The 115343-nt window shown below is 63.9% G+C and carries 101 protein-coding genes, 1 other RNA gene, 2 pseudogenes and 1 riboswitch (2 of these 105 cut by a window edge); of the genes and pseudogenes, 50 read left to right on the top strand and 54 right to left on the bottom strand.

Going from position 1 to position 115343, the window contains the following annotated elements; genetic code table 11:
- Both tkt and J7655_RS02400 read right to left on the bottom strand, forming a co-directional pair.
- Window positions 1-1513, bottom strand: partial view of a transketolase gene (gene tkt, locus J7655_RS02405; RefSeq protein ID WP_230926399.1) — the 5' portion only. The gene continues 488 nt to the left of window position 1, outside the view; the window shows 1513 of its 2001 coding nt (coding positions 1-1513); its start codon is at window positions 1511-1513; the stop codon falls past the left edge of the window.
- Window positions 1514-1621: 108 nt separating this feature from the next.
- On the bottom strand, window positions 1622-2776 hold the full coding sequence (locus tag J7655_RS02400) for a TDT family transporter (RefSeq protein ID WP_230926398.1): 1155 nt from the start codon (window positions 2774-2776) through the stop codon (window positions 1622-1624).
- Between the two features lie 109 nt (window positions 2777-2885).
- Between J7655_RS02400 and J7655_RS02395 the strand changes: the two genes are divergently transcribed.
- The 4 genes and pseudogenes from J7655_RS02395 (at window position 2886) to ligB (ending at window position 8070) form a co-directional block, all read left to right on the top strand.
- Entirely contained in the window at window positions 2886-3767 is an 882-nt protein-coding gene (locus J7655_RS02395) for a LysR family transcriptional regulator (RefSeq protein WP_230926397.1), read from the top strand.
- 74 nt (window positions 3768-3841) lie between these two features.
- The gene (locus J7655_RS02390) at window positions 3842-4846 is read left to right on the top strand and encodes an ArsR/SmtB family transcription factor (RefSeq protein ID WP_230927654.1); all 1005 of its coding nucleotides are present in this window, start codon (window positions 3842-3844) and stop codon (window positions 4844-4846) included.
- Window positions 4843-6033: a methionine adenosyltransferase gene (gene metK, locus J7655_RS02385; protein WP_230926396.1), complete on the top strand. Its 1191-nt coding sequence runs from the start codon at window positions 4843-4845 to the stop codon at window positions 6031-6033. Before J7655_RS02390 ends, metK begins: the two co-directional genes overlap by 4 nt.
- 298 nt (window positions 6034-6331) lie before the next feature.
- Window positions 6332-8070: pseudogene (gene ligB, locus J7655_RS02380) on the top strand (NAD-dependent DNA ligase LigB).
- On the opposite strand, the gene J7655_RS02375 reads toward ligB, so the two are convergent.
- Entirely contained in the window at window positions 8064-8513 is a 450-nt protein-coding gene (locus J7655_RS02375) for a c-type cytochrome (protein WP_104729952.1), read from the bottom strand. The pseudogene ligB and the gene J7655_RS02375 sit on opposite strands and share 7 nt — an antisense overlap.
- 266 nt (window positions 8514-8779) lie before the next feature.
- Window positions 8780-8862, top strand: a riboswitch (S-adenosyl-L-homocysteine riboswitch).
- A 21-nt stretch (window positions 8863-8883) separates the two neighbouring features.
- On the opposite strand from J7655_RS02375, the gene ahcY reads away from it, so the two are divergent.
- From ahcY to J7655_RS02350, 5 genes are all read left to right on the top strand, one after another.
- The gene (gene ahcY / locus J7655_RS02370) at window positions 8884-10275 is read left to right on the top strand and encodes an adenosylhomocysteinase (RefSeq protein WP_230926395.1); all 1392 of its coding nucleotides are present in this window, start codon (window positions 8884-8886) and stop codon (window positions 10273-10275) included.
- Between the two features lie 99 nt (window positions 10276-10374).
- Window positions 10375-11220: a methylenetetrahydrofolate reductase [NAD(P)H] gene (gene metF, locus J7655_RS02365; RefSeq protein WP_230926394.1), complete on the top strand. Its 846-nt coding sequence runs from the start codon at window positions 10375-10377 to the stop codon at window positions 11218-11220.
- A gap of 75 nt (window positions 11221-11295) precedes the next feature.
- Window positions 11296-12669 (top strand): nucleotide 5'-monophosphate nucleosidase PpnN, encoded by a 1374-nt coding sequence (gene ppnN, locus J7655_RS02360; RefSeq protein ID WP_230926393.1) that lies wholly within the window; start codon window positions 11296-11298, stop codon window positions 12667-12669.
- Between the two features lie 51 nt (window positions 12670-12720).
- Window positions 12721-13479, top strand: coding sequence for a substrate-binding periplasmic protein (locus tag J7655_RS02355; RefSeq protein WP_230926392.1), 759 nt, complete (start codon window positions 12721-12723; stop codon window positions 13477-13479).
- A 188-nt stretch (window positions 13480-13667) separates the two neighbouring features.
- Window positions 13668-15551 carry an RNA helicase RhlE2 gene (locus tag J7655_RS02350; protein ID WP_230926391.1) on the top strand — a complete coding sequence of 628 codons (1884 nt, stop codon included), beginning with the start codon at window positions 13668-13670 and terminating at the stop codon, window positions 15549-15551.
- Between the two features lie 102 nt (window positions 15552-15653).
- On the opposite strand, the gene J7655_RS02345 is transcribed toward J7655_RS02350, so the two are convergent.
- Both J7655_RS02345 and J7655_RS02340 read right to left on the bottom strand, forming a co-directional pair.
- A complete protein-coding gene (locus J7655_RS02345) occupies window positions 15654-16229 on the bottom strand; it encodes a YceI family protein (protein WP_230926390.1) in 576 nt (191 codons plus the stop codon).
- A gap of 58 nt (window positions 16230-16287) precedes the next feature.
- Entirely contained in the window at window positions 16288-16833 is a 546-nt protein-coding gene (locus tag J7655_RS02340; RefSeq protein WP_230926389.1) for a cytochrome b, read from the bottom strand.
- 255 nt (window positions 16834-17088) lie between these two features.
- Between J7655_RS02340 and J7655_RS02335 the strand changes: the two genes are divergently transcribed.
- The 3 genes from J7655_RS02335 to J7655_RS02325 all read left to right on the top strand — a co-directional run bounded on the left by J7655_RS02335 (window position 17089) and on the right by J7655_RS02325 (window position 20983).
- Window positions 17089-18495, top strand: coding sequence for an adenosylmethionine--8-amino-7-oxononanoate transaminase (locus tag J7655_RS02335; RefSeq protein ID WP_230926388.1), 1407 nt, complete (start codon window positions 17089-17091; stop codon window positions 18493-18495).
- Between the two features lie 67 nt (window positions 18496-18562).
- Entirely contained in the window at window positions 18563-19288 is a 726-nt protein-coding gene (locus J7655_RS02330; RefSeq protein ID WP_230926387.1) for a 16S rRNA (uracil(1498)-N(3))-methyltransferase, read from the top strand.
- 207 nt (window positions 19289-19495) lie between these two features.
- Window positions 19496-20983, top strand: coding sequence for an alanine/glycine:cation symporter family protein (locus J7655_RS02325; protein WP_230926386.1), 1488 nt, complete (start codon window positions 19496-19498; stop codon window positions 20981-20983).
- A 76-nt stretch (window positions 20984-21059) separates the two neighbouring features.
- Here J7655_RS02325 and J7655_RS02320 read toward each other — a convergent pair whose 3' ends face one another.
- From J7655_RS02320 to pilG, 8 genes are all read right to left on the bottom strand, one after another.
- The gene (locus tag J7655_RS02320; protein ID WP_230926385.1) at window positions 21060-21530 is read right to left on the bottom strand and encodes a chemotaxis protein CheW; all 471 of its coding nucleotides are present in this window, start codon (window positions 21528-21530) and stop codon (window positions 21060-21062) included.
- A 10-nt stretch (window positions 21531-21540) separates the two neighbouring features.
- The gene (locus J7655_RS02315) at window positions 21541-22560 is read right to left on the bottom strand and encodes a chemotaxis protein CheB (protein WP_013713617.1); all 1020 of its coding nucleotides are present in this window, start codon (window positions 22558-22560) and stop codon (window positions 21541-21543) included.
- Window positions 22557-29795 carry an Hpt domain-containing protein gene (locus J7655_RS02310; RefSeq protein ID WP_230926384.1) on the bottom strand — a complete coding sequence of 2413 codons (7239 nt, stop codon included), beginning with the start codon at window positions 29793-29795 and terminating at the stop codon, window positions 22557-22559. Before J7655_RS02310 ends, J7655_RS02315 begins: the two co-directional genes overlap by 4 nt.
- Before the next feature lie 25 nt (window positions 29796-29820).
- Window positions 29821-30681: a protein-glutamate O-methyltransferase gene (locus J7655_RS02305; RefSeq protein ID WP_084340983.1), complete on the bottom strand. Its 861-nt coding sequence runs from the start codon at window positions 30679-30681 to the stop codon at window positions 29821-29823.
- 60 nt (window positions 30682-30741) lie between these two features.
- On the bottom strand, window positions 30742-32778 hold the full coding sequence (locus J7655_RS02300; RefSeq protein WP_230926383.1) for a methyl-accepting chemotaxis protein: 2037 nt from the start codon (window positions 32776-32778) through the stop codon (window positions 30742-30744).
- An 84-nt stretch (window positions 32779-32862) separates the two neighbouring features.
- Window positions 32863-33396, bottom strand: coding sequence for a chemotaxis protein CheW (locus J7655_RS02295; RefSeq protein WP_230926382.1), 534 nt, complete (start codon window positions 33394-33396; stop codon window positions 32863-32865).
- Between the two features lie 45 nt (window positions 33397-33441).
- The gene (gene pilH / locus J7655_RS02290) at window positions 33442-33807 is read right to left on the bottom strand and encodes a twitching motility response regulator PilH (protein WP_230926381.1); all 366 of its coding nucleotides are present in this window, start codon (window positions 33805-33807) and stop codon (window positions 33442-33444) included.
- Between the two features lie 47 nt (window positions 33808-33854).
- Entirely contained in the window at window positions 33855-34262 is a 408-nt protein-coding gene (gene pilG, locus J7655_RS02285; RefSeq protein WP_003458788.1) for a twitching motility response regulator PilG, read from the bottom strand.
- Window positions 34263-34503: 241 nt separating this feature from the next.
- On the opposite strand from pilG, the gene gshB reads away from it, so the two are divergent.
- From gshB to J7655_RS02245, 8 genes are all read left to right on the top strand, one after another.
- A complete protein-coding gene (gshB, locus tag J7655_RS02280; protein ID WP_230926380.1) occupies window positions 34504-35460 on the top strand; it encodes a glutathione synthase in 957 nt (318 codons plus the stop codon).
- An 88-nt stretch (window positions 35461-35548) separates the two neighbouring features.
- The gene (locus J7655_RS02275; protein WP_230926379.1) at window positions 35549-36445 is read left to right on the top strand and encodes an energy transducer TonB; all 897 of its coding nucleotides are present in this window, start codon (window positions 35549-35551) and stop codon (window positions 36443-36445) included.
- A 225-nt stretch (window positions 36446-36670) separates the two neighbouring features.
- On the top strand, window positions 36671-37240 hold the full coding sequence (locus J7655_RS02270) for a YqgE/AlgH family protein (RefSeq protein ID WP_230926378.1): 570 nt from the start codon (window positions 36671-36673) through the stop codon (window positions 37238-37240).
- A complete protein-coding gene (gene ruvX / locus J7655_RS02265) occupies window positions 37237-37674 on the top strand; it encodes a Holliday junction resolvase RuvX (protein ID WP_099522898.1) in 438 nt (145 codons plus the stop codon). The genes J7655_RS02270 and ruvX overlap by 4 nt, the downstream gene beginning before the upstream one ends.
- 30 nt (window positions 37675-37704) lie before the next feature.
- Window positions 37705-38208, top strand: a complete 504-nt coding sequence (pyrR, locus tag J7655_RS02260; protein WP_143502319.1) for a bifunctional pyr operon transcriptional regulator/uracil phosphoribosyltransferase PyrR — start codon at window positions 37705-37707, stop codon at window positions 38206-38208.
- Between the two features lie 11 nt (window positions 38209-38219).
- Entirely contained in the window at window positions 38220-39227 is a 1008-nt protein-coding gene (locus J7655_RS02255) for an aspartate carbamoyltransferase catalytic subunit (protein ID WP_003458776.1), read from the top strand.
- Entirely contained in the window at window positions 39227-40498 is a 1272-nt protein-coding gene (locus tag J7655_RS02250; RefSeq protein WP_230926377.1) for a dihydroorotase, read from the top strand. The genes J7655_RS02255 and J7655_RS02250 overlap by 1 nt, the downstream gene beginning before the upstream one ends.
- Before the next feature lie 298 nt (window positions 40499-40796).
- A complete protein-coding gene (locus J7655_RS02245; RefSeq protein WP_230926376.1) occupies window positions 40797-42704 on the top strand; it encodes a beta-ketoacyl synthase in 1908 nt (635 codons plus the stop codon).
- A gap of 76 nt (window positions 42705-42780) precedes the next feature.
- Here J7655_RS02245 and cysQ read toward each other — a convergent pair whose 3' ends face one another.
- On the bottom strand, window positions 42781-43599 hold the full coding sequence (gene cysQ, locus J7655_RS02240) for a 3'(2'),5'-bisphosphate nucleotidase CysQ (RefSeq protein ID WP_230926375.1): 819 nt from the start codon (window positions 43597-43599) through the stop codon (window positions 42781-42783).
- Entirely contained in the window at window positions 43596-44162 is a 567-nt protein-coding gene (gene nudE, locus J7655_RS02235) for an ADP compounds hydrolase NudE (RefSeq protein WP_230926374.1), read from the bottom strand. The genes cysQ and nudE overlap by 4 nt, the downstream gene beginning before the upstream one ends.
- Window positions 44163-44271: 109 nt before the next feature.
- On the opposite strand from nudE, the gene yrfG reads away from it, so the two are divergent.
- From yrfG to J7655_RS02210, 5 genes are all read left to right on the top strand, one after another.
- Window positions 44272-44934 (top strand): GMP/IMP nucleotidase, encoded by a 663-nt coding sequence (gene yrfG / locus J7655_RS02230; RefSeq protein WP_230926373.1) that lies wholly within the window; start codon window positions 44272-44274, stop codon window positions 44932-44934.
- An 8-nt stretch (window positions 44935-44942) separates the two neighbouring features.
- The gene (locus J7655_RS02225; protein ID WP_230926372.1) at window positions 44943-45833 is read left to right on the top strand and encodes a LysR family transcriptional regulator; all 891 of its coding nucleotides are present in this window, start codon (window positions 44943-44945) and stop codon (window positions 45831-45833) included.
- Between the two features lie 94 nt (window positions 45834-45927).
- Entirely contained in the window at window positions 45928-46743 is an 816-nt protein-coding gene (fdhD, locus tag J7655_RS02220; RefSeq protein ID WP_230926371.1) for a formate dehydrogenase accessory sulfurtransferase FdhD, read from the top strand.
- Window positions 46740-49079, top strand: a complete 2340-nt coding sequence (locus J7655_RS02215; RefSeq protein ID WP_230926370.1) for an FdhF/YdeP family oxidoreductase — start codon at window positions 46740-46742, stop codon at window positions 49077-49079. The genes fdhD and J7655_RS02215 overlap by 4 nt, the downstream gene beginning before the upstream one ends.
- A gap of 78 nt (window positions 49080-49157) precedes the next feature.
- Entirely contained in the window at window positions 49158-49604 is a 447-nt protein-coding gene (locus tag J7655_RS02210; protein ID WP_230926369.1) for a glycine zipper domain-containing protein, read from the top strand.
- On the opposite strand, the gene J7655_RS02205 is transcribed toward J7655_RS02210, so the two are convergent.
- The 8 genes from J7655_RS02205 to J7655_RS02170 all read right to left on the bottom strand — a co-directional run bounded on the left by J7655_RS02205 (window position 49598) and on the right by J7655_RS02170 (window position 57580).
- Entirely contained in the window at window positions 49598-50353 is a 756-nt protein-coding gene (locus tag J7655_RS02205; RefSeq protein ID WP_230926368.1) for a DUF4824 family protein, read from the bottom strand. The genes J7655_RS02210 and J7655_RS02205 overlap by 7 nt on opposite strands.
- Window positions 50350-51405: a DUF2157 domain-containing protein gene (locus tag J7655_RS02200; protein WP_230926367.1), complete on the bottom strand. Its 1056-nt coding sequence runs from the start codon at window positions 51403-51405 to the stop codon at window positions 50350-50352. Before J7655_RS02200 ends, J7655_RS02205 begins: the two co-directional genes overlap by 4 nt.
- Before the next feature lie 42 nt (window positions 51406-51447).
- On the bottom strand, window positions 51448-51882 hold the full coding sequence (locus J7655_RS02195) for an acyl-CoA thioesterase (protein ID WP_230926366.1): 435 nt from the start codon (window positions 51880-51882) through the stop codon (window positions 51448-51450).
- Between the two features lie 99 nt (window positions 51883-51981).
- Window positions 51982-53145 (bottom strand): iron-containing alcohol dehydrogenase, encoded by a 1164-nt coding sequence (locus J7655_RS02190; protein ID WP_230926365.1) that lies wholly within the window; start codon window positions 53143-53145, stop codon window positions 51982-51984.
- 148 nt (window positions 53146-53293) lie between these two features.
- Window positions 53294-54625, bottom strand: coding sequence for an NTP/NDP exchange transporter (locus tag J7655_RS02185; RefSeq protein WP_230926364.1), 1332 nt, complete (start codon window positions 54623-54625; stop codon window positions 53294-53296).
- A 1-nt stretch (window position 54626) separates the two neighbouring features.
- Window positions 54627-55547 carry an aldo/keto reductase gene (locus J7655_RS02180; RefSeq protein ID WP_230926363.1) on the bottom strand — a complete coding sequence of 307 codons (921 nt, stop codon included), beginning with the start codon at window positions 55545-55547 and terminating at the stop codon, window positions 54627-54629.
- 234 nt (window positions 55548-55781) lie between these two features.
- Complete coding sequence (locus tag J7655_RS02175) at window positions 55782-55949, bottom strand: hypothetical protein (RefSeq protein WP_230926362.1); 168 nt, start codon at window positions 55947-55949, stop codon at window positions 55782-55784.
- A 143-nt stretch (window positions 55950-56092) separates the two neighbouring features.
- Window positions 56093-57580 carry a flavin-containing monooxygenase gene (locus J7655_RS02170; protein ID WP_230926361.1) on the bottom strand — a complete coding sequence of 496 codons (1488 nt, stop codon included), beginning with the start codon at window positions 57578-57580 and terminating at the stop codon, window positions 56093-56095.
- Between the two features lie 147 nt (window positions 57581-57727).
- Between J7655_RS02170 and J7655_RS02165 the strand changes: the two genes are divergently transcribed.
- The 4 genes from J7655_RS02165 to J7655_RS02150 are packed head-to-tail and all read left to right on the top strand — an operon-like array spanning window position 57728 to window position 61163.
- A complete protein-coding gene (locus tag J7655_RS02165; RefSeq protein WP_230926360.1) occupies window positions 57728-58867 on the top strand; it encodes an ABC transporter permease in 1140 nt (379 codons plus the stop codon).
- Window positions 58864-59649, top strand: coding sequence for an ABC transporter ATP-binding protein (locus tag J7655_RS02160; protein WP_230926359.1), 786 nt, complete (start codon window positions 58864-58866; stop codon window positions 59647-59649). Before J7655_RS02165 ends, J7655_RS02160 begins: the two co-directional genes overlap by 4 nt.
- The gene (locus J7655_RS02155) at window positions 59650-60567 is read left to right on the top strand and encodes an MlaD family protein (protein WP_230926358.1); all 918 of its coding nucleotides are present in this window, start codon (window positions 59650-59652) and stop codon (window positions 60565-60567) included. It begins immediately after the preceding gene.
- On the top strand, window positions 60564-61163 hold the full coding sequence (locus J7655_RS02150) for an ABC-type transport auxiliary lipoprotein family protein (protein ID WP_230926357.1): 600 nt from the start codon (window positions 60564-60566) through the stop codon (window positions 61161-61163). Before J7655_RS02155 ends, J7655_RS02150 begins: the two co-directional genes overlap by 4 nt.
- Window positions 61164-61292: 129 nt before the next feature.
- Here the strand turns inward: J7655_RS02150 and J7655_RS02145 are convergent, their stop codons facing one another.
- From J7655_RS02145 to hslO, 3 genes are all read right to left on the bottom strand, one after another.
- Complete coding sequence (locus tag J7655_RS02145; RefSeq protein ID WP_230926356.1) at window positions 61293-63221, bottom strand: RecQ family ATP-dependent DNA helicase; 1929 nt, start codon at window positions 63219-63221, stop codon at window positions 61293-61295.
- A gap of 192 nt (window positions 63222-63413) precedes the next feature.
- Window positions 63414-64955 (bottom strand): phosphoenolpyruvate carboxykinase, encoded by a 1542-nt coding sequence (locus tag J7655_RS02140; RefSeq protein WP_230926355.1) that lies wholly within the window; start codon window positions 64953-64955, stop codon window positions 63414-63416.
- 157 nt (window positions 64956-65112) lie between these two features.
- Entirely contained in the window at window positions 65113-66006 is an 894-nt protein-coding gene (hslO, locus tag J7655_RS02135) for an Hsp33 family molecular chaperone HslO (RefSeq protein ID WP_230926354.1), read from the bottom strand.
- Between the two features lie 218 nt (window positions 66007-66224).
- Here hslO and J7655_RS02130 point away from each other — a divergent pair, with 218 nt between their 5' ends.
- Window positions 66225-67019, top strand: a complete 795-nt coding sequence (locus J7655_RS02130) for a phosphatase PAP2 family protein (protein ID WP_230926353.1) — start codon at window positions 66225-66227, stop codon at window positions 67017-67019.
- Between the two features lie 82 nt (window positions 67020-67101).
- Here the strand turns inward: J7655_RS02130 and J7655_RS02125 are convergent, their stop codons facing one another.
- Entirely contained in the window at window positions 67102-67530 is a 429-nt protein-coding gene (locus tag J7655_RS02125; RefSeq protein ID WP_230926352.1) for an RNA-binding S4 domain-containing protein, read from the bottom strand.
- A gap of 113 nt (window positions 67531-67643) precedes the next feature.
- On the opposite strand from J7655_RS02125, the gene rimB reads away from it, so the two are divergent.
- The 3 genes and pseudogenes from rimB to J7655_RS02110 form a co-directional block, all read left to right on the top strand.
- Complete coding sequence (gene rimB, locus J7655_RS02120) at window positions 67644-68114, top strand: retropepsin-like aspartic endopeptidase RimB (protein ID WP_476748520.1); 471 nt, start codon at window positions 67644-67646, stop codon at window positions 68112-68114.
- Window positions 68111-69016, top strand: coding sequence for a 30S ribosomal protein S6--L-glutamate ligase (gene rimK / locus J7655_RS02115; RefSeq protein ID WP_230926351.1), 906 nt, complete (start codon window positions 68111-68113; stop codon window positions 69014-69016). Before rimB ends, rimK begins: the two co-directional genes overlap by 4 nt.
- A pseudogene (locus tag J7655_RS02110) lies at window positions 69013-69150 on the top strand (LD-carboxypeptidase); the annotation flags it as partial. The gene rimK and the pseudogene J7655_RS02110, both read left to right, overlap by 4 nt.
- A gap of 42 nt (window positions 69151-69192) precedes the next feature.
- Here the strand turns inward: J7655_RS02110 and J7655_RS02105 are convergent.
- Together J7655_RS02105 and ompR are read right to left on the bottom strand one after the other, a co-directional pair.
- Window positions 69193-70509 carry an ATP-binding protein gene (locus J7655_RS02105; protein ID WP_003458711.1) on the bottom strand — a complete coding sequence of 439 codons (1317 nt, stop codon included), beginning with the start codon at window positions 70507-70509 and terminating at the stop codon, window positions 69193-69195.
- A 103-nt stretch (window positions 70510-70612) separates the two neighbouring features.
- Window positions 70613-71350, bottom strand: coding sequence for an osmolarity response regulator transcription factor OmpR (gene ompR / locus J7655_RS02100; RefSeq protein WP_108233977.1), 738 nt, complete (start codon window positions 71348-71350; stop codon window positions 70613-70615).
- Between the two features lie 201 nt (window positions 71351-71551).
- Between ompR and J7655_RS02095 the strand changes: the two genes are divergently transcribed.
- From J7655_RS02095 to rmf, 4 genes are all read left to right on the top strand, one after another.
- A complete protein-coding gene (locus tag J7655_RS02095) occupies window positions 71552-73879 on the top strand; it encodes a Tex family protein (RefSeq protein ID WP_230926350.1) in 2328 nt (775 codons plus the stop codon).
- Window positions 73876-74262 carry a PaaI family thioesterase gene (locus J7655_RS02090; RefSeq protein ID WP_230926349.1) on the top strand — a complete coding sequence of 129 codons (387 nt, stop codon included), beginning with the start codon at window positions 73876-73878 and terminating at the stop codon, window positions 74260-74262. The genes J7655_RS02095 and J7655_RS02090 overlap by 4 nt, the downstream gene beginning before the upstream one ends.
- A gap of 103 nt (window positions 74263-74365) precedes the next feature.
- Complete coding sequence (gene gshA / locus J7655_RS02085) at window positions 74366-75946, top strand: glutamate--cysteine ligase (protein ID WP_230926348.1); 1581 nt, start codon at window positions 74366-74368, stop codon at window positions 75944-75946.
- A 125-nt stretch (window positions 75947-76071) separates the two neighbouring features.
- Window positions 76072-76263, top strand: a complete 192-nt coding sequence (rmf, locus tag J7655_RS02080) for a ribosome modulation factor (RefSeq protein ID WP_024306482.1) — start codon at window positions 76072-76074, stop codon at window positions 76261-76263.
- A 188-nt stretch (window positions 76264-76451) separates the two neighbouring features.
- On the opposite strand, the gene argA is transcribed toward rmf, so the two are convergent.
- The 4 genes from argA to J7655_RS02060 all read right to left on the bottom strand — a co-directional run bounded on the left by argA (window position 76452) and on the right by J7655_RS02060 (window position 81039).
- The gene (gene argA / locus J7655_RS02075) at window positions 76452-77750 is read right to left on the bottom strand and encodes an amino-acid N-acetyltransferase (protein WP_230926347.1); all 1299 of its coding nucleotides are present in this window, start codon (window positions 77748-77750) and stop codon (window positions 76452-76454) included.
- A 65-nt stretch (window positions 77751-77815) separates the two neighbouring features.
- Entirely contained in the window at window positions 77816-78982 is a 1167-nt protein-coding gene (gene argE / locus J7655_RS02070; RefSeq protein WP_230926346.1) for an acetylornithine deacetylase, read from the bottom strand.
- Between the two features lie 68 nt (window positions 78983-79050).
- On the bottom strand, window positions 79051-80322 hold the full coding sequence (locus J7655_RS02065) for an inorganic phosphate transporter (protein WP_230926345.1): 1272 nt from the start codon (window positions 80320-80322) through the stop codon (window positions 79051-79053).
- A gap of 39 nt (window positions 80323-80361) precedes the next feature.
- On the bottom strand, window positions 80362-81039 hold the full coding sequence (locus J7655_RS02060) for a TIGR00153 family protein (protein ID WP_230926344.1): 678 nt from the start codon (window positions 81037-81039) through the stop codon (window positions 80362-80364).
- A 111-nt stretch (window positions 81040-81150) separates the two neighbouring features.
- Here J7655_RS02060 and J7655_RS02055 point away from each other — a divergent pair, with 111 nt between their 5' ends.
- Window positions 81151-82515, top strand: a complete 1365-nt coding sequence (locus J7655_RS02055; RefSeq protein WP_230926343.1) for a CYTH domain-containing protein — start codon at window positions 81151-81153, stop codon at window positions 82513-82515.
- A 65-nt stretch (window positions 82516-82580) separates the two neighbouring features.
- On the opposite strand, the gene J7655_RS02050 is transcribed toward J7655_RS02055, so the two are convergent.
- The 7 genes from J7655_RS02050 to J7655_RS02020 form a co-directional block, all read right to left on the bottom strand.
- Window positions 82581-83432 (bottom strand): ABC transporter permease subunit, encoded by an 852-nt coding sequence (locus J7655_RS02050; RefSeq protein WP_230926342.1) that lies wholly within the window; start codon window positions 83430-83432, stop codon window positions 82581-82583.
- Between the two features lie 82 nt (window positions 83433-83514).
- Window positions 83515-84396 carry an ABC transporter permease subunit gene (locus J7655_RS02045; RefSeq protein WP_230927652.1) on the bottom strand — a complete coding sequence of 294 codons (882 nt, stop codon included), beginning with the start codon at window positions 84394-84396 and terminating at the stop codon, window positions 83515-83517.
- A gap of 23 nt (window positions 84397-84419) precedes the next feature.
- Window positions 84420-85574: a polyamine ABC transporter ATP-binding protein gene (potA, locus tag J7655_RS02040; RefSeq protein ID WP_169970888.1), complete on the bottom strand. Its 1155-nt coding sequence runs from the start codon at window positions 85572-85574 to the stop codon at window positions 84420-84422.
- 53 nt (window positions 85575-85627) lie between these two features.
- A complete protein-coding gene (locus tag J7655_RS02035; RefSeq protein WP_230926341.1) occupies window positions 85628-86719 on the bottom strand; it encodes a polyamine ABC transporter substrate-binding protein in 1092 nt (363 codons plus the stop codon).
- 208 nt (window positions 86720-86927) lie between these two features.
- Complete coding sequence (locus tag J7655_RS02030; RefSeq protein WP_230926340.1) at window positions 86928-88025, bottom strand: extracellular solute-binding protein; 1098 nt, start codon at window positions 88023-88025, stop codon at window positions 86928-86930.
- A 131-nt stretch (window positions 88026-88156) separates the two neighbouring features.
- Entirely contained in the window at window positions 88157-89530 is a 1374-nt protein-coding gene (locus tag J7655_RS02025) for an aspartate aminotransferase family protein (protein ID WP_230926339.1), read from the bottom strand.
- Window positions 89531-89681: 151 nt separating this feature from the next.
- Window positions 89682-91040, bottom strand: coding sequence for a glutamine synthetase family protein (locus J7655_RS02020; RefSeq protein WP_230926338.1), 1359 nt, complete (start codon window positions 91038-91040; stop codon window positions 89682-89684).
- 798 nt (window positions 91041-91838) lie between these two features.
- Between J7655_RS02020 and J7655_RS02015 the strand changes: the two genes are divergently transcribed.
- The 4 genes from J7655_RS02015 (at window position 91839) to aguA (ending at window position 96312) form a co-directional block, all read left to right on the top strand.
- Entirely contained in the window at window positions 91839-93218 is a 1380-nt protein-coding gene (locus J7655_RS02015) for a glutamine synthetase family protein (RefSeq protein ID WP_230926337.1), read from the top strand.
- Between the two features lie 107 nt (window positions 93219-93325).
- Window positions 93326-93967, top strand: a complete 642-nt coding sequence (locus tag J7655_RS02010) for a TetR/AcrR family transcriptional regulator (RefSeq protein ID WP_230926336.1) — start codon at window positions 93326-93328, stop codon at window positions 93965-93967.
- Between the two features lie 295 nt (window positions 93968-94262).
- Window positions 94263-95144 carry an N-carbamoylputrescine amidase gene (aguB, locus tag J7655_RS02005; RefSeq protein ID WP_230926335.1) on the top strand — a complete coding sequence of 294 codons (882 nt, stop codon included), beginning with the start codon at window positions 94263-94265 and terminating at the stop codon, window positions 95142-95144.
- 70 nt (window positions 95145-95214) lie between these two features.
- Window positions 95215-96312 (top strand): agmatine deiminase, encoded by a 1098-nt coding sequence (gene aguA / locus J7655_RS02000; protein WP_230926334.1) that lies wholly within the window; start codon window positions 95215-95217, stop codon window positions 96310-96312.
- A gap of 82 nt (window positions 96313-96394) precedes the next feature.
- Here the strand turns inward: aguA and J7655_RS01995 are convergent, their stop codons facing one another.
- The 13 genes from J7655_RS01995 to J7655_RS01935 form a co-directional block, all read right to left on the bottom strand.
- Complete coding sequence (locus J7655_RS01995; protein WP_125874199.1) at window positions 96395-97384, bottom strand: cytochrome-c peroxidase; 990 nt, start codon at window positions 97382-97384, stop codon at window positions 96395-96397.
- Window positions 97385-97501: 117 nt separating this feature from the next.
- A complete protein-coding gene (locus J7655_RS01990) occupies window positions 97502-97690 on the bottom strand; it encodes a YgaP family membrane protein (protein ID WP_074857615.1) in 189 nt (62 codons plus the stop codon).
- 14 nt (window positions 97691-97704) lie between these two features.
- Complete coding sequence (locus J7655_RS01985) at window positions 97705-98124, bottom strand: DUF6691 family protein (protein ID WP_230926333.1); 420 nt, start codon at window positions 98122-98124, stop codon at window positions 97705-97707.
- A 2-nt stretch (window positions 98125-98126) separates the two neighbouring features.
- Entirely contained in the window at window positions 98127-98561 is a 435-nt protein-coding gene (locus J7655_RS01980) for a YeeE/YedE family protein (RefSeq protein WP_230926332.1), read from the bottom strand.
- Window positions 98558-98872 carry an ArsR/SmtB family transcription factor gene (locus tag J7655_RS01975; protein ID WP_230926331.1) on the bottom strand — a complete coding sequence of 105 codons (315 nt, stop codon included), beginning with the start codon at window positions 98870-98872 and terminating at the stop codon, window positions 98558-98560. Before J7655_RS01975 ends, J7655_RS01980 begins: the two co-directional genes overlap by 4 nt.
- A 167-nt stretch (window positions 98873-99039) precedes the next feature.
- Window positions 99040-99429, bottom strand: coding sequence for a glycine cleavage system protein GcvH (gene gcvH, locus J7655_RS01970; protein ID WP_147810131.1), 390 nt, complete (start codon window positions 99427-99429; stop codon window positions 99040-99042).
- Window positions 99430-99515: 86 nt separating this feature from the next.
- Window positions 99516-100613 (bottom strand): glycine cleavage system aminomethyltransferase GcvT, encoded by a 1098-nt coding sequence (gcvT, locus tag J7655_RS01965; protein ID WP_230926330.1) that lies wholly within the window; start codon window positions 100611-100613, stop codon window positions 99516-99518.
- 268 nt (window positions 100614-100881) lie between these two features.
- The gene (locus J7655_RS01960; protein WP_230926329.1) at window positions 100882-102498 is read right to left on the bottom strand and encodes an ABC transporter permease; all 1617 of its coding nucleotides are present in this window, start codon (window positions 102496-102498) and stop codon (window positions 100882-100884) included.
- A 94-nt stretch (window positions 102499-102592) separates the two neighbouring features.
- Window positions 102593-103594 carry an extracellular solute-binding protein gene (locus J7655_RS01955; RefSeq protein WP_230926328.1) on the bottom strand — a complete coding sequence of 334 codons (1002 nt, stop codon included), beginning with the start codon at window positions 103592-103594 and terminating at the stop codon, window positions 102593-102595.
- A 111-nt stretch (window positions 103595-103705) separates the two neighbouring features.
- On the bottom strand, window positions 103706-104923 hold the full coding sequence (locus J7655_RS01950; protein ID WP_230926327.1) for a 2-octaprenyl-3-methyl-6-methoxy-1,4-benzoquinol hydroxylase: 1218 nt from the start codon (window positions 104921-104923) through the stop codon (window positions 103706-103708).
- Between the two features lie 16 nt (window positions 104924-104939).
- Window positions 104940-106124 (bottom strand): 2-octaprenyl-6-methoxyphenyl hydroxylase, encoded by a 1185-nt coding sequence (ubiH, locus tag J7655_RS01945; protein ID WP_230926326.1) that lies wholly within the window; start codon window positions 106122-106124, stop codon window positions 104940-104942.
- A 4-nt stretch (window positions 106125-106128) separates the two neighbouring features.
- Window positions 106129-107463, bottom strand: coding sequence for a Xaa-Pro aminopeptidase (pepP, locus tag J7655_RS01940; protein ID WP_230926325.1), 1335 nt, complete (start codon window positions 107461-107463; stop codon window positions 106129-106131).
- A 19-nt stretch (window positions 107464-107482) separates the two neighbouring features.
- On the bottom strand, window positions 107483-108037 hold the full coding sequence (locus tag J7655_RS01935) for a YecA/YgfB family protein (protein WP_230926324.1): 555 nt from the start codon (window positions 108035-108037) through the stop codon (window positions 107483-107485).
- A gap of 348 nt (window positions 108038-108385) precedes the next feature.
- Here J7655_RS01935 and J7655_RS01930 point away from each other — a divergent pair, with 348 nt between their 5' ends.
- The 4 genes from J7655_RS01930 to J7655_RS01915 all read left to right on the top strand — a co-directional run bounded on the left by J7655_RS01930 (window position 108386) and on the right by J7655_RS01915 (window position 109795).
- Window positions 108386-108595 (top strand): TIGR02449 family protein, encoded by a 210-nt coding sequence (locus tag J7655_RS01930; protein ID WP_074857487.1) that lies wholly within the window; start codon window positions 108386-108388, stop codon window positions 108593-108595.
- Window positions 108592-108897 carry a cell division protein ZapA gene (locus tag J7655_RS01925; RefSeq protein ID WP_230926323.1) on the top strand — a complete coding sequence of 102 codons (306 nt, stop codon included), beginning with the start codon at window positions 108592-108594 and terminating at the stop codon, window positions 108895-108897. Before J7655_RS01930 ends, J7655_RS01925 begins: the two co-directional genes overlap by 4 nt.
- 67 nt (window positions 108898-108964) lie before the next feature.
- Window positions 108965-109143, top strand: a non-coding RNA gene (ssrS, locus tag J7655_RS01920) — 6S RNA.
- A gap of 55 nt (window positions 109144-109198) precedes the next feature.
- Window positions 109199-109795: a 5-formyltetrahydrofolate cyclo-ligase gene (locus J7655_RS01915; protein ID WP_125874205.1), complete on the top strand. Its 597-nt coding sequence runs from the start codon at window positions 109199-109201 to the stop codon at window positions 109793-109795.
- Window positions 109796-109849: 54 nt separating this feature from the next.
- Here the strand turns inward: J7655_RS01915 and J7655_RS20770 are convergent, their stop codons facing one another.
- Window positions 109850-109981 (bottom strand): hypothetical protein, encoded by a 132-nt coding sequence (locus J7655_RS20770; RefSeq protein WP_104728536.1) that lies wholly within the window; start codon window positions 109979-109981, stop codon window positions 109850-109852.
- A gap of 195 nt (window positions 109982-110176) precedes the next feature.
- On the opposite strand from J7655_RS20770, the gene J7655_RS01910 reads away from it, so the two are divergent.
- The 4 genes from J7655_RS01910 to rbbA form a co-directional block, all read left to right on the top strand.
- Complete coding sequence (locus J7655_RS01910) at window positions 110177-110626, top strand: EVE domain-containing protein (RefSeq protein WP_230926322.1); 450 nt, start codon at window positions 110177-110179, stop codon at window positions 110624-110626.
- Window positions 110627-110675: 49 nt separating this feature from the next.
- Window positions 110676-112532: a sensor domain-containing diguanylate cyclase gene (locus tag J7655_RS01905; RefSeq protein ID WP_230926321.1), complete on the top strand. Its 1857-nt coding sequence runs from the start codon at window positions 110676-110678 to the stop codon at window positions 112530-112532.
- Window positions 112533-112599: 67 nt separating this feature from the next.
- On the top strand, window positions 112600-113667 hold the full coding sequence (locus J7655_RS01900) for an HlyD family secretion protein (protein ID WP_179575211.1): 1068 nt from the start codon (window positions 112600-112602) through the stop codon (window positions 113665-113667).
- A protein-coding gene (rbbA, locus tag J7655_RS01895; RefSeq protein ID WP_230926320.1) for a ribosome-associated ATPase/putative transporter RbbA crosses the window boundary here: on the top strand, window positions 113664-115343 show its 5' portion. 1026 nt of this gene lie beyond the right edge of the window; only the first 1680 of its 2706 coding nucleotides appear in the window; it begins with the start codon at window positions 113664-113666; its stop codon lies beyond the right edge, outside the window. The genes J7655_RS01900 and rbbA overlap by 4 nt, the downstream gene beginning before the upstream one ends.

Here is a 115343-nt window from a genome sequence, read left to right as displayed (position 1 = left end):
TCCAGGCCACGGCGGATTCCACGGCATCGGCCGGCCTCCAGGTGTCGAGGTTCGGCGTGCCACGCAGGCTGGCCAGCTGCTCGATTGGCTGATGAGTCGGGCCGTCTTCGCCGAGGCCGATGGAGTCGTGGGTGAACACGTACAGCACGCGCTTCTTCATCAGCGCGGACATGCGCACGGCATTGCGCGCGTATTCCATGAAGATCAGGAAGGTCGCGCCGTACGGCACGAAACCGCCGTGCAGGGCGACACCGTTCATGATCGCGCTCATGCCGAACTCGCGCACGCCGTAGAACATGTAGTTGCCGGACGCGTCTTCAGCGGATACGCCCTTGCAGCCCTTCCACAGGGTCAGGTTGGAGCCGGCCAGGTCGGCCGAACCGCCGAGGAATTCCGGCAGCAGCGGGCCGAAGGCATTCAGCGCGTTCTGGCTGGCCTTACGGCTGGCGATGGTCTCGCCCTTGGCGGCGACTTCTTGGATATAGGCGCTGGCCTTCTCGGCAAAGTCGGCGGGCAGCTCACCGGCCATGCGGCGCTTGAACTCGCTGGCCAGCTCGGGATGGGCAGCGGCGTAAGCGGCGAACTTTTCGTTCCAGGCGGCTTCGGCGGCAGCGCCGGCTTCCTTGGCGTCCCACTCGGCGTAGATCTCGGCGGGGATTTCGAACGGGCCATGGTTCCAGCCCAGGGCGGCGCGGGTCAGGGCGATTTCGTCATTGCCCAGCGGTGCGCCGTGGCACTCTTCCTTGCCCTGCTTGTTCGGCGAACCGAAGCCGATGGTGGTCTTGCAGCAGATCAGGGTCGGCTGATCCGTAGTCTTGCGCGCGGTGTCGATGGCCATCTTGATTTCTTCGGCATCATGGCCGTCGACATTGCGGATCACCTGCCAGCCGTAGGCTTCGAAGCGCTTCGGCGTGTCGTCGGTGAACCAGCCCTCGACCTCGCCGTCGATGGAGATGCCGTTGTCGTCGTAGAAGGCGATCAGCTTGCCCAGGCCCAGGGTGCCGGCCAGCGAACAGACTTCGTGGGAAATGCCTTCCATCATGCAGCCGTCGCCGAGGAACACATAGGTGTTGTGGTCGACGATGGTGTGGCCTTCACGGTTGAACTGCGCGCCCAGCACCTTCTCGGCGATGGCGAAGCCGACAGCGTTGGCGATGCCCTGACCGAGCGGGCCGGTGGTGGTTTCCACGCCCGGGGTATAGCCGTACTCGGGGTGGCCCGGGGTCTTGCTGTGCAGCTGACGGAAGTTCTTCAGGTCGTCGATGGACAGGTCGTAGCCGGTCAGGTGCAGCAGCGAATAGATCAGCATCGAACCATGGCCGTTGGACAGCACGAAGCGGTCACGGTCGGCGAAGTTCGGATTCTGCGGGTTGTGCTTGAGGTAGTCGCGCCACAGCACTTCGGCGATGTCCGCCATACCCATGGGGGCACCGGGGTGGCCGCTGTTGGCTTTCTGCACGGCATCCATGCTCAGGGCACGAATGGCATTGGCTCGCTCACGACGGCTGGGCATCGCTGAATCTCCTACGGGGGCTGCTTCTGAATGAAGGGGGCGAAAAAGACGTCTATTTTCGCCCAGCCAGCCCCCATGGGGCAATGACAGATGGTCGTAGAGAGCAAATCAGCTCGCCTGTTCGCTCAGAACGCTCACCGCCGGGCTGCCCGGCCCGCCCAGGCACGGTGCCTGAAACAACTCACCATGCCAGACGCCGGCGAGCGTACGGCTGAACACCAACGTCCAGACCGCCGCCAGCTGCACCGCCAGCAGCAGACCGATGAAGGCGAACAAGCTCAGGCCGGTCACGGCCTGCAGTTCAAAGGTGGCCAGGGCGAAGACGCCCAGCGGGAAGGTGAACCCCCACCAGCCGAGGTTGAACGGCATGTTGTCGCGGATGTAGTGGCGGGTGAACAGGGTGGCGATCACCAGCCACCACAAGCCCGCGCCCCACAGCGCCAGGCCACCGATCAGGCCGAGATCCCGCGCCAGCTCGGCGGCGCCCACCAGCGGCGTACCGGCAAAGGCCAGCGGCGCCGCATGCCCCATGCTCAGCAACCCCAGGCAACCGGTAGCCAGCGGCCCCAGTGGCAGCCAGCTGGTGGCGGCAAAATCGGTATCCGGCAGCTTGTGCAGGGCCAGGCGCAGCAGCACCAGCGTGATCAGCGAAAACGCCAGCGACAGCGACAATCCCCAGAGCACGAAGCCGGCCACCAATAACTGTTGCGCCGCCTCGGCCGCCAGATGCGGCGCCAGCGCGCCTGCCGTGCTGGCGGCGACCTCCGGTGCGACAATCGGTAGCAGCCAGACCGCGGTGAGCTTTTCCAGCGCATGGTGCTGGCGGGTGAACATCAGATAGGGCACCAACAACGCGCCAAGCAGCGCCAGCGCCGCATCCAGACACCACAGCGCATGGGCCAGCGCGTAGATCCCTTCCCCCCAACGCGGCACCCCGAACAGCAACAAGCCCTTGATCAGTACCGCCAGGCCCATGGGAATGGCACCGAGGAACATTGACTGCACCGGGTGCAGCAGCATCGGCCAGATGGTTTCGCGAAACAGCGTCAGGCGCAGCAGAAACAGCAGGCTGAACAGCGCGAACAGACTGACCGCGACAAACCACAGCCCCTCGGCGAGCATCAGCAATCCAGGCAGCTGCCAGGGCAGATGAGCGACCACCAGCGCCAGCACACCAGTGCCCATGGTCATGGCAAACCAGCTGGGCGTGAAGTGACGGATAAAGGCGAGCGGCTCGGGTAAACGACTGAAGGGGCGTGGCATGAGTCGGGTAGTCCCGTGACATGAGTGATGGCGCAAGGGTAAGAATTGGCTTGCCATATGAAAAATACATATTCAGCATCAAACCCATACTTTTCGCTTATACAAAGTCATGAACCTCCATCACCTGAAGGTCTTCCTTGCCGTGGCAGAAGCCGGCAGCATCAGCGCCGGCGCCGAACGCCTGCACATCAGCCAGCCTGCCGTGACGCGGGAAATTCGCGATCTCGAAGCCAGCCTCGACCTGCGCCTGTTCGATCGTCAGCCACGCGGCGTGCGACTGACCGAAGGCGGCCTGCGCCTGCATGACTATGCGCGACGCATCTTCGCCCTGGAGCGCGCCGCCGAACGCGACCTGCGAGACTTTGCCCAGCTCGAACAGGGCGAGCTGCACCTGGGTGCCAGCGCCACGCTCGGGTCTTACCTGCTGCCACCCCTGCTTACCCGCTTTCGCACCCTGCATCCGCAGATATTCGTCAGCCTGGAGGTGAGCAACACCGATGTTGTAACCCGCCAACTGGACGAGGGCCAGATCAGCCTCGGTTTTGTCGAAGGGCTGTTCGCACACGGCGACTATGCCTACCACCTGCTGGCCCGCGATGCCCTGCTGGCAGTGGCTTCGCCAGAGCATCCACTGGCCCGCAGCAGCGCGCTGCAGGCCAGGCATCTGCAGGATTATCCGCTGTACATGCGCGAGCCAGGCTCCGGCGCACGCGCCAGCATCGAACAGGCCTATCGCGACCACGGCCTGGAACCACAGGCCGGCATGGCCATCGGCAGCACCGAGGCACTCAAGCGCCTGCTCGCAGACGGCCAGGGCATCGCCTGGCTGTCACAGCGGGTGGTGGAGCGCGAACTGGCCAGCGGTGAACTGTGCCACCTGCAGGTACAGGATCTGCAGATCGAACGCGACTTGCATGTGCTCTGGCGCCTGGGCGCCAGCCTGAGCCCGGCACCCGCAGCCTTTCTGGCACTGAGCGAGAACGCCGGCTAGCCAGCAAAATCAATATCAAAACTTTTTGATATTGGTGTTGCTGTATGAAAAATGACCGACTAGACTGCGCCACCATGACCCTGCGCGCCCCTGAGTTGGAATTCGACCCCTGCGACACGCTCGCCGCCCTGTGCAAGGCCGGCGGTGACTCGCTGCGCCTGAACGTTTTGCGCGTGCTGAGCAACGATTCCTTCGGCGTGCTGGAGCTGGCGCAGATCTTCGCCATCGGTCAGTCGGGCATGAGTCATCACCTCAAGGTGCTGGCCCAGGCCGGGCTGGTGGCCACGCGTCGTGAGGGCAACGCGATCTTCTACCGTCGCGCCCTGCCCAATGGCCGCCTGCACGCCGCCCTGCTGGACGACATCGATGACCTGCCTCTGCCCGCCGCTGTGCAAACGCGCATCGGCGCCGTGCACCAGCAGCGCGCCACCGTCAGCCGCGATTTCTTCGCGCGCATGGCCAGCAACTTCCAGGCCCAGCAGGATCTGATCGCCGGTTTGCCGCAGTACCGCGACAGCCTGCTGGCGCTGCTCGATGCGCTGCGTTTCGCGCCAGACGCCACGGCGCTGGAAATCGGCCCCGGCGACGGCGCCTTCCTGCCCGAACTGGCGCGGCGCTTCGCCCAGGTCACGGCACTGGACAACAGCCCGGCTATGCTCGAACTGGCCAGCCAGCGCTGCGCCGCCGAAGGGCTGGGTAACGTCAAGCTGAAACTGACCGATGCGCTGCAGGACACGCCCGTCACGGCCGATTGCGTGGTACTGAACATGGTGCTGCACCACTTCGCCACGCCGGCCGAGGCCTTTCGCAAGCTGGCCGGCCTGGTCGCGCCGGGCGGCAGCCTGCTGCTCAGCGAACTGTGCAGCCACGACCAGAGCTGGGCGCGCGAGGCCTGCGGCGATCTTTGGCTAGGCTTCGAGCAGGACGATCTGTCGCGCTGGGCCAGCGCCGCCGGGCTGGTTCCCGGCGAAAGTCTCTATATCGGTCTGAAGAACGGTTTTCAGATTCAGTTACGGCACTTCGCCCAACCTGGCGAGCGAAGCGCTCCACGTTACGGCACACAAGGAACCCACCCATGAGCGAATACTCCCTGTTCACCTCCGAGTCCGTGTCCGAAGGACACCCGGACAAGATCGCCGACCAGATTTCCGATGCGGTGCTCGACGCCATCATCACCCAGGACAAGCACGCCCGCGTGGCTGTGGAAACCCTGGTCAAGACCGGCGTGGCCATCGTTGCCGGTGAAGTCACCACCAGCGCCTGGGTCGACCTGGAGCAGATCGTCCGCGACGTCATCTGCGACATCGGCTACACCAGCAGCGACGTCGGCTTCGACGGCGCCACCTGCGGCGTGCTCAACATCATTGGCAAGCAGTCCCCGGACATCAACCAGGGCGTCGACCGCGCCAAGCCGGAAGATCAGGGCGCCGGCGACCAGGGCCTGATGTTCGGCTACGCCAGCAACGAAACCGACGTGCTGATGCCCGCGCCGATCTGCTTCTCGCACCGCCTGGTCGAGCGCCAGGCCGAAGCGCGCAAGTCCGGCCTGCTGCCGTGGCTGCGCCCGGATGCCAAATCCCAGGTCACCTGCCGCTACGAGAACGGCAAGGTCGAGGCCATCGATGCAGTGGTGCTGTCCACCCAGCACAACCCGGAAGTGAAATACGACGACCTGCGCGAAGGCGTCATGGAGCTGATCGTCAAGCATGTGCTGCCGGCCGAACTGCTGCACAAGGACACCCAGTTCCACATCAACCCGACCGGCCAGTTCATCATCGGCGGCCCGGTGGGCGACTGCGGCCTGACCGGGCGCAAGATTATCGTCGACAGCTACGGCGGCATGGCCCGTCACGGCGGCGGCGCCTTCTCCGGCAAGGACCCGTCCAAGGTCGACCGCAGCGCCGCCTACGCCGGTCGCTACGTGGCCAAGAACATCGTTGCCGCCGGCCTGGCCGAGCGCTGCGAGATCCAGGTGTCCTACGCCATCGGCGTGGCCCAGCCGACCTCCATCTCGATCAACACCTTCGGCACCCACAAGATCGCCGAAGAGAAGATCATCCAGCTGGTGCGTGACGTGTTCGATCTGCGTCCGTACGCCATCACCAAGATGCTCGACCTGCTCCACCCGATGTACCAGGACACCGCCGCCTACGGCCACTTCGGCCGCACGCCGCAGTCCAAGACCGTCGGCGACGACAGCTTCACCACCTTCACCTGGGAACGCACCGACAAGGCCGCCGACCTGCGCGCCGCTGCCGGCCTGTAAGCCCCTGAAAACGAAAGCCCCGCCAGAGCGATCTGGCGGGGTTTTTTCGTGCCTGAGCACCTATTTACCGGGCCTCGTACTCAGGCCCTTGAGTGCATCCTGACAGACGACGCAAACAAGGCGCGCGAATCTGCAAGCCACACGCAAGTACCCCAATAAAACCCAATCAATCAGATCGTCAAGCACCATAAAAAGCGGTCATGCGCATGCGTTTTCGTCTTCCTGAAGAGAGAACTTTTCGCAACCGCCGATCTGGCCTGCTAGGCTCAAGGCACCACCCGAGCAAGGAAGCTCCGCGATGAAATCTATCCTGCTGCTCTTACTCCTGCCCCTGGCTGCCCAGGCCATCCCCTGCCCCGACTGGCCTGACAGTCGCGCCAAAACCGAGTTCGCCGCCCTCAGCCAGCAAGTCGCCCACTGGGACGACGCCTATCACAATCACGGCCAGGCGCTGGTGGCCGATACGCTCTACGACCAGGCCCGCGAACGCCTGGAACATTGGCAGCAATGCTTTGCCGGTGCACTCGGGCATTTGCCGGAGCCGCTGGCCGGTAGCAGCGGCAAACTCGCCCACCCCATCGCACAGACCGGCCTGCGCAAACTGCACGAAGCGGCGGTGGGCGAATGGATCGCCAATCGCGACGACCTGTGGATCCAGCCCAAGGTCGATGGCGTGGCCGTGACCCTGGTCTACCGCGCTGGCGTTCTGCAGCAGGCCATCAGTCGGGGCGACGGGCGTCAGGGCCAGGACTGGACAGCCCGCGCGCAGCAATTACCTGCCATTCCCATGCGCCTGAAAGAGCCACGCGACGCCGTACTGCAGGGCGACTCTACTGGCGCCTGGACGGCCATGTGCAGCGCCGCGACGGCGGCGTTGGCGCCCGCGGCAAGGTGGCCGGGCTGATGGCGCGGCAATCGCTGCAGGCCGACGAAGCCACGGCCATTGGCCTGTTCGTCTGGGACTGGCCGGATGGCCCGGCGCAGATGCCCAAGCGCCTGCAGGCTCTGCAGCGCCTGGGCTTCGACGATGCGCTGGCGTATACCCAGCCACTCGAAAGCCTTGAAGAGGCGCGCCGTTGGCGCCAGCGCTGGTTCACCACGCCGCAACCCTTCGCCAGTGATGGCGTGGTCGTGCGCCAGGGCACGCGCCCCGCCGGCGCACGCTGGCAAGCCGAGGCGCCGCACTGGGCAATTGCCTGGAAATACCCGCCGGAGCAAGCGCTGGCCGTGGTTCAGGCTGTGCAATTCAATATCGGCCGCAGCGGTCGCATCACGCCGATCCTGCGCTTGCAGACGGTCGAACTCGACGAGCGCCGGATCAGCCGGGTCGCCCTGGGTTCGCTGCCGGCCTGGGAAGCCCTCGATATACGTCCTGGTGATCAGGTGGCCATCCGTCTGGCGGGCCTGACCATTCCCCGCCTCGATCAGGTGATCTGGCGCAGCCCCGAACGCGCGGCCGTGCAGGCACCCGATCCCGCGCAATACCACGCCCTGAGTTGCTGGCGCCTGAGCGCCGGCTGCGAGCAACAATTCCAGGCCCGGCTCAACTGGCTGTCGGGCAAGCGGGGGCTGAACCTGCCGGGCGTAGGGCCGGGCACCTGGAATACGCTGCTGGCCAACCAGCGTATCGATGGCCTGCTCGACTGGCTGGAACTCGACGCGCAACAGCTGCAACATGTATCAGGCATCGGCCCGCGACGCGCCGTACAGTTGCAGCAAGCCTTCACCCTGGCCCGGCAGCGACCGCTGCAACAGTGGCTGCAAGCACTCGGCGCACCGTCGGGCCTTACCCTGCAGGCACAAGATGACTGGGCGACATTACAGGCACGCAGCCGCGCCGAATGGCTACAACGCCCCGGCATCAGCCGCCAGCGTGCCGAACAGTTGCTGGCGTTCTTCAACCACCCGGAAGTCGCACACCTGGGCCGGCAGTTGATGGCGGCCGGCGTCACAAGCTTTCAATCCAGCACCGCCACGGCACTGATCCAGCCGGCACAGCTCGGCCCACATAGCGCAACGGGGCATGACCGTCAGTAGACGCGGAACTCCTTGTGGCAGGCTTCGCAGCTGTCTTCGACCGCGCGCATCGCCGGCTCCAGCGCAGAGCGACGCAGCGGTGGCGCCGTGGTCGCCTGCACCAGCGCCGCCGTGGTCTGCTCCAGATCGCGAGCCATCGCCTGGAATTGCACCTGGCGCTGCCAGAGTTCCGGGTTGGCCTTGCTGCGCTCGTCGTCGCGCACATCCGGAAAATGCTGCCAGGGCTCGTGCGCCAGGCGATCGAGCTCAGCCGCGCCGGCGATAAACCCCGCCTCGTCGTATGGAATGCGACCGCGCAACATGCCGCCCAGGTCCTCGCTGACCTTGAGCATGTCCTTGAATGCAGCCTGCCGCTTGCCCAGCGGCGAGTCGGGGTCGACGCCGCCACAGGCCGCCAGTGCCAGACAGACGCAGATCAGCAACAGGGATTTCTTCGAGGTCATCGACGCAACTTCCGAACACCAGGGGGCGCCAGTATCGCGGCTCGCCCCGGTACGGCCAAGCGACCTCTTGTCACAACAGCTGTCAGCACGCGCAGCGCTCAGCCCAGGTTCAGCTACACGTGATCAGGCCCGGATCAAGGTGCGGCACGAAACAGGGGGAAGCGTAAGCGACAGCAACCGGACGGAAAGCCTTGGGTGTAGACGCTCGGCTCGCTATAATCAGCGGGCTTTATCGCGACCGGCACCGCTCCGGTCGCTCCCGCCACCTGTCCGAGGGGCGCTGCAGCAGGTATGACCTGTCAGGCTCGGATGGGGCGTTATCCAAACGCATCAACGGCGCCCATTCGCAGACAACGAATGGAGAGCTTTAATGAGCGCTTTCAACGACTACAAGGTCGCCGATATTTCCCTGGCCGATTGGGGCCGTAAAGAACTGATCATTGCCGAATCCGAGATGCCGGCACTGATGGGCCTGCGCCGTAAGTACGCCGCCAGCCAACCGCTGAAAGGCGCGAAAATCCTTGGCTGCATCCACATGACCATTCAGACCGGCGTGCTCATCGAGACGCTCACCGCCCTGGGCGCCGAAGTCCGCTGGTCCAGCTGCAACATCTTCTCCACCCAGGATCAGGCCGCTGCCGCCATCGCCGCCGCCGGCATCCCGGTGTTCGCCTGGAAGGGCGAGACCGAGGAAGAGTACGAGTGGTGCATCGAGCAGACCATCCTCAAGGATGGCAAGCCGTGGGACGCCAACATGGTGCTGGACGACGGCGGTGACCTGACCGAGATCCTGCACAAGAAATACCCGCAGATGCTCGAGCGCATCCACGGCGTCACCGAAGAAACCACCACCGGCGTACACCGCCTGCTCGACATGCTGGCTAAGGGCGAGCTGAAGATCCCGGCGATCAACGTCAACGACGCGGTGACCAAGAGCAAGAACGACAACAAGTACGGCTGCCGTCACAGCCTCAACGACGCCATCAAGCGCGGCACCGACCACCTGCTGTCGGGCAAGCAGGCGCTGGTGATCGGCTACGGCGACGTGGGCAAGGGCTCGGCGCAGTCGCTGCGCCAGGAAGGCATGATCGTCAAGGTCAGCGAGATCGACCCGATCTGCGCCATGCAGGCCTGCATGGATGGCTTCGAGCTGGTATCGCCGTACATCGACGGCATCAATGACGGCACCGAGGCCAGCATCGACAAGGCACTGCTGGGCAAGATCGACCTGATCGTCACCACCACCGGTAACGTCAACGTCTGCGATGCCAACATGCTCAAGGCCCTGAAGAAGCGCGCCGTGGTGTGCAACATCGGCCACTTCGACAACGAGATCGACACCGCCTTCATGCGCAAGAACTGGGCATGGGAAGAGGTCAAACCGCAGGTGCACAAGATCCACCGCACCGGCGCCGGCAGCTTCGATCCGACCAACGACGACTACCTGATCCTGCTGGCCGAAGGCCGTCTGGTGAACCTGGGCAACGCCACCGGCCACCCGAGCCGCATCATGGACGGCTCCTTCGCCAACCAGGTGCTGGCGCAGATCTTCCTGTTCGAGCAGAAGTTCGCCGACCTCTCCCCGGAGAAGAAGGCCGAGCGTCTGACCGTGGAAGTGCTGCCGAAGAAGCTCGACGAAGAAGTCGCACTGGAAATGGTCAAGGGCTTCGGCGGCGTGGTCACCCAGCTGACCAAGCAGCAGGCCGACTACATCGGCGTGACCGTGGAAGGCCCGTTCAAGCCGGACGCTTATCGCTACTAATGCGTAGGGTGGATAAGCCCCTGGCTTATCCACCGCCGACTTCCCGCAAGGTGGATGGAAAAACGCCATCCACCCTACGTCTCCAAGGCTAGAAACCCTATGAGCCAAGAACGCCGCTACAGCTTCGAGTTCTTCCCCACCAAGACCGAAGCCGGGCATGAAAAACTGATGGACGTAGCGCGCCAACTGGCAACCTACAAACCCGATTTCTTCTCCTGCACCTATGGTGCCGGGGGCTCGACCCGCGACCGCACCCTGAACACCGTGCTGCAACTCGATGGCGAGATCAAGGTGCCCACCGCCCCGCACCTGTCCTGCGTCGGCGACAGCAAGGCCGAACTGCGCGAGCTGCTCAACCTGTACAAGAACGCCGGTATCAAGCGCATCGTTGCCCTGCGTGGTGACCTGCCATCCGGTATGGGCATGGCCAGCGGCGAGCTGCGCTACGCCAACGAGCTGGTCGAGTTCATTCGCACTGAAACCGGTGATCACTTCCATATCGAAGTGACTGCCTACCCGGAGATGCACCCGCAGGCGCGCAACTTCGAGAGCGACATCGCCAACTTCGTACGCAAGGCCAAGGCCGGTGCCGACAGCGCCATCACCCAGTACTTCTTCAACGCCGACAGCTACTTCTACTTCGTCGAGCGCGTGCAGAAACTGGGCGTGGATATCCCGGTGGTGCCGGGCATCATGCCGATCACCAACTACAGCAAGCTGGCGCGCTTCTCCGACGCCTGCGGCGCGGAGATCCCGCGCTGGGTGCGCAAGCAGCTGGAAGCCTATGGCGACGACAGCGACAGCATTCGCGCCTTCGGCGAACAGGTCATCAGCGAGATGTGCGAGCGCCTGCTGCAAGGCGGCGCGCCGGGCCTGCACTTCTACAGCATGAACCTGGCTGGCCCCAGCCTGGCCATCTGGAACAACCTCAAACTGTCACGTTGACAGCTCCCTCCGGGCCGTCCACACGGACGGCCTGTCTGCGTCACACTCCGCCTTGCCGCCGAAGGATCGCCCCTCATGCTCAAACGCTCCACGATCAACGCCTCCGTCAGCCCCAAGGGCAGCCTGGAAACCCTCTCCCAGCGCGAAGTGCAGCAACTGCGCGAAACCGGCTCGGGCAGCGTGTATCGCCTGTTCCGCCAGTGTGCCCTGGCGATCCTCAATACCGGCTCGCACAGTGATAACGCCAAGACCATCCTCGAGGCGTACCCGGACTTCGAAGTGAAGATCCACCAGCAGGATCGCGGCATCCGCCTGGAGCTGCTGAACGCACCAGCCGATGCCTTCGTCGACGGCGAGATGATCGCCAGCACCCGCGAGATGCTGTTCAGCGCCCTGCGCGACATCGTCTTCACCCAGAGCGAGCTGGAGCACAAGCGCATCGATCTGGACAGTTCCGAAGGCATCACCGATTACGTCTTTCACCTGCTGCGCAATGCCAAGACCCTGCGCAGCGGCGTCGAACCGAAGATGGTGGTGTGCTGGGGCGGCCACTCGATCAGCACCGAGGAATACAAGTACACCAAGAAGGTCGGCCACGAGCTGGGCCTGCGCGGCCTGGATATCTGCACCGGCTGCGGCCCGGGCGTGATGAAGGGGCCGATGAAGGGCGCCACCATCAGCCACGCCAAGCAGCGCAACCTCACCGGCCGCTACCTGGGCCTAACCGAGCCGGGCATCATCGCCGCCGAGGCACCGAATCCGATCGTCAACGAGCTGGTGATCCTGCCGGATATCGAGAAACGTCTGGAAGCCTTCGTCCGCGTCGGCCACGGCATCATCATCTTCCCGGGCGGCGCCGGCACGGCCGAAGAGTTCCTCTACCTACTGGGCATCCTCACCCACCCGGATAACCAGAACCTGCCCTTCCCGGTCATTCTCACCGGCCCGAAGAGCGCCAGCACGTACCTGCAGCAGCTGCATGATTTCATCGGCGCGACCCTCGGCGCAGCGGCGCAGCAACGCTACCGCATGATCGTCAACGACCCGGCTGAAGTCGCCCGCGAAATGGCCATCGGCATCAAGGCCGTGCGTCAGTTCCGCCGCGAGCGCAACGACGCCTTCCACTTCAACTGGCTGCTGAAGATCGACGAGAGCTTCCAGCACCCGTTCGAGCCAACCCACGAAGCCATGGCCAGCCTCAACCTGACCCGCGAGCAGCCATTGCATCAGTTGGCCGCCAACCTGCGTCGCGCCTTTTCCGGCATCGTCGCCGGCAACGTCAAGGAGAACGGCATCCGCCTGATCGAGGAGCACGGCCCCTACGAGATTCGCGGCGAAGCCACCATCATGCGCCCGCTGGATCGCCTGCTGCAGGCCTTCGTCGAGCAGCACCGCATGAAGCTGCCGGGCGGCAGCGCCTACGAGCCCTGCTATCGCGTCATTGATTGAGGTGACGTAGGCGCACTTCAAAGGCCATTACAAAATCGCTAATCTGGCGCGATGCCACTATTGCCGCGTCAGGTTATCGCCATACTTCTACTGTGCTCCTGTGCTTTCGCCGCTCGCGGTGAAACGCTGCGCCTGGTCACGGAAGCCTGGGCGCCTTACGTCTTCGAGGAACACGGCCAGGCCACCGGCCTCGACTATGAGATCACGCAGACGGTGCTGCAGCGTCTGGGCATCGAGCTGGAGCTGCAGTTCCTGCCCTGGAAGCGTTGCCTGCTGGCACTGGCGCACGGGCAGGCCGATGGCATTCTGGATATCTTCCACCTGCCCGAGCGCGAGGCCGACATGCTCTTCGTCGCAGAGCCACTGAGCGACGTCGAGCTGGTGCTGTTCCATGCGCGCAATCGTCCCTTCCGCTTCACCAGCCTGGAAGACCTGAGCGACCTGGTAATCGGTGTCTCGCCAGGCTACTGGTACAACGACGAGGCCTTCCGCACCTCGACCCTGTTCAGCCGCGAAGAAGCGCAGAGCCATGAAGCCAATATGGGCAAGCTAATACGCCACCGCGTCGACCTGGTGGTCAATGACCGGCGCGCCGGCCTCTACCTGATCGCGCAGATGGGCATCGAGGGGCAAATCGACTACCACCGCAAAAGACTCGGGCGCGACCATCTGTACCTGGCGCTGCGCAAGGATCCGGCGCTGCAACCACTGGCGCAGGCGTTCGCCCGCGAGCTACGCCGCTTCAAGCGCGAACCCGCCTATGCCCGCCTGCAGGCACGCTACGCCAGGCCGCACGAACGCCAGCCGTGAACCAGCCGACAGGCTGATAGGTGCGCAAGCCTTGCGCTCTGTTATACTCGGGCCTTCCCGCCAGGCTTGCGCCCGGATGCTGGTGCCCTAAAGCCAGCAGTACCGGACGGGATCACGCCCCCCAATGCGTGATTCAAGCCAGGCTCTACACCCCCCAGGGCCACGCCCTCACTAGTACAGGATTGCTCATGTCCTTTGCCTCCCTCGGTCTCTCCGAGGCTTTAGTCCGTGCGGTCGAAGCCGCCGGCTACACCCAACCCACTCCGGTGCAACAGCGGGCCATTCCCGCCGTGTTGCAAGGTCGCGATCTCATGGTGGCGGCCCAGACGGGTACTGGTAAGACGGGCGGTTTCGCCCTGCCCATTCTCGAGCGCCTGTTCCCGGACGGTCACCCGGATCGCGAACAGCGCCACGGCCCGAAACAACCGCGCGTACTGGTGCTGACACCGACCCGCGAACTGGCCGCCCAGGTGCATGACAGCTTCAAGCTGTATGCCCGTGACCTGAAATTCGTCAGCGCCTGCATCTTCGGCGGCGTTGGCATGAACCCGCAGGTTCAGGCGCTGGCCAAAGGCGTCGATGTGCTCGTCGCCTGCCCCGGCCGCCTGCTCGATCTGGCCAACCAGAAAGCCATCGACCTGTCGCATGTGGAAATTCTCGTGCTCGATGAAGCCGACCGCATGCTCGACATGGGCTTCATCCACGACGTCAAGAAGGTGCTGGCCAAGCTGCCAGCCAAACGCCAGAACCTGCTGTTCTCGGCCACCTTCTCCAAGGACATCACCGACCTCGCCGGCAAGTTGCTGCACAACCCCGAGCGCATCGAGGTGACGCCGCCGAACACCACGGTCGAGCGTATCGAACAACGCGTCTTCCGCCTGGCCGCCAGCCACAAGCGCGCCCTGCTCGCTCACCTGATCACCCAGGGCGCCTGGGAACAGGTGCTGGTATTCACCCGCACCAAGCACGGCGCCAACCGCCTGGCCGAATACCTCGAGAAACACGGCCTGCCGGCTGCCGCGATTCATGGCAACAAGAGCCAGAACGCGCGCACCAAGGCCCTGGCAGACTTCAAGGCGAACAAGGTGCGCATCCTGGTGGCCACCGATATCGCCGCCCGTGGCCTGGATATCGATCAGCTGCCGCATGTGGTCAACTTCGAGTTGCCCAACGTCGAGGAAGATTACGTCCACCGCATCGGCCGTACCGGTCGCGCAGGGCGTAGCGGTGAGGCCATCTCGCTGGTCGCCCCGGATGAAGAGAAGCTGCTGAAAAGCATCGAGCGCATGACCAAGCAGAAGATCCCCGACGGTGATCTGCTGGGCTTCGATGCCAGCGCCGTGGAAGCGGAACGTCCGGAAGTGCGTGAACCTCGCCAGCCGCGCAATGCCGGGCCGAAAAAGGCCAAAGCCGAAGGCGCCGACAAGCCCAAGGGCGAGCGCAACAGCGGTGGTCGTCGAGACAAGGGCAAGGACAGCGGCAAGGAGCAGAAAGCCAAGCCGCAGCAGCAGGGTCAGGGCCAGAATCGCCGTGGTCAGCAACCGCGCAACCAGAGCCGTGGCGCCGCCCCGGCCATTCCGCCCTTGCCTCCGGATCGTGATCCGGAAGAGTTCCTCGACGACGAGATCGACAATTTCGGCAACCGTGCCGACTATGTGCCGGTACAGAACAAGCCGCAAGGCCGTGGCCGCCGCCCAGGCGCTGCCGCTGCGGGCACTGGCGCCGCTCAGGGTCAGGGCCAGAAAGCCAAGAGCAGCAACAGGCCGCCGCGCAGCAATGCTGCCGGCACCCCGGCCACGCCAGGCAAGAATCGTCGCCAGGGTGGCCAGGGCCGCACTGGCGGTGGCCGTGGCCGACCGGCACATGACGGTCGCATCACCTCGCTGGACCGCGACGAGCTGCCGCGTACCGAAGCAGCCGTGCGCAACCCGCGCGAAAAGCAGCCGATCATCATGCACAAGGGCTCGCGCCTGGACCGCTTCCCCAGCGCCGAGCAACTTGACGAGCTGAGCAACAGCACCCGCCCGCGTGGCGAGAAGCCGGCACTGCTGACGCGTAACCGCGAAGAGTAAGCGGCCGCGCCAACAAAAACGCCACCCCATGGGGTGGCGTTTTCGTTATTGCCGCAGGCTGAACATGCGGGCACATCCGGTGACCGCTAGCGGCCGCTTTCGTTACTTGCGGATGCCTTCGATCGAGATGATCAGCTCGACACTTTCCGAAGCCGGGCCGAGATCCTTGGTGATGTCGAAGTCCTTCAGCTTCAGGGTGGTGGTGCCTTCGAAGCCGGCACGGTAGCCGCCCCACGGATCCTGGCCTTCACCGATGAACTTGGCAGCGATGACCACCGGCTTGGTCACGCCATTCAGGGTCAGGTTGCCGGTAACGTCAGCGCTGCCTTCACCGGTGGACTTGACCGAGGTGGATTCGAAGGTGGCGGTGTCGTGCTTGCTAACATTGAGGAAGTCGGCACTGCGCAGGTGCTTGTCACGCTCGGCATGGTTGGTGTCGACGCTGGCGGTCTTCAGGGTCACGTTGACCTTGCTCGCCTCGGGGTTGGCAGCGTCATAGCTGAACGTACCGTCGAAATCCTTGAAGGTGCCGTACAGCCAGCTGTAGCCCAGGTGGCTGATCTTGAAGTTGACGAAGGCATGCTGGCCTTGCTTGTCGATGGCGTAGTCGGCGGCCATGGCCTGGCCGCCCATCAGGGCCGAACCCAGAACCAGTGCAGCGAGGGCGTTCTTCAACATGGGGTGTTCTCCTTGCGAGGTTGTCGATCTAGATGGGCCTTGGCCCGATTTGAATGCTTCAGCGCCCGAACATCCGCAGCAGGGTGCTGTCGCGGTCGATGAAATGATGCTTGAGTGCCGCCAGGCCATGCAGGCCAGCGAAAATCACCAGGCCCCAGGCCAGGTATTCGTGAATGGCTCCGGCAATGTCTTCCTGTTGCGCGATGCCGGTCAGGGTGGCCGGCACACTGAACAGGCCGAACACCTCGATGCCACGGCCATCAGCGGTGGAAATCAGGTAACCGGAGAGCATCACGCCAAACAGGCCGAGATAAAGCAAGGCGTGGCCCAGTCTGGAGGCCTGGCGAGTGAGCTTGCCATGGCTGGCAAGCGGCGCGGGCGCCGGGCTGAGCAAACGCCACAGCACGCGCAGGAGCATGACAGCGAACAACAGGATGCCAATGCTCTTGTGCAGGTCAGGCGCACTCTGGCGCCACGGATCGTAGTAGCTAAGCCCCACCATCCAGAAGCCGAGGCCGAACAGGCCAAAGACGACCAGCGCGACCGACCAGTGCAGCAGCACGCTGACCAGACCATAACGAGCAGAAGTGTTGCGCCATTGCATGGTGGCTTTCCTAATCCAGATCCGAGCAAGACTAACGGCAAATATATCGATTTAAAGCGGAAAATTTCGCTATGAAATATCAGGAAATGCGATATTTCGCGCTTCCTCCCTCAAGCCGACCCCGTTGGTATGACGCGCCGCCCATGGAGTTCCCCGGCAACGGCACCAGCGGTACATTCTGCCAGACCAGCGGCAACGCCGTGACTCGGTGACGGCTTCTGGTAGGCTGTGCCGCCGAACCCTGGGAGATAGCTCATGAGCCTGAACGATCACTGGATGCAACGCGATCTCGACGTGTTGTGGCACCCCTGCACCCAGATGAAGGATCACGAGCGCCTGCCGCTGGTAGCGATTCGCAAGGCGTCCGGCGTGTGGCTGGAAGACTTCGACGGCAAGCGTTATCTGGATGCCGTCAGCTCCTGGTGGGTCAACGTCTTCGGTCACGCCAACCCACGCATCAATGCGCGCATCCGCGAGCAACTTGACAGCCTTGAGCACGTGATGCTCGCCGGCTTCACCCATCAGCCGGTGATCGAACTGTCCGAGCGTCTGGTGCAGATCACCCCGGCCGGCCTGAACAAGGTGTTCTACGCCGACAACGGCTCCTCGGGCATCGAGGTGGCGCTGAAGATGAGCTTTCACTACTGGCTCAACAACGGCCAGGCGAACAAGAAGCGCTTCGTCACCCTGAGCAACAGTTATCACGGTGAAACCGTGGCAGCGATGTCGGTGGGCGACGTGTCGCTGTTCACCGACACTTACAAGCCGCTGCTGCTCGACACCCTCAAGGTGCCCAGCCCGGACTGTTACCTGCGCCCGGAAGGCGTGAGCTGGGAAGAGCATTCGCGCGTCATGTTCGCCCACATGGAACAGACCCTGGCCGAGCATCACCACGAAGTCGCCGCGGTGATCGTCGAGCCGCTGATCCAGGGTGCCGGCGGCATGCGCATGTATCATCCGGTCTACCTCAAGCTGCTGCGCGAAGCCTGCGACCGCTATGGCGTTCACCTGATCCATGACGAGATTGCCGTCGGCTTCGGCCGCACCGGCACGATGTTCGCCTGCGAACAGGCCGGCATCACCCCGGACTTCCTGGTGCTGTCCAAGGCACTGACCGGTGGTTACCTGCCGATGGCTGCGGTACTGACCACCGATCAGGTGTACGGCGCCTTCTACGACGACTACGCCACCCTGCGCGCCTTCCTCCACTCGCACACCTACACCGGCAACCCGCTGGCCTGCGCCGCCGCGCTGGCGACGCTGGATATCTTCCGTGACGACGATGTGATCGAACGCAACAAGGCCCTGTCGGCACGCATGGCCAGCGCCACCGAACATCTGAAGGATCATCCGCATGTCGCCGAGGTGCGCCAGACCGGCATGGCCCTGGCCATCGAGATGGTTGCCGACAAGAAGAGCAAGACGGCCTACCCCTGGCAGGAGCGACGCGGTCTGCGAGTCTATCAGCACGCCCTTGGCCGTGGCGCCCTGCTGCGCCCACTGGGCAGCGTGGTGTATTTCCTGCCGCCTTACGTGATCACCCCCGAGCAGATCGATTTTCTGGCCGAGGTGGCCAGTGAAGGCATCGATATCGCCACGTCTGAGTCGGTCAGCGTCGCGGTGGATAATCGCCACTACCCGGATCATCGCGATCCGGGCTGAGCCTGAGGCGGTGCGCGCAGCGCACCCTACGGCTAGAATTCGCGACTCTTTTCAAGGTGGGTAAACCATGCGCCTCTCCCGCTTCTTTATCGATGCCCCGCTCTCCCTTGGCCAGCACGAACTGCCCGAGGCCCAGGCCCACTACATCGGCCGCGTGCTGCGCCATGCCGTGGGCGATGCCGTGCAGCTCTTCGATGGCAGCGGCCAGGAATACCTCGGCGAGCTGATCGAAGTGGGTAAGAAAAGCGTGCGCGTCGAGCTGCGTGAAGTCTTTGCCGGCCTGAGCGAGTCGCCGCTGCATATTCACCTCGGCCAGGGCCTGTCACGCGGCGAACGTATGGACTGGGCCATCCAGAAAGCCACCGAACTGGGGGCCAGCGAAATCACCCCCATCGTCTCGGCACGCTGCGAGGTACGCCTGAAGGACGAGCGCGCCGACAAGCGCATGGCGCATTGGCGTCAGGTGGCGATCAGCGCCTGCGAACAGTGCGGCCGCTCGGTACTGCCGGTGATCAACCCACCGCTGGAACTGGCCGCCTGGCTGCAGCAGATCGAAGCCGAGCTGAAGCTGGTGCTGCACCCCGTTGCCGCTGCGCTGCAAAGCCATGAAAAACCCCATTCCCTGGCCTTTCTGATCGGTCCGGAAGGCGGCCTGAGCGATGCCGAAGTCGACCAGGCCACGAGCGCCGGCTTCCATCCTGCCCGCCTGGGCCCACGCGTTCTGCGCACGGAAACGGCACCCGTGGTGGCGCTGAGTGTCGCCCAACAGCTCTGGGGCGACCTCCAGGCATAAGAATGTCGCTTGGACGTAACAAAATGTGACCTCAAGAGATTGCAAGACCAGCAGTGTTTGTCATGCTCTGCGCGCCGCCCGCGCGACCTGCTCACCTGCAACCCGCGCGCGGCCGAGGCCGGCGCCCGTTAGCGTCGGTTCTCTTCCAATAACAAACAACGGGCCTCGGCACCGCCCCAAAGGCGACCGCATGCCCAGGAGCATTGCATGAACGAACTGGTCTCGACCCTAAACGGTCTGGTCTGGAGCCCGGCGCTGATCTTTCTATGTCTCGGCGTTGGTCTCTACTTCTCCCTGCGCGGCCGCTTCCTCCAGGTTCGCCACTTCAAAGAAATGATTCGCCTGATGTTCACCGGCAAGACCGATGAACATGGCATCACCTCCTTCCAGGCACTGACCATGACCCTCGCCGGTCGCGTCGGTACCGGCAACATCGCCGGTGTGGCCACTGCGATCACCTTCGGTGGTCCGGGTGCCGTATTCTGGATGTGGATGGTCGCCTTCCTCGGCGCCAGCTCGGCGTTCGTCGAGTCCACCCTCGGCCAGGTGTACAAGGAAAAGCTCAACGGTGAATACCGTGGTGGCCCGGCCTTCTACATCGAGCGCGGCCTGGGTCTGAAGTGGTATTCCTGGCTGTTCGCCATCGTCACCATCTTCGCCTGCGGCCTGCTGCTGCCGGGCGTACAGGCCAACTCCATCGCCTCCAGCGCGGAAACCGCACTGGGTATCCACCCGAACACCACCGCTGCCGTGCTGGCCATCATGCTGGGCCTGATCATTTTCGGTGGCGTAAAGCGTATTGCCCGCTTCGCCGAGTTCGTGGTGCCGTTCATGGCCCTGGGCTACATCCTGGTGGCCTGCGTCATCGTTCTGCTGAACATCGAAAAACTGCCGGAAGTCGTGTCGCTGATCCTGCGCAGCGCCTTCGGTCTGGATGCCGGTTTCGGCGCGATCATCGGTATGGCGATCATGTGGGGGGTCAAACGCGGCGTTTACTCCAACGAAGCCGGTCAGGGTACTGGCCCGCACGCTTCGTCTGCTGCTGCGGTCAGCCACCCGGTCAAGCAAGGCCTGGTGCAGGGTTTCTCGGTCTATATCGACACCCTGTTCGTCTGCTCCGCCACCGCGTTCATGCTGCTGATCACCGGTCAGTACAACGTCCAGGCGCCTGATGGCAGCGCGATGTTCACCGGTATCGCCGGGGTGGCCGCAGGTCCGGGCTACGTACAGACCGCGATGGAAAACATCATGCCCGGCTTCGGTAACATCTTCGTTGCCGTCGCCCTGTTCTTCTTCGCCTTCACCACCATCGTGGCGTACTACTACATCGCCGAAACCAACATCGCCTACATCAACCGCAAGGTGAATCGCCCCTGGCTGACCCTGCTGCTGAAGGCCGGCATCATCGCGGCGACCGTCTACGGCACCGTGAAAACTGCCGATCTGGCGTGGGGCCTGGGCGACCTCGGTGTCGGCCTGATGGCCTGGCTGAACATCATCGCCATCCTGCTCATGCACAAGGTTGCCTACAAGTGCCTGAAGGACTACGAGCAGCAAAAGGCCGAAGGCAAGGATCCGGTCTTCCACCCCGAGAAGCTGGGCATCAAGAATGCCGACTACTGGGGCGCGCATACCTCGGAAGAAAACCTCGCGGCCGAGAAGGCCGAAGCGCAGCCACAAGCACAGCGCCCATAGTTCCACGGCAGTAACGAAAAAGCCCCGGTCAGTGCCGGGGCTTTTTCATGGGCGCTCGCCTGAGCGCATGGCTACTTCAGATCAAACCGGCATCGGCGAGCAATTGCTCCAGTGCGGCCAGATCGGGAATACGCACGACCTCGTCACCGACACGGGCGGCGCCCAGTTCCAGCGGCGCCAGCTCGACATCGGCCGCAGGCAGGTCGCTGCCGACCTTCAGCGAGCGCGGGATACCCTGCACCAGCAGGGCAATGAACTTGACCTTGGGCCGCCCCCCCAGAGCGTTGATCACCGCGACACGGGCGCCACCGGCAACCTGCGCCTGACCACCGCTGGCCGCCTCGAAGGACAACAGCGGCAAGCGCAGATCACGCCAGGCGATCTGGCCGAGAAACCACTCGGGCGTACCTTCGCTGACCTGCGGTGCGCGATAGGGAATCAGCTCGGCCACGGCCACGTTGGGCAGCAGCAGGGTGCGGTCGGCCAGCGGCACCAGCAGGCCGGTCAGACCTTCGGTGCTGTTCTGGGTAGCGACGGCTTGGCTCATTGAAACGTCCTCAACTGCAATGTTCGGCGAGGTGATTGACCAGCGCCACGGCCAGCTCTCGCGGGTCAGCGCTGAAACTGCTGTAGCCGCCCTCACGCAGGCTGTCAGGCATGCTCGGGCTGGCACAGCTGTCGGCGCGCTGGGTCCAGATCACCCCGCCCTGGCGTTTGACGTATGCGGCAGCGGCGCTGCCATCGCTGCCCATGCCGCTGAACGCGATCACCCCGCACTGGGCACCGAACTGCTGCGCCAGGTTGAGCATCATCTGGTCGATGGAGGGGCTGTACGGCTCAGGCCAGCCACGCTCGGCAAGCTGCATTGCGCCATCTTCGGCAAAACCCAGCTCGCGGGTGATCGGCGCCACCACCACCTCACCACAACGCACCGGGTCGCCATGGCGCGCGGTATTGACGTGCCACTGGCTGTGGCGGCCGACGGCCTGCGGCAATGCCGCCTCGAAACTGGCGTCGATGTGCTGGGCATAGATGAAGCCAATCGGCAGACCACCCGGCAGCGCATCGAGGAACGCCTTGACCGCCGCCGGGCCGCCCAGCGAGGCGGCCAGCAACCATACCTGGCGCGCCGGCTCGCCAGCTTTCAACGGAGTATTGGCCAACGCCTGCGGCAGTTCCAGGCGCGCCGGACGCTGCGCCTCATCGAGCAGTGCCTGCAGGCTGGGACCGACTGCCTGGGTCGGGTCGCCAACCAGGCGCTTGAGCTTGCCGAACAGGCTGCGCTCCCAACGCGGATAGTTTTCCGAATGACGCTCTGGGGCGTGGCCCTCGCCGAACAGCACTGGGGCACTGGCGCGTTCCAGCAGGCTGTCGACCAGCGGCGAATCTTCCGACTGCGCCAGATCCACCAGCCACAGGTCGGTCTCGCAGGCTGCCAACGCTTCCTCATCGAGGCGCGCCGGGTCGCTGTTGAGCACCACCTGATAGCCGCCACCGGCCAAAGCCTGCTGCAGCACATGGCGCTGCAGCGAGGTGTCGGCGATTACTGCGATACGCGCGGAGGATTTGTCTGTCATGTCCGTTTGACCCGGTGGCTATCGACCAACTGTGCAATGGTGTCGAGCAGCAAGGACTCCTGATAGGGCTTGCCGAGGTACTGGTTGACGCCAATGGCCATGGCCCGCTCGCGGTGCTTCTCGCCGGTACGCGAGGTGATCATGATGATCGGCAGGTCCTTCAGGCGCTCGTCGTGACGCACCAGGGTCGCCACTTCGAAACCGTCCATGCGCGGCATCTCGATGTCCAGCAGCATGATGTCGGGCTTGTGTTCCTGCAGCTGGGCGATGGCGTCCACACCGTCCTTGGCGGTGACTACGTTCATGCCGTTACGTTCGAGCAGGCGGCTGGTGACCTTGCGCACGGTGACCGAGTCGTCCACCACCATGACCAGCGTCGGACGATCGACTTCCACTTCCTCGTTGGCAGCCGCCTGACGCGAAGCCAGGCGCGGCGTCAACTGGTTCTGCAGATGTGCATGCCGCACACGAATGGTTGCCAGCAGGTCGAGAATCACCACCACGCGACCGTCACCGAGGATGGTCGCACCGGAGATGCCGTGCACCCCGGCAAACTGCGGGCCCAGGCTCTTCACCACGATCTCGCGCGAACCGGCCAGGCTGTCCACCTGCACCGCCACGGCATGCTCGCTGGAGCGCACCAGGATCACCGGCAGCGGCAGGCTCTGGCCTACCAGCTTGGGCTGCTGACCGTTGTTCAGCAGGTCGCCCAGGTACTTCAGCTCGTAAGTCTGGCCGGCGTACTCGAAGCGCGGTGCATCGGGCGCGTAATAAGCCTCCAGCTCGAACGGCGAAACCCGCACGATACCTTCGATGGTGTTCAACGGAATGGCATACAGGTCTTCGCCGGAGTACACCATCAGCGCACGGTTGACCGACACGGTGAACGGCAGGCGGATGGTGAAGCGCGTGCCCTGGCCGAGGCTCGACTCGATGCTCATCGAGCCGCCCAGTTGCTTGACCTCCGAGTGCACCACGTCCATGCCGACGCCACGCCCGGAAATCTGCGTGACCTTCTCGGCCGTGGAGAAACCGGCTTCGAGGATGAACTGCAGCACCTCATGATCACTGAGGTCGCTGTCGGCATCCATCAGGCCACGTTCGATGGCTTTACGGCGTACGGCATCCAGGCGAATACCTGCACCGTCATCGTCCAGGGTCAGGACGATATCGGCCCCCTCACGCCCCAGGTTGAGGCGAATGGTGCCGGTATCCGGCTTGCCGGCTGCGCGGCGTACCTCGGCCTGCTCGATGCCATGGTCGACGGCGTTGCGCAGCATGTGTTCCAGCGGCGCGACGATGCGCTCGAGCACGGTGCGGTCCATTTCCCCTTCGGCGTTGCCGACGACGAACTCGACCTGCTTGCCCAGCTCGCCGGCGACCTGACGCACGATGCGACGCAGGCGCGGCACCAGACGGTCGAACGGCACCATGCGCGTACGCATCAGGCCTTCCTGCAACTCGGTATTGACCCGCGCCTGCTGTAACAGCAGGGTCTCGGCGTCACGGTTCTTCGCCGCCAGGGTTTCCTTGAGGTCGAGCAGGTCGGAGGCGGATTCGAACAGCGCACGGGACAGCTGCTGCAGTTGCGAGTGGCGGTCCATCTCCAGCGGGTCGAAGTCCTCGTAGCCGGCACGCTCGGCCTCGGCCTGGTAGCGGCTGAGAATCTGCGCCTGGGTCTCGGTATCGAGCCGGCGCAGCTGGTCGCGTACGCGGTCGATGGTCGCTTCCATCTCGCTGAGGGTGAAGCTGACATCACTGACCTGCTGTTCGACACGACCGCGGAAGATCGAGGTCTCACCCGCCAGGTTGACCAGCCCTTCGAGCAACTCGGCCGGCACCTTGACCAGTTCCTGTGGTGCACGGCGCGCGGCGGCTTCCTGCGCAGCCTCCTGCGCGCGCTGCACGAACGGCAGCACCTTGCGCGCCTGAACCTGGCTCGGCACATCACTGGCGGCCACGATCGGGTTGAGCAACGGGGTGAGCGTATTGGCGCCAGGGTCGGCCTCGGAGACAGGCGCCGCTTCCTCCTGACCGGCGAGGCTGGCGCTCAAGCGCTGGCGCAGGAGGTCAAGCTCCTGCTGCAACCCTTCGAAGCCGGACTGCACGTCGAGGAACAGACTTTCCGGCCAGGGTGCTCCCTGCTGCAGCGCCTCGGTGAGGTGTTGCTCAAGGTCATGGCTCAGATCGCCGAGACGCTTCTGCCCGGCCAGACGCGCGCCGCCCTTGAGGGTATGCAGAATACGCTGCATTTCCTCGATGGCACTGACGTCATCACGCTGCGTCTCGAAGCGGCCAATGACCGCTTCCATGGCTTCAAGCAGGTCGTCGCCCTCTTCGAGGAAGATATCGAGAATGTCGCTGTCGGCCTCTTCGGCTGCATCACTCTCGACCACGGCCTTGAGCTGTACCGCCTGCGGTATGCTCAGTTGTTCGTTGGGGTTGGCCCGGAAGCGCTTGATGGTTTCGATCAGGGCAGTGCCTTGCGGCACGACACGCTGGCCGCGCACGGCATCGAGCATCTCGACCAGACGGTCATGACAGGCCTGCAACAGACCGAACAACTCGGGACTGGCGCGCAGACGGCCAGCGCCGAGGTCTTCGTAAAGAAACTCCAGCTCATGCGCCAAGTCGCCGATTTCACGGATTTCCGCCATGCGCGCACCACCCTTGAGGGTGTGCAGGTCGCGCTGCAGGGCTTCCAGCTCGATGCTGTTGTCGACATTGGCCATCCAGCGCTGCAGGGCGGCGCCGGCACTGTCGATGATGTCGAAACCTTCTTCGAGGAAGATTTCCACCAGTTCAGGGTCGCGCTCATCGTGCCAGTTGGCCAGCGTCATGCTCTGCGGCTCGGGCAGCGTTTCGTCCACAGCCGGCAGGGCTTGCGGCAGTGGCGGCTCGACGCTCTCAACAGTGGGCGACTGAGCCTCAGGCTCCGGGACTTCATCGAACACGATCTCGTCTTCGACCAAGGCCAGCGGCGGCAGCTCGATACGCTCGACTTCAGGTTCGGGCAGCTCGCTGAGCGGGCTCTCAGGCGCGGGCTCGACGTGAGCGACGGCCGCCGAAAGACTGTGCGGCGCCCCACCATGGCGGAACTGACGGATTGCCAGAATCAGCTCATCGGCAGAGGCCAGCGTCTGCCGCGCCTGCAGTTGATCAAGCATCTGCGCCAGACGGTCATGGCTCTGCTGCAATAGAGCACCCAGGGCCGGGGAATGGCTGTAACGACGATCAACCAGCCCCTCATAGAGCGATTCAAGCTCGTGCCCCAGGTCGCCAATCGGACGAATCGCCGCCATGCGCGCGCCGCCCTTGAGGGTATGCAGGTCGCGTTGCAGCGCAGACAGCGGCATGGTGTTGTCCGGCTCACCGAGCCAGCGCTCCAGCGCCTGCGCGGCGCTTTCCAGAATATCCACGGCCTCTTCGAGGAAGATTTCCACCATTTCCTCATCGAGATCGGCGTCGGCCGCAGCCGATTCGTCTTCCGCTTGCGGCGCTTCGCCCGCGTCCTCGACGCTCTCCGCCTCGGCAAACGGCTCGACACTGTGCGGTTCGACCAGGGCCTGCTCCGCCTCGGCAGTGGCCTGATCGAGTTCGATGATCTCCATGCCCTCGGCGCCGGGCGTCAGCAAGGCCAGGGTATTGGGATCGATGGCTTCGCTGAGCAGATCGCGCAGTGCCTGCACACGCTCGGGCTGCGGGCTGACCTGCAGGGCGGCGGCAACCTGATCCATCATGCCGATCAGGGCTTCATGGGCCTTTTCCGCTTCGTCGAAGAAGCGTTCGCTCACCGCCAGGCTGCCTTCCTCGACCGCGCCGTACAGATCCAACAGGGCTTCGCACAGTTCGTCGACCTGCGGCAACTCGGCCATTTCGGCGCCACGGCCGAGGGTGGTGAGTTCCTCCAGCAGTGCAGACAGCTCCTGGCGCTCGGAGGGGTGTTCACGCCATTTGCGCAGCAGATCCTCGGCATCGAGCAGGATGTCCATGCCTTCGGCGAGGAAGATGCCAATCAGTTGCGGGTCGCGAGTCTCGCCGCTCTGTGCCTGACGCTCGTCTTCGGCGCTGGCCAGACGTTCCTGATGCAGCGCCTGGACGCGGGCCAGAAACGCTTCGGCACCGGGGATCGGCGCCAGCGGTTGGCTCTCAAGATTGTCGAGGCCTGCGCGGAACAATCCCTCAGCGGTGCTGAGCAGCTCGGCGGCAGCCAGATCCACCTGGATCAGGTTGGTCTTGAACTCCTTGACCAGCTTCTCCAGCGGCGCGGCAATTTCTGCCACTGGCAGGATGCCAGCCATGTAGGCACTGCCCTTGAGGGTGTGCAGCGCGCGCTGCAGGCTATCGGTGACCGGCTGCGGCAGCTCCTGCGCGCAATCGGCGAGAAAGCCCACCAGGGTGTCCAGGTGCGTTTCTGCTTCGTTGCGGAAAATCTCCAGCAACTGTGGGTCGAGGGGCTCGCCATCGAGGGGCTCATCAATCGGGGAAGCGCCGGCGATTGGCTCGTCATCTGGCACTTGGTCGTGCGCGACGACCTCGGTAGCGTCGTCAACGCCCACGGGCTCGGCTACCTGCTGGGCGGCCGGGGCGTCAGATTTTGGGGGCGTCAGGCCTTTGGCCAGGGCATGAGCCGTGGCGGCCAGCAGGTCTACATCATCGCGCTGGCGCTGCGCCTTGGCGGCAAACTCTTCGACCAGCGCCGGCATCAGCGCGACCACATCCAGCACCACCTGTTGCACCGGGGCGCTCGGCTCGATGCTGCGATCCATCACACGGTTGAGCAGGTTCTCGATGGACCAGGCCAATTCGCCGAGCACCAGCGCCCGCACCATACGTCCACTGCCCTTGAGGGTATGGAAGGCGCGGCGCACTTCGACCAGCGCCTCCTTGTTGGCGGTATCGGCCTGCCACTGCGGCAGATACTCGGCGATGGTTTCCAGCACTTCGCCGGCTTCTTCGATGAAGACCTCCAGCAGATCGTCGTCCACCGGCTCCTCATCCGCGGGCGGCGGCAGCAGGCTCGGCGGCACGTCGGCGGCAGGCGGGTTGATCGCCTGCACTGGGGCAGCCATGACGTCAGCCATCGACAGCGGCTTTTCGGCCGCCACTGCGTCAAGTTCAGGGACGCTCTCGGGAGCGCTGGGCAGCTCGACTTCCGGCAGATCCAGATCCGCCAGCTCCAGTTCGCCCCACTGGCTCGTCTCGGCCAACTGCTCAAGGCTCAGCTCTTCGAGCGCGAACTCAGGCTCGGCATCGAGCAGAGGCGCAGCGAGGTTTTCTTCCTGGTGCAGGGCCGGCAGCTCTTCGAGCGTATCCAGTTCGAAGGTGAAACTGTCGGCTGGCAACTCGGGCTCGGCGTCCGGCAACTGCAGATCCGTAGCGAGATCGCTGTCAGGCTCGGCTGGCTCGAATGTCAGCGGCTCAATCGCGACCAGCGCCTCTTCGGGTTGTTCGTCCTCGGCTCCGAGCAGTTCGATTTCCTGCAGCGGGTCGGCCAGCGGCGCCAGGCTCTCTGCCGGCGGCTCGATGCGGTCGAGAATCGAAGGTTTTTCCTTGAGCGGATAACCCAGGGTTTCCAGGCTTTCTTCGGCGACATCGAGAATCAGGTCACCCTGGGTGCCGTGATCCTCGGCCAGACGCTCGAGGTAGTACTCGACGCTGGTGATGGCGTCGGCCAGGGTATCCAGGCTCTGCCAGTTGGGCACGGCCTTGCGTGCCAGCAACTGTTCCTGGATGTAGCGGTTACAGGCATTGAGCAGGTCGGCGGCACGCTGCAGCGGGATCATCGCCAGGCCACCACGAACCTGAGTCAGCAGGCCGGGCACACGCGCCAGGTGCTCGTGATTCCACTGCGAAGCGATGAACTCGATAATCGCGTCCTTGGCCTGCTCCAGGCCATTGCGCGCTTCCTTGATCACCAACTGATGGATCTGCGCCACGTCGGTGGTGGGCAGGTGGCTCTGTTCGTTCTGGCTGTTGTCACTCGGGCCGACCATACCGGCCAGGGTCGCCTCGACATACAGCAGTGCGCCGGCGACGTCCATCAACACCGCATCGTTGGGTTCACGCTGCCCCAGGGACAGGCTGTGAATCACGTCGATCTGGTCGAGAATCACCTTGCGCGGCTGGCCGAAACCAAGCACCGCCAGGGTATCGGCGATCTGCTTGAGCGGTGCCAGCAGGGCATCCAGTTCGCTGACCTGACTGCGATCACTGCGCACGAACAGATCGAGGCTGTCCTTGACCCGTACCAGCTCTTCACACAGCGCGGCGACCACCGAACGCATGGCATCGCGGTCAGGGCCCGCCAGGCGGGCACGCTCTTCGTCCACCACCTCGTTGTCAGGCAGCGCCTCGTCGAGGCGGTACTGCTCTTTCAGCGCACGGATGCGCGGCGACTGCGCCGGTGCCTTGGCCACGTAGAACAGCAGGTTCTTGGTCAGTTCATCCGGGGCGGGCTGGTTGATGCCATCGGCGCCTTGTTCGACCAGGCGCTTGAGTTCCTTGTCGACCTGGCGCAGCAGGGTGCGCACTGACGTGCCATTGACCACGCTGCCATTGGCCAGGCCTTCGACCATACCGGATGCGATCTGCCACAGACCGCCCAGCGGAGCGTCCTGGCACAGGGTTTCCAGGCGCGCGAAGACCCGCGCCATGTAGCCCAGGTTGGTGGGCAGGTCCTGATTGCGGATCACGCCGACCAGGGCCATCTGCAGCATCTGCCGCAGCTTGCGCAGCAGCACCGGCAATTCGGCGGTACGCAGGCGCGCCATGCTGCCTTCCGGCAGCGCGGGCAGGCGCGCGGACATGTCCGGCGAGAACAGGCTGGTTTCCGACAGCAGCTTTTCGCCACGGGCGGCACGCAGGTCATTGAGCAGCGGCAGCACGACCATGGGCAGGTCGCGGCGGGCGGTCTGGATACGGTCGAGGTACACCGGCAACTGCAGGATGGCCTGCATCAGCACTTCCAGGGCTTCGCCCTGATTGGCCACGCGACCTTCCATCAGCGCCTTCGACAGCTGTTCCATTTCCTCGGCGAGCAACGCCGCGCCGTAGAACTCGACCATCTGCAAGGTGCCGTGAACCTGGTGCACATAGGTCAGGCAGAAGCGCATGCGCGTGGGGTCCTGCGGGTTCTCGACGAACGCCTCTAGAGCCTGACGCGCCTGCTTCAGGGTTTCCCCGATCTCGCCTTTGACCCACTCCAGGGCGACATAATCATGCCGATCACCCATAGCCACTCCACTCATAAACTTGGCCTTATCCCTTGCGGGTAAACGCCAGAACTCGCTCGTCGGCCACCGGCACCAGTTGCGGGTGCTGCCAACCGGCTACTTCGCCCACACCCACGACCAGCAGGCCACCCGGCGCCAGGCTCTCGGCCAGGCGATTGAGGATGTCGCGGCGACGCCAGCGGCGGAAATAGATCAGCAAGTTCTGACAGAAAATCACATCCATGCCGGACATCGGCGCATTGGCCAGTTCCAGCACATTGAGCCGGGCACAGCACACACGTGCAGCCAGGCTCGGTACTACCTTGAAACGCCCATCGGCTTGCGCGAGAAAATAGCGTTCGCGCAGCTCGTCACTCACCTGCTCCAGGCGCCGCGCCGAATAACAGGCCTCACGCGCCTTGCTCAGCACGCCCTGGCTGATATCGGTGCCGGTTACCGCAAAATGCTCGGGCAACTCGCTGCCCTGTAGAGCCTCAGCCGCCATGATCGCCAGCGAATACGGCTCCTCACCACTGGAACAACCGACACTCCAGAACTCCCAGGGCTTGCCCAGGCCTGCCGCCAGGCGCTCCTGCAGGTACTGCGCGAGCACCTCGAAGGAAGGGCCATGCCGGAAGAAACGGGTTTCCTGTACGGTCAAACGATCCAGCAGGGTCGACCACTCCACCGCGCCGCGTGGGCCATCGGTGACCTGTTGGTAGTAGCTGGCGTAATCCGTGACGCCCAGTTCGCGCATGCGCGCACTCAGGTTGGTCTGCAGAAAGGCGCGCCGCTGCTCGCTGATCACCACGCCGGTACGCGCCTCGAGCAACGTCTGCCAGTCGTGGAAATCGGCTTGCGACATATCGGCCACCGGGCGCAATGCCCACACGCCCGCTGACTGCATACCTTCGCCCTGGGTCATGGCTGTGTAGCGGAGGCTGCAGCCAGCCTCCGCACTCCTTTATCAGGCGTCTGGCAGGGTGAAACCGGATACCGACTTGCGCATCTCACTGGCCATCTTGGCCAGGTTACCAATGCTCTTGGCGGTGGCGGTGGTACCCGAGGACGTCTGCGAGGTGATCTCCTGGATCACGTTCATGGTGTTGGAAATGTGCCCCGCAGACGAAGCCTGCTGACGGGCGGCGTTGGAAATGTTCTGGATGAGGGCCGCGAGGGTTTTCGATACCTTCTCGATCTCTTCCAGGGCCACCCCGGCGTCCTGCGCCAGGCGGGCACCGCGCACCACTTCGGAAGTCGTCTGCTCCATGGAGATAACGGCTTCGTTGGTGTCGGTCTGAATGGTTTTTACCAGCGCCTCGATCTGCTTGGTCGCCGCCGAGGAACGTTCTGCGAGGCGTTGTACCTCGTCCGCTACCACGGCGAAGCCGCGACCGGCATCACCGGCCATGGAGGCCTGGATCGCGGCGTTCAGTGCAAGGATGTTGGTCTGGTCGGCAATGTCGTTAATCAGGCTAACGATGTCACCGATCTCCTGGGACGATTCACCGAGGCGCTTGATCCGCTTCGAGGTGTCCTGGATCTGCTCACGGATGTTATCCATGCCGGTGATGGTGTTGTGTACGACTTCGTTGCCCTTGTTGGCGATGGCTACGGAACGTTCCGCTACCGCGGAGGATTCCGAGGCGTTCGCCGATACCTGGTCAATCGACACGGCCATTTCGTTGATCGCGGCGGAGGCACCGGCGATTTCCTGCGCCTGGTGCTCGGACGCTTCGGCCAGGTGCATCGCCGTGGCCTGGGTTTCCTGGGCCGCACCGGCTACCTGAACGGCGGTCAGGTTGATGGTGGCTACCAGATCACGCAGCTGGTCGATGGAGTAGTTGATGGAGTCGGCGATGGCACCGGTGAAGTCTTCGGTTACCGTCGCGGCCACGGTCAGGTCACCGTCGGCGAGGTCGGCGATTTCATCGAGCAGACGCAGAATCGCTGCCTGGTTACGCTCGTTCTTCTCGGCGGTCTCGGCCAGTCGGCGGTTGGTCTCGCGCACCATCACCAGGCCGATGAGGATGATCGAAGCCAGCGCCAGGGCGCCCAGCAGGTAACCGACCAGGGTATTGATGGCACGACCGTCTGCCAGGTCTTCGAAGCCACCGGCCAGGTCGGAAGCGGTGCTCAGCAGGGTTTGCGAGACAGTGAAGATGGAGTTCGCCGACTCACGAACCTGAAACAGCTCCGGCGAGGTTTCCAGGATCTCGTCCACCGAGCCGGAGACGAACTCGAACAGCTCGGAGATTTCCGACAGGCGCTCAAGCGCCTCTTCGTCGGTCACCTGGGTGATCTCCATGGCGGCATTGCCTTCGAGCATGGCATTGAGCACGCGGCCGAAGAGGCTGGCATCACGGCCGAACATGTCGGCGGCCTGTACCGAGTCTTCGTCACCGGCCAGTACCTTGTTCACCGAACCCAGGATGCGTTCGGCCAGCAGCGACTGACGCTGAGCCACGGAAACCTGAGCCGCCGGCGCACCACTTTCCAGCAAGATGTCGACCACTTCTTCGTACTCGACCTGCAGTTGCGGAATGGTTTCCGCCAGGGTGGCGGCTACCTGGTGCAGCGAGAGTACGGTCTGTTCGCTGGCGAGAATGGCGTCGGTGTTCTGCCGCAGCGCATCCCAGTCCTTCTGTACGGCAGCCATTTGCGCCTGCACCGAAGCCGGCGCTGGCGGCAGACCGGTACTGGCATCGCCATCGGTCAGATAACCCCAGCGCTGCTGGAAGTCGTTACGCGCCTCGCGCAACAGACCGAAAGCTGGCGCCGTACCTGCGGCCGCTTCAGTGGCGTCCTTGGCGATACGCTGGGACAGTACGCGCAGCTCACCGGAGTGACTGATGTACTCGGTATCGTAGCCGGACTGGGTGTTGATGTAGGCGAAGTTCGCGAACAACAGCACGATGGACACGATGAGCACCACGAACAGCGCTGCGATCAGCGTACTGCTGCGTGCCCCCGCCAACAAATTGCCTGCATTGATTTTTTTCATTTTCTGGCCCCCGCCTGGACCGACCGCACTACGGTTCCCATGTAACGCCAAAAGGCCGGCAGAGCCGACCCAACCGATAAATCTTTAATAAGCCACATCGAGAAAACCCGGATCGGCAGCCAGCGCGTAGGGGCTGAATACCAACCAGGGCTGTTCTCGCTGGAAGACACCGTGGATGAACGGCGCAATGCTCGCCTCGAGAGGCGGCAGTTGTTCTGAAAAGGCATCCACGGGGAAATGCTGCATACCGAAAACCTCATCGACCGTCAGGCCGGCGAAGATTTCCTGGTGATCGACCACCAGCACTCGCCGAAACTTGCGCAGTGGGGACAACTCATTGCCGAAGAATCCGCACAGATCCATGATCGGCAGCAGGCGGCCACGCACGTTGGCCACCCCTTTGACCCAACTCTTCACGCCTGGCAACAAGGTATAGCGCGGCTCGTGCAAAACTTCACCCACCTCTCCCATGGGTGCAACGAACAGGCGCTCCCCCATACGAAAGCCGATGCCGCTCCAGGTCTGCACCGCCGCCTGCTGCGACGGCAGGCCAGCCGCCAGGGCGCGGCAACGCTGGTCGATCTCGAGGAGTAGCTGAAAAGGAGTCTGCACGGACATGCCAGCCTTGGTCTTGTTGTTATTCAGTTCGCGATCAGCACGGCATCAGCCGGCCAGCACCGAACTCAGGGTTTTCAGCAGGGTATCTTCGTCAACCGGCTTGGTCAGGTAATCCTTGGCGCCCTGGCGCTTGCCCCAGACCTTGTCGGTTTCCTGATCCTTGGTGGTGACGATGATCACCGGAATGTGGCTGGTTTCGGCATCCTTGGTCAGTTGACGAGTCGCCTGGAAGCCATTGAGGCCGGGCATGACAATGTCCATCAGGACAGCGTCCGGCTTCTCCTGGCGGGCCAGGGCAACGCCATCGGCGCCGTTTTCCGCCTTGAGTACCTGGTGACCATGCTTTTCCAGCATGGCGGTCAGCTTGTACATCTCGGTCGGGGAGTCATCAACAATCAGAATTCGAGCCATGGTGTTTCCCAATACAGAAGAGACGCAGAGACCGTTGAGCCAGTGCGTCAGGAGGCTTGTTCCACCGGGGTGAAGTCCGGCACATGGGCCTTGATCGCACCGAGCAGCTCTTCCTTGCTGAAGGGCTTGGTCAGGTATTGATCGGAGCCGACGATGCGTCCCTTGGCCTTGTCGAACAGGCCGTCCTTGGAGGACAGCATGATCACCGGGGTGGATTTGAAGGCACTGTTGTTCTTGATCAGGGCACAGGTCTGATACCCATCGAGACGCGGCATCATGATGTCGACAAAGATGATGCTGGGGTGAGTGTCGGCAATCTTGGCCAGGGCATCGAAGCCATCGACCGCAGTGATGACATCACAGCCCACTTTTTTCAGCAGAGTTTCAGCGGTGCGACGAATCGTTTTCGAATCGTCGATCACCATCACTTTCAAACCCTCGGAATGCTGTTCCATTTTCGCCCTACCATCGCCTCGGTGAGTCGTTATATTCGCGTTATCAGTATGCCTGAGGCCCAGTTGCCGATGGGCTTTGACCCAATCGTCGGGCCTTTGTAGCACACTCTCCAGATGCAATCTATAAGCCTGCCGGGGCTGCGCCAGCCCTTGACCAAGGCCATCGCCAACGCCACCCTGACAGCCTCACAAGGCATAGCCAACCAGGCCTTAACCCTCTTATCTCGCGGAGATTTCCCCCATGAGCCTTCGTCTCGGGATCGTCATGGATCCGATTGCCAGCATTTCCTTCAAGAAGGACAGCTCGCTGGCCATGTTGCTGGCCGCTCAAGCACGCGGCTGGTCGCTGTTCTATATGGAGCAGCAGGATCTCTACCAGGTTCGTGGTCAGGCCCGTGCCCGCATGCGCCCGCTGGAAGTATTCAACGACCCGCAACGCTGGTTTGCCCTGGATGCCGAACAGGACACGCCGCTGGCCGAACTGGACGTGATCCTGATGCGCAAGGATCCACCCTTCGACAACGAATTCGTCTACTCCACCTACCTGCTCGAGCAGGCGGAGCGCGATGGTGTCCTGGTCGTGAACCGGCCGCAGAGCCTGCGCGACTGCAACGAAAAATTCTTCGCCACCCAGTTCCCTCGGTACACACCACCTACTCTGGTCACTCGGCGCCCCGACATTGTGCGCCAGTTTGCCGATGAGCACCGTGACATCATTCTCAAACCCCTTGATGGCATGGGTGGTTCGCAAATCTTTCGTCACCGTGAAGGCGACCCGAATCTTTCCGTGATTCTGGAAGCACTGACCCTGCATGGTCGCCAGCAGATCATGGTTCAGGCCTACCTGCCGGCGATCAAGGACGGTGACAAGCGCATCCTGATGATAGACGGCGAACCGGTACCCTACTGCCTGGCGCGCATCCCGGCCGCCGGCGAGACTCGCGGCAACCTGGCTGCCGGCGGACGCGGCGAGGCCCGCCCACTGACCGAACGCGACCGCGAGATCGCTGCGGCAGTTGGCCCCACCCTGCGCGAAAAAGGCCTGATCTTCGTCGGGCTCGACGTGATCGGCGACCATCTGACGGAAATCAACGTCACCAGTCCGACCTGCATCCGCGAGATCGATGCCGCCTTCGACACCCGCATCGGCGAACGCCTGATGGACTGCATTGCCCGCAAGCGCGGACTAAAAGCTTGACGCAAGTGGCAGCCTGGCGCCTGCAACTTGCAGGCGCCCACCGCTACCCGGCAGACTGCGCGACATTCGAAAGCAGACCCGATACGCGATGAACGCAGCAGCCTCCCCAACCAGCGCGCCCTCCGCCACCGTCCGACCGGCGGATCGCCTCGGGTTCACCCTCTTTCTTGCCGCCGCACTGCACGTAGCGGTGATCCTTGGCGTCGGCTTCACCCTGGAGTCGCCACCGGGAATCAGCAAGACACTGGAAATCACCCTGTCCACCTTCAAGAGCGAAAAAGCACCGGACAAGGCCGACTTCCTCGCCCAGGACAACCAGCAAGGCAGCGGCACCCTGGAGCATACCGCCGCACCGAAGACCACCGAGCAGGCGCCCTTTCAGGACAGCGAGGTGCGCAAGGTCACGCCGCCCGCCACGCCGCAGCAGCCCGCCACCCGGCAGGAGGCGCCCAAGGCCGCCATCGCCACCCGCACCCCGCAGCAGCAGAAGACGCCAGTCAAACGCGAGGAAGCCAAGCCGGTTGCGACAACGCGCCCGGCGCCGGTATTCGACGCTGCCCAACTGTCCGCCGAGATAGCCAGCCTGGAAGCGGAACTGGCGCAGGAGGTGCAGGCCTATGCCAAGCGCCCGAAGATTCATCGCCTCAACGCGGCCTCGACCATGCGCGACAAGGGTGCCTGGTACAAGGACGAGTGGCGCAAGAAGGTCGAACGCATCGGCAACCTCAACTACCCCGACGACGCCCGCCGCCAGCGCATCTATGGCAGCCTGCGCCTGCTGGTGTCGATCAACCGCGACGGTTCGCTGTATGAAGTCCAGGTGCTGGAATCATCCGGCCAGGCGGTGCTCGACCAGGCCGCGCAACGCATCGTGCGCCTGGCCGCGCCCTATGCGCCCTTCACCGGCGACCTGGCAGATATCGACCGCCTGGAAATCATCCGCACCTGGCGCTTCGAGCGCGGCGATCGACTGTCCAGCAACTAGCCCGGCACGTCGCTTGTTTACCGTAGCCCGGATGAAATCCGGGAATTTCAGTACCGCTCCCGGATTTCATCCAGGCCACGGACTGACGGACGAGCGCACGCGCAGCAGGACGTACCGGTGCGACGGCAGCTCGCAAGCACTGCGCCAGGGGGATTTGTGAGGCGCCGGCTCCTGAGTCCGCCCTACAGCTTGAAGCCCGGCGCCTTAAAGCCGAAACTAGCCGCCATGAAGAACTCAGCTCCCACCTCGCTCAAGCATCACTTTCTGATCGCCATGCCGCACATGGCCGATCCGAACTTCGCACAGACCGTCACTTATCTGGTCGAGCACAACGATCAGGGCGCCATGGGTCTGGTGATCAACAAGCCCAATGGTCTCAGCCTGGCCGACGTGCTCGAACAATTGCGCCCCGAGGCAGAGCCTGCAGCGCTGTGCCACAGCCTGCCGATCTTCGCTGGCGGCCCAGTGCAGACCGACCGTGGCTTCGTCCTACACCCGTCTGGCCAGCAGTTCCAGGCCACTTTGGATCTTGGTGAACTGGGCCTGTCCACCTCGCAGGACGTGCTGTTCGCCATCGCCGATGGCAGCGGCCCGGAGAAATACCTGATCACCCTCGGCTACGCCGGCTGGGACGCCGGGCAACTGGAAGCGGAACTGGCCGACAACGCCTGGCTGACCTGCCCCGCCGACAGCAGCATTCTCTTCGACCTGCCGTTCGACCAGCGTCTTAACGCCGCAGCCGCGCGCCTGGGCGTCAACCTCAGCCTGCTGACTTCACAGGTCGGGCACGCCTGATGAGCGACAAGCCACTGCGCCTCCTGCTGGGCTTCGACTATGGCACCAAGCAGATCGGCGTCGCCGTCGGCCAGGTGATCACCGGCCAGGCCCGCGAACTGTGCGTGCTCAAGGCGCAGAACGGGGTGCCGGACTGGAGCCGCGTCGAAGCACTGATCAAGGAGTGGCAGCCGGATGCCGTGGTGGTCGGTTTGCCGCTGAACATGGACGGTACGCCCAGCGAGATGAGCGCCCGCGCCGAGAAATTCGCCCGCCGCCTCAACGGTCGCTTCAACCTGCCGGCCTACACCCACGACGAGCGCCTGACCACCTTCGAGGCCAAGGGCCAGCGCCTGCGCGAAGGCCAGAGTGGCGGCTATCGCGAGCGCCCGGTCGACGCCATTGCCGCAGCTCTGCTCCTTCAGGGCTGGCTAGAGGAAAACTGCACGGGCTGAGCGAATCGGCCCGCACCAAGGAGTTTCGCCATGCTACCGAACCCCAACGACCTGCTGCCGGCCATGGCCAGTGCCCTGACTCAGCATCTCAACCAACGCCAGATCGGCGAGCCGCGTTTTATCGGCATCCGCACGGGCGGCGTCTGGGTCGCCCAGGCTTTGCTGGCCGCCCTTGGCCGTGACGACGCACTGGGCGTGCTCGACGTGTCCTTCTACCGTGACGATTTCACCCAGAACGGCCTGCACCCACAGGTGCAGCCGTCCGAGCTGCCGTTCGAGATCGAAGGCCAGCACCTGGTACTGATCGACGACGTACTGATGAGCGGGCGCACAATCCGCGCCGCGCTGAATGAACTGTTCGACTACGGCCGCCCGGCCAGCGTGACCCTGGTCAGCCTGCTCGACCTCAACGCTCGCGAACTGCCGATCCGCCCCGATGTGGTCGGCGCCACCCTGTCGCTGGCCGCCAACGAGCGGGTAAAATTGTCCGGCCCCACGCCGCTGACCCTCGAACTCCAGACGCTCGCCAACTGAGACTCCCTGCGATGACGCCACTCGCCGCCAAGCGCCCGCTGCAACTGAACGATCAAGGTCAGTTGCGCCACTTCCTCTCACTCGACGGCCTGCCCCGCGAGCTGTTGACCGAAATCCTCGACACCGCCGACTCCTTCCTCGAAGTCGGCGCGCGCGCGGTGAAGAAGGTCCCACTGCTGCGCGGTAAGACCGTGTGCAACGTGTTCTTCGAGAATTCCACGCGCACCCGCACCACCTTCGAGCTGGCCGCCCAGCGCCTGTCGGCCGACGTCATCAGCCTCAACGTCTCCACCAGTTCCACCAGCAAGGGCGAGACGCTGTTCGACACCCTGCGCAACCTCGAAGCCATGGCCGCCGACATCTTCGTCGTGCGCCATGCCGACTCCGGCGCCGCGCACTTCATCGCCGAGCACGTGTGCCCGAACCTGGCGATCATCAACGGTGGCGACGGCCGCCACGCGCACCCGACCCAGGGCATGCTCGACATGCTCACCATCCGCCGCCACAAGGGCGACTTCGAGAACCTGTCGGTGGCCATCGTCGGCGACATCCTGCACTCGCGGGTGGCACGCTCGAACATGTTGGCGCTGAAGACCCTGGGCTGCCCGGATATCCGCGTCATTGCGCCGAAGACCCTGCTGCCCGTCGGCCTGGAGGAAAGCTACGGTGTGCGCGTATTCAGTGATGCCAATGAAGGCCTCAAGGACGTCGACGTGGTGATCATGCTGCGCCTGCAGCGCGAGCGCATGCAGGGCGGCCTGCTGCCCAGCGAGGGCGAGTTCTATCGCCTGTTCGGCCTCACCGAGCAGCGCCTGAAACTGGCCAAGCCGGATGCCCTGGTGATGCACCCAGGCCCGATCAACCGCGGCGTGGAGATCGAGTCGGCAGTGGCTGACGGCCCGCAGTCGGTGATCCTCAACCAGGTCACCTACGGCATCGCCATCCGCATGGCCGTGCTGTCGATGGCCATGAGCGGGCAGAATGCCCAACGTCAACTCAACGCCGAGGAGGCCAACTGATGCGTACCGCAATCCTCGGCGCCCGCGTGATTGACCCGGCCAGCGGCCTGGATCAGGTCACTGACCTCTATATCGACGGCACCAAGCTGGTCGCCATCGGCCAGGCGCCTGCTGGCTTCGTCGCCGACAAGGCCCTCGACGCCCAAGGACTGATCGCTGCACCTGGCCTGGTCGACTTGTCGGTGGCCCTGCGCGAGCCGGGCTACAGCCGCAAGGGCAGCATCGCCACGGAAACCCTGGCTGCAGCCGCAGGCGGCGTCACCAGCCTGTGCTGCCCGCCGCTCACCAAGCCGGTGCTGGACACCTCGGCGGTGGCCGAGCTGATCCTCGACCGCGCCCGCGAAGCCGGGCACACCAAGGTGTTCCCCATCGGCGCGCTGAGCAAGGGCCTGGCTGGCGAGCAGCTTGCAGAGCTCGTTGCGCTGCGCGATGCCGGTTGCGTGGCCTTCGGCAACGGCCTGGACAACTTCCGCAGTAGCCGCACCCTGCGTCGCGCGCTGGAATATGCGGCCACCTTCGACCTGCAGGTGATTTTCCATTCGCAGGATGCCGATCTGGCCGAAGGCGGCCTGGCGCACGAAGGCCCGACCGCCAGCTTCCTCGGCCTAGCCGGTATCCCGGAAACCGCCGAAACCGTGGCCCTGGCCCGCGACCTGCTGCTGGTGGAACAGAGCGGCGTGCGCGCGCACTTCAGCCAGATCACCAGCGCCCGTGGCGCCGAACTGATCGCCGCGGCCCAGGCCCGCGGCCTGCCGGTGACCGCCGATGTAGCGCTGTACCAGTTGATCCTCACCGATGAAGCACTGATCGATTTTTCCAGCCTCTACCATGTGCAGCCACCGCTGCGCTCGCGTGCCGACCGTGACGGCCTGCGCGAGGCTGTTAAGGCCGGAGTGATCTCGTCCATCGCCAGCCACCACCAGCCGCACGAGCGCGATGCCAAGCTGGCGCCCTTTGCCGCTACCGAGCCTGGCATCAGCAGCGTGCAGCTCCTGCTGCCGCTGGCCCTGACTCTGGTGCAGGACGGCCTGCTGGATCTGCCGACGCTGCTGGCACGCCTCTCCAGTGGCCCGGCTGCCGCCTTGCGCCTGCCGGCCGGCACGCTGAGCGTCGGCGGCGCTGCCGATATCGTGCTGTTCGATGCGCAGGCCTCCACCGTCGCTGGCGAGCAGTGGTACTCCAAGGGCAGCAATTGCCCGTTCATCGGCCACTGCCTGCCTGGCGCGGTGCGCTACACGCTGGTCGACGGGCATATCAGCTACCAGAGCTGAGCCCTTCGAGCCCGCCACCCGGCGGGCTCGCCAGCTCCGTAGGGTGTCGCGGGGTAACCCAGGCTATGCGCACCAGCCTCTAGAAGGTTCTTGGTGCGCACGGCGCACCTACTGCACCTTCCCACCTGCGACACGCCGCTCACCTGCCACGACATTGGACGAATGAGTGACTCGACGGTCATGATCCACGTCAGGTTAGGCAGCCGAAATTTTCCAAATGCCACCGCCCTATGACCCCGCTCGCGCCCAGAGGCGCCGGCCTGGCGTCGCGCTGGCCTTGTTCAGGAGCTTTTGAGTTATGTCGCGCTTACCTGTGATCGTGGGTTTTGGGGGTTACAACGCAGCCGGGCGCAGCTCCTTCCACCATGGTTTTCGTCGCACCGTGCAGGAGTCGCTGGAGCCCCAGGCGCGCCAGGAAACCCTGGCCGGGCTGGCGCAGATGATGAAACTGGTGCGCGTGGTCGACGGCCAGTACCAGGATCAGGACGGCCAACCGCTGAGCCTGGCCGAGATCGAAAGCCGCTACGCCAAGCAGATCCTGGCCGGCACCCTGGTGCGCCGCATCGAGCAGCAGCACCTGGACCCGGACGCAGCCCACTGGCAGAAGAGCATCAGCGTTGCACCCAGCAACGGCGCCAGCCTGAGTTTCATGACTCAGCGCAAGCAACTGCCCGAGCCGCTGCCGGCCAACTGGTCGGTCGAAGAGCTCGAAGGCAATGAGGTATGCGTCACCTTGCATGACAGCTGCGAATTCAAGGTCGACAGCTACCGCCCACTGGCGGTGAAGTCCGCCGGTCAGTTGCCCACCGGCTTCGAGCCGAGCGAACTGTACAACGCGCGCTTTCATCCACGCGGCCTGGCCATGACCGTGGTCGGCGTCACCGACGCGCTGCGTTCGGTGGGCATCGACTGGCAGCGTATCGTCCAGCATGTCGCCCCCGACGAAATCGCCGTGTTCGCCAGCTGCATCATGAGCCAGCTCGACGAGAACGGTTTCGGCGGCATGATGCAGTCGCGCCTCAAGGGTGGCCGCGTGACCGCCAAGCAACTGGCCCTGGGCCTGAATACCATGCCGGCCGACTTCATCAACGCCTACGTGCTCGGCAGCGTCGGCACCACCGGCAGCATCACCGGCGCCTGCGCCACCTTCCTCTATAACCTGCAGAAAGGCATCGAGCAGATCGCCGCAGGCAAGGCGCGCGTGGTCATCGTCGGCAGCAGCGAGGCGCCGATCAACCAGGAGTGCATCGAGGGCTACGGCGCCATGGGCGCGCTGGCCACCGAAGAAGGTCTGCGCCAGATCGAGGGCAAGAGCGAGGTGGACTTCCGCCGCGCCAGCCGCCCGTTCGGCGACAACTGCGGCTTCACCCTGGCCGAGGCCTGCCAGTTCGTGGTGCTGATGGACGACGAACTGGCCCTGGAACTGGGCGCCGACATTCACGGCGCGGTGCCGGACGTGTTCATCAACGCCGATGGCTTCAAGAAATCCATTTCCGCCCCCGGCCCAGGCAACTACCTGACCGTGGCCAAGGCCGTGGCCAGCGCCGTGCAGCTGCTCGGCCTGGACGCCGTGCGCAACCGCAGCTTCGTCCACGCCCATGGTTCCAGCACCCCGGCCAACCGCGTTACCGAGTCGGAGATTCTCGACCGCGTCGCCGCCGCCTTCGGTATCGAACAGTGGCCGGTCACCGCAGTGAAGGCCTTCGTCGGCCACTCCCTGGCCACCGCCAGCGGCGACCAGGTGATCGCTGCGCTCGGCGCCTTCAAGTACGGCATCGTGCCGGGCCTGAAGACCATCGATGCGGTCGCCGCTGACGTGCATCAGGCTCATCTGAGCCTGTCCACCATCGATCGCAAAGTGGGTGAGCACGCGCTGGACGTGGCCTTCATCAACTCCAAGGGCTTTGGCGGCAACAACGCCAGCGCCCTGGTACTGGCCCCGCACGTGGTCGAGTGCATGCTGCGCAAGCGCCACGGCCAGGCCGCCTTCGACGCCTACCTGGCGCGCCGCGAGGCTACCCGCGCCGCTGCTGCCGCCTACGACAGTCAGGCGCTGCTGGGCAAACTGGACATCATCTACAACTTCGGCAACGACATGATCGACGACCAGGCGATCTCCATCACCACCGAAGAAGTGAAGGTGCCGGGCTTCGACCAGCCGCTGGTGTTCAGGAAGGACGCGCGTTACAGCGACATGCTCGATTGAGGTTTACGCAGAACCTGTAGGGTGCGCTGTGCGCACCAGCAATATTCCGCGCAGCTCTCGGTGCGCACAGCGCACCCTACAGGCCGCTGGCCAGTTCGATCAGCTCGCCACGCCACTCGGCGGCAGCCGGCAAGGCCAGGAACGAGGGGTTGAGGAAGGATTCGCGCGCCTCGTAGGTCAGCACTTCGCCAGCCAGATTCAGCACTTCGCCACCCGCCCCTTCCAGCACGCCCTGCGCCGCAGCGGTGTCCCACTGCGAGGTGGGCGCCAGACGCGGGTAGCAGTCGGCATTGCCTTCGGCCAGCAGGCAGAACTTCAACGAGCTGCCGATATTGGCCAGCGCCGGCTCACCAAAACGGGCGGCCAAACCAGCCAGTAAGGTTTCCTGCGCCGGACTCGAATGGCGCTTGCTGGCCACCAGGGTAAAACCCTGCGCAGGCGCCAGGCGCACGCTGATCGACTGCTCGGTGCCAGGCGCTTCGCTGCACCAGGCGCCCAGGCCGGCGCCACCGTAATAGCAGCGGCCATTGGCGGGAATACCCACCACACCAAAGACCACGCGGCCTTGCTCGATCAAGGCGACATTGACCGTGAACTCTTCAGAACCGGCGATAAATTCCTTGGTGCCATCGAGCGGATCGACCAGCCACCAGCGCGTCCAGGCCGAGCGCTCGCTCAAGGGAATATCCGCTGCTTCTTCCGACAGCACCGGAATCTCCGGCGCCAGCGCCTGCAGGCCAGCGAACAGAATATGGTGCGCAGCCAGGTCGGCGGCGGTCACCGGTGAGGCATCGGCCTTTTCCGTCACGGCCACATCGCTACGCCAATACGGCAGCGTTGCGGCACCGGCAGCGCGAACCAGCTCGATCACCTTCGGGATGGAGGGATGGCTCATGGACGGTACTCCCCGCGCTGAGCCAGCAGGTCGCGCACCAGATACAGCGCCGCCAGCGCACGACCTTCGCTGAATTGCTCGTGGCGGGCCAGGCTGGAGAGCTCGCGCAGGCTGATACGCTCGACCCGCATCGGCTCGGGCTCGTCCCCCGGCAGGCGCTCCTCGTACAGATTGCGCGCCAGCACCACCTGGATCTTCTGGCTCATGTAACCGGGCGACAGGCTCAGTTCGGTGACGTACTCCAGCTCATGCGCACCAAAACCGGCCTCTTCCTTGAGTTCGCGATTGGCCGCGACCAGCACGTCCTCACCCGGCTCGATCAACCCTTTGGGCAGCGATAACTGATAGTCATCGGTGCCGCCGCAGTACTCCTCGATCAGCACCGCGTGCTCGGCGTCGAGCATCGCCACCACCATCACCGCACCATGGCCGGAACCCTTGCCGACCAGTCGCTCATAGGTGCGCTCAGCGCCATTGGAGAAGCGCAACTGCACTTGCTCGACACGAAACAGGCGGCTGCTGGCGACGATTTCGCGGGCGAGGACCGTGGGTTTTTGGCGCATGAGGCAACTCCTTGGCGGGACCGAGCGGGTTATCATACAGCGGCTTTTCGCATTATCCCTGAGCGAGATTGCATCAAGGCGAAACCATCGCCACAACCGAGACCCACGCATGCCCGCACTGCCCTGGCACCAGATCGACACCGTCCTGCTGGACATGGACGGCACCCTGCTCGATCTGCACTTCGACAATCACTTCTGGCTCAAGCACCTGCCGCAGCGTTATGCCGAACACCATGGCATCAGCCTGGCGCTGGCCGAGGCCGAGCTGCTGCCGCTGTTTCGCCAACACGCCGGCACGCTGAACTGGTACTGCACCGACTTCTGGAGCCGCGAGCTGAACCTTTCGATCCGCGAGCTCAAGCGCGAGGTGGCGCACCTGATCGCCCTGCGTGCGGATGCCGAAGTCTTTCTGCGTGCCCTGCGCGAGGCTGGCAAACGCGTGGTGCTGATCACCAACGCGCACCGCGATTCGTTGTCGTTGAAGATGGAACGGGTCGAACTGGCGCCCTGGTTCGAGCGCCTGATCAGCTCTCACGACTACGGTTTCCCCAAGGAAGACCAGCAGTTCTGGTTCGCCCTGCACCAGGACGTCGATTTCGACCCGGCGCGCAGCCTGTTCATCGACGACAGCCTGCCGATTTTGCGCAGCGCCGGCCGCTTCGGTGTCGCCCATCTGCTCGCCGTGCGCCAACCCGATAGCCAGACAGGCCCAAAAGACACCGAAGAATTTGCTGCAGTCGAAGATTACCGTACCCTGATCGCCGACCTCTGAGGACGCCCATGGACATCAAGCAACTGAAGTTCCTCGTCGCCCTCGACGAAACCCGCCACTTCGGTCAGGCCGCTGCACGCTGCCACGTCACCCAGCCGACGCTGTCCATGCGTCTGCGCCAGCTGGAAGACGAACTGGGCCTGGAGCTGGTGCGCCGTGGCCAGCGCTTCGAGGGTTTCAGTGCCGAGGGCGAGCGCATTCTGGCCTGGGCACGCAGCCTGCTGGCGGCGCAGGATGGCTTGCTCGCCGAAGCAGCCGCCTGCCGTGGTCATCTGGTGGGTACGCTGCGCCTGGGCGTGGTGCCGCTGGCCAGTTTCGACCCCATGCGCCTGATCAGCCTGTTCGCCGAGCGTCATCCGGGGCTGCGTTTTCAGTTGCATGCACTGAGCAGCGACCAGATCCTCGAAGGGCTGGTGCGCAATCAACTGGATCTGGGCCTGTCCTATCTCGACCGCCTCGACCGCGAACACTTCGCCAGCCTGGAACTGGCCGAAGCACGCATGGGCCTGCTCTATGATCAGCGCCACTTCCACTTCATCAGCAGCAGCCTGCGCTGGGAACAACTGGTCGACCTGCCCCTGGGCCTGCTCTCCACCGGCATGCATTTTCGCCAATCCATCGATCACAGCTTCCGCGCGCGCGGGCTGACTCCGCAGGTACGCCTGGAGGCCGACGCCGTGCATCATTTGACTCAGGCCGTCAGTGCCGGGCTGTGCTGCAGCGTCATGCCGATCCCCATCGATGGCGCGCCAAGCGATGGTCATCTGCGCTTACTGCCGATCGAGGGCGCCCATACGCTGGCAGCACAGGGACTGATCATGCGCCGCAGCGCGCCAGCCTCACCCTTGGCACAGGCCTGTTTCGAAGAAGCGCGGGAGTGGCTCGCCAGCCAACGATAGAGCGCATCGATCAGAGCATCAAAGCCAACGATTAGACGCTCCCCCGCCATGGGCCTAGGCTTAGCTGTGTCAATCTGTCACAGAGCACGCCTCGATGGCCAAGCCCGCCGCACAGCCTTACATCGCCAGTGCCTATGCCTACGCCGAACTCGGTGATGGCCGCGCACAGCGGGCTGCGTTGGCCGAAGAATGCGCCCTGGCAATCAGTTACAACGACCTGAACCAGGCGGTGATGATGGTTTCGCCGCATCACCTGGAAGATTTTGCCGTCGGTTTCAGTCTCGCTAACGACCTGATTCAGTCCATCGACGACATCTATGACATCCAGCTACGCGGTATCGGCGACAGTCGCGAAGCACGCCTGCAAGTCAGCAGTCGTGCCTTCTGGGCGCTCAAGCAGCAACGTCGGCAAATGGCCGGCACCAGTGGCTGTGGCCTGTGTGGTGTGGATGCCCTGGAACAGGCACTACCGGCCCTGCCCGCCCTGCCTGGCGCCACCTTGCCGCCACTGGCACACCTCAGCGGCATGCGTGAGCGCATTGGCGAGCAACAGCAACTGGCACGTCACAGCGGCGCGCTGCATGCCGCACTGTTCATCGACGCCAGCGGCGAGATTCGCCTGTGCCGCGAAGACATTGGCCGGCACAACGCGCTGGACAAGCTGATCGGCGCCCTCGCCCGCGAACGTATCGACACCCTGGGCGGCTTCGCCCTGGTCACCAGTCGCTGCAGCCTGGAGTTGCTGCACAAGGCGGTACGTGCCGGCATCGGTACCCTGGTAAGCCTGTCCGCGCCTACCGCCCTGACCGTGGAGTGGGCGCGGCGCCACCGCCTCAACCTCATTCACCTGCCTCATCACAGCACGCCGCGGGTCTACAGCCCCGCGCCTGACGAAGAAGAACGACCATGAGCCTGCAACCCGTCAACCCTCGTTACAAGCCTTACAAAGGCCCGGCCGCCGGCTGGGGCGCGCTGAATGCCGTCACCCGCTTCTGGCTGGACAGCAAGCAGCCGTTCAAGAACCTGCGCGCGCTGCTCAAGACCAACCAGAATGGCGGCTTCGACTGCCCCGGCTGCGCCTGGGGCGACTCGCCCGAGGATGGCCGCATCAAGTTCTGCGAGAACGGCGCCAAGGCGGTCAACTGGGAGGCCACCAAGCGCCGCGTGGACGCAGCCTTTTTCGCCCGCTATACGGTCAGCCAGTTGCGTGAACAGAGTGATTACTGGCTCGAATACCAGGGTCGCCTGACCCACCCGATGCGCTATGACGCCAGCACCGACCGTTACGTGCAGACCAGCTGGGACGAAGCCTTCGCCCTGATCGCCGAGCACCTCAAAGCGCTGCCCAGCCCGGATCAGGCCGAGTTCTACACCTCCGGCCGGGCGAGCAACGAGGCGGCGTTTCTCTACCAGTTGTTCGTCCGTGCCTACGGCACCAACAACTTCCCCGACTGCTCGAACATGTGTCACGAAGCCAGCGGCGTCGCCCTCGGTCAAAGCGTGGGGATCGGCAAGGGCAGCGTGACCTTCAACGACTTCGAGCACGCCGATGCGATCTTCGTGCTGGGGCAGAACCCCGGCACCAATCACCCGCGCATGCTCGAGCCGCTGCGTGAAGCGGTCAAACGCGGCGCGCAGGTGGTCTGTTTCAACCCGCTGAAAGAGCGTGGCCTGGAGCGTTTCCAGCATCCGCAGCACGCGCTGGAGATGCTCACCAACGGTTCCGAACCGCTGAATACCGCGTTCTTCCGTCCGGCGCTGGGCGGCGACATGGCCGCCCTGCGCGGCATCGCCAAGTTCCTCCTGCAGTGGGAGCGCGAGGCGCAGGCCAAGGGTAAGGCGGCGGTGTTCGACCACGCCTTCATCGCCGAGCATACCGACGGTGTCGAGGCCTATCTGCAACTGCTCGACGACTGCAGCTGGGAGGCGCTGCAGGCTCAGTCCGGCCTCAGCCTGCAGGAGATCGAACAGGCGGCGCGCATGTACCGCCGCGCCGAGCGCGTGATCATCTGCTGGGCCATGGGCATCACCCAGCACCACCATTCGGTGGCCACCATCCAGGAAATCGTCAACCTGCAACTGCTGCGCGGCAACCTCGGCCGCCCCGGCGCCGGCCTGTGCCCGGTGCGCGGCCACAGCAACGTACAGGGCGACCGCACCATGGGCATCAACGACCGCCCGCCGGTGACGCTGCTCGACGCCCTGGAAAAACGCTTCCAGTTCAAGGTGCCGCGCGCGAACGGCCACAACACGGTCGAGGCGATCAACGCCATGATCGACGGCCAGGCCAAGGTGTTCATCGGCCTCGGCGGCAACTTTGCCCAGGCCACGCCGGACAGCCCGCGCACGCACAAGGCGCTGCAAAGCTGCGACCTCACCGTGCAGATCAGCACCAAGCTCAACCGCAGTCACCTCACCGTCGGCCGTGACGCGCTGATCCTGCCGTGCCTCGGCCGTACCGATATCGACCTGCAGGCCAGCGGCCCGCAGGCGGTGACAGTGGAAGACTCGTTCAGCATGATCCACGCCTCCTACGGCCAGCTCGAGCCGCTGGCCGGCAGCGAAATGCGTTCGGAGCCGGCCATCATCGCCGGTATCGCCAAGGCCACCCTGGGTAACCTTCCGGTGGACTGGGACGCACTGATCGCCGACTACGACCGTATTCGCGAGCTGATCGCCGACACCATTCCCGGCTTCCACGACTTCAACCAGCGCGTCGCTCATCCTGGCGGCTTCTACCTCGGCAACTCGGCCGGCGCGCGCCAGTGGAAAACGGCATCCGGCAAGGCCAACTTCAAGGCCAATGCGCTGCTCGACGACCTGCTACCGCCACAGGTGCGCGAAAGCGGTGAAACGCCGGATCTGATCCTGCAGACCCTACGCTCGCACGATCAGTACAACACCACGGTGTATGGCCTCGACGACCGCTACCGAGGCGTGCGCGGCCAGCGCGACGTGCTCTTCGCCAACGAAGCAGACATCCTGCGCCTGGGCTTCAAGCCCGGTCAGAAGGTGGATATTCGCTCGTTGTGGAACGACGGCATCGAACGCCGGGTGAACGGTTTCACCCTGCTCGCCTTCGACATCCCGGCCGGCCAGGCTGCCGCCTACTTCCCAGAGGCCAACCCACTGGTACCGCTGGAAAGTGCTGGCGTCGGCAGCAGCACTCCGACCTCCAAGTTCGTTGCCATTCGCCTGCAGGCCGCCAGCAACGGCAATCTGCTGGGCAGCAGCGCACTGAGCTGACCAGCGGCCCGGAACCTCGTGCCACAGTCGCGGGTCAATGGCATAACGTCGATCCAGCGACTCCTGTACGAGGTTCTCATGAAGTCACTGCAACTGTTGTTTCTTTCCCTTGGCCTGAGCAGCGGCGGCTTCGCCTTTGCCGGCAATACCGAAGCCGGCCTGGGCGGTGCCCTGGGTGGCGCGGTGGGCGCCATGGTCGGCCAGCAGGTCGGTGGCAACACCGGCGCGGCAGTTGGCGCCGGCCTTGGTGGCGCAGCCGGCAGCATGGTCGGTGCCGATCGCCGCAGCCGCACCGAAGCCGCCATTGGTGGTGCGCTGGGCGCAGCCGGCGGCAACGTCGTCGGCCAGCAGGTCGGCGGCAATACGGGTGGCATCTTGGGCGCAGCAGTCGGTGGCGGCGCCGGTGGTGCGCTAGGCAATCACATGGGCAACGCCAGCTACGACGACGACCGTCGCGGCAAGCATCACCGCCACTACCATGGCAAGAAACACAAGAAGCACCACAAGCACTGGCGCCGTCACTGATCGACGCGAACCAGCCAAGGCTCATGGCGCTGGCCGAAGGCGACTTCGACCTGCACCTTGGGCCTTTTTTCGTCGTAGGCGCGCAGCCGCCATTGCGCGAAGGCCTCGCGGTAGCGCCTGGGCACACTGATGCGATCACCCTGCAGCACCACGCTGGCGCTGTAGTGGGGCATGTCAGCATGGCGATAGGGTCTCAGCCGGCCGGCCAGAATGACCTGTCGCTGACGATCCGGCCAGGCCTGACGCAAAGCCTCGGCATCCAGGCCGGCATCCACCAGCAACAGCCGTGTGGCCTGTTGCTGCTCATACTGCAACTCGAGCCGCCGCTGATCGCGCTGCTGACGCAGAGTCTGGTCTTGCGGCCTGTCAGCGAGTGCTGCCTGCGCGGCGGCTAAAGCGCTCGTGGCGCGCTCGACCTGCTTGCGATAGCTTGCCCCGTCCAGTTCCAGCACCAGCCACAGTGGCCGTTCCGCGCGACGCCCCAGATCATTGGGTGCGAAGCCCAGTTGCCGCAGCTTGGCTTCGTCCAGCCAGGACCAGTCGGCATCCGCCTGGCGCCAGGCCAGCTGCAGACGCAGAGCGCTGTTTTCCTCGCCACGCAGCCAGCTGTCGTAAGGCAACTGGATTTCCCGCTCGCTCAATTGCAGTTGCGCCTGCGGCGCACCACTGCGGTTGTACCAGACACCCGCCAGCGCCACGGCATTGCTCGCCAGGATCAACCCAAGACCGAGCCAAAGTGGACGATTCATGCTGCACCTCCACGGCGCCAGGGCTGCAGCATGGCCAGCAACAACAACGCGATCAGCCCGAGCAGGAGGAAGAACAGGTAGCGTGGCAGCAGCGCCCACCACCAGTCGAACAGCTTGCTGAACAGCAGCACCAGGGCGAAGCCCAACCCGGTATTGACCACCTCGGCCCAGCCACGGCGAATGCCCAGCCAGATCGTTGCGCCTGCCAGGACGAAGCCCAGCGTCTGGTAGAAGGCCTCCACCCAGCGCACCGGCCAATCGAGGTAGCTGCCCTGGCCCCAGTAGCTGAGGATCAGGACCGGCCCGAACAGGTAGAGCAAGCCGACCACCCGATAGCAGGCGGCGAAACCGACGCGGCGCGTCTGATCGATGAACTGCGGCAACAGAAACAGCAACGCGGCAGGCAGGAAGTGCTCCGGGTGGTCATCCAGCGACCACCAGTACCAGCCCGTCCAGTCGTTCAACCGCGCAGCGAGCAACAGGCCGAAGCACAGCAACGCCGTGACCAGCAGCAGGCGCTGGCGGCAATGATAGGCCAGCAGCAGTGCCAGCGCGCCCCAGGGCAACAGCGCCTTGTCCGAGGGCGTGATATTGAAGATCTGCCCGAGCATCGACAGGTTGAGCACGAAGCAGACAAATGCCAGCACCGCGGCCAGCTTGGCGTAGTAACCGGAGGCGTCGCGCGCCTGCAGCCAGAAGCACAGCAGCAGGCTGCCCAGCGAGCTGCCGAGCAGCACAGCGACCTGCACACCGGCATCGAACAGGCCCCAGAACTGGTAGAAGAGGAAGAACAACCCGGCTGCCAGGGCCAGTGCACCGACCAGCGAGGCCAGACGCATGCCCAGCGACAACTGGCGTGCGCGGGCATCGGCGTCGATATCCAGCGTTTGCCGAAAGTGTGCCAGCAACTGGCGATGATGCTCGTCGACGGCATGCTCCTGCGCCTCGCTCAGCTGCAGCACCTGCTCACGGCGCAGCTCGGCCAGCTCGGCACGAAACGCAGTGATCCGCTCGGCACGGCGTTGCGCCTGCTCGCGATCCAGATCGGACATGGGCACTCCCTGGCAACATCAAACGCCACAGCCTAGCACGCTTCAGTCGACCAGCAGGCGCTCCAGTGCCGAGCGCAGCGGCTGGGGCATGCTCACCGGACGATTGCTCGCCCGGTCGACGAAGACATGGACAAAACGTCCGGCGGCGCAGGCCTGATCCTCACCGGCCTTGAAGATCGCCAGCTCGTACTGCACCGAACTGTTGCCCAGCTTGCCGACGCGCAGACCGACTTCGATGGCGTCGGGGAAGGCGATGGAGGCGAAGTAGTCGCAGTTGGAGCTGACCACGAAGCCGACCACTTCACCGTCATGGATATCCAGACCACCCTCGGCGATCAGATAGGCGTTCACCGCACTGTCGAAGTAGCTGTAGTAGGTCACGTTGTTGACGTGGCCGTAGATATCGTTGTCATGCCAGCGCGTGGTGATCGGCTGGAAGTGGCGGTAATCGCCACGCAGGTGTTGGGGTTGGCTCATTGCTAGTCCTTGGGTGGTCTCGGTGCGCACAGCGCACCCTACGGCAGGGTTTGCGCCGGCCCGGTAGGGTGCGCCGTGCGCACCAACGACAATCTCGCCTCAATAGGCAGCCTGATAAATGGCCAGCGCCTGCTGCTCGTTCATCTCGCGTGGATTGTGCACCAGCAGGCGCTGTTGCAGCATGGCGTCTGCCGCCAGTGTGGGCAACATGGCCTCACTGACCCCGGCATCGCGCAGCCGCGTCGGCAACCCGCTGCGCTGGCTGAAGCCGGCCAGGGCCTCGATCAGTTGCTCGGTCTGCGCCTCCGCACTGCCCGCTCGCAGACGCTCGCCCACTACCAGCGGCGCCAGCTCGGCGTACAGCGGCGCGGCCACCGATGCATTGAAGGCCAGCACCTGCGGCAGCACCAGGGCGTTGGACAACCCGTGAGGAATATGGAAATGCCCGCCCAGCGGGTAAGCCAGCGCATGCACCGCCGCCACCGGTGCATTGGCAAAAGCCTGCCCGGCCAGGCAGGCGCCAAGCAGCATGGCCTGACGCGCCTCGCGGTTGCTGCCGTTTTGCACGACCTCATCGAGGTTGGCCGCCAGCAGGCGCAGCGCCTCACGCGCGAGCAGGTCGGACAGCGGGTTCTTCTTCAGCGCGCTGGTGTAGGCTTCGATGGCATGCACCATGGCGTCGATGCCGGTGGCGGCGGTGACGGCCGCCGGCAGGCCAAGGGTCAGGTCGGCATCGAGCAACGCCAGATCGGGCAAGAGCAAAGGCGAGACCACGCCCATCTTGGTGGTCTCGCCGGTGGTGACGATGGCAATTGGCGTGACCTCCGAGCCGGTACCGGCCGTGGTCGGCACCTGGATCAGCGGCAGGCGCCGGCCACGCGCATTGCCTACGCCGTAGATATCGCGCAACGTCTGGTCACACTCGGCACAGGCCAGCAGGGCCACCAGCTTGGCCACGTCCATGGAGCTGCCGCCACCGCAGCCGACCACCAGCTCCGCCTGCAACTCACGGGCCTGGGCCACGGCCGCCAGCACCACGGCCTCGGGCGGGTCGGCCAGTACCTGATCGAACACCTGCACGCTCATGCCGGCGCGGGCGAAGCCCGGCAGCAGCGGCTCGAGCAGCCCCAGGCGGGTGATGCCGGGGTCAGTGACGATCAGTACGCGCCGGGCACCGCGCTCGCGGCACAGCTCGGCCAGACGCAGACTGGCGCCGGACTCGCAGAGAATCTGCGCGGTGGTGGCGAAGGTGAACGCGTTCATGCGCCTCCCGGATGCATCTCGGGCTCGGAACGAAAGATCGTCGAGCGAAGGTCAGGCAGGTGAAATGGCTAGATGATCCAGGCCATCACGCTGAAGTCCCGGTTCACCTTAGGCGAGCCTTCAGCGTTTTTGAAATGATCTCTCGTGATCACTGCCATTCAGCGCTTGAATGGGGCTGTCTCGTCGTTTCAATCCCCGGCGTGTTCACCTGTCGATCAGCGCGGCCCCCCAGGTACCAGCCGAGCGTGCCCCATAGCGCCGCGCACACCGCACCGACCATCGCCACTAGCCAGGCACCGTGGCCAAGCATGTCCAGCCCTGCCTTGGCCCAGCCGCTGAGGGCATCGCCGCCGCGATAAACCACGGTATCGATGAAGTTCTTCACCTTGTACTTGCTCTCGGCATCCAGCGGGGCGAAGAGCATTTCCCGACCCGGCCGGACGAAGGCGTATTCGCCGATGCGCCGCACGATCATCAGGCCCGCCAGCATGGCAAAGGTCGGCGCCAGCGCCAGGCCGATAAAGCCCAGACAGACCAGCGCCGGCACGGCGGACAACAGCACGCGCACGCCGAGCTTCTGCGCCACCCGGCCGGTGATGAACAATTGGGTGGTCAGGGCACCGGCCTGCACGATGAAATCGATGACGCCGAACACCCGTATCTGTGCGGCGCGCTCGGGGAACAGTTCGGCCACCAGGCGCGCCTGCTCGAAATAGAGGAAGGTGCTCACCGAAGTCAGCAGCAGGATGAAGGCGCCGATACCCAACAGATAGCGCGAAGCGAGCATGCGCGTCAGGCCGCTGAACGGGTTGCCCGGCACCGGCCGGCGCGGATTGTCACCGCTCGCGGCCGCAGATCTGCCGGCGCCTTGCCGCTCGCGCCAGGCCATCAGGTAACGCTTGAGTGCCATGGCCACAGCGAGCAACACAGCAGCCATCAACATCAATCCGGACTCACCCACCCGGCCAATCAGGGTAGCGCTCAGCAGCGGCCCGCACAGCCCGCCAACGCTGGCACCTGCCGCAATGAAGGCGAACAGCCGGCGCGCCTGCGCACCATCGAACACATCGGCCATCAGGCTCCAGGCGACCGAGACGACGAACAGGTTGTAGACCGAGATCCACACGTAGAACACCCGCGCCAGCCACACGCTGTCGTGATCGACACGAAACAGCAGGACGAAGGCCAGCAGATTGAGGCAGAAGAAGCCGTATACCCAGTCGATGAAGTGGATGCGTGGCACTTTCGAGTTGAGCCAGGCGAATAACGGTACGGCCAGCAGCATGACGACGAAGGTGGCGCTGAACAGCCACTGCAGGTTGTGCACGCCGCCGCTGATGCCCATTGCTTCGCGAATCGGCCGCAGCATGAAATAGCCGGCGAACAGGCAGAGGAACAGGGCAAAGCCAGCCAGTACCGCCGTCAGCTCCTGCGCATCGGCATTGATCGCCCGCGCCAGGCGCCGGGTGAGCGCCTGCATCTCAGGCGAACAGCTCGATGATGCGCTGGCGCTGCGCCGCATCGGGCAAACGGCCCTGGCCGGCGAGCAGGTTATCGGCCATATAGCGCGGGTTGGAAGTGGCCGGAATCACCGCCGTCACCGCCGGGTTGGCGAGGATGTACTTGAGCATCAGCTGTGCCCAGGAGGTGGCCCCCAGCTCCACCGCCGCCCAGTCGGGAAGGCGCTTCCCCCTGACCCGGTCGAACAGCGCCGCGCGCTGGAACGGCCGGTTGATCAGTACCGCAATGCCCTTGTCGGCGCAGTACGGCAACAACTCACGCTCGGCGTTGCGCTCACCGATGGAGTAGTTGAACTGGACGAAATCCACCGGCTCCCGGCGCAGCACCTCGAGCAGGCGCTCGTGGGCGGAATCGAGGTAGTGCGTCACACCGATGTAACGCACTCGCCCCTGCTCTTTCAGTTCACGCAGCAGCCCCAGCTGGGTGCTGGTGTCCTGCAGGTTATGCACCTGCATCAGGTCGATGGTGTCGGTGCGCAGGGCGGCGAAACTGGCTGCGATCTGCCGCTCGCCCGCTGCACGCCCGCTGGAAGATACCTTGCTGGCAAGAAAGGTCTTCTTGCGCATGTCGTCTTCGGCAACCAGGGCGCCACACACCGCCTCGGCGCGCCCGTAACTGGGTGCGGTATCCACCAGGCTGGCGCCGCCGTTGACCAGGGTTTGCAGCACCTCACGCAACGGCTCTAGCGCCTCATCGCTCATTACCACGTCATGGGTGCGCGAGGTGCCCAGGCCGATCACCGGCAACAGCTCGCCACTACCGGGAATCGCTCGTTTCAGGATGCTGCCCGAGGCAAAGGCGGATGGCGGCAGCCAGGGCATCAGGGCTGCCAATGCGGCCAGGCTGGCACCACCTTGCAGGACTCGACGACGACTGGGCATGACGTTGCTCCTCTGACAGTGACCCAATGGTTATAGGCACTGACCGCGTTCAGACCAAGACGTTAGCGTTGCTTTCGCTGCCTATCGGGCACGATAGACCGAGATGAACAGAGGTCGTCAGCCCAGTCAGGACGGGGCATGAGGAGGAATGGGGATGGCTGGCGGGCAATATCCGGTAACCAAAAAACGCCGCTGCGCCAGACGGGGATCAGGGCGCAGCGGTCGGGAAAGCGGTCAGGCAGCGCGCGAAGAAGAGTCGCTGATCAGCATGCCGTGGGAAACCAGATAGCAACGATGACCGTTCTGCAGGGTCAATGGGCTGCGATTGGAGATGATCCAGCCCTTGCTCAGCAATTGCTCGATATGCGCCCGTAATGCGGGCAGATGGCGCTGTTCCTTCATGGCCGACCTCTTGATTGGCTAGGTGCTTGGCACCTGATTGTTCATCCGTGATGCAATTGACAAAAGTGTAGTGGCGCTATGCCAGAAAAGTAAGCGGCACGATTACGCAACATCTTGTAGGAAATTCGCTATACCCCATCACCTCAGGGCTGTACCAACGCCGCTTGAGGTTTCTGCCGAGGCGCAGAGAACACCAGATAGTCATCCTCCAGCTTGCCGTAGCGCAACAGCACCAGATCGAGCAGATAGTTCTGATGCAGCTTCCACGGCACGCGGTCGCCCTGCGCCGGCAACAGGTGCGCGGCACGCTCGATATAACCTGACTGCAAGTCGAGAAAGGGCTCAGGGCGGACGCTGCGGTCATTGTCACGCGGGGTCACCTGGCGCATGCCGATGGCGTCCAGGTGCCTGATCAGGCGGCAGAAGTATTCGCTGGAAAGATCGGCCTTGAGCGTCCAGCTGGCGTTGGTATACCCCATCACCACCGCCAGGTTGGGCAGATCGCGCAGCATGATGCCCCGGTAGCCCATGCTCAGCGGCGCCTGGAAAGGCACACCATCGACCTGCACCTCGATACCGCCGAACAACTGCAACTGCAGGCCGGTGGCGCTGACGATCACGTCGGCAGTCAGTTCCTCACCGCTTTTCAGGCGGATGCCGTGCGCAGTGAAACACTCGATCTCGGCCGTCACCACCTGTGCCTTGCCCTGGCGCAATACCCGGAACAGATCGCCATCCGGCACCGCACAGACGCGCTGGTCCCAGGGTTTGTAGCGGGGGCTGAAGTGGCGCAGATCGACTCTATCGCCCAGTTGACGCCGCACCAGCCCCAGCAGTATCCGCCGTACCAGATTGGGAAAGCGCTTGGCCAGCGTATAGAAGACCAGCTGCAGGGTGACGTTACGCCCGCGCGCCAGGCGGTACACCCATTTCTCCGGCAACACTCGCCGCAGCGCGTTGGACAGCGCATCACGCTGCGGCAGATTGATCACGTAACTCGGCGAACGCTGCAACATGGTCACCTGCGCCGCGCGCTCGGCCAGCGCCGGCACCAGGGTCACGGCGGTCGCACCGCTGCCGATCACCAGCACACGCTTGCCGCTGTGGTCGAACCCTTCAGGCCACTGCTGCGGATGGATGAAGGTGCCCTGATAAGCCTCACGCCCGGCGAATTCGGGGGTATAGCCGGCCTCATAGCAGTAGTAGCCGGTGCACATCATCAGGAACTGACAACGCATGCGCAGCGGCTCGGCCTCGTCACCACGCTGCACCAGCAACTGCCAGGTGGCGTCGGCACTGCACCAATTGGCCTGGAGCACCCTGTGCCGATAGCGAATCAAGCCGTCGACAGCGTGCTCGGCGGCGGTTTCCTCGATGTAGCGGCGAATCGAAGCGCCGTCAGCGATGGCTTGCGCATCGCGCCAGGGCTTGAAGTTGTAGCCGAGGGTGTACATGTCCGAATCGGAACGGATACCCGGATAACGAAACAGACCCCAGGTGCCGCCCATGGCCTCGCGCGCTTCGAGAATGGCGAAGCGCTTGTCCGGGCACAGTCTTTTGAGATGACAGGCCGCGCCGATACCGGACAGACCGGCACCGATGATCAGGACATCCAGATGTTCGACGGACATGGCGCATCCCTCACGGTCTTGCAACGATGCGCATCACCTTAGCGCATGCGCCTGTCATCCGCTGCGTGCCGAAGCTGCCACACGCCATTCACATCTGCTGACCGGCATGGCTGGCCTGAAAGACCCGTGCGGCGCTAAGCTGTGCCGATGACCACACCCTACCTGACTTCGCCGCAGACCCGCGACACGGACGCCGCCAGCGACCTGCGGCTGGGTGGCGACTGGACGCTGGCCCATTACAGCCTGCTCGAACCCCAGGTATTGGCGTTGCGCGAACGCCTGCAGGGCAGCGAACGCGTCGACCTCGGCGACCTGGCCGCGCTGGATACTGCCGGTGCAGCGCTGCTGGTCGAACTGCTCGGCAGCGAACGCCTGCGCCAGCTCGTACAGCAGAGCGCCTTGAGCGCGCAGCGCCGCGCCCTGCTGCTGGCGGTGGCAAACGCCATGGCAGACAGCCCGCAGACGCAGCCAACAGCGCAACCCTCGGTGGCGCGTGAAGTGCTCGGGCATATCGGCGAAGTGGTCGAAGGCATGTGGCACCAGGGCCGTGCCCTGCTCGGCTTCATGGGCCTGACCCTGGCCAGCATGCTGGCGATTCTGCTGCGCCCGCGACGCTGGCGCCTGACCGCCCTGGCCGCGCACCTGGAGCAATGCGGGCTCAACGCCGTGCCCATCGTCGCCCTGCTGACCTTTCTGGTCGGCGCCGTGGTGGCCTTTCTCGGCGCGACCATCCTCGCCGACTTCGGCGCCAGCATCTACACGGTGAACCTGGTGGCCTTTTCCTTCCTGCGCGAGTTCGGCGTGCTGCTTACCGCCATTCTCATGGCCGGCCGCACCGCCAGTGCCTTCACCGCGCAAATCGGCTCGATGAAGGCCAACGAGGAAATCGACGCCATTCGCACCCTGGGCCTGAGCCCCATCGAACTGCTGGTGCTGCCCCGGGTGTTCGCCATGCTCATCGCCCTGCCGATCCTGACCTTCATCGCCATGCTCAGCGGTATGCTCGGCGGCGCCCTGGTCTGCATCGTGGCGCTGGACATCCCGCTGGTCATGTACCTGTCGATCCTGCAGGACAGCGATCTGCTGCGGCACTTCCTGGTCGGCCTGCTCAAGGCGCCGATTTTCGCCTTCCTGATCGCCCTGATCGGCTGCCTGGAAGGCTTCAAGGTCAGTGGCAGCGCACAATCGGTGGGCGAGCACACCACCTCGGCGGTGGTGCAGTCGATCTTCGTGGTGATCCTGCTTGATGCCCTGGCTGCGCTGTTCCTGATGGAGATGGGCTGGTGAGCCGCGACAGCGTCATCGAGGTGCGCAACCTGAGCAACCGCTTTGGCCGCCAGGTGGTGCACGAGCATCTGGATTTCGACCTGTACCGCGGTGAGATTCTCGGCGTGGTCGGCGGCTCGGGTACCGGCAAGTCGGTGCTGCTGCGCAGCATCGTCGGCCTGCGCCGCCCCAATGCCGGCACCGTGCGGGTATTCGGTGAAGAGCTGCTGAGCCTGCCGACAGAACGCCGCTCGCAACTGGAGCGGCGCTTCGGCGTACTCTACCAGCGCGGCGCGCTGTTCTCCTCGCTGACGGTGAGCGAGAACATCGCCCTGCCACTGATCGAGCACGCCGGCCTGTCGCGCGCCGCCGCCGAGCGCCTGGCGCGGGTCAAGATCGCCCTGGCCGGCCTACCCAGCAATGCTGCCGACAAATACCCCAGCTCACTGTCCGGCGGCATGGTCAAACGCGCCGCCCTGGCCCGCGCCCTGGCGCTGGATCCGGAGATTCTGTTTCTCGACGAGCCGACCGCCGGCCTCGACCCCATCGGCGCAGCCGCCTTCGACCAGCTGATTCGTACCCTCAGCGACAGCCTGGGGCTCAGCGTGTTTCTGGTCACCCACGACCTGGACACGCTCTACAGCATCTGCGACCGCGTCGCGGTGCTGGCGCAGAAAAAGGTATTGGTGGCCGACCGCCTGGACGTGGTAGCCGCCACCGACGATGCCTGGATCCAGCAATATTTTCACGGCCCGCGTGGACGCGCGGCTGCACAGACCGCTACGGCGGCAGGGAGTCAATGAATGGAACCCAGAGCCCATCATGTGCTGATCGGCCTGTTTACCGTGCTTACGGTAGGGGCCGCGCTGCTGTTCGGCCTGTGGCTGAACAAGGCCGGTGCCGATCGCGCCTTCACCGATTACGAAGTGATCTTCAACGAGGAGGTCAGCGGCCTGTCGCAGGGCAGTGCGGTACAGTACAGCGGCATCAAGGTCGGTGACGTGATCCGCCTCGGCCTCGACCCCGACGACCCACGCACGGTGCGCGCGCGCATCCGTATCGTCGGTGGCACACCGATCAAGCAGGACACCCGTGCGCGCCTGTCGATCACCAGCATCACCGGCCTGGCGGTGATCCAGCTATACAGCGGCAGCCCGGAAAGCCCGCCCCTGAAGGGGGAGGATGGTCAGCCCGGCATCATTATCGCCGACCGCTCGCCGCTGTCGCGACTGATGGCCAATGGCGAGGATCTGGTGCTCAACATCACCCGCCTGCTGACACGCGCCAATCGCATGCTCTCGCGCGAAAATGCCGAACGCGTCTCGCGAACCCTGGAAAATCTCGAGCAGGCCACCGCCGGCATCGCTGACCAGCGTGACGAACTCGGTGAAGCCCTGCGCCAGACCAGCGCGGCCACCCGCGAAGCAGCCGAGTTGATGCGCACCGCCAAGCGCCTGCTCGACGGCCAGGGCAGCCAGGCGCTGGACAATGCCGAACGCCTGATGGCCTCGCTGGAGCGCAGCAGCCACAGCATCGAGCAACTGCTGGAAAGCAATCGCAGCGCGCTGGACAACGGCATGCAGGGGCTTGGCGAGCTGGGTCCGGCGATTGGCGAACTGCGCGACACCCTCGGTGCCCTGCGCAGTTTCTCCCGCCGCCTGGAACAGGACCCCACCGGTTACCTGCTGCGCAACGACAGCATCAAGGAGTTCCAACCATGAAGCGTCTCACCCTGCTGCTGGCTGCCGCTCTGCTCGGTGCCTGCTCGATCCTGCCGCAGAGCGAACCGCTGGATATCTACCTGCTGCCTGGCGCGGCACTGCCTGCGCAGACGCAGCGCGTCGACTGGTCACTGCGGGTCAACAGTCCGCTCAGCAATCAGCTGCTCGACGATGCGCGCATCGTCGTGCTGCCCGAGCCTGGCCGGGTCAACACCTACCAGGGCGTACGCTGGAGCGAGCGCACGCCACGACTGCTGCGTAATCGCCTGCTCGATGCCTTCCATGACGACGGGCGCATCCAGGCACTGAGTAATGAGGAACAACGCCTGCAGGCCGACCTGGAGCTGGTCAGCGACCTGCGCAGCTTCCATAGCGAATACCGTGATGGCCTCCCGCATGCCCTGATCCGCCTGGATGCCAGCCTGGTCGATGCACGCAGCCAGCAGATCATTGCCAGCCGCCGCTTCAGCATCAGCCAGCCGGCAAGCGATACCTCGATTGCCTCGGTGGTGGCGGCTTTCGCTCAGGCAGGGGATCAATTGTCCCGCGAGCTGGTGGACTGGACGCTGGCTGAAGGGCAACGCGCTACCCAATAAAGGGCCGCCTTGCGTACACCAGGTATTTCCTACGCAGTCCTCGCTGCGCGCGGCGCGCCCTAGACAATTGGCGAAACCGGTAGGGTGCGCCGTGCGCACCCATCACTTCCGAGCAATACCCACAAGACCCTAGGCGAGCAACGCCGCCAACCACTCGCGTACCTCGGCGTAGGGGTAATCCTCCAGCGCGGCGAATCCTGTCAACTGACGCGCCTTGAGCTTGGTGAACAAGGGCGTGGTCACGCCACAGAGAAAACGCGTCAGGCACTCGTGACTCGGTCTGTAGCCGGCGTGCTGTTGGTGCTTCTCGATGAAGGCGGCGCACAACGCTGCGCCATCGCGACCGCTCAGGGGCGGTAATTCCGGCGGCTGCGGCAAGGTCGCGACCTGGCCCTGGCACACCGAACAATGCCCGCAACACCCGGGCTCCTGTTCATCGCCGAAGTACAGCGCCAGACGCCGACTCAGGCATTCGCGGCTCTCAAACAGCGCGAGCATGGCCTGAATGCGGGCGATCTCGCTGGCCTCGTGAGCACGAAAGTGCGCGTGCAGATCATGGGCCAGGGCATCGACATCGAAGTCGCCATCGAGCACGGCATAGACTTCGGTCATCTGCTTGCTTTCCAGCTCCAGCCAGCCCCTTTCCTGAAAGTAATCCAGCGCCTTGACCACCCGCGCACGTTCGGCGCCGTACTGTTGATACAGGGCGTCGAAATCCAGCGTCGACCAGGTGCGCGCACGTTTCGAGCAGGCCAGGATGGCTTCGACGAACTGGCGCCGCTCACCCTCGAATTGCGCCAACAGCGCATCGTCCTCCATAAGCAGCTTGAAGCGGTATTCGGCGAAGTAGGCATAACGCGGCGCGATGATGCCACGCAATTCGAGCTGCACCAGCAGGGTCTTCAGTGGCAGCGCACGGATATTGCTCAGATCCGACAGTTGATTGAGCATCAGCTCCCACTGCCCGCCCGTGCCGACCGCGCGCAGGTCGTCGAGCACGGTGCGAATCCCGCCGAGTTCCGGCGTATCGCCATAGACGAAGTTCTCCAGCACGCTCAGGCCGTCGCGGCTGGCCAGCACCAGGCAATCCGAGGCCTGGCCGTCACGCCCGGCGCGACCGATCTCCTGGCTGTAGTTCTCTACCGACTTGGGCAGGTCGAAATGCACCACGTTGCGGATGTCGCGCTTGTCGATGCCCATGCCGAAGGCGATGGTGGCGACGATGCACGCCAACTCGCCAGCCATGAAACGCCGTTGAATCGACTCGCGAACCTCGTGCGCCATACCGGCGTGGTAGGCGCTGACCGCCAGGCCGTCGCGCGCCAGGCGCTCGGCCACCTGCTCGGCAGTCTTCTGCTGGGTCACGTAGACAATGCTCGCCTGACCACGACGCGGCGCCAGCCATTGCTGCAAACGCTGCAACTTGGCGGAGCCTGCCACCGGCTCCACCAGCAGATTGAGGTTGGGCCGGTAGAAACCGGTGGTGACCACGTCCGCATCAAGAATGGCGAATTTCTCGCGCATATCGGCGATGACCTTGGGCGTGGCAGTCGCCGTGAGCAGCAGCACCTGTGCGATGCCGAACTGGCGCTGATAATCGGGCAACTTGAGGTAGTCGGGGCGGAAGTTGTGGCCCCACTCGGAAATGCAGTGCGCCTCGTCGACCACCAGCAGGGAGATCGGCACCTGGGCGATGAAATTTCGGAAACGCTCGTTCTTCAGGCGCTCTACCGAGATCATCAGAATCTTCAGCTCGCCGCTGCGCGCACGATTCATCACCTCGGCGGCCTGCTCGCGGCTCTGCGCCGAATCGATGCTGGCCGCCGCGATGCCATGGGCATGCAGAAACACCAGTTGATCCTGCATCAGCGCCAGCAGCGGCGAGATCACCAGAGTCAGGTGCGGCAGATGCAACGCCGGCAACTGGTAGCACAGCGACTTGCCCGAGCCGGTGGGGAAGATCGCCGCCGCCGAACGCCCGGCGAGCACGGCGCTGATCACCGCCTCCTGACCGGGACGCAGCTGATCGAAACCGAAAACACGTTTGAGGGTGGACATGCGCTGTCACTCCGTTGACCGCTGAATGGCCCCTGACCATAACGCGGTTCGCCAGGGTACGCCATGGAACGTAGCCCGGATAAAGTCCGGGAAGGGTCACCAGCCATCCCGGATTTCATCCGGGCTCCGCGACCACCACGCCATAAATGACAAAGCCGCCCGAAGGCGGCTTTGTCAGAAGCGCGGCTCAGCTTACAGCTGCGGGCCGGCGTTCTTGATCGCTTCGCTGACATCGAACTTCTGGAAATTGTCGATGAACAGCTTGGCCAGGCCTTTGGCAGCTTCGTCGTAGGCGTTCTTGTCTGCCCAGGTGTTGCGCGGGTTGAGCAGGTTGGTGTCGACGCCCGGAACGGCCTTCGGCACGTCCAGGTTGATGATCGGCAGGTGCTCGGTCTCGGCACCGATCAGCGCACCGCTCTGGATGGCGGCGATCACACCACGGGTGGTGGGGATGTTGAAACGCTTGCCGACGCCGTAGCCACCGCCGGTCCAGCCGGTGTTGACCAGGTAGACCTTGGAGCCGAAGGCGTTGATGCGCTTGATCAGCAGCTCGGCGTAAACGCCAGCCGGGCGCGGGAAGAACGGCGCGCCGAAGCAGGTGGAGAAGGTCGACTTGATGCCGCCGCCCGAACCCATTTCGGTGGAACCGACCAGCGCGGTGTAGCCGGACAGGAAGTGGTAGGCCGCCTGCTCGTTGTTGAGGATCGACACCGGCGGCAGTACGCCAGTGAGGTCGCAGGTCAGGAAGATCACCGCATTCGGCTCACCGCCCAGATTCTTCTCGCTGCGCTTCTCGACGTACTCCAGCGGGTAGGCGGCGCGGCTGTTCTGGGTCAGGCTGTCGTCGGCGTAATCCGGAACGCGCTCTTCGTCGAGCACGACGTTTTCCAGCACGGTGCCGAACTGGATGGCTTTCCAGATCACCGGCTCGTTCTTCTCGGACAGGTCGATGCACTTGGCGTAGCAGCCGCCTTCGATGTTGAACACCACGCCTTCGCCCCAGCCGTGCTCGTCGTCACCGATCAGGTAACGCGACTCGTCAGCGGACAGGGTGGTCTTGCCGGTGCCGGACAGACCGAAGAACAGGGTGACGTCGCCTTCTTCGCCGATGTTAGCGGCGCAGTGCATCGGCAGCACGTCTTTTTCCGGCAGCAGGAAGTTCTGCACGGAGAACATGGCCTTCTTCATTTCACCGGCGTAACGCATGCCGGCGATCAGCACTTTCTTGGCAGCGAAGTTGATGATCACGCAACCATCGGAGTTGGTGCCATCACGCTCGGGCACGCACTCGAAATTGGCGACGTTGAGGATCTGCCACTCGGCCTTGGCAGCCGGGTTGTAGGTCTCGGGGTTGATGAACAGCTGACGGCCGAACAGATTCTGCCAGGCGGTCGCGGTGGTCATCTTCACCGGCAGGTAGTGCTCGGCGGCGGAACCGACGTGAACGTGGGAGACGAAGTGTTCCTGAGCGTTGTTGAAGGCGACCACGCGATCCCACAGGGCATCGAACTTGTCGGCCGGGAACGGACGGTTGATGTTGCCCCAGGCAATTTGCGCCTCGGTGCTCGGCTCCTGAACGATGAAACGATCAGCCGGCGAGCGGCCAGTGCGATGACCAGTACGTACGACCAGCGCGCCGTTGGCGGCCAGTTCCCCTTCACCACGGCGAATGGCTTCTTCGACCAGTTGCGCGGCGCTGATGTCGGTGTACACGGCGTTGTTGGCTTGCGTCATGAGGGTCCCCGTCGGCCGCTGGCCGAGTCTTCCGAACGTTGTGTAGTACAGGGGCAACTGCGCTACACGGTAAAAAAGTCGCGGGAGTATGCCAGAAAAGCGAACTGCTTGGCAGCCTCCGATCCGATAGAGAACGGTTATCGCCCAGATAAGTTCATCAATGCCGTGTCTGTGACGGCGCCTCGCTGCCGGCGCCAGCGAACAGTTGCGCGATGTCGGCGGCGTCGAAGGCATAGCGCTCGTTGCAGAACTGGCAGTCGATTTCCACGCTGCCACCCTGCTCGGCCAGCAACTGTTCGGCATCGGCCTGACCGAGGCTGGCCAGGGCACCGGCCGAGCGCTCGCGCGAGCAACTGCAGCGGAACTGCAGCGGCTGCTCGTCGAACAGGCGCACATTCTCTTCATGGTAGAGGCGATGCAGCAGAGTCGGGTTGTCCAGCCCCAACAGCTCTTCGGCGGTCAGGGTGTCGGCCAGGGTCAACACATGGTTCCAGCTCTCGGCGCGCTCCTGCGGCTCGGTCTGGTGGTGCGGCGGCAGTTGCTGCAGCAGCAGGCCACGGGCACGCTGGCCGTCGGCCTTGAGCCAGAAGCGCGTCGGCAACTGCTCGGAGCTGGCGAAGTAGTTGCTCAGGCACTCGGCCAGGTCGGCACCGTCCAGGTCGACGATGCCCTGGTAACGCTGGCCACGGGTCGGGTCGATGGTGATGGCCAGCACGCCATTGGGCATCAGGCTCTGCAGATCGGCGTCAACGTCGGCGCCGATGCGCTCGGCGTCATAGCGGGCGATGCCGCGCAGTTCACGTGCGCTGGAGCATTCCACCATCAGCAGCGACAGCGGGCCTTCGGCGCGCGCCTGCAGCACCAGCAGGCCATCGAACTTCAGCGTGCCGACCAGCAGCGCTGCAGCGGCCATCATCTCGCCAAGCAGTTGCGCCACCGCCTGCGGGTAGGCGTGCTTGGCCAGCACATGGGCATAGCTCTCGCGCAGCGCGACCATCTCACCGCGCACATCGGTGTCGTCGAACAGGAAACGTTGACTGAAGTCGTTCATAGCGGTCTGCCCAGGGGTCTGCAAAAAGGCTGGCGATTTTAGGCACAAACGCCAGCACAACCAAGGCCCGACCGTCATGTGCCAGCGCTCACATACCAGACATCCGCCGCTGAACCTCGCCTGAACGAGCGGGCAACTGAGCTTGTAGCGCTGGCCACGCCGCCTATCATCCGCGCGCTTGGAGCCAGGCCTGTCATTCATCAGCAAAAGGATTTCGCATGTCGAGCCCTTCGATCAATCATCTCTGGCAGCCACGCGCCATGCTGGCCTGCCATATCGCGGCCTTCGCGCTGCTTGCCAGCTGGCTGTGGCAACCCAGCCGCGAGTTGTGGGACGCCTTCGATCTGTGGCTGTTCAGGCTGCTCAACGATCCGGTTCATGCTGGCGGTGTATGGGCCCATATCTGGGCCATCGGCAGCATGCGCCCGCTGGACGCCGGCGTCGGCGTGGTGATGCTGGCGGTGATGCTCAAGGCCGATCTGATCTTCACCGGGCCGCACGTGCGTCGCGCGCTGTTCGCCTTTCTCGTCGCGCTGACGGTCATGCTGCTGATGCGCGTGCTGTTCGCCGATCTGGTCGAGTACATGGGCTGGCAGCACGCCAGTCCGTCGCTGGTGGTAGAAGGCAGCGCGCGTCTGACCGAGCTGTTCCCGGCCTGGGAAGAGCGCTGGGACCTGAAAGACAGCGCCCGCCGCAGCTTCCCTGGCGATCATGCCTCGGTGCTGCTGATCTGGGCCTATTTCATGAGTTTCTTCGCCCGCAGCTGGCGCCTGCTGCTGGTCTGGGTGATTGCCGTGATTGGCATGCTGCCGCGTCTGGTGGCCGGCGCCCACTGGGGCGCGGACGCCTTGGTCGGCGGCGTGTTCCTCAGCCTGCTGGCGCTGGCCTGGAGCTGCTACACCCCGCTGGGTTATCGCGCCAGCGAATGGCTGGAGAAGGTCAGCCTGCCGATCACCTCGCGCCTGGCCAAGCTGCCGCTGCTGGGCCGCCTGAGCATCGTCAGCGGGCGCTGAAGCGAGTAGCCCGTATGCAATCCGGGGAGGGTCGAGATGATTCCCCGGATTTCATCCGGGCTACACACAACCCGAATTGCGCCTAATCTTCATCTGCCCAGGGGTGGCGCAGGCCACCTGCCTGCTGTTCGTTGAACTGATGGATCTGCCGGCGCTGCTTCTTGCTCGGCCGCCCGTCGCTCTGCATCCCCACCGCGCCCGCCTTGCGCAGGGCGGCGGCCTGCTCGCGACGGGCGATACTCTCTTGCGTCTCGCGGTACAGCAATTGCGCCTCCGGCGCACCACGGCGCACCGCAGAGAGCGCCAGCACGACCACGGTGCGCTCATCGAAACCGGTGCGCAGTACGTACTCGTCACCAATCCTGGGTTCCTTGCCTGGCTTGCAACGGTCACCCCGATGATGCACCTTGCCACCTTCTATGGCCGCCTTGGCCAGGGCACGGGTCTTGTAGAAACGCGCGGCCCAGAGCCATTTGTCCAGGCGCACCTTGTCGTCGTCTTTTTCGCTCATCTCGCTCTCTGATGGATTTCGCATCCGGCACGCAGGCCAGATGCAGTTGTCACAAGGCCCAACTAGAATGCGCGCAATCATAGGCCGTGTAGGCCGCAGGGGGCACTCTCACCTTGAAGACTTTCGACCAGCTCAGCGTGATCGGCCTGCGTGAATGGATCAATCTGCCCGAACTCGGCATCATCGGCCTGCGTGCCAAGATCGACACCGGCGCCAGCACCTCGAGCCTGCACGCCAGCGATATTCAGCCGTTCCAGCGCGACGGCGAGGACTGGGTACGCTTCACCGCCTACCTCGGCACCCAGGTGCAGCGCCGTCATCGCTGCGAGGCGCCGCTGGTTTCGCTCAAACGCATCAAGAGTTCCAATGGCCAGGCGCAGAATCGCTACGTGATTCGGACCGACCTGGCGCTCGGTGATCGCCTGTGGCCGGTGGAATTTACCCTGGCCTGTCGCAAGACCATGCGCTATCGCGTATTGCTCGGCTCCAAGGCACTGATCACCGGCCAACTACTGGTCAATCCGGCGCTGAGCTACGTGCAGGACAAACCCGCCCTCCCTCCATCCCTTCCAGGTGCCCCATGAAGATCGCCGTGCTGTCGCGCAACCCGCGCCTGTATTCCACCCGCCGTCTGGTGGAGGCCGGCCAGCAACGGGGCCATGAGATGCAGGTGATCGATACCCTGCGTGCCTACATGAACATCGCCAGCCACAAGCCGCAGATCCACTACCGTGGCCAGGCGCTGGAAGGTTTCGAGGCGGTCATCCCGCGCATCGGCGCGTCGGTGACCTTCTATGGCTGTGCGGTATTGCGCCAGTTCGAGATGATGGGCGTCTATCCACTCAACGAATCGGTGGCCATCAGCCGCTCGCGCGACAAGCTGCGCGCCCTGCAGCTGCTGTCGCGCAAAGGCATCGGCCTGCCGGTGACCGGCTTCGCCCACTCGCCGGACGACATTCCCGATCTGATCCAGATGGTCGGCGGCGCACCGCTGGTGATCAAGGTGCTGGAAGGCACCCAGGGCATGGGCGTGGTGCTGGCCGAAACGCACAAGGCGGCCGAGTCGGTGATCGAGGCCTTCCTCGGCCTCAAGCAGGACATCATGGTGCAGGAATACATTCAGGAAGCCGGCGGCGCCGACATCCGCTGCTTCGTGGTCGGCGACAAGGTGATCGCAGCCATGAAGCGCCAGGCCAAGGCCGGCGAGTTCCGCTCCAACCTGCACCGTGGCGGCAGCGCCAGCCTGATCAAGATCACCCCGGAAGAACGCATGACCGCCGTGCGCGCGGCCAAGGTCATGGGCCTGAACGTCGCCGGGGTCGACATCCTGCGCTCCAACCACGGCCCGCTGGTGATGGAGGTGAACTCCTCGCCCGGCCTGGAGGGCATCGAGACCACAACCGGCAAGGACGTCGCCGGAATGATCATCGAACACCTGGAAAAGAACGCCGAACATGGCCAGACCCGCACCAAGGGGCGAGGATGAGCGCGCCGTTCGACGGTCGTCTGGCGCTGATCGCTCCCGCCTCGGCTATCGCCGAGGAGGTGCCGGAAGCGACCCTGGCCCAAGTCGACGTCTTGGGCATTCGCCATCACCTGGGCAGACACGTACGCGCCCGTCTGTTCAGCGACAGCCTGATCTGGTAATCCGCCGCCCCGTTCTCAAACCGCATCGCGCGGCAACAACAACCCCAGCGGCAAACGCACCCGCGCCTCCAGCCCGCCACCACTGCGATTGCGCAACTCGACGCTGCCACCATGCAGGGCCGCGATACGCTTGACGATGGCCAAACCGAGGCCGGTGCCGCGCCCGCCACGCGCCCTGTCGCCGCGAATGAAGGGGTTGAAGATGCTGTCGAGTTCGGCCGGATCGATACCATTGCCGCGGTCCAGCACGCTCAACACCACATAGGGCGCGCTGTGATCACCTGCCAGGCTGGCGACCACCTCGACGGCATCGCCACCACCATGGTTGAGGGCGTTCTCCACCAGATTGGTGAGCAGCCGCTTGATCGATACCCGACGCAGCGGAAACGGCGGAATCGCTTCCAGGCACAAACGCACACGCTCGTTGCCCTGGTTATAGGGCGCCAGGGTTTCACGCACCAGCTCGGGGAAATCGGCTTCCTCCACCGGCTCGCCGCGACCATCACGGATGAAGGCGAGGAACTGGTCGAGAATGGCGTCCATGTCCTCGATATCGCGCACCATGTCATCGGTCAGTTCGGTATCGTTTTCCATGAACTCCAGGGCCAGACGCAGGCGCGTCAGCGGCGTGCGCAGGTCATGCGAGACGCCCGCCAGCATCAGCTCACGCTCGCGGGCAGCCTGCTCGACATCCTCGGCCATCTGGTTGAAGGCTCGATAGACCTCGGTCATCTCGCTCGGTGTATCACTCACCGGCAGCCTGACGCTGCGTCCCTGGCCAAGCTGGCGGGCAGCGAATACCAGACGCTTGAGCGGCGCATTGAGCTGACGCACGAAGATCCAGGCCGCAGCCGTGGACAGCAGGCCAATGGCGAGGAACCAGCCAAGCACGCTCCAGATGCGCTGGCCACGCAGCGGGTGCGGATACATCGGCACGCGCACCCAGCCATCACCGAGACTCGGCGCATGCACCCAGAGCGCCGGCGGCGTCGTGGCACGCACGCGGGTTTCGGTGTCGGGACCGAGCTCGGTCTGCATCTGCCGCTGGAAGATTTCACTGTAGGGCCAGTGCTGTTCGCTGGCCGGCACCTTGTCGCGCGGAATGCGCTTGAGCCCGGCGGCCTGGGCGATGTGATCGCGGTCATCGGGATTGGCCGCCCAATAGGCGCGCAAGGTCAGCGCCGCGCCGTGGCTGTACTGACGATCGACCAGCACATCCTCGTTCATCATCAGGTACACCAGGGTCAGTGCCTTGGAGAACAGCACGACGACCAGCACCAGCCAGAGGGTGCGGGCAAAGAAGCTTTGCGGGAACCAGGCGGGAGCCTTCACGAGCGGCAAACCCCGGAGCTGCAGCGGCAAGCCTCAGGCTTCAGGCTACAAGTGGTTGTACCGTCCGCTTTTGCCTGCAACTTGTGGCTTGCAGCTTGCAGCTTCATTTATTTCCGTCCGGCACGAACACGTAACCCACACCCCAGACGGTCTGGATATAACGCGGTTTCGACGGGTCCGGCTCGATCAGGCGGCGCAGGCGGCTGATCTGCACATCGATGGAGCGTTCCAGCGCATCCCACTCGCGGCCACGGGCAAGATTCATCAGCTTGTCGCGGGTCAGCGGTTCGCGCGCATGCTGCACCAGCGCCTTGAGCACGGCGAACTCACCCGTGGTGAGCATGTGCACTTCATCGCCCTTCTTCAGCTCGCGGGTGGCCAGCGACAGCTCGTACTCACCGAAGGTCACGCTTTCGTCTTCGGTGCCCGGCGCGCCCGGTACCACCGGTGCCTGACGGCGCAGTACGGCCTTGATCCGCGCCAGCAGTTCACGCGGGTTGAAGGGCTTGGCCAGGTAATCGTCGGCGCCCAGCTCCAGCCCCTGGATGCGGCTGCCTTCGTCGCCCTTGGCGGTGAGCATGATGATCGGCATTTGATTGCCGGCCTCACGCAGGCGGCGGCAGGCGGATAGGCCATCTTCACCCGGCAGCATCAGGTCGAGTACCACCAGATTGAACAGCTCGCGGGCCAGCAGACGATCCATCTGCTCGACGTTTTCCACCGCGCGCACGCGATAGCCCTGCTCATCGAAGAAGCGCTCGAGCAGGCGGCGCAGGCGGGCGTCGTCATCGACGATGAGAATCTTCTCGCCTTCGGCAACAGGGGCAGCGGACTGGGTCATGGCGTCTCCTTGGCAGCCGTACTGTGGACGGCAAGTGGCGGCATTATCGCTCAGGCGCATGGTTGGGCGCCTTAGCCATTGTTAGCAGATTTTTCCCCAACGGTTCGCAGCGCTCGCGAATGCGGTGTTTATAATGCGCCGCTTTCGTCTCTGGCCAGCATCTTTGCGGCCGCCCTGTCGCTTCAGTGGGTAGCTTTATTTATGGACAGTATCAACAACCGTATCGCCGATGAACTGGGCGTGCGCCCGCAACAGGTTGCCGCCGCCGTGGCCCTGCTCGACGAAGGCTCCACCGTGCCCTTCATCGCCCGTTACCGTAAAGAGGTGACCGGCAGCCTCGACGACACCCAGTTGCGCCACCTGGAAGAGCGTCTGCGCTACCTGCGCGAGCTGGACGAACGCCGCGTGGCGATCCTCGCCAGCATCGAGGAGCAGGGCAAGCTGACCCCCGAACTCAAGCGCGAGATCGCCCTGGCCGACACCAAGACGCGCCTCGAAGACCTTTACCTGCCGTATAAGCAAAAGCGCCGCACCAAGGGCCAGATCGCCCTGGAAGCCGGCCTCGGCGAACTGGCCGACGCACTGTTCAACGATCCGAGCCTGACGCCCGAGCAGGAAGCCGAGCGCTTCATCGACGCCGACAAAGGCTTCGCGGATATCAAGGCCGTGCTCGAAGGTGCCAAGTACATCCTCATGGAGCGCTTTGCCGAAGACGCTGCCCTGCTCGACAAGCTGCGCAGCTTCCTCAAGGACAACGCCACCCTCAGCGCCCGCCTGGTGCCCGGCAAGGAAAACGAAGGCGCCAAATTCAGCGACTACTTCGAGCATGACGAGCCGCTCAAGGGCGTGCCGTCGCACCGTGCGCTGGCGATCTTCCGTGGCCGTAACGAAGGCATTCTCAGCGCCAGCCTCAAGGTCGGCGAAGAACTGCCGGGCAGCATGCATCCCTGCGAGGTGATGATCGGCGAGCGCTTCGGCATCAGCGCGCAAGGCCGTGCCGCCGACAAATGGCTGGCCGAGGTGGTGCGCTGGACCTGGAAGGTCAAGCTGTACAACCACCTGGAAACCGACCTGCTCGGCGAGCTGCGCGAAAAGGCCGAGGACGAGGCGATCAGCGTCTTCGCCCGCAACCTGCACGACCTGCTGCTGGCTGCCCCGGCCGGCCCGCGTGCCACCCTGGCGCTCGATCCGGGCCTGCGCACCGGCTGCAAGGTGGCGGTGGTCGACGCCACCGGCAAGGTGCTGGAAACCGCCACCGTCTACCCGCACGCGCCTCGCAACGACTGGGACGGTACCCTGGCCATCCTCGCCAAGCTGTGCGCCAAGCATGGCGTCGACCTCATCTCCATCGGCAACGGCACCGCCAGCCGCGAGACCGACAAGCTGGCCGCCGAACTGATCAAGAAAGTACCGGGCCTGAAACTGACCAAGGTGATGGTCTCCGAGGCCGGCGCCTCGGTGTACTCGGCCTCGGAACTGGCCGCCCGCGAATTCCCCGATCTCGACGTCTCCCTGCGTGGCGCAGTCAGCATCGCCCGCCGCCTGCAGGACCCGCTGGCCGAGCTGGTGAAGATCGACCCGAAATCCATCGGCGTCGGCCAATACCAGCACGACGTGTCGCAGCTCAAGCTGGCGCGTAGCCTGGACGCGGTGGTGGAAGACTGCGTGAACGCCGTCGGCGTGGATGTGAACACCGCCTCTGCCGCCCTGCTGGCACGCATCTCCGGCCTCAACGCGACCCTGGCGCAGAACATCGTGCAGTACCGCGACGCCAACGGCGCCTTCACCTCGCGCGCCGAGCTGAAGAAGGTGCCGCGTCTGGGCGAGAAGACCTTCGAGCAGGCTGCCGGCTTCCTTCGCGTGATGAACGGCGACAACCCGCTGGACGCCTCCGCCGTGCACCCGGAAACCTACCCGCTGGTCGAGCGCATCGCCCAGGACACCGGCCGCGACATCCGTTCGCTGATCGGCGACTCGGGCTTCCTCAAGCGTCTCGATCCAGCCAAGTTCACCGATGAGCGCTTCGGCCTGGTCACCGTCGGCGACATCCTCAAGGAACTGGACAAACCCGGCCGCGACCCGCGCCCGGAGTTCAAGACCGCCGAGTTCCAGGAAGGCGTGGAAACGCTGAACGACCTCAAGCTGGGCATGGTGCTCGAAGGCGTGGTGACCAACGTCACCAACTTCGGTGCCTTCGTCGACATCGGCGTGCACCAGGACGGCCTGGTGCACATCAGCGCACTGTCGGAGAAATTCATCAAGGATCCGCACGAAGCGGTCAAGGCCGGCGACGTGGTCAAGGTCAAGGTAATGGAAGTAGACATTCCGCGTAACCGCATCGCCCTGTCCATGCGCATGGGCGACACCCCCGGCGAGAAAGTCGAGGGCGCGCGCGGCGGTCAGCGCGGCAACGGCAACCGTGGCGGCAACACGCCGCGCAGCGAGCGCCATTCCAGCCAGGACAAACCGGCACCCGCCACCGGCGGCATGGCTGCCCTGTTCGCCAACGCCAAGCAGTTGAAGAAATGAGTACGAGCGATAACGTCGGCGCCAGCAGCGCCTTTTCCCGCCTGCTCGGCCTGGAGATTCTCCAGGCCGGCGGCGGCGAGGCGCGCGTGCGTCTGACCCTCACCGATGAGCTGCGTAATCTGCACGGCAAGCTGCACGGCGGCGCGCTGTTCTCGCTGATCGACACCGCCATGGGTCAGGCCAGCCACAGCCTCGGCGATGGCGGCCCAAGCAGCGTGACCCTGGAGTGCAAGATCAACTACATCCGCCCGGTATCCGAGGGCAGCGTGCTGTGCCACGCCAAGGTGCTGCACGCCGGGCGCCGCACCCAGGTGGTGGAGGCCGAAGTGCTGCAGGGCGACAAGCTCATCGCCAAGGCACAAGGCACCTTCGCCTGCGTGTAATCGGCACCCCGCTCGCTAATCTAATCTGGGTAAGCGTTCGCCCCCTTGCAGAGTGCAGGGGCGATCCCCATATTGTGGCGACTGCCCAGTTAGGAATTGCATCTTGAGCGACCTTCTCTCCCGCCGCCTGGCCCAGCTCGGCGAGCCGGCCAACCTGTCCCTGCTGGGCGAGTGTCTGCATGGCATCGAGCGCGAGTGCCTGCGCGTCGACCGCGACGGCCAGCTGGCCCTGACTCCGCACCCGCAGGCACTAGGCTCGGCGCTGACCCATGCGCAGATCACCACCGACTATTCCGAGTCACTGCTGGAGTTCATCACCGGCACCGCCAATGATCCGGCCGCCACCCTCGCCGAACTGGACAGCATCCACCGCTTCGCCTACGACAAGCTCGATGGCGAACTGCTGTGGAGCCCGTCGATGCCCTGCCAGTTGCCGGACGAAGAGACCATTCCCATCGCCCGCTACGGCAGCTCCAATATCGGTCGCCTCAAGTACGTGTACCGCAAGGGCCTGGCGCTGCGATACGGCAAGACCATGCAGTGCATCGCCGGCATCCACTACAACTACTCCCTGCCGGAAAAGCTGTGGCAACTGCAGCAGCAAAGCGAAGGCAGCGAGCAGAGCGCGCGCGACTACCAGTCGGCACGCTACATCGCGCTGATCCGCAATTTCCGCCGCTACAGCTGGCTGCTGATGTACCTGTTCGGCGCCTCGCCGGCGCTGGACAAGGGCTTCATGCGCGGCCGCCCGCACCAGTTGCAGGAGCTGGACGCCGACACCCTGTACCTGCCGTACGCCACCAGCCTGCGCATGAGCGACCTGGGCTACCAGAGCAATGCGCAGTCTGGCCTGACCCCCTGCTACAACGACCTGGCCAGCTACACCGACAGCCTGCGCCTGGCCGTCGGCACGCCCTATCCGGACTATGTTGAGGCGGGCACCAAGCGTGGCGACGAGTGGCTACAACTGAACACCAACATTCTGCAGATCGAGAACGAGTACTACTCGAGCATCCGCCCGAAACGCGTGACCCGCAGCGGTGAGCGACCGATCCAGGCCCTGATGAGCCGTGGCGTGCAGTACGTGGAAGTACGCTGCCTGGACATCAACCCCTTCCTGCCGCTGGGTATCGACCTGGCGCAGGCGCGCTTCATCGACGCCTTCCTGCTGTTCTGCGCACTGGAAGACAGCCCGCTGCTGGGCAATGGCGAGTGCAGCAGTTGCACCGACAACTTCCTCAAGGTGGTCAAGGAAGGTCGCCGTCCCGGTCTGCACCTGGACAAGGGCAGTCAGCAGGTGGAACTCAAGGTCTGGGCCTGGGAGTTGCTCGAACGCATCCTGCCGCTGGCCGAGCTGCTCGACCGCCACCAGGGTAGCGCCGCACACGTCGAGGCACTGGCGCAACAGCAGGCCAAGGTCGCCGACGTGGCGCTGACCCCATCGGCGCAGGTGCTGGTGATACTCCGTCAGGGGCAGAGCTTCACCGACTTCGCCCTGCAGCAGAGCCTGCGCCATGCCGAGTATTTCCGTGGCCAAGCACTCCCAGCCGAACAGCAGCAGGCCTTCGAACAGGCGGCCAGGGACTCGCTGGCGGCACAGGCAGAGCTGGAAGCACAGCCCGAGGGCGATTTCGATGCCTTCGTCGCGGCGTATCAGGCAAGCATTCTGGCGTTGGCCGTGTAAGGCGACGAAGCGTCGACTGCGTCACAAAGCCAACCAGCGGAGCAAAAGCCAGGATGGGCGGCCACTCCCGGGGCCGCCCGGCAAGCTAGCATTGCCGGGTAAAGGACGATAGACGAGCAGCGCCCATGGCCGAAGAAGCCACGCCGCAATGGAGCCTGGAGAGCCTGACCAAGGCCTACCAGCAAGGCTATATGGCCGGCCTCACCGGCCAGCCGAGAACCCGCCAGCCCTACCCTGACGAAATCCCTGCTGCAGCCTGGGAGGCCGGCTGGGACGACGGCTTCGAACAGATGCGCCTGCAGCAGCACAGTGCCTGAGTCCTGAACGCACCCTAGGATTGCGCCAGTAGAGAGGTAGCCCGGATGAAAGCCGGGGGTATTCTGGCTCGCTCTCGCGGATTGCATCCGGGCTACATGCTCGGCCTTGGCCTCCTGCATCACCCCAGCGTAGGAGCGGCTTCAGCGGATAAATCCGCTCCTACCGTTGCGACCTGCTCTCGCCCCGCCTACAGCGCCTTTTCGAATACCTTGGAATTACGCTGATAGTTGTACAGCGATGCTCGTGCCGCGGGCATGCGCTCGACACTGCTCGGCTCGAAACCGCGCTCGCGGAACCAGTGCGCGGTACGCGTGGTGAGCACGAACAGGGTCTTGATGCCCTGCGCCCGCGCCCTGGCCTCGATCCGCTCAAGCAATTCGTCGCCGCGACCGCCGTGACGGTATTCGGGATTGACCGCCAGACAGGCCAGCTCGCCGCAGTCGGAATCGGCGATGGGATAGAGCGCCGCACAGGCGATGATCAGCCCTTCGCGCTCGACGATGCTGAACTGCTCGATCTCGCGCTCCAGCACCTCACGCGAACGACGCACCAGAATGCCCTGCTCTTCCAGCGGGCTGATCAGCTCGATCAGGCCACCCACATCCTCGATGGTCGCCTCGCGCAGGGATTCGAACTGCTCCTGCGCCACCAGCGTACCGTTGCCGGTGCGGGTGAACAGCTCGCTGAGCAGCGCGCCATCGGTGGCGTAGCTGACGATGTGGCTGCGCTTGACGCCGCCCCGACAGGCCTCTGCGGCGGCGTCGAGCAGCTCGCCCTGATAGTTGCTGCCCAGCCGTGCCAGGTGCGCGGGCACCTGTTGCGGACGCAGCTCGCGCACCAGCTTGCCCTGCTCGTCGAGCAGGCCATCATCGGCGCCGAACAACAGCAGCTTGTCTGCGCCCAGGTCGATGGCGGCGCGGGTGGCGACGTCTTCGCAGGCCAGGTTGAAGATTTCCCCGGTGGGCGAATAGCCCAGCGGCGACAGCAGCACGATGCTGCGCTCGTCGAGCTGGCGATTGATGCCCTTGCGGTCAATGCGCCGCACTTCGCCGGTATGGTGGTAATCGACCCCGTCGAGCACGCCGATCGGCCTGGCAGTGACGAAGTTGCCGCTGGTCAGGCGCAGGCGCGAACCCTGCATCGGCGAGGCGGCCATGTCCATCGACAGACGCGCCTCGATGGCGATACGCAGCTGGCCGACGGCGTCGATCACACACTCCAGAGTCGGCGCGTCGGTGATGCGCAGGTCACGGTAATAATGCGGAGTCAGGCCACGGGCAGCGAGGCGCGCCTCGATCTGCGGACGCGAGCCGTGCACCAGCACCAGGCGCACGCCAAGGCTGTGCAGCAGCACCAGATCGTGGACGATATTGGCGAAATTGGGGTGGGCAACCCCCTCGCCCGGCAGCATGACCACGAAGGTGCAGTCGCGATGGGCGTTAATATAAGGCGAGGCGTGGCGTAACCAGGTGACGTAGTCGTGCATGAGCAATCCATTAGCGTCGAGACGTAGGACGGGCGTAGCCGTCATGTTCGGTTAAAGAGTCGCTCTCATCGTCGCTGCACGTCTTCGCTCCGGGTCAGGCAATAGTGTTGGATCAGTTGGCGCAGCAGCGCCACGGTGGGTTCGATGCGCGCCAGCTCCAGGTGTTCCCCCGGCTGGTGCGCGCAGTCGATATCGCCGGGGCCAAGCACCAGCGTCTCGCAGCCAAGCTGCTGAAGATAAGGCGCCTCGGTGCCGAATGCCACTGCCTGGGCCGTGTGCCCGGTCAGACGCTCGGCCAGACGCACCAGTTCGGCATCGGCGCGCTGCTCGAAGGGTGGCACTTCCGGGAACAGCGGGCCGTAATCGATACGCACCTGATGCTTGAGCGCCAGCGGCTGCAACTTGCCACGAATGGCTGCGCGCAACTGCTCGGGATCCATGCCCGGTAGCGGACGCAGGTCGAACTCCAGGGCGCATTGGCCACAGATACGATTGGGGTTGTCGCCGCCGTGGATGCAGCCAAGGTTCAGTGTCGGTTGCGGCACGCTGAATTGCGGGTTGTTGAACTCACGCTGCCACTGCGCACGCAGGCCGCGCAGCTCGCCCATGACATCCTGCATGGCCTCCAGTGCACTGCGGCCAAGGGCTGGATTGGAGGAATGGCCACTTTGCCCAAGAATATCGATGCGCTCCATCATCACGCCCTTGTGCAGGCGGATGGGCTTGAGACCGGTCGGCTCGCCAATCACCGCCGCCCGACCCAGCGGTCGGCCGGCAGCGGCTAGGGCGCGGGCGCCGGCCATGGAGCTTTCTTCGTCGCAGGTGGCGAGGATCAGCAGCGGCTGCTGGAAGGGCTGGTCGAGTAAGGGCCGCACGGCTTCGATGGCCAGGGCGAAGAAGCCCTTCATGTCGCAACTACCGAGGCCCACCCAGCGGTCGCCCACTTCGCTCAGTTTGAGCGGGTCGGTCTGCCACAGAGCGGCATCGAAGGGCACGGTATCGCTGTGCCCGGCCAGCACCAGCCCGCCTGGGCCGGAGCCATAGCTGGCAAGCAGGTTGAATTTACCGGGCGCAATCTGTTGGGTTTCGCAGGTAAACCCCAGATCACCCAGCCAGGCAGCGAGCAGCTCGATGACCGGCGCGTTGCTCTGATCCCAATGGGGCTGGGTACAGCTCACCGAGGGCGCTGCGATCAGCGCGGCGAACTGCTCTCGGAAGGACGGCAAGGGCATCGGCGATCTCCTGGGTCGGAGCCCCATGATAGGAGCATCCAACCTCAGGGGAAACCGCCAGGGCGGAATCAGATTCCGCCGAACAGCGCGCGCAGGATGAAGAAGAAGATGATCGACAGCAAAGCGCCGACAGGCAGGGTGATGATCCAGGACAGGAAGATCTTGCCGATCATGCCCAGGTTCAAGGCACCGATGCCGCGCGCCAGGCCAACGCCGAGAATGGCACCGACCAGGGTGTGGGTGGTGGAGATCGGCAGCCCAAGGCCCGAGGCACTGACCACGGTGGTGGCAGCCGCCAGCTCGGCAGCGAAACCACGGCTAGGCGTCAGCTCGGTGATTTCCTTGCCGATGGTGGCGATCACCTTGTAGCCATAGGTGGCCAGACCCACGACGATACCCAGCGCACCCAGCAACAGAATCCAGCTCGGAACGATGGATTTCTCACCTGCAGCCATGTCGCCGCCACTCTGAATGACGCCGACGATAGCCGCCAGCGGGCCAACGGCGTTGGCCACGTCGTTGGAACCGTGGGCAAAGGCCATGGCGCAGGCGGTGAAGATCATCAGCACCGCGAACACTTTCTCCACACTGGAGAAGTGGAAGGCCTTGTCGGCTTCGGCATCGACATGGATGCGGCTGAGCAGGGCGACACCAATAAGCATGACCAGCACACCGATGCCGATCGACAGCAGGAAACCTTCGGTACTGGAGAGGTTCAAGCCAACGTGTTTGAGCCCCTTGGTCATGGTCATCAGCGAGATCACGAACCCGGTGATGAACATGTACAGCGGCACGAAGCGCTTGGCATTCAGGAAGGGGTTATCGGTGTCGATGATCAGCTTCTGTACGCTGACGAACAGGCAGAAGGAGATGATCCCGGCCAGCAGCGGCGTGACCACCCAACTGGCGACGATGGGGCCGACGCCACCCCAGTGCACCGCATCCACCGATACACCGACCGCAGCAAAGCCGATGACCGCGCCGACGATGGTGTGCGTGGTCGATACCGGCCAGCCGCGCGTCGAAGCGACCAGCAGCCAGGTTCCCGCTGCCAGCAGCGCCGACATCATGCCCAACACCATGAGGTTGGGGCTGATCATGTTGGCATCGACAATGCCGTTCTTGATGGTTTCGGTGACCTCACCGCCAGCGAGGTAAGCACCGCAGAATTCGAAGACCATGGCGATGATGATCGCCTGCTTGATGGTCAATGCTCGCGAGCCAACGGATGTACCCATGGCGTTGGCTACATCGTTGGCCCCAACACCCCAGGCCATGAAAAAACCGAAAAGGCAGGCAAGCACGAGCAGAATCAGCCCGTAGTCCGCAATTAGAGACATAAAGTTAGTTTCCGTAGATCCCAGAAAGGACACTGGCGCTTAGCGCGCCAGCAGTTGTTCCAGACGGTTGCCCACTCGTTGGGCACGATCGGCGACGTCGCCGATCCAGTCGATGATCTGATAGAGGAACATCACATCGACCGGGGGAAGGTCCTTCTCCAGCTTGAACAGGTTGCGGCGCACCTCGATCTGCAGCCGGTCGGTATCGTTTTCGATAACACCGAGTTCCTCGATCAGGGTTTCCACCAGCACGGCTTCGCGACCGGCAAAACCGGTCTCGAGCAGTTCGTCCAATTCGTTCATCGCCTTCAGCGCCTGGGCGCTGGCGTCTACGCTGCGCTGTACGTAGGTACGCACCAGCGGCTGCAATGGCTGCGGAATGGCCATCTGCCGACCGAGCATGAGGCCGGCGATGTCCTTGGCACGGTTGGCGACTTTGTCCTGTACACTGAGCAGCTCGAGCAGGTCCGAACGCGGCACCGGCAGGAACAGACTTTTGGGCAAGTGCAGGCGCACGCTTTTCTTCAGCTTGTCGGCCTCATGCTCCAGCCGGGACATCTCCTGTTGTACCTGTTCTACCTTGGCCCAGTCCTCGGCCATCACGGCCTCGAAGAAAGGCACCAGGTTCGCCGCACACTCGTGGGCCTTGGCGATATGCTGTTGCATGGGGCCGATGGGTGAGCGGCCGAACAGGCTGACAAAGGGATTGATAGGCATAGGGTAAGCCCCCGTTTTGAGAAGGTCGCAAGTATAGGGAGCGGCTTCGTCATTCGCCAGCGCGTGTCATCGGTCTGTCACATTTTTATAAAAGGCGATCAAGTCTCCACCATGGTCAAAGAAACCGAAATCAAACTGCGTGCCAGCCGCGCCACCCTGGCCGCCCTGCGCGAGCATCCGCTGCTGAAAAAGCGCAACAAGAGCGGCTGGCAGCGCGGCGAACTGTTCAACCAGTACTACGACACGCCGGATCGCGACCTGGCCCATGCCAAGGTCGCCCTGCGCCTGCGCCGCGATGGCGAACAATTCATCCAGACCCTGAAAAGCCGCGGCCAGAGCGTTGCCGGGCTGTCCGAGCGCAACGAGTGGGACTGGTACCTGAGCAAGGCCAAGCTCGACCTGAAAAAGCTCGACGACAGTTGCTGGCCGGCCAGCCTGGCCGAGCTGGACAAGAAAACCCTGCAACCGCTGTTCACCACCGACTTCGTCCGCGAGAAGGCCGAAATCGCCTGGGGCCGCGGCAAGGCCAAGGTGGTCATCGAAGCCGCACTGGACCAGGGCAAGGTGATCGCCGGCGAGGGCGAAGAAGAGATCTGCGAACTGGAGCTGGAACTGCGCCAGGGCGAACCTGCTGCGCTGCTGGAGTTGGCCTGCGAGCTCGCCGCCGAGCTGCCGCTGATGCCCTGCGATATCAGCAAGGCCGAACGCGGCTATCGTCTGTTCGATGCTGGCAGCTATAACCTCAGCCTGCCAGCACCCGAGCTGCAGGGTGAGATGAGCCTGGACGACGCTTTCGCCGCACTCGCCTGGCACCTGCTCGGCGCCAGCCAGCGCCTGGCCGAGCAATATCGCTGGAACGGCCACTGGAATCTGTTGCAGCAATGGCTGGAGCAACTGATCGATCTGCGCGCCCTGCTTGCCAGCCTCGGCCAGGCCGCACCGCGCGCCAGCTCACGCGAACTGCGCGAAGCCCTCGATGCCCTGCTCGACGACTGGCGCCCGCGTCTGGCAACCGGGCAGCACGACGACAGCATGCGCCGTAATGCGCCGGCACTGTTCGCCGCCGAGCTGGATGGCTGCCGCTGGGGCCTGCTGTCGCTGAAGCTGTCGCACTGGTTGCTGCAACGCAGCTGGACGCAAGCACGCAACAGCCGTGGCGATCGCCAGGGCAACGCAGCACTGGGTAACTGGCTGCCAACTCTGCTGGGCGAAGAAGGCACGGCCCTGCAGCTGCGCCGCTATCAGCAGCAGCCAGAGGATCTGGCCGAGCAGATGCCACGCCTGGAGCGCCTGCTGGTCTGGCTGCGCCTGGCGCGCGGCGTGCTGGAAGTGCCGGAGACTGACCGCCTGTATGGCGAGCTGAACAAGCTGTATGGCCTGGCACAGCAGGATCTGGATGACGAGCAGCGGCAACTGCGGGCAACTCAGACGCAGATCGTCAACAGCCTCAAGGCCTGGAAGGCACTGGTCAAATAGTGCCGGCGACAGCATGAAAAACGGGCCCTGCGGGGCCCGTTCTCGTTGCGCCTAATGTCGACGCCCTACTTCCAGGACGGGTTGCTGGTCTCGTCCATGGCCTGCTGCATGGCCTTCTTGCGTTTTTCCTCGGCGCGGTGGGCGAAGTACCAGGCCAGGAAGGTAGCGAACGACACCGCCAGCAGGATCAGGCTGGCCACCGCGTTGATCTCCGGTTTGACCCCCAGGCGTACGGCGGAGAAGATCTCCATCGGCAGCGTAGTCGAGCCAGGGCCGGAGACGAAGCTGGCCAGCACCAGGTCGTCCAGCGACAGGGCGAAGGACATCATCGCCCCCGCCGCCAGCGACGGCGCGATCATCGGCACAGTGATCAGGAAGAACACCTTCCACGGCCGTGCGCCCAGGTCCATGGCCGCCTCTTCGATGGACATGTCCAGCTCACGCAGGCGCGACGACACCACCACCGCCACATAGGCCGAGCAGAAGGTGGTGTGGGCGATCCAGATGGTGGTCATGCCGCGCTGCATCGGCCAGCCGATCAGTTGCGCCATCAGCACGAACAGCAGCAGCAGCGACAGACCGGTGATCACTTCCGGCATCACCAGCGGCGCAGTAACCAGGCCACCGAACAGCGTACGGCCCTTGAAGTGGGTGATGCGGGTCAGCACGAAAGCCGCCAGGGTGCCCAGCGCCACCGCCGCAATGGCGGTGTAGCAGGCGATTTCCAGCGAGCGCATCACCGAGTTCATCAGCTGGGTGTTGTCCAGCAGGCCGACGTACCACTTGACCGACCAACCACCCCACACCGTGACCAGCCGCGAGGCGTTGAACGAGTAGATGACTAGGATGACCATGGGCAGGTAGATAAATGCCAGACCGGCCCAGAGCATGACGCTGGAGAAACTGAAACGCTTCATGGGCGGCCCTCCAGCTCTTTAGCTCCGCTTCTGGTTGCAAAGCCGGTTGAAGAGAATGATGGGCTCACAGTGATTGAACGAATCATGGCCGCCCCTCCAGCTCTTTAGCCTGGTTACGGTTGAAGAGAATGATGGGCACGATCAGGATCGCCAGCATGACCACCGCCAGGGCGGATGCCACCGGCCAGTCGCGGTTGTTAAAGAACTCCTGCCACAGCACCTTGCCGATCATCAGGGTCTCCGGGCCGCCGAGCAGTTCGGGGATGACGAACTCACCGACCACCGGAATGAACACCAGCATGGAGCCGGCGATGATGCCGTTCTTCGACAGCGGCACGGTGATTTTCCAGAAGTTGTTGAAGTTGCTCGAGCCCAGATCGGAGGCGGCTTCCAGCAGGCTCAGATCATGCTTCACCAGGTTGGCGTAAAGCGGCAGGATCATGAACGGCAGGTAGGAATAAACCACGCCGATGTAGACCGCCGTGTTGGTATTGAGGATCTGCAGCGGCGTATCGATCAGACCGATGCCCATCAGCAGGCTGTTGAGCAGGCCGTTGTTGCCGAGAATGCCCATCCAGGCATAGACGCGGATCAGGATCGCGGTCCAGGTCGGCATCATGATCAGCAGCAGCAGGACGGTCTGGCGCTCCCTTGGGGCACGGGCGATGGCATAGGCCATCGGGTAGCCGATCACCAGGCACAGCAGCGTGCTGAAGAACGCCACCTTCAACGAACCCAGATAAGCCGACAGGTACAGCGCATCCTCGGTGAGGAAGATGTAGTTGCCGAAATTCAGCAGCAGGGTCAGCTTGTTGTCCGCCCACTGGTAGATTTCCGTGTAGGGTGGAATGGCCACGTCGGCTTCGGCGAAGCTGATCTTCAGCACGATGACGAACGGCAGCAGGAAGAACAGGAACAGCCAGAGGAAGGGTATGCCGATCACGGCATGCCGCCCACTGGGCAGATAGCGCGAGAGTTTGGCCAGTTTCATGATTGCAGTACCACGCCGCTGTCGTCTTCCCAGTACACCACCACCGGATCGTCCCAGGTCGGACGCTTGCCACGGCGCTCGGCGTTGGCAATGAAGCACTGCACCACCTGACCGGAAGTGAGCTTGACGTAGTACACCGAGTGACCGCCGAGGTAGGCGATGTCATGCACGTGGCCACGGCTCCAGTTGTACTCGGGGTGTTCGTGGTCATCCGGCAAGGCGGTGGCCATCAGCAGCTTTTCCGGGCGCAGGGCGTAGCTGACGGACTTGTTCTCGGCGCGGGTACTGACGCCATGACCGATGTAGATGGGCTTGTCCAGGTGCGGGCAGTCGATGATCGCGTGGTCGGCCTCGTCACTGGTGATCTGCCCGTCGAACAGGTTGACGCTGCCAATGAATTCGCACACCAGGCGGCTGGTCGGCGTCTCGTAGATATCGATCGGGCTACCGGTCTGGGCGATCCAGCCCAGGTGCATGATGGCGATGCGCTGGGCCATGGTCATGGCCTCTTCCTGGTCGTGGGTCACCATTACGCAGGTCACGCCGACGCGCTCGATGATTTCCACCAGCTCCAGCTGCATCTGCGAACGCAGCTTCTTGTCCAACGCGCCCATCGGCTCATCGAGCAGCAGCAGTTTCGGGCGCTTGGCCAGCGAGCGGGCCAGGGCCACGCGCTGACGCTGACCGCCGGAGAGCTGGTGCGGCTTGCGTTTGGCGTACTGGGTCATGTGCACCAGCTTGAGCATTTCGGCCACGCGCTCGTCGATCTCGGCCTTGGGCAGCTTGTCCTGCTGCAGGCCGAAGGCGATGTTCTGCGCCACGGTCATGTGCGGGAACAGCGCATAGGACTGGAACATCATGTTGATCGGCCGCTGGTACGGCGGCATGTCGGTGATGTCGACACCATCGAGGATGATGCGCCCTTCGGTCGGCCGCTCGAAACCGGCGAGCATGCGCAGCAGGGTCGACTTGCCCGAGCCGGAACCACCGAGCAGGGCGAAGATCTCACCCTTGTTGATGGTCAGCGAGACATCGTCAACGGCCACGGTCTCGTCGAATTTCTTAGTCACCCGATCGATCTTGACCAGCACCTCTTTCGGTGTCTGATCTCCCTCGAGGGCTTTTTTGTAGGCGCTGGAGGCAACAGCCATTATTGGAAAACTCCCGGAAGATTGTGCCCGGCCCTGCGGCCGGGCAGGAACGATTACTGACCCGACTTGACCTTGGTCCAGGTACGGGTCTTGAGGCGCTCGACTCGTGCTGGCAATTCAGCGGAGATGTACAGTTTGTCCAATACTGCTTGTGGCGGATAAACGGACGGATCGTTACGCACGTCCTCGTCCATGAACGCGTCCGCCTTGGTATTGGGGTTGGCATAGCCGACGTAGTCGCTGACTTCGGCGATCACCTCGGGCTCGAGCAGGAAGTTGATGAAGGCATGCGCCTGCTCGGCATTGGCCGAGTCGGCAGGGATGGCCATCATGTCGAACCAGAGGTTGGCGCCTTCCTTGGGAATCACGTAGGCGATGTCGATGCCCTTGCCTGCCTCGTCGGCACGGTCGGCAGCCTGCAGCACGTCGCCAGAGAAACCGGCTGCGATGCAGATGTTGCCATTGGCCAGGTCGCCGATGTACTTGGAGCTGTGGAAGTAGGTGACGTAGGGACGCACTTCCAGCAGCTTGGCCTCGGCCTTGGCGTAATCGTCGGGGTTGGTGCTGTTGGGGTCCAGGCCGAGGTAGTTGAGCATGGCCGGGATCATTTCATCGCCCGAATCGAGGAAGGCGACGCCGCACTGACTGAGTTTCTTGATGTTTTCCGGCTCGAACAGCACCGCCCAGGAGTCGATCTGGTCGACGCCGAGTACGCTATTGATCTTGTCGACGTTGTAGCCGATGCCGTTGGTACCCCACAGATAGGGCACGGCGTACTGATTGCCGGGGTCGTTGGTCTCCAGCTGCTTGAGCAGTGCCGGATCCAGGTTGCTCCAGTTCGGCAGGCGCGAACGGTCGAGCGCCTGGAAGGCGCCGGCACGAATCTGCTTGCCGAGAAAATGGTTGGAAGGTACCACCACGTCGTAGCCACTGCGGCCGGCGAGCAGTTTACCTTCGAGGGTTTCATTGGAGTCGAAGACGTCGTAGATCGGCTTGATAGCGGTTTTCGCCTCGAACTTGGCGAGCGTCTCTTCGCCGATGTAATCGCTCCAGTTGTAGATGTGCACGGTCTGCTGGGCCAATGCGGCTCCACTCAGGGTAGCGGCTGCCAGGGCGATCAGAGTCTTGGGCAGGGTTACTCGCACAGTTTCATCCTCGCTTTGGTGCGCCGCCAAAAAGCGCGGCACTTTATAGGAAAACGCGTTGGGAATCAGCGACTGCCAGATCGAGCTGCAGCATCAACGCTGAAGGCTCTCGGCCCGAACACGCGCACATCAATGGCCATCAGCATGGCCGATCAGGTATTGCTGGATGGCCTGGCGGGCAATACCCGCCAGGCCTGTACTGCTGCGATCAGCGACCGGACTTGATCTTGGTCCAGCTGCGGGTCATGTTGCGCTGCACCGCCGGCGCCAGGTCCGGGAAGGTGTAGATCTTCTTCAGCACTTCCGGCGTCGGGTATACGCCCGGGTCGGTACGCAGTGCTTCATCCACCAGCGGCGTGGCTGCGGCGTTGCCGTTGGGGAATTGCACGTAGTTGGTGATGTTGGCCATCACCGCTGGCTCCATCAGGTAGTTGAGGAAGACGTGGGCGGCCTCAACATTCTTGGCATCAGCCGGTACGGCGAGCATGTCGAAGAAGGAACCGGCGCCCTCTTTCGGAATGTTGTAACCGACCTGTACGCCGTTCTTCGCTTCCTCGGCGCGCGCCTTGCTCTGGTAGATATCGCCCGAATAGCCGATGGCGACGCAAATGTTGCCGTTGGCCAGGTCGGAGATGTACTTGGAGCTGTGGAAGTAGGCCACCGAAGGACGGATGGAGAGGAACAGCTCCTCGGCCTTCTTCAGCTCGTCAGCCTTGCTGCTGTCCGGGGCATAGCCCAGGTAGTGCAGCGCAGCCGGCAGAATCTCGGTCGGCGAGTCGAGGAAGGACACGCCGCACGACTTCAGCTTCTCCATGTTCTCCGGCTTGAACACCAGGTCCCAGGAGTCGACCGGCGCGTCTTCGCCGAGCACGGCCTTGACCTTCTCGACGTTGTAGCCGATGCCGATGGTGCCCCACATGTAGGGAATCGAGTACTGGTTGCCCGGATCGCTCGGCTCCAGCGCCTTGAGTAGATCCTTGTCCAGGTTCGACCAGTTCGGCAGCTTGGACTTGTCCAGCTTCTGGAACACGCCGGCCTTGATCTGCTTGGCCAGGAACGGGTTGGAGGGCACGACGACGTCGTAACCGGAGCTGCCGGCGAGCAACTTGGCTTCCAGCACTTCGTTGCTGTCGAAGACGTCGTAGACGACCTTGATGCCGGTTTCCTTCTCGAAATTGGCCAGGGTGTCTTCGGCGATGTAATCGCTCCAGTTGTAGACATGCAGCACTTTGTCGTCAGCCTGAGCAGCGCCTGCCACGGCTGCGGTCAGGGACAACGCGAGAAGGGTCTTGCCGAATGTTTTCATGCGTACAGCTCCTGTTGTTGTGTCGGTAGTCCAGAGGTCGCGCAAGCCATTGTCATCACAGCGGCTCACGCACTCTGGCGCAGTCTGGCAAGGTCATGGCACCGCTGACAACTTTCCGTGACTGCGGTCGTTCAGACCGACAGGTCACGCAAGGTCAGATCCAGGCACTTGCGTGCTTTTTCCAGTAGTTCGTCTATCTCTGCCGTGCTGATCACCAGCGGCGGCGCAATGATCATGGTGTCGCCCACGGCGCGCATGATCAGACCGTTATTAAAGCAGTGTCCGCGACAGACCATGCCGGCAGCCACGTCACTCGGGTAACGCTTGCGGCTGGCCTTGTCCTGCACCAGTTCGATGGCGCCGAGCATGCCGATACCGCGTACCTCGCCCACCAGCGGGTGATCCGCCAGCTCACGCAAACGACTCTGCAAATACGGTGCCGTTTGCGCTTTTACCCGCTCGACGATGCCTTCTTCCTTGAGAATGCGCAGGTTCTCCAGCCCCACCGCTGCCGCCACCGGGTGACCGGAGTAGGTGAAGCCGTGGTTGAAGTCGCCGTGCGCCTCGATCACCGCGAACACCTTGTCGCTGACGATCAACCCGCCCATCGGCACATAACCGCTGGTGAGGCCTTTGGCGATGGTCATCAGGTCAGGTTGCAAATCGTAATACTGGCTGCCAAACCACTCGCCGGTACGACCGAAACCGCAGATCACTTCGTCGGCGACGAAGAGAATGTCGTACTTGGCAAGGATTTCCTTGATGCGCGGCCAGTAGGTGTCCGGCGGGATGATCACACCGCCGGCACCCTGGATCGGCTCAGCGATAAAGGCCGCCACGTTTTCCTCGCCCAGTTCGAGAATCTTCTTCTCCAACTGGTCAGCCGCCCAGATACCGAAGGCTTCCGGGCTCATGTCACCGCCTTCACCAAACCAGTACGGCTGCGGGATATGGGCAATGCCCGGAATCGGCAGGTCGCCCTGCTCGTGCATGAACTTCATGCCGCCGAGGCTGGCGCCGGCCACGGTGGAGCCGTGGTAGCCGTTGTCGCGGCCGATGATGATCTTCTTCTGCGGTTGGCCTTTGCATACCCAGTAGTGGCGTACCAGGCGCAGCATGGTGTCGTTGCCTTCCGAACCCGAACCGGTGAAGAACACGTGGTTCATGCCAGCCGGCGCCAGCTGGGAAATGGCGTGGGCCAGCTCCAGCACCGGCGGGTGGGCGGTCTGGAAGAAGGTGTTGTAGAACGGCAGCTGCAACATCTGTTTGGAAGCAGCCGCGACCAGTTCCTCGCGGCCATAGCCGACGGCCACGCACCACAGGCCAGCCATGCCATCGAGGATCTTGTTGCCCTCGCTGTCCCACAGGTGCACACCTTTCGCTTCAGTGATGATGCGCGGGCCTTTTTCGGCCAGCTGCCTGTAATCACTGAACGGCGCCAGGTGATGGGCCTGGCTCAGCGCCTGCCAGTGCGCAGTCTTGGGATTGTTCGCTTGCTTGCTCATTACCACACCTTATCTGTTGGCCCTGCCGGCTCGCGGCGCTGTAGGGTGGGCCGGGCGGCGATCCGCTTCAGCGCGCTCAAGTAGGGTGGGCTTCAGCCCACCGAGTCGGCCTGCAATGGTGGGCTAAAGCCCACCCTACAGCTGCGCCGGACTAAACCGACAACAACAGGAACTCGCGCTCCCAGGAACTGATCACCCGCTTGAAGTTCTCGTGCTCGGCACGCTTGACCGCGACATAGCCACGGATGAATTTCTCGCCGAGGAATTTCTCGGCGTCCTTGCAGGCTTCCATGCGTTCCAGGGCACTTTCGATGGTCACCGGCAGGCGCAGGTTGCGCCGCTCGTAACCACGCCCCTTGACCGGCGCACCGGGCTTGACCCCGCCGACCATGCCCATGTAGCCGCACAGCAGCGTCGCCGCCAGCACCAGGTAAGGGTTGGCATCGGCCCCGGCCAGGCGGTTTTCCACACGGCGGTTCTGCGGGCTGGCCTCCGGCACGCGCAGGCCCACGGTGCGATTCTCCTCGCCCCATTCCACGTTCACCGGCGCCGAGGTATCGGGCAGGAAGCGGCGGAACGAGTTGACGTTCGGCGCGAACAGCGGCAACAGCTCGGGGATGTACTTCTGCAGGCCACCGATGTGGTGCAGGAACAGCTCGCTCATGGTGCCGTCGTCGTTGGAGAAGATGTTCTTGCCAGTCTTCAGATCAACCACGCTCTGGTGAATATGCATGGCGCTGCCCGGCTCGTCGGTGATCGGCTTGGCCATGAAGGTGGCTGCCACATCATGCTTGAGCGCGGCCTCACGCATGGTGCGCTTGAACACCAGAATCTGGTCGGCCAGGTGCAAGGCATCGCCATGACGGAAGTTGATTTCCATCTGCGCCGGGCCTTCTTCGTGGATCAGGGTATCCAGATCCAGGCCTTGCAGCTCGCACCAGTCGTACATGTCTTCGAACAGCGGGTCGAACTCGTTCGCCGCGTCGATGGAGAAGCTCTGACGACCGGTTTCCGGCCTGCCGGAACGCCCAACCGGCGCCACCAGAGGGAAGTCCGGGTCGCTGTTGCGCTTGGTCAGGTAGAACTCCATTTCCGGTGCGACGATGGGCTTCCAACCCTTGTCGGCGTACATCTGCAGCACTTTCTTGAGGATGTTGCGCGGCGACAGCTCGATGGGGTTGCCCTGCTTGTCGAAGGTGTCGTGAATCACCATGGCGGTGGGCTCGATGGCCCAGGGCACGACGAAGACAGCGTTGGCGTCCGGACGGCAGAACATGTCGATATCCGCCTCGTCGAGCAACTCGTAATAGATGTCGTCCTCGACGTAATCGCCCGTAACGGTCTGCAGCAGCACGCTCTCGGGCAGGCGCATGCCCTTCTCGTCGAGAAACTTGTTGGTCGGCGAGATCTTGCCACGGGCAATGCCGGTCAGGTCGCTGATCAGGCATTCGACTTCGGTGATTTTGCGTTCTTTCAGCCAGCTCGTGAGCTGGTCTAACTTGGTACTCATAGAGACCTCAGGGTTGTAGAACCTACTAGATGTATAGCCGGTTCAGCGTTGCACCGCCTTCCCCCTGCAAGCCTCACCAAAGGCCTGGAAGAAGACGAGATATTCGGGTGGATGCTACTAGGGGCAGAGCACCTCCGACACCCGAGTTTGCATACCAGGCAAAGAAAACTGCGCCTCCTTGGACAGTTGCAGCAATGCCTCTGACGCGCGCAATGGCGGGCATGCGACAGCTTCGGTACATGCAGCAGGCGTCGCACTGGCCCGCACAGGCGGCCGACAGGGGCGCGCCATGGCGTCGTGTGCGCTATCGTGCAGGTTATCGAACGGAGAGAAAGCCCGATCAGGCAGGCCGAGCGGCGCTGCAAGGGCGAAAAGGCAAGACTGCGACGTCACACCCTGGCGAGGCGCACTGGTACGGGTAGCTCGCCGCTTGCGCACACTCATTTCGAGGCCGCGCAAGGCATTGGCAAAACCCGTGACACTGCTACAAACGCTGACGCCGGTGGTCGGCAGGCAAAACATGGGGCACCCGTATTATTGCTGTTAGTGGGTTTGAGCCGAGCTTAGCTTTGTTCATTTTTTTACACAATAGCTCTGTAAAAAATTGAACACACCCCACTGAGCAGCCCGGCCGCTCAGCCTCCGAGGCGCACTGAAAGGCTCTGAAATGCCCCAAAAATGGCCATGATGCTCCAACGCAGGGCACGACGGGGCCAGCTTGACAGTAAAGTGCGTTTCGGATTGACTCACACCCATGCAGTCGCATGATTGATATATTTAACAAAAAGGTGTTGCATCATGTCGGTACCCCCGCGTGCCGTTCAGCTCAATGAAGCGAACGCGTTCCTCAAGGAACATCCCGAGGTCCAGTTCGTCGACCTTCTTATTGCAGATATGAATGGTGTGGTGCGCGGCAAGCGCATCGACCGCAATGCCCTGCACAAGGTGTACGAGAAAGGTATCAACCTGCCGGCCTCGCTCTTTGCCCTGGACATCAACGGCTCCACCGTCGAAAGCACCGGCCTCGGCCTGGACATCGGCGACGCCGACCGTATTTGCTTCCCCATCCCCAATACCCTGTGCAACGAACCCTGGCAGAAGCGCCCGACCGCGCAACTGCTGATGACCATGCACGAGCTGGACGGCACGCCTTTCTTCGCCGACCCACGCGAGGTATTGCGCCAGGTGGTGCAGAAGTTCGACGAACTGGGCCTGCGCATCTGCGCAGCCTTCGAACTGGAGTTCTACCTGATCGACCAGGAGAACGTGAACGGCCGCCCACAGCCGCCGCGCTCGCCGATCTCCGGCAAGCGCCCGCATTCCACCCAGGTCTATCTGATCGACGACCTCGACGAGTACGTCGACTGCCTGCAGGACATGCTCGAAGCCGCCAAGGAACAGGACATCCCGGCCGACGCCATCGTCAAGGAAAGCGCCCCGGCACAGTTCGAGGTCAACCTGCATCACGTCGAAGACGCCATCAAGGCCTGCGACTATGCGCTACTGCTCAAGCGCCTGATCAAGAACATCGCCTACGACCATGAGATGGATTCCACCTTCATGGCCAAGCCCTACCCGGGCCAGGCGGGCAACGGTCTGCACGTGCACATCTCGCTGCTGGACAAGAAGACCGGCAAGAACATCTTCGCCGCCGACGATCCGCTGCAGAACAGCTCGCTGCGCCATGCCGTGGGCGGCATTCTCGACACCATGGCCGCGTCGATGGCCTTCCTCTGCCCCAACGTCAACTCCTACCGCCGCTTCGGCGCGCAGTTCTACGTGCCCAACGCACCGAGCTGGGCACTGGACAACCGCACCGTGGCCGTTCGCATCCCCACCGGCAGTCCGGATGCCGTGCGCATCGAACACCGCGTAGCCGGCGCCGACGCCAACCCCTACCTGATGCTGGCGTCGATCCTCGCCGGTATCCACCACGGCCTGACCAACCAGATCGAGCCGGGCGAGCCGATCGAAGGCAACTCTTACGAGCAGCTCGAGCCCAGCCTGCCGAACAACCTGCGTGACGCCCTGCGCGAGCTGGACGACAGCGAGGTGATGAACAAGTACATCGACTCGAAGTACATCGACATCTTCGTCGCCTGCAAGGAAGCCGAGCTGCAAGAGTTCGAGACCACCATCTCCGACCTCGAGTACAACTGGTACCTGCATACCGTGTAAGCGCAGAAGCCGCCCACACCCGCTCAAGAGTGCCGGGCGGCTCAGCCTGCTTGCCCAAGTGACCGCGCCTGACGTCCAATAGCGCCTCACAACCGAGGAGCTTGTTCATGTCGCGCACTGCCAGCCCGCGCAAACCCCGCGCCAGCAGCCAGGCGAGGATCGTCCAGATCCTCACGGCAGCGCGCGAGCTGCTGGCCGAGCAAGGCATGGCCACCCTGTCGATCTACACAGTGGCTGAACGCGCCGGCATCCCGCCCTCGTCGATCTACCATTTCTTCGCCAGCGTACCGGCCCTGCTCGAAGGGCTGACCGCCGACGTGCATGCAGCCTTTCGCGCCAGCCTGCAGCAGCCGATCGATCACACTGCCCTGCGTAGCTGGCACGACCTCTCGCGCCTGATCGAGCAGCGCATGCTGGCCATCTATGCCGAGGATGCTGCAGCGCGCCAACTGATCCTGGCACAGCACGGCCTGGCCGAAGTGACTCAGGCCGATCAGCAGCACGACCTGGAATTGGGCCGATTGATGCATGCACTGTTCGATCGTCACTTCCCCCTGCCGCAATTGCCGAAGGATATCGACGTTTTCAACCTGGCGATGTCGCTGGGTGATCGTGTTTATGCGCGTTCCGTGCAGTTGCACGGCCACATCACCCCGCGCCTGGCCGAAGAAGGCATGCGCGTGTTCGATGCCTACCTCGGCCTGTACCTCCCGCCCGCCCTGCCCAAGCGCCCCGAGCCGTTGGCCTGATTTCCCCCAGCCTGCGCCTTAACAAACCTGACACCGCCGGTTCGCGCCCCACCCTCTGTCACAAATAAGTCTGCTGCCGGCCCGCTATACGTCGCGGATGAGCCCGCGCCCGAACCCGACCAAACGCAGATATTTATTCGATAAAAATCTGCTAACTTTGGCTTTCAAGATCAAATACCACTTTCATATTCGATTTTTATCGAATATAAATCGACCATCCAGCCTTGGTCGAACTTCCACCATGGCGCCCCGCGCAGGCCGATATCAGGCCTCATATCACTCCAAGAGGTGCTTTATGTCCCGTATCGTCACCGTTGCCGCGACCCAGATGGCCTGCTCCTGGGATACTCCTGCGAACATCGCCAATGCCGAGAAGCTGGTGCGTCAAGCGGCAGCCCAGGGCGCGCAGATCATCCTGATTCAGGAGCTGTTCGAGACACCCTACTTCTGCCAGAAGCCCAATGCCGACTACACCCAGCTGGCCACCACGGTCGAGGACAACCCGGCCATTGCGCACTTCAGCAAGGTCGCGGCGGAACTGAAGGTGGTGCTGCCGATCAGCTTCTTCGAGCGCGCCGGTCGCGCCCGTTTCAACAGCATCACCATCCTCGATGCCGACGGCACGAACCTCGGGATTTATCGGAAAAGCCATATCCCCGACGGCCCCGGCTATCACGAGAAGTACTACTTCAACCCGGGCGATACCGGCTTCAAGGTCTGGGATACCGCCTATGCGCGCATCGGCGTGGGCATCTGCTGGGATCAGTGGTTCCCGGAGTGCGCACGCAGCATGGCGCTGATGGGCGCGGAAATCCTCTTCTACCCCACCGCCATCGGCAGCGAACCGCACGACGCCAGCATCAATTCACGCGAGCACTGGCAGCGCGTACAGCAGGGCCATGCCGGCGCCAACCTGATGCCGCTGGTGGCAAGCAACCGCATCGGCCGCGAGGAACAGGACGGCTACGCCATCACCTTCTACGGCAGTTCGTTCATCGCCGACCAGTTCGGCGAGAAGGTCGAGGAGCTGAACCAGACCGAGGAAGGCGTGCTGGTGCACAGCTTCGATCTGACCGAGCTGGAGAAGGTGCGTACCGCCTGGGGTGTGTTCCGCGACCGCCGGCCGAACCTATACTGGCCGCTTTCCACGCTCGATGGCGAAAGCCTGTCCGAATGAACGTAGCCCGGATGCAATCCGGGGCTTTTTCTCACGACTCCCCGGATTGCATCCGGGCTACAGGTGAAACATGACCACGCTGAACACCACACCACGCGCCGATGGTTTCCATATGCCCGCCGAATGGGCGCCGCACAGCCAGACCTGGATGGTCTGGCCCGAGCGTCCGGACAACTGGCGCAACGGCGGCAAGCCGGCGCAGGCGGCCTTCACCGCCGTGGCCAAGGCCATCGCCCAGTTCGAGCCGGTGACCGTCTGCGTCAGCGCCGCGCAGTATGAAAACGCCCGCGCCCGCCTGGACGATGACAACATCCGCCTGGTGGAAATCACCACCGACGATGCCTGGGTACGCGATACCGGGCCGACCTTCGTGATCAACGACAGCGGCGACGTGCGCGGCGTGGACTGGGCCTTCAACGCCTGGGGCGGCTTCGACGGCGGCCTGTACTGGCCCTGGCTGCGTGATGATCAGGTGGCGCGCAAGATCCTTGAGATCGAAGGCTGCAAGCGCTACCGCACCGAAGGGTTCGTGCTCGAAGGCGGCTCGATCCATGTCGACGGCGAAGGCACCCTGATCACCACCGAAGAGTGCCTGCTGAACCGCAACCGCAACCCGCACCTGTCGCGTGAAGAGATCGAGGCTGTGCTGCACGAGCACCTGGCCATCGACACGGTGATCTGGCTGCCGGACGGCCTGTACAACGACGAGACCGATGGCCACGTCGACAACTTCTGCTGCTACGTACGTCCGGGTGAAGTGCTGCTGGCCTGGACCGATGATCAGAACGATCCCAACTACCCGCGCTGTCAGGCCGCCATGCGCGTGCTGGAAAGCGCGCGCGACGCCAAAGGTCGTCAGCTGACCGTGCACAAGATGCCGATCCCGGGCCCACTGCACGCCACTGCCGAGGAGTGCGCCGGCGTCGACATGGTCGAAGGCAGCCAGGAGCGCAGCCCGGAGGTGCGCCTGGCCGGTTCCTACGTCAACTTCCTCATCGTCAACGGCGGCATCGTCGCGCCCAGCTTCGATGACCCGAAGGACGAAGAGGCGCACGCCATCCTGGAGCGCGTGTTCCCCGAGCATCGCGTGGTGATGGTGCCGGGCCGCGAGATTCTACTCGGCGGCGGCAATATCCATTGCATCACCCAGCAACAACCCAAAGGCTAGCGCGCCAACTCCGGCGGGAGTCACTCGCCGCCCACGAAACGATAACGCCCGGCATATGCCGGGCGTTATCGTTACAGCCTGCTCACTCGAACGGCTGCGGCCTTGGCGTATCGTTGTTCGACGGCGGCAGGATCGGTAGGGCAAAACTCGGCTGCTCGCCGGTCAGGGTCTTGAGGAAGGCGGTGATCTTGCCAATATCGCCTTCGCTCAGCTGCCGGCCGAGCTGCAGGCGCGCCATGATGTCCACCGACTCTTCCAGCTTCCAGTAGGCACCGTCGTGGAAGTAGGGATAGGTCAGTTCGACGTTGCGCAGGGTCGGCACCTTGAACTTGAAGCGGTCGGCATCCTTGCCAGTCAGACCGGCAACGCCTTCGGCGGGGTTGCTGGTTTCATAGGGTTCTACCAGGCCCATCTTCTGGAACGAGTTGCCGCCCAGCGCCGGGCCGTTGTGGCAAGCCACGCAGCCGATGGACTTGAACAGCTCGTAACCTTCCAGCTCGGTCTTGGTGATGGCCTCAGCATCCCCCTTGAGCCACAGGTCGAAACGCGAGTTGGGCGTGACCAGGGTCTTCTCGAACTCGGCGATAGCATCGGTCACTTCGTCCAGGGTGATCTCGTCGGTTTTGTACACGGCCTTGAACGACTCGCGGTATTGCGGGATCGAGCGCAGCACGTCGACGGCGAGAATGTGGGTAAAGGCCATTTCCATCGGGTTGGCGATAGGGCCGGCGGCCTGTTCCTTGAGGTCGGCGGCGCGGCCATCCCAGAACTGCGCGAGGTTGAGACTGGAATTGAGCACGGTCGGTGAATTGATCGGCCCTTGCTGCCAGTTGTGGCCGATTGAGCTCGGCAGGTTGTCGCTGCCCCCCATCGACAGGTTGTGGCAGGAGTTGCAAGAAATGAACCCCGAGCGCGACAGGCGCGGGTCGAAGAAGAGCTGCTTGCCCAGCTCCACCTTGGCCGGATCAGTGATCTCGGCCGGTGCGATCGGCTCGACGGGTTCATTGGCCGGTAGATTGGCCCAGGCGCTGGCGCCCAAACACAATCCGGCCAGCAGGGTCAGAGTGCGCATGTGTGTATCTCCTCAGGTATTGGCTGTTCAGGTTATGTCTCGACCATGCCCAGCGCACACCCGGGGCGACTTGATCTGCATCAAGTCGCATGCGCATCTCGCCTCAGTGGATATGTTTCATTTCATTTTGCAGGTGTTGATACCCAGCAATGGATACGCCGGGCAGAAACGGAAGATGCCGGTCGCCAGTGGCACCACACCGATCCAACCCCACAGACCGATGACACCGGCAAGACTCAGCGCGATAAGAATCAGACCTGCGGCGATGCGCAGACTGCGGTCGAGCGTTCCAACATTGGCTTTCATCGAGGTTCTCCAGGTCAACGTCCGCGCCGGCCTTCCAGCGCAGTAAAGATCAGCATGCCGGCGAGCATCGCCGCGACGAACAGCAACACCTGCCAGTGCCCGGTCAGCAGGATGGCCACGGCCGGTCCCGGACAGATGCCGGCAATCCCCCAACCGACGCCGAACAGCAGGCTGCCGCCAATCAGGCGAGCATCGACATCACGACGCGTCGGCAACTGCATGGCGCCGCCCAGCAAGGCTCGGGCACGCCGCTGCGCCAGACTCAACGGCAACGCGGCGACAGCAATGGCGCCAATCATCACCAGCGCCAGCGACGGATCCCAATGACCGGCCAGATCAAGAAAAACCAGCACCTTGGCCGGATCGGCCATGCCCGCCAGCAGCAAGCCCAGGCCAAACAGCAGGCCACAGGTGAATGCACTGAGTCTGGCCATGTTCAGCCTCCCAGGAGATGACGCAGGACAAAGACCGTGGCGAAACCCGTCGCCATGAAACACAGGGTTGCCAGCAGCGAGCGCGGCGACAGCCGGGAAATGCCGCAAACGCCATGGCCACTGGTACAGCCCGAGCCATATCGCGTGCCGATACCGACCAGCAGCCCGGCTACGATCAGGCCCAGGCTGTCCGCCTCGAAATCAATGGGCGGCAGTGCCGCGAATACGCCCCAGAGCGAGGGCGCCAGCAGCAGACCAAGGAGAAATGCGGCCTTTTCCCCACGCCCTTCTGCGCCGCGCTGCAGCAGGCTGCCAAGCAGGCCGCTGATGCCAGCCACGCGGCCATTGAGCAGCGCGAACAGCGAGGCCGCCAGACCGATCAGGGCGCCGCCAGCCAGGGCGCTCCAGGGCGTGAATCCAACCCAGTCGATGGTCATTGCCGATCCTCACAAAACAGCCGATACAGCGTCTCGATCACCGCCAACGCGGCCGGGCTGCTGATGCGGTAGAAGATCTGCTTGCCGTCACGGCGAGTATCCACCAGCCCCTCACGACGCAGCACGGCGAGCTGTTGCGACAACGTCGGCTGTTGAATGCCGAGCAATGCCTCCAGCTCACTGACATTGCGCTCGCCCTGCGACAGTTGACAGAGCAGCAACAGACGATCCGGATTGGCCAGCGCCTTGAGCAACTGCCCGGCAGCGTCGGCATTGGCACGCAGTTGCTGGATATCGATGGATTCGACCATGCAACACCTTCACTTAACACAATATCTATTATTATATATTGTATTTCTTGAAAGTGTTGGCAATACGACAAACGGTCATCCGGGCTACATGGCTGAAAACGACAGCGCGCCATACGCCAGAAATGCGAAAACCCGCCTTGGCGGGTTTTCTCAGTGTTGCGGATGAATCAGGCGTCGGCGTCAGCGGCGGCCTGATAGGCTGCGGCATCGAGCAGCTTGTCCAGCTCGCTGACAGCGCTCGGCTTGAGCTTGAAGAACCAACTGCCGTATGGGTCGCTGTTGACGCTCTCCGGGCTGTCCGTCAGGGCTTCGTTGATGGCGATCACTTCGCCGCCAACCGGGGCATAGATGTCGGAAGCGGCCTTGACCGACTCCACCACACCGGCCTCCTGACCGGCGTTCAGCTGCTTGCCGACTTCCGGCAGCTCGATGAACACCACGTCGCCAAGCGCTTCCTGGGCGTGGTCGGAAATACCTACGGTCACGCTGCCATCGGCCTCCAGGCGCGCCCACTCATGGCTGGCGGCATAACGCAGATCGGCGGGGATATTGCTCATGTGTCATTCCTCTAGGCGATGGCGACCAACGGGTCGCCAGGACAATTTAGCAGGCTGCAGTGGCGACCGTGCGCCACCGGGCCCATTCAGATCAGCGTTTTGCCGTTACGCACGAACCCCGGCTGCACCACACGCACCGGGTACCACTTGCCACGGATCTCCACCTCGGCCCGCTCACCGGTGGCTGCCGGTACACGCGCCAGGGCGATGGACTTGTTCAGCGTAGGCGAGAAGCTGCCACTGGTGATCTCACCGTCGCCGACACCAGCCACCCGCACCACCTGATGGGCACGCAACACGCCACGTTCTTCCAGCACCAGACCGACCAGCTTGCTCGGGCAGCCGACGGCGCGTTGTGCCTCCAGCGGCACACGACCGATAAAGTCACGCGCAGCGGGTTCCCAGGCGATGGTCCAGGCCATGTTGGCGAGCAGCGGGCTGACCTGCTCGTCCATGTCCTGGCCATACAGGTTCATGCCCGCTTCCAGGCGCAGGGTGTCACGCGCGCCCAGGCCAATCGGCGAAATACCGGCACCGACCAAATCGTTGAAAAAAGACACCACCTCTGCCGCCGGCAGCACGATCTCCAGACCATCCTCGCCGGTATAACCCGTACGCGCGATGAACCAGTCAGCCTCTGGCAGCCCCTGGAACGGCTTGAGCTCGTGAATCAGCGCGGCACGGGCCTGGGTCACCAGCTCGGCGACACGGGCACGGGCCTTGGGGCCTTGAATGGCCAAAACCGCGAGGTCGCGGCGCTCGCGCACTTCGACAGCGAACTCGGCGGTCTGGGCGTGCATCCAGGCCAGGTCCTTGTCGCGAGTCCCCGCATTGAGCACCAGGCGGTAGCCCGGTGCCGGAGAAGAAGAGCCGGTCAGGTAGACGATCAGGTCATCGATCACCCCGCCCTGCTCGTTGAGCATGGCGCTGTACAGCGCCTTGCCAGGCGTCTGCAGGCGCGCCACGTCATTGGCCAGCAGGCGCTGCAGGTAGGCCTGCGCCTGCTCACCACTGACGTCCACCACGCACATGTGCGAGACATCGAATACGCCGCACTCGCGGCGCACCTGATGATGTTCCTCGACTTGCGAACCATAGTGCAGCGGCATGTCCCAGCCGCCGAAATCCACCATCTTGGCCCCCAACGCCACATGCAGGTCATAGAGGGGGGTGCGCTGTCCCATGGGTTATATCTCCTTCCGGGCTTGGCGAAGCGATTCAGACCCCCGAGAAGCTAGCTGCGTTGCCATTGCTGCGTTACAGCCAGGCTCAAAATGCTCATGTGCAGAAGCACACTCCGCTTTTTCGCCTTGCTGCGCCTTGCACTGGCCGCCTCGCCTACGCTTCTCGACACGTCTGCCGGATGGGCCGGCTCGCGAATGGCGCGCATTGTAGCCGCAAGGTTGGCGGGGGTCATCTGACCAAAGGTCGCCCCCTTGGCAAGGGCTAGCCTCAACCGAAGCTGCGGGCCGAGCGCCTTATCAGCAAAATCACCGGCAACAGGCCGACCAGCACCAGCGTCAGCGCCGGCAACGAGGCGCGCGCCCATTCGCCTTCGCTGGTCATCTCGAACACGCGTACCGACAACGTATCCCAGCCGAACGGGCGCATCAGCAAGGTCGCCGGCATTTCCTTGAGCACATCGACGAAGACCAGCAACGCAGCCGACAGGGTGCCCGGCAACAGCAGTGGCAGGTAGACCTTGAAGAACAGGCCAACGCCGCCAACCCCGAGACTGCGCGAGGCTTCCGGCAGCGATGGGCGAATCCGCGCCAAGCTGGTTTCCAGCGGCCCGAATGCCACGGCCATGAAGCGGATCAGATAGGCCACCAGCAGCGCCGTGAGGCTCCCCATCAGCAGCGGCTTGCCGGCTCCACCCAGTGCCGTGGACAGCGGAATCACCAGCTCGCGATCAAGGAAACTGAAGGCCAACATGATCGCCACCGCCAGCACAGACCCCGGCAGGGCATAACCGAGGTTGCCCAACGCCACGCCGAAACGCACGCCGCGATTCGGCGCCTGACGCCGGGCAAAGGCCAGCAGCATGGCCACGCTCACCGTGATCAGTGCCGCCATGCCGCCCAGGTACAGGGTATGCAGGATCAGCCCGGCATAGCGCTCGTCGAGGTCGAAGCGGCCGCGCTGCCAGAACCACGCCAGCAGTTGTAGCAGCGGGATGACGAAGGCACAGGCGAATACCAGGCCACACCAGGCGCTGGCTGCGAAGGCCTTCCAGCCATGCAGGTGATACAGCGCCTGGCCACGGGGCCGCTCGCTGGCCGGCCGCGCCGCACCACGGGCACGACGCTCGCCGTAGAGCACCAACGCCACGGCCAGCAGCAGCAGGCTGGCCAGTTGGGTGGCACTGGTCAGGCTGTAGAAGCTGTACCAGGTCTTGTAGATCGCCGTGGTAAAGGTGTCGAAGTTGAACACCGACACCGCGCCGAAATCCGCCAGAGTCTCCATGATTGCAAGGGCCAGACCAGCACCGATGGCCGGGCGCGCCATTGGCAGCGCCACCCGCCAGAACGCCTGCCAGGGGCTTTGCCCGAGCACCCGGGCCGCCTCCATCAAGCCCTTGCCCTGAGCCAGGAAGGCGCCACGAGCGAGCAGATAGACGTAGGGATAGAACACCAGCACCAACACGATGATCACCCCGCCGGTCGAGCGCACGCGCGGCAGGCGCAAGCCACTGCCGAACCATTCGCGCAGCAGCGTCTGCACCGGGCCGGCGAAATCCAGCAGGCCAACGAAAACGAATGCCAGCACGTAGGCGGGAATGGCGAAAGGCAGCATCAGCGCCCAGTCCAGCCAGCGCCGGCCGGGAAACTCACAGAGGCTGGTGAGCCAGGCCAGGCTCACGCCCAGCAGCGTCACCCCTACGCCGACACCGATCACCAGCGTCAGCGTATTACCGATCAGCCGTGCCATCTGCGTCTGCCACAGGTGCGCCCAGATCTGCTGATCCACGTCGTGCCAGCTCAGCAGCAGCACCGACAGCGGCATCAACACCAGAACGGCGACGGCAAGGACGATGGGGTACCAGCGACGCTGGACGGGATGCGGCACGCGGACTCCTCGACTACGGAAATGACGACGCCCCGGCTAGGCGGGGCGTCGCAGTATAACGGCAGCGCTGGGCTAGTCGATGATCGTTACGCGCTTACTGCCAGCCAGCGCGGTCCATCAGCATGGTCGCTTCGGCCTGGCGCTTGCCAGATACTTCGGTGGCCACGGTATCGGCCTTGAAAGTGCCCCAGGAAGCCACCTCGGCAGACGGTTTCACCGCCGGGTTGGCCGGGTACTCCTGGTTAACACCGGCGAAGATGCTCTGTGCTTCTGCGGTGGTCATCCACTCCAGCAGCTTCTTGGCCTGTTCGGCATGCGGTGCATGCTTGGTCACACCGGCACCGGCCAGGTTGACGTGCACGCCACGGTCGTTCTGGTTCGGCCAGAACGGCTTGACCTTCAGATCCGGCTGCTGTTTGTGCAGACGGCCATAGTAGTAGGTGTTGGTGATGCCCACGTCGCACTGACCGGCGTCGATGGCTTGCAACAGCGCGGTGTCATCCGGGAACACGTCGGTAGCCAGGTTGTTGACCCAACCCTTAACGATTTCTTCGGTCTTCTCGGCGCCATGGGCTTCGATCAGGGTGGCGGTCAGCGACTGGTTGTAGACCTTCTTGCTGGTGCGCAGGCACAGGCGGCCTTCCCAGTTCTTGTCTGCCAACGCTTCGTAGGTGGACAACTCTTCCGGCTTGACGCGCTCGGTGGAGTAGAAAATGGTCCGTGCACGCAGCGACAGGCCGGTCCAGCTGTCGGTGCTGGAGCGGTACTGGGCGGGTATGTTGGCGTCGATCACATCGGACTTGGTTGGCTGCAGCACGCCTTCCTGCTCGGCCTGCCAGAGGTTGCCAGCGTCGACGGTGATCAGCAGGTCAGCCGGGGTGTTGGCACCTTCGGCCTTGAGACGGGCGATCAGCGGGGCTTCCTTGTCGGTGATGAACTTCACCTTGACCCCGGTCTTCTCGGTGTAGAGATCGAATACCGGCTTGATCAGCTCGTCGATACGGGCGGAGTAGACCACCACCTCATCAGCAGCCTGAACGGCGGTTGCCAGGGAGCTGAGAGTGAATGCAGCGAGAAGCGCGTTGCGAGCTTTCATGGGACCAGCCTCTTGTGGGTGAGCAAAGTGGCTGAATAGTAGTGAATGTTATTTGCCTTCTCAACGTAAACAGCGAGACGACACGCAGCAGTTATTACAAGTTGCGTCGTATCAGACTCGCGCCAACTCCGGCAGATCGCCCGATACCCCCAGCGCCTGACGCACGAACAGCGCCTTGGCCTCGGCCTGGCCATCGACCAGGTCGAGGCCGAAATTGCGTAGCAGGCGCAGCGGCAGCGGGTCGGCCTGGAACAGACGCTGGAATCCCTCCATCGCCGCCATCATCGCCAGGTTATGCGGCATGCGCCGGCGCTCGTAGCGGCTCAGCACCCGCTCATCACTGAGGCGCTCGCCGCGCTCGGCGGCATGCAGCAGCACCTCGGCCAGCACCGCCGCATCGAGGAAGCCCAGATTGACCCCCTGCCCGGCCAGCGGATGAATGCTGTGCGCGGCATCGCCGGTCAGCGCCAGCCCCGGCTCGACATAGCGCTTGGCATGGCGCTGACGCAGTGGAATGCACAGACGGCGGTCGGCATGTAGCACCTGGCCCAGGCGATGCTCGAAGGCCTTGCCCAGCTCGACACAGAAGGCGGCATCATCCAGCGCCATCAGGCGCTCAGCCTCAGCCGGTACGGTCGACCAGACGATCGAGCACCAGTGCTCGTCAGCCGGCCCGGCCAAGGGCAGGAAGGCCAGCGGGCCGTCGTCAGTGAAGCGCTGCCAGGCGGTGGCCTGGTGTGGCTGCTCGCAGCGCACGCTGGTGACGATCGCGTGGTGCAGGTAATCCCATTCGCGCGTGGCGCAACCAGCCAGGCGACGCACTGCCGAGTTGGCGCCATCGGCTGCCACCAGCAGCGGCGCACGCAGTTGACGGCCATCGGTGAGAGTCAGCAGCCAGTCATCGCCGGAGCGGCGCAATTGCTCCAGACGCGCACCGGGCAACAGACCGATCTGGCTGTCGTGCAGCCTTTCGAGCAGGGCATCCTGCACCACGCGGTTCTCGACGATATGGCCCAGCGTCTCGGCATGCACGCTGGCGGCGGCGAAGTGGATGCTGCCAGTGCCGGAACCGTCCCACACACGCATCTCGCCATAGGGGCAGGCACGCCGCGCGGCAATGCCAGGCCAAACGCCCAGACGTTCGAGAATGCGCTGGCTGGCCATCGACAATGCGCTGACACGCGGCTCGAACGGCGCCTGCGCAGCGAATGGCGCCACGCTCAGCGGGCTGCCGTCGACGATCAGGATGTCCAGGCCGCAGTGCTCCAGCGCCAGGGCCAGGGTGCTGCCGACCATTCCGGCGCCGACGATGATCAGATCCGCTCGCATATTCATTCCTTGGCTGTCAGAGGCTTCGCGTACCCATGCCCATGGCCTGCCGGGCGAACCAGCGCTTGGCCGGTGGCAGCAGATCGAGGCCGAGCAAACCCAGATTGCGCCCGGCGGTCAGCAGCGGCTGCGCATTACTGAACAGACGCGTCACCTGGTCGGAGAAGCCGACCGTCATGCGCTGATCGAGTTGCTGCCGTTGCTGGTAACGCTGCAGGGTGACGAAGTCGCCCAGCGGTGCCTCGCTGTCGATCAGCACCTCGGCCAGCGCCAGGGTATCGCGCAGCGACAGGTTGTAGCCCTGGCCGGCGATGGGGTGCAGGCTGTGCGCGGCGTTGCCCAGCACCACCAGATGCGCACGCACCTGCTCCTGCGCCTCGACCAGGCTCAGCGGATAGAGATGCCGCGCGCCCACCTGGCACAAGGCACCCAGGCGATAGCCGAAGGCCTCTTGCAACTCAGCCAGGAAGCTTGCCTCGCTGGCCTGTAGCAGGCGCTCGGCGTCGGCGGCGGCACGCGTCCAGACCAGTGCGCAGCGGTTGTCGGTCAAGGGCAGCATGGCCATCGGGCCATCATCGGTGAAACGCTCGAAAGCCTGGCCACGATGCGCCTCCAGCGGGCTGACGTTGGCGATCAGCGCACTCTGCCCATACGGCTTGCTGCTGATATTGATGCCGAGCTGCTCACGCAGGCCGGAACGCCCGCCGTCGGCGAGAATGGCCAGGTCACAATCCAGGCTGCTTTCGTCGCTCAGGCTCAGGCGATAGCCGTCGTCGACACGCTGCATGCCGACCACCTCGGCCGGGCAACGCCATTCGATCACATCCACATCCAGCGCCTGCCAAAGGCAATGGCCGATCCAGGCGTTTTCCACCACGTAGCCGAGCGCCGGCACGCCTTCCTCGATGGCCTGCAGACGCGTGGCGCCGAAACGGCCGCGATCGGATACATGAATCTGCTGAATCGGCTCGGCGCGTTGGGCGATGCTCTGCCACAGGCCGAGGCGCTCATAGATCAGCCGACTGCCGTAGGACAGCGCGGTGGAGCGAGCATCGTAGCTGGGCTGGTACTCGCTGCCCGGGGCGAAGGGCTCGATCAGGGCGATGCGCCAGCCGCGCTGGCGCGCTGTGTCCTGCAGGGCCAGTGCCAGGCTGGCGCCAACCAGACCGCCACCGATGATCGCCAGGTTCACACGGGCCATGGACTCAGGCCGCCTCGGTGCGTGCGGCAGCCATCAAGGCCTCGATCTCGGCGACGGTCTTGGGCACGCCGCCGGTGAGAATCTCGCAGCCCTTCCTGGTCACCACCACGTCATCTTCGATGCGCACACCAATGCCGCGCCATTTCTTGGCGACCTTGTCGTTGTCGGGAGCGATATAGATGCCCGGCTCGACGGTCATCGCCATGCCCGGCTCCAGCACTCGCCACTGGCCGCCAACCTTGTAGTCGCCGACATCGTGCACGTCCATGCCCAGCCAGTGGCCGGCACGGTGCATATAGAAAGGTTTGTAGGCCTCACTGGCGATCAGCTCGTCGACATCGCCTTCGAGCAGGCCCAGCTCGACCAGACCGGCAGTGATCACCCGCACGGTGGCTTCATGGGCCTCGTTCCAGTGCTTGCCCGGGGCGATTTCCTTGAAGGCGGCTTCCTGCGAGGCCAGCACCAGCTCGTAGATGGCCTTCTGCTCGGGGGAGAACCGGCCGCTAACCGGGAAGGTACGGGTGATGTCGCTGGCGTAGCAATCGATCTCGCAGCCGGCGTCGATCAGCACCAGGTCGCCGTCCTTGAGCGGTGCATCGTTCTCGCGGTAGTGCAGGATGCAGGCGTTTTTGCCGGCGGCGACGATGCTGCCGTAGGCCGGCATCTTCGCCCCGCCCTTGCGAAATTCGTAATCCAGCTCGGCTTCCAGGTGGTATTCGTACAGACCGGCGCGGCTGGCCTGCATCGCGCGCACGTGCGCACGCGCACTGATCTCGGCGGCCTCCTTCATCACCTTGACCTCGGCAGCCGACTTGTACAGGCGCATGTCGTGCAACAGGTGATTGAGGGCGACGAACTCGTTCGGCGGCGTGGCGCCCTGACGGGCCTTGGCGCGGATGTGGTTGACCCACTCCATCAGCCGATGATCGAACTCCTGGTTGCAACCGATGGCGTAGTAGACGCGCTCGCGGCCTTCGATCAGCCCCGGCAGGATGTCGTCGATATCGCCGATGGGGAAGGCGTCATCGGCGCCGAATGTACTGATCGCACCGTCCTGGCCGGCGCGCAGGCCGTCCCACAATTCGCGCTCCGGGTCACGCTCGCGGCAGAACAGTACATATTCGCCATGCTCGCGCCCGGGAATCAGCGCCATCACCGCCTCCGGCTCGGGGAAACCGGTGAGGTACTGAAAGTCGCTGTCCTGGCGGTAGACGTGCTCGACGTCACGATTACGGATATACACCGGCGCCGCCGGCAGGATGGCGATGCTGTTGGGTTCCATCTGCGCCATCAGCGCCTTGCGCCGACGGGCATATTCGGACTTGGGAATGCTGATCACGGCAGGCTCCGGCAAAAAATCAGTGCAGGGAGGGTTTGGCGGCAGGCACGGCGGGCTTGGCGCATTCGGTGAACAGCAGCAGCGGCGCCACCCGCAGGTACTCCATGACCTCCATGTAGTCGCTCTCGCCATCTTCGGACTCTTCCAGGGCACTCTGCACCTGGGCGATGGCGGAGAGATCCTGCAACACTTCCATGGCCTCGGCGCTCAGCGCACCGTCGCGGGCGGTCAAGCCGAAACCGGCGAGAAAGCCCTGGCACCATTGCCCCAGCGCGACCGCGCGCTGCGTCAGCGGGGCTTCGTCATCGGGCAACAGCAGCACCACGGTGATGTCCTCGCTGCACAATTCGCCCTTGACCATCTCCTGCAGGCCGATCAGCGCCTGGCGCACGTTGTCCTGCGGCTCGCCGCCGAGCAGATCAGCCGCGTCGAGCAGCCAGGCGTCGGCGTCGAAGCCGGCGCCCGCGCAACTGCGACCCAGCAACAGGCCGTGCAGTTCGGCAGGGGAAACGGGATGCCCGGCGCTGCTGAGCAGAGCGGCGAAGGCGGCGTAGGGAGAGCTTGGAATCGACATAGATAGCTAGGCGCCAGGCGGCGCAATCTCTAGAATGGAGGCCTCGTATCCTAGCACCGGCAGACGCGCCAAGACCATCCGAGGCGCCGGAGTGATGCCGTCATCAGCATCACATCACTGCCAACCGTGGTTTGACCCGCAACGGGCGCATCTAAAAACGTAGGCGAGGTAGTCAGCACAAGGCAAAAACAAGCGAAAAACGGTCGGAGTCGCGCTCGACTTTACGAGTTGCAATTAACATTTTGAGCTTGTTTTTAACGCAGTGATGACAACGCAGGTAGTTTTTAGAGGTGCCCTGAACGGGACAGGCCTATATAGTCCAGCCATTCCCTCCCATAGCGAGAGCCCATGGAAGACGCCGATTTGCACGCATTGACCGCCAAGCTGGAGCTGCTGATCCAGCGTGTCGAGCAGCTAAAGGCTCACAACCGACTCCTGCTGGCGAATGAACAGGCCTGGCGCGAGGAACGCGCTCATCTGATCGAAAAGAACGAATTGGCCCGGCACAAGGTCGAATCGATGATTTCGCGCCTCAAAGCCCTGGAGCAGGACTCATGACCCAGTCGAACACCGTGACCGTCCACATTCTGGACAAAGAATATTGCATCGCCTGCCCGCAGGATGAACGCGCCAACCTGGAAAGCGCTGCCCGCTACCTGGACGGCAAGATGCGTGAAATCCGCACCAGCGGCAAGGTGATTGGCGCCGACCGCGTGGCGGTGATGGCCGCTCTGAACATCACCCATGACCTGCTGCACAAGCAGCAGCGCCTGGATCAGGACGCCAGCTCCACCCGCCAGCAGGTACGCGATCTGCTCGATCGTGTCGACCATGCGCTGGCCGACGACCCGACGCCCTGAGCACCTCCATGCCTGCCGGTTCGTCGCAGGCCGCCCCGCACACCCTCTGTTCGGGTATACTAAGCCCAACTTCCTGGGGTGTGCGCCAGTCGGTGATGTCCCTGAGCCGATACGCACAACCACGGGGGTTGCATGTTGGGGCCGGTGTGCATGTCCGCCTGACGGAAAGCCTTAACGCCTCCTGCAACCTCCACCTTGAACTTTCGGGTTCAAGGGCTAAACCGACAGCGGCACGCCGGGAAGTCATCATTTCCTGCAGCGCGTTTCAGCACTGCTATCTGCCTCAGCACAACCTCACCTCATGACCACGTCCAGCACTCCCAGTCGCCCGCAACTGCGCCGCGTACTGCGCCAGCGCCGTCGTGCGCTCAGCCGTAGCCAGCAACGTCTTGCTGCACGCAACCTGTATCGGCAACTGGCACAAAGCCCGCAGTTTCGTCGCGCCCGGCACATCGCCCTGTACCTGCCCAACGATGGTGAAATCGATCCGCGGCCACTGCTCGCCGCTGCGCAGAAACGCGGCAAGCACATCTACCTGCCGGTGCTCAGCGCCTGGCCGCGCACCAAGATGGTCTTCCAGCGCGTCAGCCGGCACGAGAAACTGGCAGGTAATCGTTTTCGCATCCTCGAACCACGCCCGCAGCCAAAGCGCCAACGCAAGGTCTGGGCCCTGGATCTGGTGCTGCTGCCGCTGGTGGGCTTCGATGATCGTGGCGGGCGCCTGGGCATGGGAGGTGGTTTCTACGACCGCAGCCTGGCCTATCTGCACAGACGCAAAAATTGGCACATGCCGACACTACTGGGCCTGGCGCACGAATGTCAGCGCGTGGACGAACTGGCGATGGCCAGCTGGGACGTGCCCTTGCAGGCAACGGTGACGGACAAGGCGTGGTATTGAGGTGAACCCTGCGGCACCGCACTCCCTGCGGTGCTCACGCGGGCAAGCGGAGTGTCAGGGCTGCTGCGTGATATTGGCTGGAGCGTCGCCCTGGCGTTCCCAGAGACTCTGGGTGTAACCCGTGGTAACCACACCCAGGCTGAACAGTACGACGAGAACCCACAGAAGATCTGGCTTGCGTTTCATCTATTGCCTCCCCCTTCAAGGCAATGCGCACGTTGGTCGCGCGTTATTGTTGTGTGCAATAAGGCGGCGCTAGGTGTTTAGCCGGGCATTTTCCGCCAGTCCCGAACGCAGTGCAATTTCCGGCGTCAACCGACCGTCGGAGACTTTCACTCAAACAAGCGTCCGCTTACGGACAGACCTGCAGGAGCAAAGTTCATGCCTCATTGGCTGATGAAATCCGAACCCGACGAACTGTCGATTCTCGACCTGCAACGCCTGGGCAAAACGCGCTGGGATGGCGTACGTAATTACCAGGCGCGCAACTTCATGCGCGCGATGCGGGCAGGCGACCTGTTCTTCTTCTATCACTCCAGTTGCCCGCAGCCGGGCATCGCCGGCATTGCACGCATTGCCGGCGAGATCTACCCGGACCCGACCGCGCTCGACCCAGACAGCCATTATCACGACCCCAAGGCCAGTATCGAGAAGAACCCCTGGAGCGCCCTGGACGTCGAATTCGTCGAAGCCTTCGACAAGGTTCTGCCCCTGCAGCAGCTGAAGAACAACCCGCTACTGGCCGAACTGGCGCTGGTACAGCGCGGCAGCCGCCTGTCCGTGATGCCGGTCAGCGATGACCAGTGGGCGGCCATTCTCGCCATGCGTTGAGTCAACTGCGGCACTGTGCTATCACCCTACAGAGCCTCAGGAGTTATCCATGCCGGCATCCTCCGTCTGGCCGGCGCGCCTTGCGCTGGCGTTCCTGTTAGTGGTGCTGAGCAGCGCCAGCGTTCTACTGTGGCGCCAGATCGATGCCGTGCAACAGCAGCGCATCGACGAGCGTATCGGTTATCAGGCACGCAGCCTGGCACGCCAGCTGGAAAGCACCCTGCACTTGGAAGTCGCCAGCCTCGAGCGTATCGCCCGCCTGTGGAACAGTCTGGGTCGCCTGCCACGTGCCAGCTGGGACGAGGAGGTCGAACTGACCCTGCGCGGCTTTCCGGTCTACCAGTCGATCCAGTGGGTCGGCGCCGACCTGCACATGCGCTGGCTGCTGCCGGTCGCCGGCAACGAAGCGGCGCTGAATTTCACGCTGGCCCCCGAACACCCGAATTATCCGCTGGCCATGGAAGCCCGTGACAGCGGTGAGCAGCGCTTCTCCGGCAGTTTCGAACTGGTGCAGGGCGGACGCGGCTTCGTCCTTTACACCCCCCTGTACCGGATGCAGGAAGGCACGCGAGTGTTCGACGGCTTCCTCCAGGGCGTATTTCGCGTCGAGCCGCTGATGCTGCAGTTGCTCACCCAGATCGACCGCGAAGCCTTCAATCTCGAGCTGCTGGAGCATGACAAGAGCCTGTACCGACATGGCACGGCGGATAGCGATGCACCGCACAGCCTGCAACTGGGTCTGAGTCTGCTCAACAACCAGAGCTTCAGCCTGCGCCTGAGCCCCACCGAGCAATTGCTCGACCAGCTCGAGTCGCCACTCCCCGGCGTGGTGCTCGGCGCCAGCCTGGCCATCAGCCTGCTGCTGGTCGCGGCCCTGGCCCTGGCCCTGGAGAACAGCCGCCGCGCCCGGGCCCTGCAACTGGCCAATCGACGTTTCCGCGAGGAAGCCGAACGCCGTGAAGAAACCGAACAGCGCCTGCGCGAGAACCGTGAACGTCTGCAGCTGGTGCTCGACCTGACCGACTCCAGCCATGACGGACTGTTCATCTTCGACAGCGACAGCCGCGAGCTGCTGCACATGAACCAGGCCACCTACGCCACGCTCGGCTACCGCCCCGAGCAGTTCGCCGAATTGCTGCGCGATGCCCCGGACAAGCTCATGCCGGGCTTTCATCGCTGGCTGGAACAGGCGCGCCAGGCACAGCGCGACAACCTGTCGCGGATCTTCCAGCGCGAACTGATTCGCCGCGACGGCAGCCGGCAGCCGGCCGAAATCAACACCCAACTGGTGCAACTGCATGATCACGAATACCTGATCGCGGTTTCCCGCGACAACAGCGAGCGCCTGCAACTGGAAGCGCAATTGCAGCGTCTGTCACAGCTCGACGGCCTGACCGGCCTGTACAACCGTCGCTACTTCGATCAGCAATTGCTGACTGAATGGCGCCGCCTGCGTCGCCTCGCGGCACCCTTGGCACTGCTGATGCTGGATATCGACTACTTCAAGCCCTACAACGATGCCCTCGGCCACCTCGCCGGTGACGATGTCCTGCGCAAAGTCAGCGCAGCCCTGCGCGAAAGCCTGCAGCGCGAAGGCGACACCGCCTGCCGTTACGGCGGCGAGGAGTTCGCCATCATCCTCGCCAACACCCATCAGGAGGGTGCCGAGCAGGTCGCCGCACGCATCCATGCGGCGGTTGCCAGCCTGGATATCAAGCACCCAAGCAGCCCGCTGGGGCGTTTGACCCTGAGTATCGGCATCACCGTAGTGGATCCGGTGATTAACGAACAGCCAGGCGAATTGCTCGCCCAGGGCGATCAGGCGCTGTACCTTGCCAAACATGAAGGGCGTAACCGCACCTGCCTGTGGCAGCCGCCCGTGCTTGACCTGCATCAAGCCACCTGAGGCCCATTCGGCAGACAATCGACAGGTCGTGAAAACCCCGCAACCGGGGTTCAACAGGGAAGCCGAAATGATCAACATCACATCTCGCCAGGCCGTTCTGCTCGCTGCCGCCGTCGCCCTACTGGCTGCCACAGCCTGGTGGCAGCTGCGCCCGAACGGCCTGGGCGAGGGCTTCGCCAGCGGCAACGGACGCATCGAAGCCACCGAAGTGGATGTGGCCACCAAGCTGGCCGGGCGCGTTGCCAACATCGAGGTCGACGAAGGGGACTTCGTCGAGCCAGGCCAGGTTCTCGCGCGCATGGACACTCAGGTGCTCGAGGCCCAACTGGCGCAGGCCCGCGCCCAATTGCGCCAGGCCGAGAATGGCCAGACCACCGCCGCCAGCCAGATCAGCCTGCGCCAAAGCGAGAAGCTGGCTGCCGAAGCCGTGGTGCGCCAGCGCCAGGCCGAGCTGGATGCCGCACGCAAACGTCACGCGCGCAGCGCCACCCTGGTCAAGCGCAACGCCCTGGCGCAGCAGACGCTGGATGACGATCTGGCCCGCCTGCAAAGCGCCGAAGCCGCGCTGGCCGCCGCGCGCGCCCAGGTCAGCTCGGCCGAGGCCGGTATCGCCGCCGCGCAATCGCAGGCCATCGAAGCGCAATCAGCGACCGAGGCCGCCCGCGCCAGCGTCGAGCGCCTGCAGGTGGACATCGATGACAGCCTGCTCAAGGCGCCTCGCGCCGGTCGCGTGCAATACCGCGTGACCCAACCCGGTGAAGTGCTCGGTGCCGGCGGCAAGCTGCTCAACCTGGTGGATCTCACCGACGTCTACATGACCTTCTTCCTGCCCGAACGCCAGGCCGGTCGCGTCGCCCTCGGCAGCGAGGTACGCCTGGTGATCGATGCCGTACCGCAGTACGTGATTCCGGCCAGGGTCAGCTATGTCGCCAGCGTCGCCCAGTTCACCCCGAAGAGCGTGGAAACCGCCAACGAGCGCGAGAAACTGATGTTCCGGGTCAAGGCGCGCCTCGATCCCGAGTTGCTGAGCAGGCACCTGCAGCAGGTCAAGACCGGCGTACCGGGCATGGCCTACCTGCGCCTCGACCCTGACGCCAAGTGGCCCGCGCATCTGGCGATCAAGGTTCCGCAATGAACGCGCCGGTCGCACGCCTGAGCGGCGTCGGCCTGCGCTACGGCCAGACCCACGCGCTGCAACAGGTTGAGCTGGCACTGCCGGCCCGCTGCATGGTCGGCCTGATCGGCCCCGATGGCGTCGGCAAGTCCAGTCTGCTGGCGCTGATCGCCGGGGCGCGGAAGATTCAGGACGGCCGCGTCGAAGTGCTCGACGGCGACATGGCCGATGCCCGTCATCGGCGCAATGTCTGCCCGCATATCGCCTACATGCCGCAGGGTCTGGGCAAGAACCTCTACCCGACGCTGTCGGTGTTCGAGAACCTGGATTTCTTCGGCCGCCTGTTCGGTCAGGACGCTGCCGAGCGCGAGCGGCGCATCGACGACCTGCTGCGCAGCACCGGTATGTCGGCCTTCCGCGAGCGTCCAGCGGGCAAGCTGTCAGGCGGCATGAAGCAGAAGCTGGGGCTGTGCTGCGCGCTGATCCACGACCCCGACCTGCTGATCCTCGACGAGCCAACCACCGGCGTCGACCCGCTGTCGCGCAACCAGTTCTGGGAACTGATCGCGCGCATCCGCGCACAGCGTCCGCAGATGAGCGTGCTGGTGGCCACGGCCTATATGGAGGAAGCCGAACGCTTCGACCACCTGGTAGCGATGGATGCCGGCCGCGTGCTGGCTGAAGGCAGCCCGGCCGAATTGCGCGAACGCACCAACTGCGCCAGCCTGGAGCAGGCCTTTATCGCGCTGTTGCCCGAAGAGCGTCGGCGTGGCCATCAGCAGGTGCTCATTCCACCCCTGCAAGACAGCCACGAGATCGCCATCGAAGCCAAGGGTCTAACCATGCGCTTCGGTGATTTCGTCGCCGTCGATTCGGTGTCGTTTCGCATCCGCCGGGGCGAAATCTTTGGTTTTCTCGGCTCCAACGGCTGCGGCAAGAGCACCACCATGAAGATGCTTACCGGCCTGTTGCCAGCGTCCGAGGGCGAGGCGCTGCTGTTCGGCCAGGCAGTTGACCCGCGCGACATGGCCACGCGCAAGCGGGTCGGCTACATGTCCCAGGCGTTCTCCCTGTATGGCGAACTGACGGTGCGGCAGAACCTGGTGCTGCACGCGCAACTCTTTCACGTACCCGCCGAGGAGATCGAGCCACGCGTGGCGCAGATGGCCGCACGCTTCGACCTCGGCGAGGTCATGGACATGCTCCCCGAGCGCCTGCCATTGGGCATCCGCCAGCGCCTGTCGCTGGCCGTGGCGGTGATTCACAAGCCGGAAATCCTCATCCTCGACGAGCCCACCTCAGGCGTCGACCCGGTGGCGCGTGACGGTTTCTGGCAACTGATGCTCGACCTGTCGCGCCAGGACGGCGTGACCATCTTCATCTCCACCCACTTCATGAACGAGGCGCAGCGCTGCGACCGCATCTCGCTGATGCACGCCGGCCGCGTGCTCGACAGCGACACGCCGCAAGGCTTGATGGACAAACGCGGCCTGGACAGCCTGGAAGCCACCTTCATCGCCTACCTGCAGGAGGCGGTTGGCGAGCAAGCGGTCAGCGAGGCGCCGCCGCTGGAACAGGCGCCGCCACAACAGCGTCAACGCTTCAGCCTGCGCCGCCTGCTCAGCTATGCCCGCCGCGAAGCGCTGGAGCTGCGCCGCGACCCGATCCGTGGCGGCATGGCGCTGCTCGGCACCGTG

Source organism: Pseudomonas wenzhouensis (assembly GCF_021029445.1).
GTDB classification, from domain to species: Bacteria; Pseudomonadota; Gammaproteobacteria; order Pseudomonadales; family Pseudomonadaceae; genus Aquipseudomonas; species Aquipseudomonas wenzhouensis.
The sequence above is the reverse complement of the archived record's forward strand: the minus strand, read 5'-3'. Positions and strand labels throughout refer to the sequence as shown.

Bases quoted from the DNA above. Each gene is read 5' to 3' on its own strand.
- J7655_RS20770 (WP_104728536.1), bottom strand. From the start codon at position 109,981: ATGAAACGCAAGCCAGATCTTCTGTGGGTTCTCGTCGTACTGTTCAGC.
- J7655_RS02130 (WP_230926353.1), top strand. From the start codon at position 66,225: ATGTCGAGCCCTTCGATCAATCATCTCTGGCAGCCACGCGCCATGCTG.
- aguA (WP_230926334.1), top strand. From the start codon at position 95,215: ATGACCACGCTGAACACCACACCACGCGCCGATGGTTTCCATATGCCC.
- J7655_RS01905 (WP_230926321.1), top strand. From the start codon at position 110,676: ATGCCGGCATCCTCCGTCTGGCCGGCGCGCCTTGCGCTGGCGTTCCTG.
- pyrR (WP_143502319.1), top strand. From the start codon at position 37,705: ATGCTACCGAACCCCAACGACCTGCTGCCGGCCATGGCCAGTGCCCTG.
- J7655_RS02215 (WP_230926370.1), top strand. From the start codon at position 46,740: ATGAGCCTGCAACCCGTCAACCCTCGTTACAAGCCTTACAAAGGCCCG.
- J7655_RS01995 (WP_125874199.1), bottom strand. From the start codon at position 97,384: ATGCGCACTCTGACCCTGCTGGCCGGATTGTGTTTGGGCGCCAGCGCC.
- J7655_RS02030 (WP_230926340.1), bottom strand. From the start codon at position 88,025: ATGAAAACATTCGGCAAGACCCTTCTCGCGTTGTCCCTGACCGCAGCC.
- pilH (WP_230926381.1), bottom strand. From the start codon at position 33,807: ATGGCTCGAATTCTGATTGTTGATGACTCCCCGACCGAGATGTACAAG.
- J7655_RS02060 (WP_230926344.1), bottom strand. From the start codon at position 81,039: ATGCCTATCAATCCCTTTGTCAGCCTGTTCGGCCGCTCACCCATCGGC.
- J7655_RS02310 (WP_230926384.1), bottom strand. From the start codon at position 29,795: ATGGGTGATCGGCATGATTATGTCGCCCTGGAGTGGGTCAAAGGCGAG.
- J7655_RS01985 (WP_230926333.1), bottom strand. From the start codon at position 98,124: ATGGCCAGACTCAGTGCATTCACCTGTGGCCTGCTGTTTGGCCTGGGC.
- hslO (WP_230926354.1), bottom strand. From the start codon at position 66,006: ATGAACGACTTCAGTCAACGTTTCCTGTTCGACGACACCGATGTGCGC.
- J7655_RS01925 (WP_230926323.1), top strand. From the start codon at position 108,592: ATGACCCAGTCGAACACCGTGACCGTCCACATTCTGGACAAAGAATAT.
- rimK (WP_230926351.1), top strand. From the start codon at position 68,111: ATGAAGATCGCCGTGCTGTCGCGCAACCCGCGCCTGTATTCCACCCGC.
- J7655_RS02010 (WP_230926336.1), top strand. From the start codon at position 93,326: ATGTCGCGCACTGCCAGCCCGCGCAAACCCCGCGCCAGCAGCCAGGCG.
- J7655_RS02090 (WP_230926349.1), top strand. From the start codon at position 73,876: ATGAGTACGAGCGATAACGTCGGCGCCAGCAGCGCCTTTTCCCGCCTG.
- metF (WP_230926394.1), top strand. From the start codon at position 10,375: ATGAGCCAAGAACGCCGCTACAGCTTCGAGTTCTTCCCCACCAAGACC.
- fdhD (WP_230926371.1), top strand. From the start codon at position 45,928: ATGGCCAAGCCCGCCGCACAGCCTTACATCGCCAGTGCCTATGCCTAC.
- metK (WP_230926396.1), top strand. From the start codon at position 4,843: ATGAGCGAATACTCCCTGTTCACCTCCGAGTCCGTGTCCGAAGGACAC.
- J7655_RS01935 (WP_230926324.1), bottom strand. From the start codon at position 108,037: ATGTCGATTCCAAGCTCTCCCTACGCCGCCTTCGCCGCTCTGCTCAGC.
- J7655_RS01915 (WP_125874205.1), top strand. From the start codon at position 109,199: ATGACCACGTCCAGCACTCCCAGTCGCCCGCAACTGCGCCGCGTACTG.
- J7655_RS02275 (WP_230926379.1), top strand. From the start codon at position 35,549: ATGAACGCAGCAGCCTCCCCAACCAGCGCGCCCTCCGCCACCGTCCGA.
- pilG (WP_003458788.1), bottom strand. From the start codon at position 34,262: ATGGAACAGCATTCCGAGGGTTTGAAAGTGATGGTGATCGACGATTCG.
- potA (WP_169970888.1), bottom strand. From the start codon at position 85,574: ATGGCTGTTGCCTCCAGCGCCTACAAAAAAGCCCTCGAGGGAGATCAG.
- J7655_RS02200 (WP_230926367.1), bottom strand. From the start codon at position 51,405: ATGTCCGATCTGGATCGCGAGCAGGCGCAACGCCGTGCCGAGCGGATC.
- J7655_RS02245 (WP_230926376.1), top strand. From the start codon at position 40,797: ATGTCGCGCTTACCTGTGATCGTGGGTTTTGGGGGTTACAACGCAGCC.
- argA (WP_230926347.1), bottom strand. From the start codon at position 77,750: ATGCACGACTACGTCACCTGGTTACGCCACGCCTCGCCTTATATTAAC.
- rmf (WP_024306482.1), top strand. From the start codon at position 76,072: ATGGCCGAAGAAGCCACGCCGCAATGGAGCCTGGAGAGCCTGACCAAG.
- J7655_RS02300 (WP_230926383.1), bottom strand. From the start codon at position 32,778: ATGAAAAAAATCAATGCAGGCAATTTGTTGGCGGGGGCACGCAGCAGT.
- J7655_RS01930 (WP_074857487.1), top strand. From the start codon at position 108,386: ATGGAAGACGCCGATTTGCACGCATTGACCGCCAAGCTGGAGCTGCTG.
- J7655_RS01975 (WP_230926331.1), bottom strand. From the start codon at position 98,872: ATGGTCGAATCCATCGATATCCAGCAACTGCGTGCCAATGCCGACGCT.
- J7655_RS02065 (WP_230926345.1), bottom strand. From the start codon at position 80,322: ATGTCTCTAATTGCGGACTACGGGCTGATTCTGCTCGTGCTTGCCTGC.
- nudE (WP_230926374.1), bottom strand. From the start codon at position 44,162: ATGCGCCAAAAACCCACGGTCCTCGCCCGCGAAATCGTCGCCAGCAGC.
- J7655_RS02210 (WP_230926369.1), top strand. From the start codon at position 49,158: ATGAAGTCACTGCAACTGTTGTTTCTTTCCCTTGGCCTGAGCAGCGGC.
- J7655_RS02225 (WP_230926372.1), top strand. From the start codon at position 44,943: ATGGACATCAAGCAACTGAAGTTCCTCGTCGCCCTCGACGAAACCCGC.
- J7655_RS02175 (WP_230926362.1), bottom strand. From the start codon at position 55,949: ATGAAGGAACAGCGCCATCTGCCCGCATTACGGGCGCATATCGAGCAA.
- J7655_RS02155 (WP_230926358.1), top strand. From the start codon at position 59,650: ATGGAACCCAGAGCCCATCATGTGCTGATCGGCCTGTTTACCGTGCTT.
- J7655_RS02185 (WP_230926364.1), bottom strand. From the start codon at position 54,625: ATGCAGGCGCTCACCCGGCGCCTGGCGCGGGCGATCAATGCCGATGCG.
- J7655_RS02400 (WP_230926398.1), bottom strand. From the start codon at position 2,776: ATGCCACGCCCCTTCAGTCGTTTACCCGAGCCGCTCGCCTTTATCCGT.
- J7655_RS02295 (WP_230926382.1), bottom strand. From the start codon at position 33,396: ATGTCCGTGCAGACTCCTTTTCAGCTACTCCTCGAGATCGACCAGCGT.
- J7655_RS01910 (WP_230926322.1), top strand. From the start codon at position 110,177: ATGCCTCATTGGCTGATGAAATCCGAACCCGACGAACTGTCGATTCTC.
- gshB (WP_230926380.1), top strand. From the start codon at position 34,504: ATGAGCCTTCGTCTCGGGATCGTCATGGATCCGATTGCCAGCATTTCC.
- J7655_RS02140 (WP_230926355.1), bottom strand. From the start codon at position 64,955: ATGACGCAAGCCAACAACGCCGTGTACACCGACATCAGCGCCGCGCAA.
- ubiH (WP_230926326.1), bottom strand. From the start codon at position 106,124: ATGGCCCGTGTGAACCTGGCGATCATCGGTGGCGGTCTGGTTGGCGCC.
- cysQ (WP_230926375.1), bottom strand. From the start codon at position 43,599: ATGAGCCATCCCTCCATCCCGAAGGTGATCGAGCTGGTTCGCGCTGCC.
- J7655_RS02095 (WP_230926350.1), top strand. From the start codon at position 71,552: ATGGACAGTATCAACAACCGTATCGCCGATGAACTGGGCGTGCGCCCG.
- J7655_RS02375 (WP_104729952.1), bottom strand. From the start codon at position 8,513: ATGACCTCGAAGAAATCCCTGTTGCTGATCTGCGTCTGTCTGGCACTG.
- J7655_RS01900 (WP_179575211.1), top strand. From the start codon at position 112,600: ATGATCAACATCACATCTCGCCAGGCCGTTCTGCTCGCTGCCGCCGTC.
- J7655_RS02165 (WP_230926360.1), top strand. From the start codon at position 57,728: ATGACCACACCCTACCTGACTTCGCCGCAGACCCGCGACACGGACGCC.
- J7655_RS02025 (WP_230926339.1), bottom strand. From the start codon at position 89,530: ATGAGCAAGCAAGCGAACAATCCCAAGACTGCGCACTGGCAGGCGCTG.
- J7655_RS02020 (WP_230926338.1), bottom strand. From the start codon at position 91,040: ATGAGTACCAAGTTAGACCAGCTCACGAGCTGGCTGAAAGAACGCAAA.
- J7655_RS02270 (WP_230926378.1), top strand. From the start codon at position 36,671: ATGAAGAACTCAGCTCCCACCTCGCTCAAGCATCACTTTCTGATCGCC.
- J7655_RS02150 (WP_230926357.1), top strand. From the start codon at position 60,564: ATGAAGCGTCTCACCCTGCTGCTGGCTGCCGCTCTGCTCGGTGCCTGC.
- J7655_RS02355 (WP_230926392.1), top strand. From the start codon at position 12,721: ATGCCACTATTGCCGCGTCAGGTTATCGCCATACTTCTACTGTGCTCC.
- J7655_RS02190 (WP_230926365.1), bottom strand. From the start codon at position 53,145: ATGAACGCGTTCACCTTCGCCACCACCGCGCAGATTCTCTGCGAGTCC.
- J7655_RS02015 (WP_230926337.1), top strand. From the start codon at position 91,839: ATGTCGGTACCCCCGCGTGCCGTTCAGCTCAATGAAGCGAACGCGTTC.
- gcvT (WP_230926330.1), bottom strand. From the start codon at position 100,613: ATGGGACAGCGCACCCCCCTCTATGACCTGCATGTGGCGTTGGGGGCC.
- J7655_RS01990 (WP_074857615.1), bottom strand. From the start codon at position 97,690: ATGAAAGCCAATGTTGGAACGCTCGACCGCAGTCTGCGCATCGCCGCA.
- J7655_RS01950 (WP_230926327.1), bottom strand. From the start codon at position 104,923: ATGCGAGCGGATCTGATCATCGTCGGCGCCGGAATGGTCGGCAGCACC.
- J7655_RS02315 (WP_013713617.1), bottom strand. From the start codon at position 22,560: ATGACAGACAAATCCTCCGCGCGTATCGCAGTAATCGCCGACACCTCG.
- gcvH (WP_147810131.1), bottom strand. From the start codon at position 99,429: ATGAGCAATATCCCCGCCGATCTGCGTTATGCCGCCAGCCATGAGTGG.
- J7655_RS02125 (WP_230926352.1), bottom strand. From the start codon at position 67,530: ATGAGCGAAAAAGACGACGACAAGGTGCGCCTGGACAAATGGCTCTGG.
- argE (WP_230926346.1), bottom strand. From the start codon at position 78,982: ATGCCCTTGCCGTCCTTCCGAGAGCAGTTCGCCGCGCTGATCGCAGCG.
- yrfG (WP_230926373.1), top strand. From the start codon at position 44,272: ATGCCCGCACTGCCCTGGCACCAGATCGACACCGTCCTGCTGGACATG.
- J7655_RS02050 (WP_230926342.1), bottom strand. From the start codon at position 83,432: ATGAAGCGTTTCAGTTTCTCCAGCGTCATGCTCTGGGCCGGTCTGGCA.
- J7655_RS02180 (WP_230926363.1), bottom strand. From the start codon at position 55,547: ATGCCCAGTCGTCGTCGAGTCCTGCAAGGTGGTGCCAGCCTGGCCGCA.
- ahcY (WP_230926395.1), top strand. From the start codon at position 8,884: ATGAGCGCTTTCAACGACTACAAGGTCGCCGATATTTCCCTGGCCGAT.
- J7655_RS02395 (WP_230926397.1), top strand. From the start codon at position 2,886: ATGAACCTCCATCACCTGAAGGTCTTCCTTGCCGTGGCAGAAGCCGGC.
- J7655_RS01980 (WP_230926332.1), bottom strand. From the start codon at position 98,561: ATGACCATCGACTGGGTTGGATTCACGCCCTGGAGCGCCCTGGCTGGC.
- J7655_RS01955 (WP_230926328.1), bottom strand. From the start codon at position 103,594: ATGAAAGCTCGCAACGCGCTTCTCGCTGCATTCACTCTCAGCTCCCTG.
- J7655_RS02305 (WP_084340983.1), bottom strand. From the start codon at position 30,681: ATGCAGTCAGCGGGCGTGTGGGCATTGCGCCCGGTGGCCGATATGTCG.
- J7655_RS02170 (WP_230926361.1), bottom strand. From the start codon at position 57,580: ATGTCCGTCGAACATCTGGATGTCCTGATCATCGGTGCCGGTCTGTCC.
- J7655_RS02205 (WP_230926368.1), bottom strand. From the start codon at position 50,353: ATGAATCGTCCACTTTGGCTCGGTCTTGGGTTGATCCTGGCGAGCAAT.
- ompR (WP_108233977.1), bottom strand. From the start codon at position 71,350: ATGACCCAGTCCGCTGCCCCTGTTGCCGAAGGCGAGAAGATTCTCATC.
- J7655_RS02145 (WP_230926356.1), bottom strand. From the start codon at position 63,221: ATGTCCACCCTCAAACGTGTTTTCGGTTTCGATCAGCTGCGTCCCGGT.
- J7655_RS02345 (WP_230926390.1), bottom strand. From the start codon at position 16,229: ATGTTGAAGAACGCCCTCGCTGCACTGGTTCTGGGTTCGGCCCTGATG.
- J7655_RS02330 (WP_230926387.1), top strand. From the start codon at position 18,563: ATGCGCCTCTCCCGCTTCTTTATCGATGCCCCGCTCTCCCTTGGCCAG.
- J7655_RS02340 (WP_230926389.1), bottom strand. From the start codon at position 16,833: ATGCAATGGCGCAACACTTCTGCTCGTTATGGTCTGGTCAGCGTGCTG.
- J7655_RS02250 (WP_230926377.1), top strand. From the start codon at position 39,227: ATGCGTACCGCAATCCTCGGCGCCCGCGTGATTGACCCGGCCAGCGGC.
- J7655_RS02350 (WP_230926391.1), top strand. From the start codon at position 13,668: ATGTCCTTTGCCTCCCTCGGTCTCTCCGAGGCTTTAGTCCGTGCGGTC.
- J7655_RS02195 (WP_230926366.1), bottom strand. From the start codon at position 51,882: ATGAGCCAACCCCAACACCTGCGTGGCGATTACCGCCACTTCCAGCCG.
- ppnN (WP_230926393.1), top strand. From the start codon at position 11,296: ATGCTCAAACGCTCCACGATCAACGCCTCCGTCAGCCCCAAGGGCAGC.
- J7655_RS02255 (WP_003458776.1), top strand. From the start codon at position 38,220: ATGACGCCACTCGCCGCCAAGCGCCCGCTGCAACTGAACGATCAAGGT.
- J7655_RS02320 (WP_230926385.1), bottom strand. From the start codon at position 21,530: ATGAGCCAAGCCGTCGCTACCCAGAACAGCACCGAAGGTCTGACCGGC.
- J7655_RS02335 (WP_230926388.1), top strand. From the start codon at position 17,089: ATGAGCCTGAACGATCACTGGATGCAACGCGATCTCGACGTGTTGTGG.
- J7655_RS02390 (WP_230927654.1), top strand. From the start codon at position 3,842: ATGACCCTGCGCGCCCCTGAGTTGGAATTCGACCCCTGCGACACGCTC.
- aguB (WP_230926335.1), top strand. From the start codon at position 94,263: ATGTCCCGTATCGTCACCGTTGCCGCGACCCAGATGGCCTGCTCCTGG.
- J7655_RS02325 (WP_230926386.1), top strand. From the start codon at position 19,496: ATGAACGAACTGGTCTCGACCCTAAACGGTCTGGTCTGGAGCCCGGCG.
- J7655_RS02055 (WP_230926343.1), top strand. From the start codon at position 81,151: ATGGTCAAAGAAACCGAAATCAAACTGCGTGCCAGCCGCGCCACCCTG.